General features: G+C 48.4%; 104 protein-coding genes, 1 pseudogene and 1 riboswitch (2 of these 106 cut by a window edge). Of the genes and pseudogenes, 41 read left to right on the plus strand and 64 right to left on the minus strand.

Annotation, left to right across the window (positions count from 1 at the left end):
- A protein-coding gene (gorA, locus tag ACN0UY_RS08610) for a glutathione-disulfide reductase (RefSeq protein ID WP_417666264.1) crosses the window boundary here: on the plus strand, positions 1–1092 show its 3' portion. It extends 261 nt beyond the left edge of the window; only the last 1092 of its 1353 coding nucleotides appear in the window; its start codon lies beyond the left edge, outside the window; it ends in the stop codon at positions 1090–1092.
- Here gorA and ACN0UY_RS08615 read toward each other — a convergent pair.
- On the minus strand, positions 1089–1763 hold the full coding sequence (locus ACN0UY_RS08615; RefSeq protein ID WP_417666265.1) for a DNA-3-methyladenine glycosylase I: 675 nt from the start codon (positions 1761–1763) through the stop codon (positions 1089–1091). The two genes, gorA and ACN0UY_RS08615, sit on opposite strands and share 4 nt — an antisense overlap.
- A 102-nt stretch (positions 1764–1865) precedes the next feature.
- Here ACN0UY_RS08615 and ACN0UY_RS08620 point away from each other — a divergent pair, with 102 nt between their 5' ends.
- Both ACN0UY_RS08620 and ACN0UY_RS08625 read left to right on the plus strand, forming a co-directional pair.
- Positions 1866–2615, plus strand: a complete 750-nt coding sequence (locus ACN0UY_RS08620; RefSeq protein WP_417666266.1) for a PepSY domain-containing protein — start codon at positions 1866–1868, stop codon at positions 2613–2615.
- Positions 2612–4255, plus strand: a complete 1644-nt coding sequence (locus ACN0UY_RS08625; protein ID WP_417666267.1) for a 2Fe-2S iron-sulfur cluster-binding protein — start codon at positions 2612–2614, stop codon at positions 4253–4255. Before ACN0UY_RS08620 ends, ACN0UY_RS08625 begins: the two co-directional genes overlap by 4 nt.
- Positions 4256–4266: 11 nt before the next feature.
- Here the strand turns inward: ACN0UY_RS08625 and ACN0UY_RS08630 are convergent, their stop codons facing one another.
- Together ACN0UY_RS08630 and gdhA are read right to left on the minus strand one after the other, a co-directional pair.
- Entirely contained in the window at positions 4267–5694 is a 1428-nt protein-coding gene (locus ACN0UY_RS08630) for a DUF3300 domain-containing protein (RefSeq protein ID WP_417666268.1), read from the minus strand.
- A gap of 178 nt (positions 5695–5872) precedes the next feature.
- Positions 5873–7225 (minus strand): NADP-specific glutamate dehydrogenase, encoded by a 1353-nt coding sequence (gene gdhA, locus ACN0UY_RS08635; protein ID WP_417666269.1) that lies wholly within the window; start codon positions 7223–7225, stop codon positions 5873–5875.
- A 141-nt stretch (positions 7226–7366) separates the two neighbouring features.
- On the opposite strand from gdhA, the gene ACN0UY_RS08640 reads away from it, so the two are divergent.
- Both ACN0UY_RS08640 and ACN0UY_RS08645 read left to right on the plus strand, forming a co-directional pair.
- Entirely contained in the window at positions 7367–7804 is a 438-nt protein-coding gene (locus ACN0UY_RS08640; protein WP_417666270.1) for a DUF488 domain-containing protein, read from the plus strand.
- A 2-nt stretch (positions 7805–7806) separates the two neighbouring features.
- Positions 7807–8502 carry a 2OG-Fe(II) oxygenase gene (locus ACN0UY_RS08645; RefSeq protein ID WP_417666271.1) on the plus strand — a complete coding sequence of 232 codons (696 nt, stop codon included), beginning with the start codon at positions 7807–7809 and terminating at the stop codon, positions 8500–8502.
- Here the strand turns inward: ACN0UY_RS08645 and ACN0UY_RS08650 are convergent.
- Entirely contained in the window at positions 8491–9024 is a 534-nt protein-coding gene (locus tag ACN0UY_RS08650; RefSeq protein ID WP_417666272.1) for an OsmC family protein, read from the minus strand. The two genes, ACN0UY_RS08645 and ACN0UY_RS08650, sit on opposite strands and share 12 nt — an antisense overlap.
- On the opposite strand from ACN0UY_RS08650, the gene ACN0UY_RS08655 reads away from it, so the two are divergent.
- Positions 9023–10702, plus strand: coding sequence for an NAD-dependent malic enzyme (locus tag ACN0UY_RS08655; RefSeq protein WP_417666273.1), 1680 nt, complete (start codon positions 9023–9025; stop codon positions 10700–10702). The genes ACN0UY_RS08650 and ACN0UY_RS08655 overlap by 2 nt on opposite strands.
- A 66-nt stretch (positions 10703–10768) precedes the next feature.
- Complete coding sequence (locus ACN0UY_RS08660) at positions 10769–11725, plus strand: hypothetical protein (RefSeq protein WP_417666274.1); 957 nt, start codon at positions 10769–10771, stop codon at positions 11723–11725.
- Between the two features lie 2 nt (positions 11726–11727).
- On the opposite strand, the gene ACN0UY_RS08665 is transcribed toward ACN0UY_RS08660, so the two are convergent.
- The gene (locus ACN0UY_RS08665) at positions 11728–12936 is read right to left on the minus strand and encodes an Nramp family divalent metal transporter (RefSeq protein ID WP_417666275.1); all 1209 of its coding nucleotides are present in this window, start codon (positions 12934–12936) and stop codon (positions 11728–11730) included.
- 116 nt (positions 12937–13052) lie between these two features.
- Here ACN0UY_RS08665 and ACN0UY_RS08670 point away from each other — a divergent pair, with 116 nt between their 5' ends.
- Genes ACN0UY_RS08670 through ACN0UY_RS08680 form a run of 3 tightly spaced genes read left to right on the plus strand, consistent with a single transcriptional unit; the run spans position 13053 to position 15864 of the window.
- Positions 13053–14540 carry a SulP family inorganic anion transporter gene (locus tag ACN0UY_RS08670; RefSeq protein WP_417666276.1) on the plus strand — a complete coding sequence of 496 codons (1488 nt, stop codon included), beginning with the start codon at positions 13053–13055 and terminating at the stop codon, positions 14538–14540.
- A gap of 11 nt (positions 14541–14551) precedes the next feature.
- Entirely contained in the window at positions 14552–15412 is an 861-nt protein-coding gene (locus tag ACN0UY_RS08675) for a universal stress protein (protein ID WP_417666277.1), read from the plus strand.
- A 2-nt stretch (positions 15413–15414) separates the two neighbouring features.
- Positions 15415–15864: a methylated-DNA--[protein]-cysteine S-methyltransferase gene (locus ACN0UY_RS08680; RefSeq protein WP_417666278.1), complete on the plus strand. Its 450-nt coding sequence runs from the start codon at positions 15415–15417 to the stop codon at positions 15862–15864.
- A 2-nt stretch (positions 15865–15866) separates the two neighbouring features.
- Here the strand turns inward: ACN0UY_RS08680 and ACN0UY_RS08685 are convergent, their stop codons facing one another.
- Positions 15867–16385: a WYL domain-containing protein gene (locus ACN0UY_RS08685; RefSeq protein WP_417666279.1), complete on the minus strand. Its 519-nt coding sequence runs from the start codon at positions 16383–16385 to the stop codon at positions 15867–15869.
- A gap of 195 nt (positions 16386–16580) precedes the next feature.
- On the opposite strand from ACN0UY_RS08685, the gene ACN0UY_RS08690 reads away from it, so the two are divergent.
- The 3 genes from ACN0UY_RS08690 to ACN0UY_RS08700 all read left to right on the plus strand — a co-directional run bounded on the left by ACN0UY_RS08690 (position 16581) and on the right by ACN0UY_RS08700 (position 18860).
- Positions 16581–16841, plus strand: a complete 261-nt coding sequence (locus ACN0UY_RS08690; protein WP_417666280.1) for a hypothetical protein — start codon at positions 16581–16583, stop codon at positions 16839–16841.
- 107 nt (positions 16842–16948) lie between these two features.
- The gene (locus tag ACN0UY_RS08695) at positions 16949–17830 is read left to right on the plus strand and encodes a DUF3667 domain-containing protein (RefSeq protein WP_417666281.1); all 882 of its coding nucleotides are present in this window, start codon (positions 16949–16951) and stop codon (positions 17828–17830) included.
- Between the two features lie 130 nt (positions 17831–17960).
- Positions 17961–18860 (plus strand): MaoC/PaaZ C-terminal domain-containing protein, encoded by a 900-nt coding sequence (locus tag ACN0UY_RS08700; RefSeq protein ID WP_417666282.1) that lies wholly within the window; start codon positions 17961–17963, stop codon positions 18858–18860.
- Here the strand turns inward: ACN0UY_RS08700 and ACN0UY_RS08705 are convergent, their stop codons facing one another.
- The 6 genes from ACN0UY_RS08705 to recC all read right to left on the minus strand — a co-directional run bounded on the left by ACN0UY_RS08705 (position 18861) and on the right by recC (position 32346).
- A complete protein-coding gene (locus tag ACN0UY_RS08705) occupies positions 18861–20141 on the minus strand; it encodes an NAD(P)/FAD-dependent oxidoreductase (RefSeq protein WP_417666283.1) in 1281 nt (426 codons plus the stop codon).
- Between the two features lie 156 nt (positions 20142–20297).
- Complete coding sequence (locus tag ACN0UY_RS08710) at positions 20298–22823, minus strand: acylase (RefSeq protein WP_417666284.1); 2526 nt, start codon at positions 22821–22823, stop codon at positions 20298–20300.
- A gap of 98 nt (positions 22824–22921) precedes the next feature.
- The gene (gene arfB / locus ACN0UY_RS08715; RefSeq protein WP_128352810.1) at positions 22922–23338 is read right to left on the minus strand and encodes an alternative ribosome rescue aminoacyl-tRNA hydrolase ArfB; all 417 of its coding nucleotides are present in this window, start codon (positions 23336–23338) and stop codon (positions 22922–22924) included.
- Positions 23331–25265 carry an exodeoxyribonuclease V subunit alpha gene (gene recD, locus ACN0UY_RS08720; RefSeq protein ID WP_417666285.1) on the minus strand — a complete coding sequence of 645 codons (1935 nt, stop codon included), beginning with the start codon at positions 25263–25265 and terminating at the stop codon, positions 23331–23333. The genes arfB and recD overlap by 8 nt, the downstream gene beginning before the upstream one ends.
- Complete coding sequence (gene recB / locus ACN0UY_RS08725) at positions 25262–28885, minus strand: exodeoxyribonuclease V subunit beta (RefSeq protein ID WP_417666286.1); 3624 nt, start codon at positions 28883–28885, stop codon at positions 25262–25264. Before recB ends, recD begins: the two co-directional genes overlap by 4 nt.
- Complete coding sequence (recC, locus tag ACN0UY_RS08730; protein ID WP_417666287.1) at positions 28882–32346, minus strand: exodeoxyribonuclease V subunit gamma; 3465 nt, start codon at positions 32344–32346, stop codon at positions 28882–28884. The genes recB and recC overlap by 4 nt, the downstream gene beginning before the upstream one ends.
- Before the next feature lie 164 nt (positions 32347–32510).
- Between recC and ACN0UY_RS08735 the strand changes: the two genes are divergently transcribed.
- The 4 genes from ACN0UY_RS08735 (at position 32511) to ACN0UY_RS08750 (ending at position 34926) form a co-directional block, all read left to right on the plus strand.
- The gene (locus ACN0UY_RS08735) at positions 32511–33038 is read left to right on the plus strand and encodes a serine/threonine protein phosphatase (protein ID WP_417666288.1); all 528 of its coding nucleotides are present in this window, start codon (positions 32511–32513) and stop codon (positions 33036–33038) included.
- A gap of 74 nt (positions 33039–33112) precedes the next feature.
- Positions 33113–34042, plus strand: a complete 930-nt coding sequence (locus ACN0UY_RS08740; protein WP_417666289.1) for a rhodanese-related sulfurtransferase — start codon at positions 33113–33115, stop codon at positions 34040–34042.
- 81 nt (positions 34043–34123) lie between these two features.
- The gene (locus ACN0UY_RS08745; RefSeq protein WP_128352804.1) at positions 34124–34597 is read left to right on the plus strand and encodes a Dps family protein; all 474 of its coding nucleotides are present in this window, start codon (positions 34124–34126) and stop codon (positions 34595–34597) included.
- A 131-nt stretch (positions 34598–34728) separates the two neighbouring features.
- Complete coding sequence (locus ACN0UY_RS08750; protein ID WP_128352803.1) at positions 34729–34926, plus strand: DUF3185 family protein; 198 nt, start codon at positions 34729–34731, stop codon at positions 34924–34926.
- Between the two features lie 77 nt (positions 34927–35003).
- Here the strand turns inward: ACN0UY_RS08750 and ACN0UY_RS08755 are convergent, their stop codons facing one another.
- From ACN0UY_RS08755 to ubiD, 6 genes are all read right to left on the minus strand, one after another.
- A complete protein-coding gene (locus ACN0UY_RS08755; protein WP_417666290.1) occupies positions 35004–36329 on the minus strand; it encodes an MFS transporter permease in 1326 nt (441 codons plus the stop codon).
- A gap of 27 nt (positions 36330–36356) precedes the next feature.
- The gene (locus tag ACN0UY_RS08760; protein ID WP_417666291.1) at positions 36357–37136 is read right to left on the minus strand and encodes a phosphotransferase; all 780 of its coding nucleotides are present in this window, start codon (positions 37134–37136) and stop codon (positions 36357–36359) included.
- Positions 37118–37684 (minus strand): nicotinamide riboside transporter PnuC, encoded by a 567-nt coding sequence (gene pnuC / locus ACN0UY_RS08765; RefSeq protein ID WP_417666292.1) that lies wholly within the window; start codon positions 37682–37684, stop codon positions 37118–37120. The genes ACN0UY_RS08760 and pnuC overlap by 19 nt, the downstream gene beginning before the upstream one ends.
- A 13-nt stretch (positions 37685–37697) precedes the next feature.
- On the minus strand, positions 37698–39776 hold the full coding sequence (locus tag ACN0UY_RS08770; RefSeq protein ID WP_417666293.1) for a TonB-dependent receptor: 2079 nt from the start codon (positions 39774–39776) through the stop codon (positions 37698–37700).
- A gap of 57 nt (positions 39777–39833) precedes the next feature.
- Positions 39834–39955, minus strand: a riboswitch (TPP riboswitch).
- Between the two features lie 25 nt (positions 39956–39980).
- On the minus strand, positions 39981–40679 hold the full coding sequence (gene fre / locus ACN0UY_RS08775) for an NAD(P)H-flavin reductase (protein WP_417666294.1): 699 nt from the start codon (positions 40677–40679) through the stop codon (positions 39981–39983).
- A 39-nt stretch (positions 40680–40718) separates the two neighbouring features.
- Positions 40719–42185: a 4-hydroxy-3-polyprenylbenzoate decarboxylase gene (ubiD, locus tag ACN0UY_RS08780; protein ID WP_417666295.1), complete on the minus strand. Its 1467-nt coding sequence runs from the start codon at positions 42183–42185 to the stop codon at positions 40719–40721.
- Positions 42186–42291: 106 nt separating this feature from the next.
- Here ubiD and ACN0UY_RS08785 point away from each other — a divergent pair, with 106 nt between their 5' ends.
- Positions 42292–43281: an endonuclease/exonuclease/phosphatase family protein gene (locus ACN0UY_RS08785; protein WP_417666296.1), complete on the plus strand. Its 990-nt coding sequence runs from the start codon at positions 42292–42294 to the stop codon at positions 43279–43281.
- A gap of 67 nt (positions 43282–43348) precedes the next feature.
- Here ACN0UY_RS08785 and rho read toward each other — a convergent pair whose 3' ends face one another.
- Positions 43349–44614, minus strand: coding sequence for a transcription termination factor Rho (gene rho / locus ACN0UY_RS08790; protein ID WP_128352793.1), 1266 nt, complete (start codon positions 44612–44614; stop codon positions 43349–43351).
- A gap of 231 nt (positions 44615–44845) precedes the next feature.
- Positions 44846–45172, minus strand: coding sequence for a thioredoxin TrxA (gene trxA / locus ACN0UY_RS08795; protein ID WP_128352792.1), 327 nt, complete (start codon positions 45170–45172; stop codon positions 44846–44848).
- A gap of 88 nt (positions 45173–45260) precedes the next feature.
- Here trxA and rhlB point away from each other — a divergent pair, with 88 nt between their 5' ends.
- Positions 45261–46541: an ATP-dependent RNA helicase RhlB gene (rhlB, locus tag ACN0UY_RS08800; RefSeq protein ID WP_128352791.1), complete on the plus strand. Its 1281-nt coding sequence runs from the start codon at positions 45261–45263 to the stop codon at positions 46539–46541.
- A gap of 9 nt (positions 46542–46550) precedes the next feature.
- Positions 46551–47468: a Ppx/GppA family phosphatase gene (locus ACN0UY_RS08805; RefSeq protein ID WP_417666297.1), complete on the plus strand. Its 918-nt coding sequence runs from the start codon at positions 46551–46553 to the stop codon at positions 47466–47468.
- Positions 47469–47484: 16 nt separating this feature from the next.
- On the opposite strand, the gene hemB is transcribed toward ACN0UY_RS08805, so the two are convergent.
- The 12 genes from hemB to trmH are packed head-to-tail and all read right to left on the minus strand — an operon-like array spanning position 47485 to position 58768.
- Entirely contained in the window at positions 47485–48486 is a 1002-nt protein-coding gene (gene hemB, locus ACN0UY_RS08810; RefSeq protein WP_417666298.1) for a porphobilinogen synthase, read from the minus strand.
- A gap of 19 nt (positions 48487–48505) precedes the next feature.
- Complete coding sequence (locus tag ACN0UY_RS08815) at positions 48506–50299, minus strand: diguanylate cyclase (protein WP_417666299.1); 1794 nt, start codon at positions 50297–50299, stop codon at positions 48506–48508.
- Positions 50300–50306: 7 nt separating this feature from the next.
- Positions 50307–51086 (minus strand): TatD family hydrolase, encoded by a 780-nt coding sequence (locus ACN0UY_RS08820; protein ID WP_417666300.1) that lies wholly within the window; start codon positions 51084–51086, stop codon positions 50307–50309.
- Positions 51087–51106: 20 nt separating this feature from the next.
- Positions 51107–51646, minus strand: a complete 540-nt coding sequence (locus ACN0UY_RS08825; protein ID WP_417666301.1) for a hypothetical protein — start codon at positions 51644–51646, stop codon at positions 51107–51109.
- Positions 51647–51649: 3 nt separating this feature from the next.
- Positions 51650–52411, minus strand: coding sequence for a twin-arginine translocase subunit TatC (tatC, locus tag ACN0UY_RS08830; RefSeq protein ID WP_417666302.1), 762 nt, complete (start codon positions 52409–52411; stop codon positions 51650–51652).
- Positions 52404–52733 (minus strand): Sec-independent protein translocase protein TatB, encoded by a 330-nt coding sequence (gene tatB, locus ACN0UY_RS08835; protein WP_417659084.1) that lies wholly within the window; start codon positions 52731–52733, stop codon positions 52404–52406. The genes tatC and tatB overlap by 8 nt, the downstream gene beginning before the upstream one ends.
- Positions 52734–52738: 5 nt before the next feature.
- Positions 52739–52942, minus strand: coding sequence for a Sec-independent protein translocase subunit TatA (gene tatA / locus ACN0UY_RS08840; RefSeq protein ID WP_339878525.1), 204 nt, complete (start codon positions 52940–52942; stop codon positions 52739–52741).
- 18 nt (positions 52943–52960) lie between these two features.
- Complete coding sequence (ubiB, locus tag ACN0UY_RS08845; protein WP_417666303.1) at positions 52961–54604, minus strand: ubiquinone biosynthesis regulatory protein kinase UbiB; 1644 nt, start codon at positions 54602–54604, stop codon at positions 52961–52963.
- Positions 54601–55206 (minus strand): ubiquinone biosynthesis accessory factor UbiJ, encoded by a 606-nt coding sequence (locus tag ACN0UY_RS08850; RefSeq protein WP_417666305.1) that lies wholly within the window; start codon positions 55204–55206, stop codon positions 54601–54603. The genes ubiB and ACN0UY_RS08850 overlap by 4 nt, the downstream gene beginning before the upstream one ends.
- Positions 55206–55961: a bifunctional demethylmenaquinone methyltransferase/2-methoxy-6-polyprenyl-1,4-benzoquinol methylase UbiE gene (gene ubiE, locus ACN0UY_RS08855; protein ID WP_417666307.1), complete on the minus strand. Its 756-nt coding sequence runs from the start codon at positions 55959–55961 to the stop codon at positions 55206–55208. Before ubiE ends, ACN0UY_RS08850 begins: the two co-directional genes overlap by 1 nt.
- A 42-nt stretch (positions 55962–56003) precedes the next feature.
- Positions 56004–58085 carry an ATP-dependent DNA helicase RecG gene (recG, locus tag ACN0UY_RS08860; protein WP_417666309.1) on the minus strand — a complete coding sequence of 694 codons (2082 nt, stop codon included), beginning with the start codon at positions 58083–58085 and terminating at the stop codon, positions 56004–56006.
- Positions 58082–58768 carry a tRNA (guanosine(18)-2'-O)-methyltransferase TrmH gene (gene trmH / locus ACN0UY_RS08865; RefSeq protein WP_417666311.1) on the minus strand — a complete coding sequence of 229 codons (687 nt, stop codon included), beginning with the start codon at positions 58766–58768 and terminating at the stop codon, positions 58082–58084. Before trmH ends, recG begins: the two co-directional genes overlap by 4 nt.
- A gap of 48 nt (positions 58769–58816) precedes the next feature.
- On the opposite strand from trmH, the gene ACN0UY_RS08870 reads away from it, so the two are divergent.
- On the plus strand, positions 58817–59455 hold the full coding sequence (locus ACN0UY_RS08870) for a TIGR01621 family pseudouridine synthase (RefSeq protein ID WP_417666313.1): 639 nt from the start codon (positions 58817–58819) through the stop codon (positions 59453–59455).
- Between the two features lie 101 nt (positions 59456–59556).
- Positions 59557–60849 carry an amidohydrolase gene (locus ACN0UY_RS08875; protein ID WP_417666315.1) on the plus strand — a complete coding sequence of 431 codons (1293 nt, stop codon included), beginning with the start codon at positions 59557–59559 and terminating at the stop codon, positions 60847–60849.
- A 37-nt stretch (positions 60850–60886) separates the two neighbouring features.
- On the opposite strand, the gene ACN0UY_RS08880 is transcribed toward ACN0UY_RS08875, so the two are convergent.
- Together ACN0UY_RS08880 and ACN0UY_RS08885 are read right to left on the minus strand one after the other, a co-directional pair.
- Positions 60887–62542, minus strand: a complete 1656-nt coding sequence (locus ACN0UY_RS08880) for a fatty acid--CoA ligase (protein ID WP_417666317.1) — start codon at positions 62540–62542, stop codon at positions 60887–60889.
- A 52-nt stretch (positions 62543–62594) separates the two neighbouring features.
- Complete coding sequence (locus ACN0UY_RS08885) at positions 62595–64118, minus strand: carbon-nitrogen hydrolase family protein (protein WP_128352774.1); 1524 nt, start codon at positions 64116–64118, stop codon at positions 62595–62597.
- A 129-nt stretch (positions 64119–64247) separates the two neighbouring features.
- On the opposite strand from ACN0UY_RS08885, the gene ACN0UY_RS08890 reads away from it, so the two are divergent.
- The gene (locus tag ACN0UY_RS08890; RefSeq protein ID WP_128352773.1) at positions 64248–65573 is read left to right on the plus strand and encodes a Na+/H+ antiporter NhaC family protein; all 1326 of its coding nucleotides are present in this window, start codon (positions 64248–64250) and stop codon (positions 65571–65573) included.
- On the opposite strand, the gene ACN0UY_RS08895 is transcribed toward ACN0UY_RS08890, so the two are convergent.
- The 4 genes from ACN0UY_RS08895 to gmk are packed head-to-tail and all read right to left on the minus strand — an operon-like array spanning position 65570 to position 69046.
- Positions 65570–65962 carry a Rid family detoxifying hydrolase gene (locus tag ACN0UY_RS08895; RefSeq protein WP_128352772.1) on the minus strand — a complete coding sequence of 131 codons (393 nt, stop codon included), beginning with the start codon at positions 65960–65962 and terminating at the stop codon, positions 65570–65572. The genes ACN0UY_RS08890 and ACN0UY_RS08895 overlap by 4 nt on opposite strands.
- Before the next feature lie 2 nt (positions 65963–65964).
- Positions 65965–68079: a bifunctional GTP diphosphokinase/guanosine-3',5'-bis pyrophosphate 3'-pyrophosphohydrolase gene (gene spoT / locus ACN0UY_RS08900; protein ID WP_417666320.1), complete on the minus strand. Its 2115-nt coding sequence runs from the start codon at positions 68077–68079 to the stop codon at positions 65965–65967.
- 5 nt (positions 68080–68084) lie between these two features.
- Positions 68085–68360, minus strand: coding sequence for a DNA-directed RNA polymerase subunit omega (gene rpoZ / locus ACN0UY_RS08905; protein WP_128352770.1), 276 nt, complete (start codon positions 68358–68360; stop codon positions 68085–68087).
- A 44-nt stretch (positions 68361–68404) separates the two neighbouring features.
- Positions 68405–69046, minus strand: coding sequence for a guanylate kinase (gene gmk / locus ACN0UY_RS08910; RefSeq protein ID WP_417666322.1), 642 nt, complete (start codon positions 69044–69046; stop codon positions 68405–68407).
- Positions 69047–69127: 81 nt separating this feature from the next.
- On the opposite strand from gmk, the gene ACN0UY_RS08915 reads away from it, so the two are divergent.
- From ACN0UY_RS08915 to ACN0UY_RS08930, 4 genes are all read left to right on the plus strand, one after another.
- Positions 69128–69721, plus strand: coding sequence for a LemA family protein (locus ACN0UY_RS08915; RefSeq protein ID WP_417666324.1), 594 nt, complete (start codon positions 69128–69130; stop codon positions 69719–69721).
- Between the two features lie 15 nt (positions 69722–69736).
- Positions 69737–71383, plus strand: coding sequence for a M48 family metallopeptidase (locus tag ACN0UY_RS08920; RefSeq protein WP_417666328.1), 1647 nt, complete (start codon positions 69737–69739; stop codon positions 71381–71383).
- Positions 71384–71444: 61 nt separating this feature from the next.
- The gene (locus tag ACN0UY_RS08925) at positions 71445–72551 is read left to right on the plus strand and encodes an NADH:flavin oxidoreductase (RefSeq protein ID WP_417666330.1); all 1107 of its coding nucleotides are present in this window, start codon (positions 71445–71447) and stop codon (positions 72549–72551) included.
- Positions 72552–72554: 3 nt separating this feature from the next.
- Complete coding sequence (locus tag ACN0UY_RS08930) at positions 72555–73895, plus strand: DASH family cryptochrome (protein WP_417666332.1); 1341 nt, start codon at positions 72555–72557, stop codon at positions 73893–73895.
- 13 nt (positions 73896–73908) lie between these two features.
- Here ACN0UY_RS08930 and ACN0UY_RS08935 read toward each other — a convergent pair whose 3' ends face one another.
- The 4 genes from ACN0UY_RS08935 to ACN0UY_RS08950 all read right to left on the minus strand — a co-directional run bounded on the left by ACN0UY_RS08935 (position 73909) and on the right by ACN0UY_RS08950 (position 78300).
- The gene (locus ACN0UY_RS08935) at positions 73909–74877 is read right to left on the minus strand and encodes an alpha/beta hydrolase (RefSeq protein ID WP_417666334.1); all 969 of its coding nucleotides are present in this window, start codon (positions 74875–74877) and stop codon (positions 73909–73911) included.
- 92 nt (positions 74878–74969) lie between these two features.
- Positions 74970–76250, minus strand: a complete 1281-nt coding sequence (locus ACN0UY_RS08940) for an O-acetylhomoserine aminocarboxypropyltransferase/cysteine synthase family protein (protein ID WP_417666336.1) — start codon at positions 76248–76250, stop codon at positions 74970–74972.
- Positions 76251–76336: 86 nt separating this feature from the next.
- Positions 76337–77398: an aspartate kinase gene (locus ACN0UY_RS08945; RefSeq protein WP_417666337.1), complete on the minus strand. Its 1062-nt coding sequence runs from the start codon at positions 77396–77398 to the stop codon at positions 76337–76339.
- A complete protein-coding gene (locus ACN0UY_RS08950; protein ID WP_417666339.1) occupies positions 77389–78300 on the minus strand; it encodes an alpha/beta fold hydrolase in 912 nt (303 codons plus the stop codon). Before ACN0UY_RS08950 ends, ACN0UY_RS08945 begins: the two co-directional genes overlap by 10 nt.
- Positions 78301–78477: 177 nt before the next feature.
- Here ACN0UY_RS08950 and ACN0UY_RS08955 point away from each other — a divergent pair, with 177 nt between their 5' ends.
- From ACN0UY_RS08955 to ACN0UY_RS08965, 3 genes are read left to right on the plus strand one after another with little or no spacing between them, the layout of a single operon-like run.
- Positions 78478–78963 carry a YajQ family cyclic di-GMP-binding protein gene (locus ACN0UY_RS08955; protein ID WP_417666341.1) on the plus strand — a complete coding sequence of 162 codons (486 nt, stop codon included), beginning with the start codon at positions 78478–78480 and terminating at the stop codon, positions 78961–78963.
- Between the two features lie 4 nt (positions 78964–78967).
- Complete coding sequence (locus tag ACN0UY_RS08960) at positions 78968–79630, plus strand: class I SAM-dependent methyltransferase (protein ID WP_417666343.1); 663 nt, start codon at positions 78968–78970, stop codon at positions 79628–79630.
- A 6-nt stretch (positions 79631–79636) separates the two neighbouring features.
- Positions 79637–80926 carry an anti-phage deoxyguanosine triphosphatase gene (locus ACN0UY_RS08965; protein WP_417666345.1) on the plus strand — a complete coding sequence of 430 codons (1290 nt, stop codon included), beginning with the start codon at positions 79637–79639 and terminating at the stop codon, positions 80924–80926.
- On the opposite strand, the gene ACN0UY_RS08970 is transcribed toward ACN0UY_RS08965, so the two are convergent.
- From ACN0UY_RS08970 to ACN0UY_RS08980, 3 genes are read right to left on the minus strand one after another with little or no spacing between them, the layout of a single operon-like run.
- The gene (locus ACN0UY_RS08970; RefSeq protein WP_417666347.1) at positions 80912–83560 is read right to left on the minus strand and encodes an EAL domain-containing protein; all 2649 of its coding nucleotides are present in this window, start codon (positions 83558–83560) and stop codon (positions 80912–80914) included. The two genes, ACN0UY_RS08965 and ACN0UY_RS08970, sit on opposite strands and share 15 nt — an antisense overlap.
- Before the next feature lie 26 nt (positions 83561–83586).
- The gene (locus tag ACN0UY_RS08975) at positions 83587–84831 is read right to left on the minus strand and encodes an APC family permease (RefSeq protein ID WP_417666349.1); all 1245 of its coding nucleotides are present in this window, start codon (positions 84829–84831) and stop codon (positions 83587–83589) included.
- Positions 84832–84861: 30 nt separating this feature from the next.
- Positions 84862–85842: an LLM class flavin-dependent oxidoreductase gene (locus ACN0UY_RS08980; RefSeq protein ID WP_417666351.1), complete on the minus strand. Its 981-nt coding sequence runs from the start codon at positions 85840–85842 to the stop codon at positions 84862–84864.
- A 200-nt stretch (positions 85843–86042) separates the two neighbouring features.
- On the opposite strand from ACN0UY_RS08980, the gene ACN0UY_RS08985 reads away from it, so the two are divergent.
- Positions 86043–88199 carry a TonB-dependent receptor family protein gene (locus tag ACN0UY_RS08985; protein ID WP_417666353.1) on the plus strand — a complete coding sequence of 719 codons (2157 nt, stop codon included), beginning with the start codon at positions 86043–86045 and terminating at the stop codon, positions 88197–88199.
- A 37-nt stretch (positions 88200–88236) separates the two neighbouring features.
- Here the strand turns inward: ACN0UY_RS08985 and ACN0UY_RS08990 are convergent, their stop codons facing one another.
- Positions 88237–89217 carry a diguanylate cyclase domain-containing protein gene (locus ACN0UY_RS08990; protein ID WP_417666355.1) on the minus strand — a complete coding sequence of 327 codons (981 nt, stop codon included), beginning with the start codon at positions 89215–89217 and terminating at the stop codon, positions 88237–88239.
- A gap of 108 nt (positions 89218–89325) precedes the next feature.
- On the opposite strand from ACN0UY_RS08990, the gene ACN0UY_RS08995 reads away from it, so the two are divergent.
- Positions 89326–89781 carry a nuclear transport factor 2 family protein gene (locus ACN0UY_RS08995; protein ID WP_417666357.1) on the plus strand — a complete coding sequence of 152 codons (456 nt, stop codon included), beginning with the start codon at positions 89326–89328 and terminating at the stop codon, positions 89779–89781.
- Positions 89782–89793: 12 nt separating this feature from the next.
- Here ACN0UY_RS08995 and ACN0UY_RS09000 read toward each other — a convergent pair whose 3' ends face one another.
- From ACN0UY_RS09000 to ACN0UY_RS09040, 9 genes are all read right to left on the minus strand, one after another.
- Complete coding sequence (locus ACN0UY_RS09000; protein ID WP_417666359.1) at positions 89794–90720, minus strand: alpha/beta fold hydrolase; 927 nt, start codon at positions 90718–90720, stop codon at positions 89794–89796.
- The gene (locus tag ACN0UY_RS09005) at positions 90717–92204 is read right to left on the minus strand and encodes a flavin-containing monooxygenase (RefSeq protein ID WP_417666361.1); all 1488 of its coding nucleotides are present in this window, start codon (positions 92202–92204) and stop codon (positions 90717–90719) included. Before ACN0UY_RS09005 ends, ACN0UY_RS09000 begins: the two co-directional genes overlap by 4 nt.
- 2 nt (positions 92205–92206) lie before the next feature.
- Positions 92207–92824 carry a glutathione S-transferase family protein gene (locus ACN0UY_RS09010; protein ID WP_417666363.1) on the minus strand — a complete coding sequence of 206 codons (618 nt, stop codon included), beginning with the start codon at positions 92822–92824 and terminating at the stop codon, positions 92207–92209.
- Between the two features lie 90 nt (positions 92825–92914).
- Positions 92915–94021 carry a PepSY-associated TM helix domain-containing protein gene (locus ACN0UY_RS09015; RefSeq protein ID WP_417666365.1) on the minus strand — a complete coding sequence of 369 codons (1107 nt, stop codon included), beginning with the start codon at positions 94019–94021 and terminating at the stop codon, positions 92915–92917.
- A 13-nt stretch (positions 94022–94034) separates the two neighbouring features.
- Positions 94035–96191, minus strand: coding sequence for a TonB-dependent siderophore receptor (locus ACN0UY_RS09020; protein ID WP_417666367.1), 2157 nt, complete (start codon positions 96189–96191; stop codon positions 94035–94037).
- Between the two features lie 80 nt (positions 96192–96271).
- The gene (locus tag ACN0UY_RS09025; protein WP_417666369.1) at positions 96272–97147 is read right to left on the minus strand and encodes a LysR family transcriptional regulator; all 876 of its coding nucleotides are present in this window, start codon (positions 97145–97147) and stop codon (positions 96272–96274) included.
- 21 nt (positions 97148–97168) lie between these two features.
- Entirely contained in the window at positions 97169–97612 is a 444-nt protein-coding gene (locus ACN0UY_RS09030; RefSeq protein WP_417666371.1) for a DoxX family protein, read from the minus strand.
- A 199-nt stretch (positions 97613–97811) separates the two neighbouring features.
- On the minus strand, positions 97812–100034 hold the full coding sequence (gene katG, locus ACN0UY_RS09035) for a catalase/peroxidase HPI (protein ID WP_417666373.1): 2223 nt from the start codon (positions 100032–100034) through the stop codon (positions 97812–97814).
- A gap of 144 nt (positions 100035–100178) precedes the next feature.
- The gene (locus ACN0UY_RS09040) at positions 100179–100952 is read right to left on the minus strand and encodes a nuclease-related domain-containing protein (protein WP_417666375.1); all 774 of its coding nucleotides are present in this window, start codon (positions 100950–100952) and stop codon (positions 100179–100181) included.
- Between the two features lie 198 nt (positions 100953–101150).
- Between ACN0UY_RS09040 and upp the strand changes: the two genes are divergently transcribed.
- The 4 genes from upp to ACN0UY_RS09060 all read left to right on the plus strand — a co-directional run bounded on the left by upp (position 101151) and on the right by ACN0UY_RS09060 (position 105111).
- On the plus strand, positions 101151–101780 hold the full coding sequence (gene upp / locus ACN0UY_RS09045) for a uracil phosphoribosyltransferase (protein WP_417666377.1): 630 nt from the start codon (positions 101151–101153) through the stop codon (positions 101778–101780).
- A gap of 82 nt (positions 101781–101862) precedes the next feature.
- Positions 101863–103482: a hypothetical protein gene (locus ACN0UY_RS09050; protein ID WP_417666379.1), complete on the plus strand. Its 1620-nt coding sequence runs from the start codon at positions 101863–101865 to the stop codon at positions 103480–103482.
- The gene (locus tag ACN0UY_RS09055; protein ID WP_417666380.1) at positions 103475–104164 is read left to right on the plus strand and encodes a hypothetical protein; all 690 of its coding nucleotides are present in this window, start codon (positions 103475–103477) and stop codon (positions 104162–104164) included. Before ACN0UY_RS09050 ends, ACN0UY_RS09055 begins: the two co-directional genes overlap by 8 nt.
- Entirely contained in the window at positions 104164–105111 is a 948-nt protein-coding gene (locus tag ACN0UY_RS09060) for a hypothetical protein (RefSeq protein WP_417666382.1), read from the plus strand. Before ACN0UY_RS09055 ends, ACN0UY_RS09060 begins: the two co-directional genes overlap by 1 nt.
- A gap of 9 nt (positions 105112–105120) precedes the next feature.
- Here ACN0UY_RS09060 and ACN0UY_RS09065 read toward each other — a convergent pair whose 3' ends face one another.
- The 3 genes from ACN0UY_RS09065 to ACN0UY_RS09075 all read right to left on the minus strand — a co-directional run bounded on the left by ACN0UY_RS09065 (position 105121) and on the right by ACN0UY_RS09075 (position 108791).
- The gene (locus ACN0UY_RS09065; RefSeq protein ID WP_417666384.1) at positions 105121–106176 is read right to left on the minus strand and encodes a GGDEF domain-containing protein; all 1056 of its coding nucleotides are present in this window, start codon (positions 106174–106176) and stop codon (positions 105121–105123) included.
- A gap of 156 nt (positions 106177–106332) precedes the next feature.
- Positions 106333–106818: a DUF2165 family protein gene (locus ACN0UY_RS09070; protein ID WP_417666386.1), complete on the minus strand. Its 486-nt coding sequence runs from the start codon at positions 106816–106818 to the stop codon at positions 106333–106335.
- A gap of 38 nt (positions 106819–106856) precedes the next feature.
- Positions 106857–108791 carry a S9 family peptidase gene (locus ACN0UY_RS09075; protein WP_417666388.1) on the minus strand — a complete coding sequence of 645 codons (1935 nt, stop codon included), beginning with the start codon at positions 108789–108791 and terminating at the stop codon, positions 106857–106859.
- Positions 108792–108908: 117 nt separating this feature from the next.
- Here ACN0UY_RS09075 and ACN0UY_RS09080 point away from each other — a divergent pair, with 117 nt between their 5' ends.
- The 3 genes from ACN0UY_RS09080 to ACN0UY_RS09090 are packed head-to-tail and all read left to right on the plus strand — an operon-like array spanning position 108909 to position 110448.
- A complete protein-coding gene (locus ACN0UY_RS09080; RefSeq protein ID WP_417666390.1) occupies positions 108909–109706 on the plus strand; it encodes a DODA-type extradiol aromatic ring-opening family dioxygenase in 798 nt (265 codons plus the stop codon).
- 11 nt (positions 109707–109717) lie between these two features.
- Positions 109718–109996, plus strand: coding sequence for a peptidylprolyl isomerase (locus ACN0UY_RS09085; protein WP_128352736.1), 279 nt, complete (start codon positions 109718–109720; stop codon positions 109994–109996).
- Between the two features lie 8 nt (positions 109997–110004).
- Complete coding sequence (locus ACN0UY_RS09090; protein ID WP_417666392.1) at positions 110005–110448, plus strand: VOC family protein; 444 nt, start codon at positions 110005–110007, stop codon at positions 110446–110448.
- On the opposite strand, the gene ACN0UY_RS09095 is transcribed toward ACN0UY_RS09090, so the two are convergent.
- The 3 genes and pseudogenes from ACN0UY_RS09095 to ACN0UY_RS09105 form a co-directional block, all read right to left on the minus strand.
- Complete coding sequence (locus tag ACN0UY_RS09095; protein ID WP_417666394.1) at positions 110438–110869, minus strand: hypothetical protein; 432 nt, start codon at positions 110867–110869, stop codon at positions 110438–110440. The two genes, ACN0UY_RS09090 and ACN0UY_RS09095, sit on opposite strands and share 11 nt — an antisense overlap.
- Positions 110866–111111 carry a DUF1653 domain-containing protein gene (locus ACN0UY_RS09100; protein ID WP_417666396.1) on the minus strand — a complete coding sequence of 82 codons (246 nt, stop codon included), beginning with the start codon at positions 111109–111111 and terminating at the stop codon, positions 110866–110868. Before ACN0UY_RS09100 ends, ACN0UY_RS09095 begins: the two co-directional genes overlap by 4 nt.
- 53 nt (positions 111112–111164) lie before the next feature.
- Positions 111165–111245, minus strand: a pseudogene (locus tag ACN0UY_RS09105) (YaiI/YqxD family protein); the annotation flags it as partial.
- Positions 111246–111329: 84 nt separating this feature from the next.
- Here ACN0UY_RS09105 and ACN0UY_RS09110 point away from each other — a divergent pair.
- Entirely contained in the window at positions 111330–111749 is a 420-nt protein-coding gene (locus ACN0UY_RS09110) for a secondary thiamine-phosphate synthase enzyme YjbQ (RefSeq protein WP_417666398.1), read from the plus strand.
- A gap of 9 nt (positions 111750–111758) precedes the next feature.
- Here ACN0UY_RS09110 and ACN0UY_RS09115 read toward each other — a convergent pair whose 3' ends face one another.
- On the minus strand, positions 111759–112343 hold the full coding sequence (locus ACN0UY_RS09115; RefSeq protein WP_417666400.1) for an SOS response-associated peptidase: 585 nt from the start codon (positions 112341–112343) through the stop codon (positions 111759–111761).
- Between the two features lie 114 nt (positions 112344–112457).
- Complete coding sequence (locus ACN0UY_RS09120; protein WP_417666402.1) at positions 112458–114338, minus strand: DUF885 domain-containing protein; 1881 nt, start codon at positions 114336–114338, stop codon at positions 112458–112460.
- Between the two features lie 309 nt (positions 114339–114647).
- Between ACN0UY_RS09120 and ACN0UY_RS09125 the strand changes: the two genes are divergently transcribed.
- Positions 114648–114923, plus strand: a complete 276-nt coding sequence (locus ACN0UY_RS09125; protein ID WP_417666404.1) for a helix-turn-helix domain-containing protein — start codon at positions 114648–114650, stop codon at positions 114921–114923.
- 8 nt (positions 114924–114931) lie between these two features.
- Here the strand turns inward: ACN0UY_RS09125 and ACN0UY_RS09130 are convergent, their stop codons facing one another.
- Positions 114932–115343 carry the 3' portion of a GOLPH3/VPS74 family protein gene (locus ACN0UY_RS09130; protein ID WP_417666406.1) on the minus strand. 302 nt of this gene lie beyond the right edge of the window, so the window shows 412 of its 714 coding nt (coding positions 303–714); the start codon falls outside the window, past its right edge; it ends in the stop codon at positions 114932–114934.

Here is a 115343-nt window from a genome sequence, read left to right on the forward strand (position 1 = left end):
GAAGCTTACATTCAGCGTATTCATGGCGGCTACAAGCGTGGCTTTGAAGGCAATGGCGTTGACTACATTGAAGGCTTTGCGCGCTTTGTTGATGCAAATACTGTGGAAGTTAACGGCGAGCATATTACCGCTGACCACATTACCATTGCAGTTGGTGGTCGGGCAATGATTCCCGATGTACCTGGCGCTGAATACGGGATTGATTCGGATGGCTTTTTTGCATTAACCGAACGCCCCAAGAAATCGGTTGTGGTGGGCGCAGGCTACATTGCCGTAGAAATTGCCGGTGTACTTGATGCACTTGGTTCTGATGCGCATTTGCTGGTGCGAGGCGACCGCCCACTACGTTATTTTGACCATGACATTACCGATGCACTGCTGGAACGCCTTAAGCAAGACGGTCCAGAGCTTCATACTGGGTGCATTATTGAGCGTGTTGAAAAAAATAGCGATGGCACTTTGTCAGTCCATTGCGAAAATGGTCAAAGCATTGATGGGGTTGATTGCCTGGTTTGGGCCATTGGCCGTGAACCAGCCACCGATAAAATAAACCTTGAAGCGGCCGGTGTTGAAGTTGATGAACACGGTTTTATTCGCACCGACAAATACCAGAATACTAATGTGAAAGGTATTTATGCTGTTGGGGATATAACCGGTGAAGCCCAATTGACGCCTGTTGCCATTAAAGCTGGCCGGTTGCTGTCTGAACGCCTGTTTAATAAAGACATGCCAGATGCGCACATGGACTACAGCTTAATCCCGACCATCGTCTTTAGTCACCCAGCCATAGGCACCGTAGGTTTAACTGAAGCTGAAGCGCGCGAAGTGCACGGTGATGATGTAAAAGTTTACCGTTCGCAATTTGCCGCAATGTACAACGCGGTTACACCGCACCGCGCCCTAAGCACATTTAAGCTTGTCTGTACCGGCCCAGAAGAACGGGTTATAGGTATTCACGGCATCGGCGAGGGTATGGATGAAATTCTGCAAGGTTTCGCAGTCGCGATGAAGATGGGCGCAACCAAGGCTGACTTTGATGCCACGGTTGCACTGCACCCAACCAGCGCTGAGGAATTTGTTACGCTGCGTTAACCTTTAACGTCAATTGTCATTGATAATATCCGTGACAAATGACTGTAGGGTAATCCTGTCTCAGCATGCCATTGATTAAAGGCCTGCTGAATTTGCTTGGCGCCTCGTTGACTGTACGGCGAGGCATCAAGCAAATTGTGATTACGCATCGCGGTTAAGTTATCTGGCGTCAGTATATAACCATCCCAACCCACGCGGCGTAACACATGATGCGCGGCGGTTCCGCCTAATCGCGCGCCGTGCTTTTTAAAATAGCGCAGCAAATCAGCTTGCTCGCTTGACGGCCAATTCGCCAAAAACCGACCAAACCCACCGTGTTGCTCAGAGGCCTCAACAATCATGCGAGCGTTAATAGGCACCGTAGCAATTTTCTGCGGATTGCGCACAATACGTACGTCGCGCGCCAATTCATCAAGCCGTTCTGGTGGCACTTGCTGCCAGTAAACTGGCAGAAATCCAGCAAACGCTGCCTCAAAACCTTCCCACTTGCTCTCGATGACCTGCCAAGCAAAACCCGCCCGAAAAACACAGCGCGTCATTTCCGCTAAAAATCGATCATCCGATAGGCGGCTCACCGCCTCAGGTGAAGCCAGTCGCGGCATTCGCGTTAGCAATGCTTGCTCACTGCCCTGTCGAGCTACCGCACGCTCGTAAAAATAGCTAAACTTCATGATGTTCTCTTTTTGATTATTCTTTGAATCAAAACAAACCTTTCTATAGTATTCGTCGATTACACTAAGAAGACAACACCAGTTGCATGCAATAGGAATGAAATGTCACAGCCAACCCAGTCAACAAAACTAACACAGCGCTCAGGCCGCTGGCGCGTTTGGCATCGCTGGTTATCGTTATTTTTCGGCGTGCAGATGGTGCTCTGGAGTATCAGTGGCGCGTATATGGTGTTTTTCGAATTAAGTTTTATTCATGGCGACCATTTAGTCCGGCCTGTGGCTCAACAGTTACCCGTAACAGCTCAGCCAGCCCCTTTAAACGACGTGTTGAAAGCATTCCCGCGAGCTCGCGAAATTACCCTACAAAGCACGTTAATAAATGGCCGCATGGTACCCACCTATAAAATTTTTGGGCATAGAACCACACAACTTATAAATGCACAAACGCTTGAGCTGTTGCAGTTTTCACAAGCAGATATCACCGCAATTTCCAATGCTTATTACGCCGCTACTGACACACCGGAAATTCGATCGGTTGAATATCTCGAGAGCCAAGCGCCGAGTGAGATCAGCTCCAGCTTGCTGCCTGTGTGGCAGGTTAACTACGACGATTTTGCCAACACCAGTTTCTATATTTCCCCAAGAACCGGTGAGTTGTTAACAAAACGTCATGATTTTTGGCGCGGTTTCGACTTCATGTGGATGCTACACATCATGGACTATGAAACGCGCGAAAACATCACCTCTTGGTTACTTCGCATCTTTATTTTAGGCACTGGTGTGTTGATGGTTACCGGCATGGTACTGCTCATTTTTACCTTGCGCCAAAAGCCTACGAAGGTGGCCTCATGATGCGTTTTATGCAATGGCTGCACCGCTGGCTAGGCTTAGTGTTGCTCGTTCAGGTAATTTTATGGTTGGTGTCGGGGTTTTATTTTGCTCTGCAAGGTCACCACGCCATGTCTGGGCATCAATATAAGACCAACCCAACAGGGCTGGTCATACGACAGTCTCGGCCGCAAATTGATATCCACGAGATGTGGGAAATGTATCCTCAGGCTTTATCGATAAAGTTGTACCGTATTGGCCAAAATCCTCAGTACCAGATTAATTTGCCTGAGCAACAGTTATTCCTTGATGGCAACTCAGGTGAACCTTGGTTCACCAACGCGAAACAAGCGGAACAACTTGCTCTGGCCACCTATGATGGTCCAGGTGAACTTGAACAAACCAGCACCATCACAACCACAGCGGAAATTTTCGGGTGGCAAGGTACAGGTTACCGCATTCAGTTTCGCGATGACCTAAATACCCGAATCTACGTGGACGCCAGTAACGGCCGCGTGCTTGACCACCGAAATACCCCTTGGTTGCTTGCTGATTGGGCTTTCAAATTGCACTTTATGGATTATTCGGGTGGCCGTAACTTCAATCACCTGCTGAACTATACCGCAGCATTTTTAGCGCTGTGGTTTACCTTGTCCGGATTGCTTTTGCTGATACGAAATATTCGGCGAGGCGACTTGAACCCCCGTCGTAAGCTGTCCATTTTGGAAGCGCTACAACGCAAACACCAACCCATTGCCAGCGGCTGCGGTGGCGGCGGTACCTGTGGGTTGTGTAAAGTTATTGTCGATTCAAATACGCCGATAACCGACGCTGAGCAGCGATTGATCGGCACCGCCGAACTCGCTCGCGGGGTTCGCTTGGCATGCCAGCATCGCGACCACGGGCAGGCTGTACAACTGTTGAACAGCGACGCCAAACGGTATGAACTGACTCTCACGCAGCGGCAACCGTTGTCGCCACTGATCACTGAGCTAAGATTTACCGTTGCCAAGTCGTTTGAATATCGGGCTGGGCAGTTCATGCAATTCGAAATTCCACATGAATCCAGCTACCTGATGCGAAACTACTCATTTGCCAAGACACCTGATTCGGGCCGTTCTGATAGAACCGAATTGGTGTTTTTGATACGCACGATGCCAGCACCTTCGTTAAATGTTCCAGTTGGTATTGGCTCCAGCTATTTGTGTCAGTTACAGCCTGGCGACACGGTGTGCGCCACTGGCCCATTTGGTGATTTCTTAACAACTGATCCAACTGTGTCCGCTCGCCCGCAGATTTATATTGCTGGCGGCGTAGGTATCGCCCCGATAAGAGCACTCGTTCAAGCTGAGTCTGCTCAGGGACGCGCTATGCACCTATTCCATGGCGCGCGCACCAGCGCTGAATTAATTTATCGCGATGAGTTTGTGGCCATGGCGAACTTGCACTATGTACCGGTCATTTCTGACACAACAGATCAAGATATTGAGCAGGTGCAACTAGGAAATATTGATGTGGCGGCCGCGCAATGGTTACAAAACCATCCGGGTGACTATGACTTTTATGTGTGTGGCCCGCCCGCCATGTTGCAAGCAACATTGGCGATGCTGGCCTCACTCAATGTCGACTCAGCGCGAATTCGCTTCGACGACTTCGGTATTTAACACAAGGCCTTTTAAAAGTCCTTCATGCGGTTTTGCCCACTGCGGGCTGGCTGTGTAGTCGGGGTACGCACATTCGCTCGAGGCGATGCACCCACCTGCGGCCGTGACGTTGGTGTACGGTTATAGCTAGGCTGCTGCGCCGGTTTATAAACCGGTGCTTTGGGCTGCGTGACAGCACGCTGTGGCGCTTTTACCTGTGGCACCGCGCGTTGACTGCGCTGTGGTGTCGGACTACTCATTTTTTGCTGGCCCATATAAGGCTGGCGAACATTATTTTTCCGCACTGCAGGTTCGCGTACTGTTGGCGTGCGAACGATAGCATCGCGTTTTGGCCGTGACGTTTCACGTACAACCGGATCACGCCAGTTCGACTGTGTAACACGACGTTGCGTTGGAACATTTTTAACCTCAGTACCGCGCAATGTGCGGATCACCCGTTCTTTGCTTGGGCGTTGATCAAAACTGGTGACATTTCTTGCCGCGACACTTTTGGCAGGCATCGCGCGTGAGCTAACCGTTGGACGGACTACTTGTTGCCCATTGTTTACCATGTAGTACTTCGGCCGCTCCGGCTGTAAATCACGGTGGCGATAAACCACACCACGTCGATGATTCGGATTGTGATACCAACGTTTGGCATCTTGGCCTTTCATCCAATAATCACGGCGCTTCTTCGGCGGTGCTTGGTAATAATGATTGTTAATCACCACATAACGTTGTGGCCAGTAGAAATGACTGTAGTAATAATGGCTTGGCACATTGTAGCTAATGCCCCAATAGATACCGGAGCCAATACTTACAGTTAACGATGGGCGCGACCAGAACACTGGCGGATGGCTATTCCACCACCAAGGTCCGTATACCACGCGTGTGTCATAATAAGGTACATACACCACTTCACGGCGAACGTTTTCGATGACAATCGTTTTGTCTTCGCGCTCAACGCTCACGTGCTTATTTGACCGCAAATTACCTGCCGTATAGGCATGGTCACGCAACGTTTGCACGCGCGCTAACACATCTTCTTGCTGAGCAAGAAAAGCCTCACCAACGGCTTGCGTCCATTCCAGGTCATCGCTCATTTGCTTCAGCACCTCGGGCGTACCCACCAGCGCTTTCACGCTGGCATCCCAAGGCTCGTTTGCTGCCTGCTCCAAAGCTTCCTGTGGCTGCAGATGGTCGTTTTTACTTACCCAGCGTTCTGCTTGAACTACTTCTAACGGGTAGGTTGCTGCAATCAGCACATGTGAAAGCAAACTGTCGGGATACAGCGCAATCGGCGCCAGTAGCCTATCAAGTTCAGCCTGCGAATAATAAACGGATTCTGCTTGCACTGGCTCGGCGTGCGCAGCAACTGGAACCAACGCAGCGCCCATCATTGAGACTGAGCCAAGTAAAGCAACCGCACTCAGGCGGGCTTTTAAATTAAATTTTTGCATGCTTCTTGCCTCCAAACGGCAGATAGCAACAACCGCTATCAGATATTAGTTTAGTCGCCTTTTTGCACAGTTTAGTTGCGTAGAATTATTAGTTTTTTGTAAAGATAGGTAAAAATAATGCTAGCCAACTGAATTAACTAGCATTTTAGGTTGAGTTATAACGACAAAATTGGTGAAATTAAACCAAGCCTTGCTCAATCATGGCGTCGGCAACACGTTTAAACCCAGCAACATTAGCGCCTAACACTAAATTTCTCGGTTGACCAAAGTCGTCAGCTGTTCGGGAAATATCTGTGTAGATATTCTTCATGACTTGCTTTAAACGTTCATCAACCTGTTCAAAGCTCCAACGCTGCATGCTGGCATTTTGAGCCATTTCTAGTTGGCTCGTCGCCACACCGCCGGCATTAGCAGCTTTGCCGGGTCCATAGGCAATAGAGCTTTGTTGTACTGCATCAAAAGCAGCTTCGGTAAGTGGCATGTTCGCGCCTTCTGCGATACCGAGACATCCATGCTCCAGCAAGCACTCAACATCGGCCCGGGTCACTTCATTTTGCGTGGCGCAAGGAAACGCCAAATCAACGTCATAGCGCCATACTTGATGGCCATCCTCAGGATAATCGTCACGCGGCGTATATTCGGCACCCGTGTGTGTTTCTAAATACTGCTCAAGTCGCTTATGTTGCTGTTCTTTTAGCTGCTTTATCAGGTCCAGATCGATACCGGCCTCATGATAAATTGTGCCTGATGAATCGCTGCACGTTACCGGCTTCGCACCTAGCTCATAAAGTTTTTCCATGGTGTAAATAGCTACGTTTCCTGAGCCCGAAACCGCACACCGCTTACCGTCGAGCTCGACATCGCGATCTGCCATCATATAATTGGCGAAGTACACACACCCATACCCTGTGGCTTCTTTTCGCGCGTGAGAGCCGCCCCATAATAAGCCTTTGCCCGTTAAAACACCGTCAAAACGATTGACCAAGCGTTTGTATTGACCAAACAAATAGCCAAGTTCACGTGTACCTACCCCAATGTCGCCCGCGGGAACATCCGTTTGTGGCCCAATATGGCGAAACAATTCCGACATAAAGGATTGGCAAAATCGCATAATTTCGGCATTCGACTTCCCTTTCGGATCGAAGTTTGCACCGCCTTTACCGCCACCTATAGGTAGACCTGTTAACGCATTCTTAAAAATTTGTTCAAAGCCTAAAAATTTAATGATGGAGCCATTTACGCTGGGGTGGAAGCGCAGACCGCCTTTGTATGGACCAAGCGCTGAATTGAATTCAATTCGATAGCCTTTATTGACTTGTACTTGACCATTATCATCCATCCAAGGCACACGAAACATAATCTGGCGCTCTGGTTCAACGAGTCTGGCAATGATGGCTTGCTCGCGGTATTTTGGGTTTTGTTCTAATAAGGGTTCGAGACTCTCCAGAACATCTTCAACTGCTTGATAAAATTCAGTTTGCGCTGGGCTGGTTTGCTGCAGTTGTTCAATCGTGTTACGGATATATGTCATCGGTTGTCCTTAAGTCGTAAAAAGGGTAGAAATTTGGCGACCTCTTGATCACACTAGCTAATCACACTAACTATAATCTACGCGCAAAAAAAGCTTTTGGCTTAAGTAAAGCTAGTTTAGTTGACTCTTTGAAGGATTGTAATGGCTGCATATTTCATTCAATTTAAGCGTGTTTATGATGCTACAGACCCAACTGACGGCGAACGAATATTGGTTGATCGGCTATGGCCGCGTGGTATCAAAAAAGAACAACTCGCGCATTCAATCTGGTGCAAAGAGGCTTGTCCCTCTAACCAGTTACGCAAACAATACCATGCCGGAGATATTGATTATTCGACGTTCGCTAAACGCTATTTTTCTGAATTGGAAAACCATCCGGAAGCGCTTGTACCTATCATGCAGCGGCTACGCGAGGGCCCGGTTACCTTGTTAAGCGCAGTTAAACAATTTGAACATTCTCACCTGCCAGTGTTAAAACATGCTGTGATACAGGCCCTTAACCGCGAAGACCAACAAGCTGACGGCAATGAGTTCAATTCGGCTGTGTGTTTTGGTAAAGATTTTAATTACTGGGGATAATTGTGAGTAACGACTTTATTGAAGTTTATGATGATGCACTTTCAGCAGAGTTTTGTGACAAATTTATCAAGTTATTTGAAAACAGCCCGCATAAGCAACCTGGCCGCACTGGTGGTGGTGTGGATAAAGACAAAAAATTAAGTGAAGACCTTTATTTAAATCAGCATCAAGATTATGCCAACGAGTTAAAGACTATTTGCGATATAACCACTAAATATGCACTGGAGTATTTTAAGAAATATCATTTCGCATTGATCGCGCCGGTTGCTTTGAAAGTAAAACATCCCGTTACCGGAGCGCCGGTAAATTTAACCCATGAAAATTTTGACGAAATTGCAGCGGGAAAAGAACAGGCCTACATGCAATTGCTATATCGCCTTGGCCCTATTCAAGCTCAAAAATATTTAAAAGATCAGGGCAACTATAATTACTGGCACTGTGAAGTTTATCCGGAAAAAAACAGTGTTGAAGCGCTGCATCGTAGCTTGCTATTTATGTTTTATTTAAACGATGTAGAAGACGGCGGCACCACCGACTTCTACTATCAAAATAAAAGCATCAAGCCAAAGCGTGGCCGCATGGTTATAGCACCCGGTTATTTCACACACACCCACCGCGGAACGGTGCCAAAATCCAATGATAAGTTCATTTTAACCAGTTGGATATTGCTCAACCCGGGACAGCAATTATTCGGCTGATTTGAGCACTTGGCCGGCGTCATCCAATACGGTTACATCAACCTTGATGCCATTTCGAACACTTTGAGTGACCACACAGAAATTCTCAAATTGGTCCAAAACGCGGTCAAGTTTGTCGATACTAGCGGCTGCTTGACCAAGATTTAACTCGACTTGCATGCTACCGATACGAAGTCGGCCCTCAACGCGCTCCATGTCACCTTGAACCTTAGCTGTCACCATACCCGGGTCGCCTTTAAATTTTCGAATAGCAAACATCAAACTTGCGGCAAGGCAGTTGGCAACGGATGCCGCAAGTATTTGACTCGGCCCCGGCCCTTCGCCATGCCCAACAGGTTCAGGTTCATCCGTGATGATCTGTCCAAACTCGCCAAAATCAACCTCAAACTTATAGTTGTCGATTAACTTAAGTTTCACTTCAAACGCCGGATTTCCCATGCCTTCCTCCCATTTTTCTGCAATAATTGCGGATTCAGTCACCAAACTGCCACTTAATAACGTCGCGCGAGGAGAATGATTCATGAAGAATCCGCTGTATATTCCTTATGCAGGCCCAAATTTGCTTGAAACACCGTTACTTAACAAAGGTAGCGCGTTTACTCGCGAAGAGCGAACTGCGTTCAATCTAACCGGTTTGCTACCGCCGCGCTATGAAACTATCGAAGAGCAAGTAAAGCGTTGTTACATGCAGTATTCAAGTTTTGATACCGCCATCAACAAACATATTTATTTGCGCGCAATTCAAGACAATAACGAAACACTTTTTTATCGCCTCCTGCAGCAGCATCTTGAAGAAATGCTGCCAATTATCTACACCCCAACAGTAGGCGATGCGTGCGAACAATTCTCTGATATTTATCGTAGTTCACGCGGTTTGTTTATCTCATACGAAGACCGTGATCAGATGGAAGACATCTTGCGCAACGCAACCAAGCAAAAGGTGAAGGTGATCGTTGTAACTGACGGCGAACGCATTCTTGGTTTAGGCGACCAAGGTATTGGCGGGATGGGCATTCCTATCGGTAAACTTAGCCTTTACACCGCCTGCGGTGGTATCAGCCCTGCATACACTTTACCTGTGTGCTTAGACGTGGGCACCAACAATGAAAAGCTACTCAATGACCCAATGTATATGGGTGCGCGGCATAAACGCATCGATCAGAGCGAATACAAAGCTTTTGTTGACCGTTTTATGAAAGCGGTACGTCGCCGTTGGCCTGCAGCCATGGTGCAGTTTGAAGACTTCGCACAACCCAATGCCATGCCATTGCTACGTAAGTATCGTGATGAGTACTGCTGTTTCAATGATGATATCCAAGGCACCGCTGCGGTTACTGTTGGCACATTACTGGCCGCGTCACGCAGCAAGGGCATGCAGCTAAAAGATCAAAAGGTCGCGTTTGTTGGCGCTGGGTCGGCTGGCTGCGGTATTGCCGAACAAATTATTCAGCAAATGGTCGCTGAAGGCTTAACCGATGCCCAAGCTCGCAGTCAAATCTACATGGTCGATCGTTTCGGTTTGCTGACTGAAGGCATGAGCGATTTGCGTGACTTCCAACAAGCCCTAGCACAACCCCTCGACCAACTAACCGATTGGCAGCACAGTGGGGAATATGCCTCGCTGCTTGATGTCATGCACTGCGCCAAGCCTGGTATTCTTATTGGTGTCTCCGGACAACCTGGCTTATTTACCGAACAAGTCGTTCGCGCCATGCATCAATATACCGAACAACCGATTATTTTCCCGTTGTCTAATCCGTCACGGCAAATTGAAGCGCATCCAGCACATGTCATCGAATGGACTGACGGTGAGGCCATCATTGCAACAGGCAGCCCGTTTGACCCGATAAAATATAAAGGCCAGGAATATGCGATAGCGCAATGCAATAATAGTTATATATTCCCAGGTATTGGGCTGGGCGTTATCGCCATAAAGGCGCGCATTATCTCCGACGAGATGCTGATGGCAGCAAGCAATACGCTTGCTGATGAATCACCGCGAGTTAACGGCGAAAGTGATAGTCTGCTGCCTCGAATTAGCCACATCGCTGAATTAAGTAAAAAAATTGCCTTTAATGTAGCTAAAGTCGCCCAGCAGCAAGGTCTTGCCCTCGAAGTGAGTGACGATACTTTAAAGGAACGCATTGAGGCTAACTTTTGGAGCCCCGAGTATCGCCATTACAAACGCGTAAGTATTTAATTAATCGAACTAGCGAATCGACCTATTTCCTTGTATGTTCAATACAACATGACGCAAGGAGGTCGAATGCGCTGGAGCATTTTTTGCCTGTGTCTGCTCCTCAGCCCTGCTGTTCTTGGTCAAGCCAAAGAATCCGAGGAGCAGCCACCGGAAGAGGAGGCAATAATTGATGAATTCCGAGCTGGCTTAACCAGTTCGGTGAATGCCACTGCAGCTTGGTTAGACTCCTTTTTTGCCGAAAATATTGATCCAGAGGCATACGATACTGCCTCGGGAAGCCTAACCCTTACACCCGTTTGGGATGAATATGATGGCTTTAAATTGGATTCAAGCTTTCGTGCCGCTGTGGTGTTTCCTCATGCAGAACGAAAATTCTCAGCAATCATCGGGCGCGGCGACTTCGATGATTTCATTAACGACTCTCAGCAATCCCGTCCTTCAATCATAAGACGCAACCAATCTGACGAAGAATGGATGCTTGGCTTGGGTTTCGACCCGAACTTAAGCCAGAAACACAGCTTGTCTTTTGGCGCCGGTATTCGTGGAGGCTTAAAGCTTGATCCTTACCTTCGAGCCCGCTACCGCTACGAGTCGATTCTTGGTGAAAGCACAGAAGCATCGCTGCAAAGTGTCGGTTTTTGGCGCGATAGCGACGGCTTTGGTATTGCTCAAACTGCAGCGTTTGACTTTATTTTGGCACCCAACTGGTTTGCGAAAGTTTGGGGCCGAGCAACCTTTGCCGAACGAACAGAAGGCGTCCGCTGGAATACATCACAAAAGCTCTATTATATTTATCATTATGAACGCGCTGTCGGCGCTGAAGTTTGGTGGTCAGGTGAATCGGAACATGAGGTGCCCCTCAGAGATTACGGCCTGCGGGCACTCCATCGCAGCAGATTTAAACGCGAATGGCTGTTTATCGAGGGCTGGGTTGGACTCCATTGGCCACGAGAAACTCTCATTGAAACACGTAAGCCGCGATGGATTATCGGCTTAGAAGTGGAAATGTTGTTCGGCAAATAGAATCATAACCATCCCATTGCCGAAGCAATACTGCGGGCGCCAAGTCCGATAGCTACCGCACAAACCAACCCACCAAGGATGTTCTGCAGCAGTGAGTTACGGTGCTGCGCTAAGCGCGGCTGATTGCATACCCAGACCAAAAATAGCGCCATAAAAGGTAACAACAAACCATTGGCAATTTGCGCAAAAATAATCACTTCAATCGGCTTCAAGCCCAACGAGGCAATAACTACACCCACGAGAAGAATCGTGAACCAAGTGGCCCGAAATTTCTTATCTTTGAGATTGTTTGAATAACCCAGTACACCACTTAAGGCATAAGCTGAGGCCAGTGGCGCCGTCAATGACGAAGATAACCCCGCAGCAAAAAGTCCTAATGCCATAAAGGTGGTGGCGCTGTCGCCAAATAGAGGCTGTAGAGCTTGCCCCAAGTCAGCCGCACCTTGAATAGTAATCGCCTTACCGAAGAATGCCGAAGCGGCAGCCCCCACTATCGCCATTGAAATAAGTCCACCCAAAGGAATCGATACATAAATATCTTTACGTGCCGCACCAAGGTCGTCCGCAGATTGCCACTTTTGCGCACAACTTGAAGAATGGAGAAACAAATTATATGGCACAACAGTGGTACCAATAAGCGCCACCACCATCAATATGCCGCCGCTTGGCACCGACGGTACCAAAAGCCCACCTAATAAGGCACTCCAATCGGGTTGAGTCAGTAGAAAAGTTGCCAAAAACGCGACACTCATGAGCAGCACAAGGCCAATAAGCACCTTCTCGATAACTTTATAACTGCCTTGCCATAAAACCACTGCTGCTAGTACCCCGAGAACAACGGGAATATAATGGCCATCAATTGGCAACAAGTCGGCTAAACCAAGCCGCGCACCGCTGATATTCCCCCCCTGATAAACACTGTTACCAATAATAACTGCAGCAAAAATGAGCAGCACAACCATCCGCCGCAGCCAAGGTCGTGAAATTCCCGCACGAATGTTTTCACCCAGACCTTGCTGCGTGACCACCCCTAAACGCGCTGCCATTTCTTGCAAAATCATGGTAGCAATAACCGAAAACACCAATGCCCACAACAGAGCGTAGCCGAAATTAGCACCCGCTAACGACGCCGTAACAACTGTTCCTGGCCCGATAAATGCTGCCGCAACAAGGGCCGCAGGGCCCATCGTGAATCGTGCTTTTTGTTTCATTATTCACCTATTTCCTGTAATATCCGCGGCTTCTCGCAACAGCGAGTCAGTCTTCGTCTATAGTTTTGTTTTACTTTATAAACAAAACCGATCCCAAGCAAAGAAGTGAATACTACATGCTAAAGTCTGTACACCAAAACTGGTTTTCGAACCTTCGTGGTGACGTGCTGGCAGGACTCGTTGTGGCGTTGGCCCTAGTTCCTGAAGCTATTGCCTTTTCCATTATCGCTGGCGTTGACCCTAAAATTGGTCTTTATGCCTCTTTTTGCATAGCAATTATCATTGCCTTTGTGGGTGGGCGCCCAGGCATGATCAGTGCCGCAACAGGTGCGATGGCATTGTTAATGGTCACTTTGGTAAAAGACCATGGGTTAGAGTATCTACTCGCTGCCACCTTGCTTACAGGTGTATTGCAGATTGTTATGGGCGTGCTAAGGCTCGGCTCATTAATGCGCTTTGTGTCACGCTCGGTTGTCACTGGCTTTGTCAACGCGCTCGCCATTTTGATATTTATGGCACAGCTACCGGAACTGACCAATGTAACTTGGCATGTTTACGCAATGACCGCTGCTGGCTTAGGTATTATTTATCTGTTCCCCTATGTGCCGCTGATTGGCCGCTTAGTACCCTCACCGCTTATTTGCATCATTGCGCTCACTATTGTGGCTGTCATGCTGAACCTTGATATACGCACCGTGGGGGATATGGGTGAACTACCAGATACACTGCCGGTGTTCTTATGGCCTGAAGTGCCGTTAACGCTCGAAACCTTAGCAATTATTTTCCCTTATTCAGCTGCGTTGGCCGTTGTTGGTTTGCTCGAATCACTCATGACGGCCACCATTGTTGACGATTTAACCGACACCACCAGCGACAAAAATCGCGAATGCCGCGGGCAAGGTATTGCTAATATCGGTGCTGGATTAATGGGCGGTATGGCTGGTTGTGCCATGATTGGGCAGTCTGTGATAAACATCAAATCAGGCGGGCGCACACGCCTATCTACATTGCTTGCCGGGGTGTTTTTATTGGTTATGATTCTTGTACTTGACGAGTGGCTAAAAATCATCCCAATGGCAGCTCTCGTTGCTGTGATGATCATGGTTTCTATCGGTACGTTTAGCTGGGATTCAATTCGCAACCTGAAGAAACATCCACTTTCAACCAATATCGTGATGGTCACTACCGTCGTGGTCGTTGTTGCGACACACAACTTGGCACTGGGGGTTGGTGTTGGCGTGCTATTAGCGGCGATGTTCTTTGCCAACAAGATTGGCCACTTTATGGTGATTCAATCGCGCATCAATGATGAAGGTTCTGAGCGAACTTACGAAGTTATTGGCCAAGTATTTTTCAGCTCGGCTGACAAGTTCATTGATTCGTTCGACTTCAAAGAGGCCCTTGATCATGTCATCATCGACCTTCACAAAGCCCACTTTTGGGACATTACGGCGGTTGCAGCGCTCGATAAGGTGGTCATTAAATTCCGTCGCGAAGGCGCTGAAGTCGAAGTGCGTGGGCTCAATGAAGCCAGCGCAACCATCGTTGATCGATTTGGTGTGCACGATAAACCGGACCCCGCCGACAACATTATGGGCCACTAAGGAGAACAAAAATGACAAGCGTAGTCGCCTGTATTGATGGCTCAAAAGCAACTGCAGCGGTATGTGATTATGCCGCGTGGGCTAGCTTGCAACTGCAAGCGCCGCTGACGTTACTGCATGTGCTTGATGAAGGCCGTTATCCAGTTAATACCGATATGACAGGTAATATCGGCCTCGGTAGTCGCGAAATGCTACTTGATGAGCTCGCTGAACTCGATGCGCAGCGCAACAAACTGGCTTTGCAGCAAGGGCACCATATGCTTGAAGCTGCGCAAAATCGCGTGCGTACCAATGGTGCAGAGCAAGTTACCCTGCGCCAGCGCCATGGCGACCTAGCGGATACCCTGACCGGTATGGAGGCCGACACACGGCTGTTTGTATTGGGTATTCACGGCGAAGAGACCAGCGAGCTAGACAGTGGCAAAAACCATATTGGTAGCCATTTGGAAACTGTTATCCGCAGTGTACACCGCCCGATATTACTCACGCCTGAAAATTACAGCCAACCTAAAAGTGTATTGCTTGCTTATGATGGCAGTGAAACAACACGCAAAGGCGTGGATATGGTTGCACAGAGCCCGCTATTCAAAGGGCTACCTATTCATGTTGTTATGGTGGATGCTGATACGGTAGCCAATCAAGAGCAACTTGAATGGGCGAAAGACAACCTTGAGCAACAGGGTCATGAAGTTCATGTCGTCTTGTTAACCGGCGATGTAGAACCGACTCTACACAGCTATCAACGTGAACATGAGCTCGACGTTTTGGTTATGGGGGCTTACGGCCACTCAAGAATTCGTCAATTCTTAGTTGGCAGTACCACCACCAACATGCTAAATAATAGTGACAGCCCACTGCTTATTTTACGCTAACTATGTTTCAAGATTATTTAGACAGCCCCCTTGGCATTGTCACGATCACAAGCCGTGACGGTGTCAGCATTTGCGATATTTCATTTGCGCAGCCGCAGCAATATCCTTCTTGCTCCATAACAGCAACCGCGCAGCAACAACTTGCAGAATATTTCTCGGGACAGCGCAATCACTTCGACTTACCATTAAATGCGCAAGGGACGGTATTTCAACAGCGAGTCTGGCGGCAGTTGCAAAATGTCGAGTTCGGCAACACCGCAAGTTACGCCGATATTGCGCGCGCTATTGATAACCCCAAAGGCGTGCGTGCAGTTGGTATGGCAAATAGCCGAAATCCTATCGCGATTGTGGTTCCTTGCCACCGCGTTATTGGTGCCAATGGTACGCTGACAGGATATGCCGGAGGCTTGGATAAGAAAGAATGGCTACTACGCCATGAAAGAGCTCTCTGAAGTTAGCACTCGTTGTTATAGCTTGCATGCATTCGCGCTACATGCGTTTCAATTTCTTCGCGTAAGGCTGGGGGCTCAAGAACTTCTGCATGCTCACCACAACTCAGTATCCACGCAACCAAGTCATTACTAATAGGCATGTCTACCGTTAAGTGAAAATGCGACCCGTTATGGTCTATTTTCTGTTCAGGATGCAGTGGATTGTTGACGATCAGGTTGGACAACTTCGCTGCGCACTTCAACCTCACTTTAGCCACGGCGCCGTTGCGCGTGTGTTGTGCCAAATTTAGAAAAGGCAATTGCGGCGCACCCTGCGCAATACTCCAGCCATAGGGCTTCGAGCGTTCATCCGTGGTTAGCGGAAACACTTCAGATAATTCATTCAGATTACGTTGAATGGTGCGAACACTAATTTCTACACCCTTTTCAGATAAACGTTGTTGCAATGTCTTCGCATCAATTTTATGGGGTTGCCTCGGCACGTGCTGCAACATCATAAGGTACCGTAAAACACTCTGCACTGACATGCTCCTTGTCATTGGCGCCAGGGCTCTAGCTTAACCCTAAGTTGCGACACATCATGTCGCAGCATTTCATTTTTGTAAAATTACAGCAAAATAACACTATGCTACATTGTATATTGTCGACACTAGAGCTTTACTTAAACCAATCCGCTCGTCAAACTACTGCCCCAAACCACCTATTAGGAGGTCGTCATGATTCGATTCGTATTGGCTATGGTATTAGCCCTGAGCACAGTAAGTATCGCTGTGGCGCAAGACCAGAACGCAAAAAAGGGTCAGGAAACCGCTGAAAAAGCGAAAGAAAAGGCTGCAGATAAGGACGAACAACGTGAAGCGTTGCGTGCCAAAATGAAGGCCGAAAAGGAAGCTTTACAAAAAGAACGTAATGAACAAAGTGATAAATTGAAAGATAAGCCAAAGAAAAAGAAAGGCGATAACGGTGACAATTTTTAATCGTAGTTAGCTCATCTAATCGCAAAAAATGCCGACATTTATTGTCGGCATTTTTTTTAAACTCAGCTAAACTTAGTCGTTAATTCATTATCTTATGAAGAGATTCTATGACCGACCAAGCTTGGCAAAACCAGAATTGCTTAAATTGCAACGCACCTCTAGAAGGTGAGTTTTGTCACCATTGTGGGCAACACCACCGTGTTTATATACGAAGTATTTTTGCTGTTCTTGGTGATCTCATGGGGGAAATCGGTCATTGGGATTCACGCTTTTATCGCACGTTGCGCGGTCTCTTCCTTAAACCTGGTTTTCTAACACTTGAATTTATGCGCGGCCGTCACGCATCTTATGTGCCGCCGTTACGTTTATATTTCTTCATTTCCTTATTCGCATTCATTGTATTCTCGAGCTTTATTGAAATAGGTTTTACCCCCGAAACAATGAAGGCTGCCGACCCAAATAATCAAATCCAAATAGAGGAAATGCAGGTTGATTTTCCGTTTCTTGACGTAGAACAGCAGAATGCACTCAAGGAGCGCATTAAATACTTGACCGCCAACCCAGACATTTTTGCGCAGCGCCTGACCCAACTTGCACCCCAAATGATGCTGTTAATGCTGCCGTTTTGGGCGCTATTTCTTAAGTTGCTTTATATCTATCGTTCGCATTATTACCTTGAACATTTAACGCTTGCACTGCATACACACGCTTTTATCTTGCTGTCTCTGTTAGGTATAACGTTAGTCACTGAGTTATTCGATTACCTGGCTGTAATAAGCAGCATTGCCTGGTTAGGTGATTTGGGCAGTTGGTTTGATACTGGCTTATTCTTGTGGATATTTGTTTACCTATTATTAACGCAAAAAAACTTTTATCAGCAGTCTTGGCCAGTCACAATTCTGAACTTTATTTTATGTGTATTTGCTTACTTGATGCTGCTATTGACAGCTTTTGTCGGGACCATACTATACAGCCTATTAACAGCTTAAAACCGTTGTGTGGTATGTTCTGTTTAATCACCGCATTGTTATATAATAGCCATCATTTTATGGTATACATAAACACGTAATTGACGATGTACAGTCGACATCGATGCGTTGATTTAAGGATGAAGCTCTAATGCACGTCGAACAACCGGTTAATTTACCGAACCTTCCGGGTATGTTGTTTCGCTCACTGTTTACTGTTGCGCGGAATGAACAAGAACCCGCTGATGCCAATGTTCTGGACGCTGAGTTCAGCGCACCTGCGTTTACGCCTGATCAGTTAAAACGCTATCACGAAGCCTTTGGGGGCTTTGTTAGTGAAGTGCCTATCACGCTCATTTATTGTTTGGCACAACGCGTGCACTTGGCACAAATGCTGGGCGAGCACTTCCCATGGCCCGCACCTGGGTTGGTACATGTAAGCAATCGGGTTGAACGCCATCAAGCCATTGCTGCCGATGTCGATTTTGTTCTCAAAGCGTCCATCAAAATCCCAGCGCGCGGCCCGAAGGTATCAGCGCGTCGATTACGCCCGTTGTTTACTGTTGAGTTTTGGCAAGATAGCGAACGGGTAGCAACCTGCGTAAGTGAATATCAGGTCATGCCAAAGCAGCCGGAAGGCGCCCGCAAACCGCGTGAACAAAAGGTCGCCGAAGCACCCAACAGTGAATGGCTTCGTGTTAATTCGTGGCACATCGAAGCAAAAATTGCACGCGACTACGCGCGGCTGTCCGGTGATTTTAATCCCATTCATTTACATCCATTACTGTCACGCTGGTTTGGCTTTGATCAGCCGATCATTCACGGTATGTATATGTCAGCGCGCGCACAAGCCGAAATTGAACGTGCCGCAGGCAGACCGATTGACCGAATTGATGTGAATTTCAAACGCCCGGTACCTTTGCCAGCCAAAATAGTGCTATGGCAAAAGCCTGAGGCTGATGAAGGGAAAAATGGCGGTCACTACCAAATTTGCGGTGCCGAAGACCACCTCCAGCGTTTAGAAGGCAGCTTCAGCTTCGCCAACGACTGATCATTTCTTCGATTTCAGTCGTTCAACCCCCATAAAGCGCAGTGATACGCGCTCATAGACCGGCTCAGATGTTCCGCGCCGTATTTTGTACATAAAGTACTTTTCAAAAGCTACTTTTGCCCAATGCACCCAGCGGCCACTGCCCGTCCAATTACGATTTCGTGGCGGGTTTTGTGGTACAGCTAAGAATGCCGCACCTGTATTGCCCATATCAGCTAAGCATAATGCGCTGAGCGTTGGCTCAACAAAGTCAGTACCACCGGCTTCAAGTAACTCAATATTACTTACTATAGCGGTCGTCATAGACTCAATCATGAGGCCTGTTTTAGGCGCTCCAACAGGCACCGGGGTAGCTTCAATAGGCGGAATAGCTACGCATACACCCGCTGCAAATATATTTGGATACTTTGGCGAGCGCTGGTGTTTGTCGGTGATCACAAACCCTTTTGGATTACAAAGATCTGGCACCGCAGCAACGGCCGGTGAGCCTTTGAATGGCGGTAAAAACATTGAATGCACATAGTCTAAGTCATGCTGCTTAGCCACCTCACCCTGTTCATTAATCTCATCAAAATGACAATGACCACCGGCAAGTTTTGTCACTTTTGCGTTGCAAATCCATTTAATACCATGCTCACGGAATTTGTGTTCCATTAAACCTTTCGAGTCGCCAACGCCCCCCAATCCCATGTGCCCGATATAAGGTTCAGGCGTTACAAAAGTAATTGGTACCTGATCGCGGATTTTGCGTTTTCTGAGTTCATACTCAAGCGTTAATACGTATTCGTAAGCAGGACCAAAGCAACTTGCGCCCGGCAAGGCCCCAATGACGACAGGACCCGGATTTTCGCAGAGCTTTAGAAAGTCCTGATGCGACGTTACAGCATGGTCGACGGTGCAAATAGACTGTGAACCGCCGACTTCGGGCCCAGCACCTTCAACAGCGGCAAAATCAAGCTTCGGCCCAGTACACAAAACCAGATAGTCATAGTCGTGTTGACTGCCATCATTTAAAGTTAGACGGTTTTCAGCAGCGTGAATTTCTTTAACACCCGCAGGCGAAAACTCAATATCGCGCTTACTAAAAAAATCGCCGATTGGCATCACCACGTCGTCACGCTTGCGCGTACCTAATGCGACCCATGGATTAGAAGGAACAAAATTGAATTCAGCACCTTCGCCAATCACCGTAATTTGTGCCTGTTTGGGGAGTTTTTCGCGCAATTCAAAAGCCACCGAAACACCACCCAGACCAGCACCAACAACTGTCACACGAGCCATTTTAAACTCCTAGAGTTGCATGATTTTTGTCCATTAACTATGAGTCGACAACAGTATTTCGTCAATTACTAAATCAAAAAAATTTACATTTGTCTGTAAACAAAAAAAGGCGGCCTGCAATTCAATCGCAGACCGCCTTAGCTTTCGAGATGCTGTTTATCTTAAACTTGAGCCACTTAAATTAAGTGTGCTAATTGCATTCGCTTCAATATCTTCGTTAGTGAAGTGAAGTGGACGCAACTGCGGTTCTGCTGAGTACAGCATGGTTTGATCAAGCGTATGATCAGAGAGTACATTGCCGCTCTGAGAGTAGGTTAACAAGCCTTCAGCCTGCGGACCTTCATCAGTAAATTCCATCGCGAACATCCAGCTAGAGCCATAAGTGATGTGGTAACCACCGGCTTCTGCACTCAGGTCGCTGCCTGGCAATAATGGATAACGATGGCGTGGTAAGAGCGTACCGTCATTGCCCATATTGCTACGGAATACGTTAAAGCCACCCTCAATATTGTGCGCACCCGCCCAAGGCAGCTTAACACCAGATGCCGTGCCGTTAGGATTGCTGCGCTCAACGAATTGTACGCTGCCTAAAGTTGCAGCAGGGTCAAGGCCTGCATCAACAATGCGTTGCTGCGCCGTAGCCAATTGCTGAAGTACTGTGTTGTTTGCTGCCAATGTATTTGGGGTTGTCGTTGGCAACTCTGGGTCATAGGCTACTTGCCACTGTGGTGCACGATTAAATTCAAATGCGAACTCACGGAACATCATGGCGCCTTGGCTGGCACGATTCATACGCCCGTCCCACAGTGCCAACGCATCACACGCTGGCGTAATCACTACCTGGCTTGAGTCGGGCATATCAACGGGTGTTGCACCCTGGCTTTCACACAAGGTTAGCAGGTCAGCCAACACCGCTTCACCTAAGAAAGTACGGTTGCCAATTAGGCGGTCAACCAAGTCAGCGCGATTGAACCGACCATCGACCGAACCGCCTTCTGCGAGCATTTTTTGACCCAAACGCGAACGCAGTGACTGCTGATTGCCAACTGGTCCCCATAACGGCGAAAGGCCGTCGATAGGTGCTGCAGGGTTGGTTAACCAAAAGCTGTCATTTGAGTTCTGAACAAAGTCCGTGCGCTCAAGCTGTGGTGCCTGTTCGAAAGGTACGGTGCCTTGCGGAATAAATGCACTGTCATCACCAGGGAATATAAATAACTCCGCCTGCTGTGTGAGCGCTTGGTATAACGGGTTTTCGGCCCATTGCGCGAGCGCTTCAGGTAGGATATTCGGCACCGATGAGCCATCGGTAAAGAAGGCATTGCCATCCGCATCAACGGCCATCGCATTGTTAAAGACCGTACCTGTAAAATCCACGAAGGTTTGTTTATAAGCGGCAATATCTTCCGCCATATTCATACCTAACCAATGATCGAATAGGTCATAGTTCGGTAAGTTGGCGTCATGCAAAGCGAATGCAACGTCTTGGCCTGTTTGATCAGTGCCCCATGGCAATGCATTTGGGATAACAATCACTGGACCAAATTCACTGTAGTAACTGGTTTTACGCATGGTGAGAAATGAATCGGGACCCGTCGCAACACGAATATCATGTGTTTTTGTTGTCATCGGTACACTTTCACCGTCCAACAGATAGCTCGTGCCTGTTTCATCTTCAGGGTCAAGCGTTAGGCGATGAATGGTAAAGCGCGAAGCCGTCGAGAATGTGTGTGTCCACGCAACATTTTCATTAAAACCGATGTTAATGATACCCGGCATACCTGATAACGAGCCGCCCACAACTTTTAAGTGGCCTGGCACTTCAATACCAAACTGCCAAAAACGCTGGTTGCCGGTGTGAGGAAAGTGCGGATTGGCAATCAGCATGCCTTTATCGGTAGCACTCAAGTCACTCCCGATTGCCCACCCGTTGGAGCCCGCTTCAGTTGGGTTCGTATCGGGAATGCCAACAGTTGAAGCATCAAAGTTTAATGCCAACGGCTCGCCCGATTCTGAGGTCACGAAGGTTTGATTGTTCGGTACCCCCAAAAACAGTGGCCCGGTAAAGTTTGCCGCACCTGGCAACAACGCAACGCCCTGTGCATAGGTCATTACATCAAGAGGGGTAATGTCTTGAACCCATGGTTGCCCCGCGCAAGCTGGGTCCATATCTGCGGTTTCGGTTTCGTTGATATACTTGTTATAGCCCGCAGCATAACCGGTTAAGAGTGCCTGAGCGTTCTCACTGATTTGCTCAAACCCTACTTCCGCATTAGCACGAATACCTAAGGTCAAGAAACCAAAGTCGGTTAATAGGTTTTCTGAATCACCAGAACCTGGAACTGCATCTGGGCCAAAGTATGAGGCGCGTTGAGAATTGAATTTGACAACTTGGTCAGCCAGTATGCAAAGGTTATCCTGCGCAAATGCAAAGCCAACGCCAAACCCTAAACTTTCCATATTGTCTGCTTTTACATACGGCACACCATAATCCGTATACGTGATATCCGCGCTGAGCTCGCCACTTGGCGCAAAAGCAACTAAGCCGGTTGGTGGTGGCGTGGTCGACCCGCCACCGTCTGGAGGTGTATCACTTGAGCTGTTGCCGCACGCCGCAAGCAGTAAAACACTGCTAGACAACATCAACGATGTCAGCAAGTTACGTTTGAATAAATTATTTTTCATGAGCTTACCTACTTGTTGTTCCTATTTTTATGCTTTGTTGCAAATATGTAAATCAACAGCAGTATGGCTCGAACTGGTCGGAGCTGCAAGCTCAATAATTAATCAACTTTCCCTCTCATCGCTTTGATTGAACTGCGCTTTTTCTTCGAATCCACCCGCCGTTGCTTGGCTGCTTTGGAAGGTTTGGTTGGAATTCTCTTTTTCCGCGTTGCGCCGACACTCTTAACTAATGCGACGAACTGCGCCAAAGCCGACTCGCGATTACTTAATTGGCTTCGTGACTCTTGGCATTTGATAATAATTTTACCGCTTTGAGTTACCCGATGGTCACGCAGCATTAACAGACGTTCTTTATAGAGCTCTGGTAAGGACGACGCGCGAATATCAAAAATTAGCTGGGCTGCCGTCGACACTTTATTCACGTTTTGCCCACCCGCACCCGATGAGCGAATAAATTGCCATTCAACTTCCCGTTCAGGGATAGTCACACGTTGGGAGATCACAATATCAACCATAAGCAAGTCCGCCGCTTCTCTGGATACGTCGTTTTACTGCTTTTAATACCAATTGTGGTTGCGCTGTCACCAAGGTAAAGCGTTCTTTGGCACGCGTGATACCGGTGTACAGTAGCTCTTTGGTTAAAATGGGCACATCGTGCTCTGGCATGATCATGACTGTATGGGTGAACTCCGAGCCTTGCGACTTATGTATGGTCATTGCATAAGCTGTGTCCACCTGCGTCAATCGACTTGGCAGTATCCAACGAATAGCGCCATCGGCGGTTTGAAATGCTACCCGCAACGGATCATTTTCACGCCGTTGAAGCACAATCCCAATGTCCCCGTTGCGCAAGTCCATGCTGTAGTCATTGTGCGTCACCATAACAGGTCTGCCAACGAACCAACCATGCTCAGTAACTTTATCACCGTAAAGCCAATAGGCGACACGTTGATTAAACTGATGCATGCCCCAGTCACCCTCACGTATCGCGGTCAATAACTGAAACTGGGCCAACTGATTTAAAACGTCGGTTGCCCATTGGTCTAGCTGCTGATCATCGTCACCATCAGGTCGAGCCTCAATTAAAGCTTTCAAAGGCGCATACCCTGTCTCGACTAAGTGTTTAATCGATGCATGACCAGGCTGCTGAGTTTGTACCACCTGAATGTTATCAAACTCCGGTTGTTCGGCAGCAATCTCCTTGCTGTTGCGCAGCCAGCTAGCCAACCAGTCGGTATGCTGAACGTTCACATCATGGGCCAACTTACCAATGCCCTTATTCGGGTCAAAGCGACGGCTTTCATGAAACATGGTGGTGTGTTGCAGGTAAGGCCAGAGCTCGCCGCTGGTATCAATTTTGTCATCCGGTAGCGGGAAATTTGACGTGGCATTTAGCCAACTTGCGACTGCCGGCGTGTAATGACCGTTCTCGGCTTGATCACACAGCTGCCCTAAAATTGCGCCAGCTTCTACCGAAGCCAGTTGGTCTTTGTCACCAAGTAAAATAAGCCGAGCGTGGGCGGGCAATGCTCCAACAACAGCTGCCATCATCTCAATATCCACCATGGATGCTTCGTCAATGATTAACACATCGGTGTGTAACGGATTCGTGCGGTTATGCCGAAAACCGCGCGAATTGGGAAGGGTACCCAGTAAACGGTGCAATGTTACCGCTTCAGTGGAAATATTTTTACTCAGGTCGCTGCCCGCGGGTAATGACCCAAGTTCATCGCCAATGGATTCGCTCATTCGTGCGGCAGCTTTTCCCGTTGGCGCGGCAAGCCGTATACGCAACGGTTCTGCTTGTTCACGAAGTTGTTGTAATGTGGCCAATAGACGTACGACCGTATAGGTTTTCCCAGTACCTGGCCCCCCAGTAACAATCGTAAACAGGCTACGCATAGCCATTGCACAGGCATTACGCTGCCAACTTAGTTCGCTCTGGGTGCCAAACAATGCATCTAACACCTGTTTCAGTAGCGCGGTGTCAACGTTTTGTTGCGCGTTCATTCGTTGTACTAAATCGGTTTTAATGCGCTGCTCATAGGTATAATAGCGGCGTAAGTATAGTCGCGTTCCATCCAACACCAAGGGGCTGTTGGGCGTATTTACGGCAGCGCTTTGGCTCAGCAACTGCTGACATTGTTCTAATGAGGTTAAACCGGCAATTCCCGATAATAATTGGGCTGGCTTTTGACATTGATCCAAACTCTCCGGCTGTGCATGATCTGGTGGGAGCGCCAAAGTCGCGTTAGCGTCCCGGTACAATTGGGTCAGATCAAGGCACGGATGCCCCAGCCCCAGTTGATAGCTCACCAAGCCCGCCATGAGTGCGACGGCTTCATTGCTCTCACCAAGTTGGCGTTGCAGCTGTTCTGCCAAACTCACATCAATAGCTCGAATCCATTGGTGTTGGTACCACAGTTGAAGCTCAGAAATCATACCATTGCTCCCTGTGCTACAAACCACTCAGCCAATTGTTCGATAAGTTGGCGTGGTGGTCGATCATAAAAAGCACCGGCATTGGGTGCCTCTATACCACGCAAGAATAAATACACAGCGCCGCCCACATGGGTATCATAATCATACGCTGCACCTAAGCGAGACTGTAATAACTTGTGCAATGCCACCAAATAAATCACATACTGCAAATCATAGCGGCTGCTGAGTATTTTATCGCGCATGGCGGCGTTCGTGTAAGCGGCTAAATCAGCACCTAAGTAGTTCGACTTATAATCTGCAACGTAATAACGACCATTATGTTCAAAAACAAGATCAATAAACCCCTTGAGCATTCCGTTGAGTTGCATCGGTAACACTTTCGGCCGATCCAACTCGGGCAATACGTATTGCCGAACAAGCAGGTCAAGCTGCTGGGCATCAATCTTATGGGCTGGAAACCAAAATTCCGGCTCCGCATGGTAATTCTTCAGGTCAGCCAAACAAATACTCTCGTCAGCAACTGCTAGCGGCGTTGTTAACATCGCCTGCAACCACCCCGTTAACACCGCTTGATGCGGCTCCCACGGTGCAAGTTGCGCGCGTTCATGCACAAAGGCGTCGGCCAATGCGGGTTGCTTCGCAAGCGCTGCAAAACCTTCTTCGGCGGCATCTTCTAACAGATTGTGCAAATAAGTACCGGCTTCAGCGCCCTTCGGAAAGCTATGAATGGTATTTTGCAACGGCGCAGCTTGCGGTTGCGGTGTTGTGTCACGTTGCTCTTCAAGTGCATTTTCGCTATCAGCATCATCAGCAGCGACCCAGTCACCATATTTTAGTGCGCTATAGCTTGCTACCCACCACGGCTCAAATCGATGCTCAGCTGGCATTGTGCAGTATTGAATAGCCACAGCATCCGACGACTCTGGACAATATTTTGTGACAGCCACGTCGTCTGCTACAACAGAAACCGAACAATTATCTGGTGGCGTCCACTGAGCCAAATCAAGCTGGTTGCCAGCACTCAATAAATAATTTAGCGCAGTGTCTGCCAACGTTTTAAAGGGTGCCAAGCCAATAAAGGTGGCGAATTGAGCGCGCGTTACCGCCACATATAACTTTCGAATATCTTCTTCAAGGCGTTCTTGGTCAAGTTTTGCTGCTACTGCATCATCACCTTTATCCAATGCAACTTTAATGCTGCCATCCGCGTCATGATAAACCGCTGGGTACCTGACCCGTTTGTCCAACGTTTTGGTGCAGGCAATAAACGGCAAGAATACCAGCGGGTACTGCAGCCCTTTTGACTTGTGGATGGTAATCACCTGCACCAATTGGCTATCACTTTCGAGTCGAACTTGCTGCTCTTTCGCGTCGGTACTGCTATTCCCTTCATGCGCCAGCTCAATATGCTCCGCCAGATAGCGCAGCAGCCCCGCCATCCCCTCACTTACAGCGGCATGCTGCTGCAATAATTCTGCCATATGCAACAAGTCGGTTAATTGCCTTTCGCCGTCTGCAACACACAACAAACGTGCTGGCACATCGTAGTCGTGTAACATGCGTTGAATCATTGCTAACACACCGTGCTGTTGCCAGCGATGGTGATAATCCAACACCTGCTCAGCAAAACCGTCCCATTTCAATTCGTCATTCAAGACCGCATCGATGTCGTGCAATGATAAACCCAGCAAACGGCTCACCAACGCGGCACGCAACAAGCTCGGATCGCGTGGCTGTGCGCATGCTTGCAAAATACGAAGTAACTCAACCGCCTGTGAACTGGCAAATACGGAATCGCGGTCGGACAAATACACACTTTGAATTTCGCGCGCGCGCAAAGCCGCGCGAATTACTTTGGCTTCGGTACCGCTATTTACCAATATTGCTATGTCACTTGGTTGAATTGGCGTGAGTTCACCATTGTATTCAAAGCCCGCATCCGGATTATTCAGTAGCTGCGCAATTTGCTCAGCTTGATGCTCAGCCAAAATTGAATTTAGCGAATAGTTATCAACTTTCTTATCGGTAGTGTAGCAATCAAACTGCATGGCAGATGGCACGTCACCATTGACACTGAAGCGGCTTTTTAAACCATTTGCTTGAACTGGTATAAAAGGTAGAGGGTCATTCCCCGTGTCTAAATCTCGAAAATAGAACGCTCCGCGAGGCGTGTCTTTCGCCTGTAAAAACAAGCTATTACTGGCCGCTACCATGGATGCTGTCGAACGGTAATTGGTGGCCAGTGTATAGTGGCGGCCCGTGGTTGCTAAACGGGCTTTTAAATACGTATGAATGTCCGCATTGCGAAAGGAGTAAATCGCCTGTTTCGGATCACCAATTAAAAATATACCTGTATCAGAATAGGTTTTCTCAATGTTGTATACCTTGTCAAAAATTGCATACTGCACGGGGTCTGTGTCTTGAAATTCATCCACCATTGCAATCGGGAATTGGCTTCGAATAGTGTCTGCTAAGGCATCCCCAAACTCTCCATGCAGAGCAAAACGCAACCGCGTCAACATATCATCAAAGCCCATTTCACCGCGTTGCTGCTGGATAAAAGCAAAACGTTGTTGCATCCACTTTGCAGCGTGTTGCAGTAAACCTGCGCGCGGCTTGGGCAAACCATCCACGGCACCTTTTAAGGCCGCGAGCTTATCCCATAATGGATGCGCGGGTAGGTCGGTCTTTAATGAATTATGCTGCAAATCGTCAGCCGTTAGTTTTTGCCAGCCCGACACGGGATCTAAAGGCGGCAATAAATCCGCATCTGGTGAAGAAATCGTGAGCGCCCAATCCCGTATCTGAGCAAACCATTTCTGCACGGAATCTGCCCGCAGTTTATTCCCATTAACCAGTTTTTGCGTACGCAATTCATGCAGCATTTGCTCACATTCATCGGCCCATTGCGCCCAAGGATACTGATTAAATTGTTCACGCACCTGTTGCTCAGCGCCAAGCTGTTGGTGCAACAGTTCAGTCGGCGCTAGCAACGTCGCTGACTGCCCTTGATTCAAAATTGAACGTACTGCTTGAAACAGTCGTTGGGGATCACTGAACTCTGCGGTTATTAACCGATAATGAGGTAATTCGTGATCAGCCAATGGGCTCACATAAGTTCGCCAATAATCTTCACTGACGAGCTCCCACAACGCTTGGGTGTCGGTATTTAACTGTTGTGTAAATAAGCTGCCACTGGCAAACGCATGTTCACGTAGCATGCGGTTACACCAACCATGAATGGTGTGCACCGCTGCTTCGTCCATTGCTTGTGCAGCCAAATCCAAAACGCGACCATGTTGCGTATGCTCAGCAACGGGAAATTCAGCTTTCAATTTACGCAAAAATGCATCGCTTGCTTCTATATCGCCGCGGAAGAAAGCTGCAGCTTCACTTAAGTTCGCGCGGATACGATTGCGCAGCTCTTCAGTTGCGGCGTCGGTAAACGTCACCACCAAAATTTCGTCAGGGGTGTAACGACGGCCGGTTCCGTGCCCTAACACCAAACGTAAATACAAAGCGGCAATGGTATAGGTTTTACCGGTACCGGCGCTGGCCTCAATTAAACGACTGTCGTACAGCGGAAACGTAAGTGGTTGCAGCGTATTAATTGTTGTCATAGGGCCGCCTCGTTACTCACCGAGCTCGACAACAGTGCTTGCATCATTGGCTGATACAACGCTTGCGCCAACTCATTGAAGCGTTCGCTTTGTGTTAGACACTGATAGCTAGGAAAATACCGTGCGGTATACACCGCACGCAGTATCTGCGCGGTATGATTCTGTGTGCTTTCTTCATAGAACGTTTGCGCTTTGGGGTGAACAGCATTTACTTGCTCAAAGTCGAACGATGTTGACCAATCTTTATGGTTTTCCTTGATGCCCGCAAAAGCGGTTTCAAGCTCCATAGGTAATGGCTCTTGCAACCCGATAGCGACATAGCGCATGAGTTTATCCAAAAGATACTGAGCGTCTGCTTTTGGCATTGCTGCAAAAGCTATGACGCCCTCGCGTCCCAATATTTTACTATGGGTGGCGTGGTGGCTATTTAGTAATAAATGCTCAACCCAAATTTGCACGGCATATTTAGGCCGAGGTTTATAGCTTTTAACCTTATTATCCACTACCACAGACGGCGTAACATGCAGCCAAAGCCAGTCACCTGTTGCGCTTTGTTGTAGGTTCGAAAACGTTGCTTCTACCATCAAACCGGATTCAAAGTCCCGCTGAATTTGCACACTACCCACGGCCTCAGGGTAGTCTGCAAATAGCTCTTCCGCACGCTCTAACAATCCGGTCGTGTCGTCATAAAGCGCTTGCTTCATGGCAATGCCCGCCGCCCCCTGCGGTATTTCGCCAGCACGCTGAAAACGCTCTAACATTGCTGCAATGGTCGCAGCGGCAGCACCTACGTCATGGCCCGCGCGCAAACTTTGTATTGCCTGCTCGAGGGTTGGCTGCAATAGCTGCCAACGTTCGAGGTTATCAAGTGTGAATCGTTCTTCGTCACGCAAGTTCATGGTTCGATCACTGAGGTAGGTGTTGAAACGAACTTGCGTGAATAGCTTTGCCGGCTCCTTCATAAAATCGGCCAGCTGCTTCACCGTCAGCGCACGCGAAGGCGTCCATAGCGGCAGCGCTGCAGCATTCTCGGTCGTTTTTGCAACCTGGTGATGCACTAAATGCCATTCATCCGCATAGGTAAACAACCCTTGAGATATCGGTTTTGCAGCCGAAAAATAGGCATTGTTAAACGGTTGCAAGCGGTGCTCTAACACCCATGGTTTACCATTGCGGCGCGCGCCATAGGTATGTTGAATATGTTCCAGCAATTGACTCACCAGCACCGACGGCGGCTTTTCGCTGTTATCGCGAATATTACGGCCTTGCCAACTGATATAAAGGCAATCTTGCGCTGACAGGATGGCTTCTAAAAATAAATAGCGGTCATCTTCTCTGCGGGAACGATCGCCGGGCCGATAGTCGTGCGCCATCAAGTCAAAATCAAACGGCTTTTGCGTGCGCGGGTAATCACCGTCATTCATTCCCAATAGGCACACACACTTGAATGGAATCGCACGCATTGGCATCAAGGTGGCGAAATTAACGCTGCCTGCCAAAAACCGTTGGTTCAGTGTTGGTTCATCCACGCTGCTCAGCCAGCTTTCGAGCACCACAGCCAACGAAATTGGGGTATCAAGCTGAGCACTTTGCGTTGCCTCCAGCCATTGCTGCAAGCGCTGCTGCAGGCGATTCATTAATACCACGTCGGCATCTATTTCAGGAGCAAATAGCCGCGACAAAAGTGCGTTCAGATACGTGGCCCATTGCTGCGGCGTATACGCTTGGCTTGCATGTTCAAAATGATCAGTTAGCACTTGCACAAATTGCTGTAGCGCACCCACAATATCGGCGTCTAGCCCGCCGACATCGACGAGCGGCTCAATCTCTTGCCAGGCTGAATCCAACGACTCCACATCCCCAGTTGCGTATCCGAGTACCATGCGTTGCAGGCCAAAAAGCCACGTATTGGGGTGTGTTTCGGGTAACTGCAAGTGACGGCGGTGGTGCTCATCAAGTGCCCAGCGCACACCCGCTGCATCAATCCAATGTTGCAATGTTGCCAATTGGGAGGGTTGCATCGCAAAACGATTTTGAATTGCGTTAACTTGTAACAAATCAAAAACTTCACTCGCGTTGGCGCGCTGTTGCCCTATAGTGAGAACGTATTCCAACGCAATCAGCATCGGGTGTTGATGGCGCGCACCTTGGTCAGCCAAGCTGTAGGGAATATATCTTGGGTCGCTGCGTTCTACACGACCGAACACCGCTTCGATATGCGGCGCATAGCGATCAATATCAGGCACCATAACCATCACATCACGCGGTTTTAAATCGGGGTTTTGCGCAAACTGCGCTAATAATTGGTCATGCAATACTTCCACTTCACGTTGCGGACTATGTGCACTATGGAACTGCAGTGCTTCATCGTGCAGTTGAATATCTGCCCACTGTTGCTTGGCATCGACCGTTGCATTGAGCTGCAAGATATCAAAACGTAATGCTTCAAGCACACTGGGTTCTGATGATAGCTCTTGCTCGAACATATCCAGCTTTAAGGTTGGAAACTCGCCACGTAGCTGTTCGGTTTCATCAAACTGATCAAGTAACCGAATATAGTCGCGCCCCTGTTTACCCCATGATGCTAATAATGGATGACTGTTTGCATGTAAATCAGCCGGACTAAGCTCCGTCTGGTGGCGACTCTGGCGCCGTGACTTTATGTGCTGCTGGTAGATATCCCGACCATCAATAATATCCGCCCAATAATATTGGCAAGGGTTATGCACACATAGCACCACCTGCGTAAAACGACTCAGTGCCTGCAGAACTTCTAAAGTTTGTTTGGGTAAGCTTGAAATACCGAATACCACCACCCGTTGTGGAATCTTCGAGGGCCGCGTCGTAACAGTCAATTGCTGGCATTGGTCGACGAATTGTTCATGCAAGTAAGCGCGGTTGTTCCAACGCGAGTCGCCAACATCCGCCAACAGATAACGCCATAACAATGGTTGCCAGTGCTGCGCCTCGGGCACCGTGCTGAAGTCACCTTCAGCCCAAGCACTTAACCAATCGGCCCGATATATTTGATATTGATCGTACAAATCAGCAAGCCGCTCGCTTAGCTGAAAACATTTACGTTGGTCGGTATCATCGGCCATGTAACGCCGTAATGGCTCAAATTCCGGTTCATTGAGGTGTGCGGGTAATACACGCAAAATACGCCAAGTGAGTCGGTCTTTGTCGAACGGCGAATGGCGCGGTAAGTCATCACCCAGCACTGCGCGGTATGCTTGCCATTGAAATCGTGCTGGCAAGGTGACATCAACCATCGCCGCTATTCCCAACCCAGCGGCTAAGTGTTGTTTTAACCACTGCGCAATGCCATTGGACTGCACTAAAATGGTTTCAGTTGCCAGCGGCGCGAGCGGATACTGTTTGCTAATCGATACCACAAGGTCGGTTAAGTCCTGTAACCGATGGCTGTGGGCAACTATGAATCCTGGGGTAAGCGCGCTCATGACTGTTCCTCTGCATGTCTAGTTCTCATCCTAACGAAATACCGCAGCTTAAACCAGCGGATTACACCAATCTCCGTCGCGTATAGTGATATTGTGAACTGTCCAATTTTATCTATAGTAACAAGCACATTCATTGCATTAGAAAACCAAACAAGGAGTCACCGATGCGCGCGTTATCTCGCTTATTTCTAATTGTATTTGCGGCACTAGCACTCACTGCCTGTGATGCAGAACCAACGGTTAATCGCATTCCCATGGATGTTGCTGATGTACCCAATATCCACCATCCAACAGCGCAACATTTTACTTCAGGTAAACCCACGAAAGAGGACCTTATCAAGCTTAAAGATCAGGGGGTAACAGCCGTAATTAATTTACTTACTGATGCAGACATAGGCAACGATGATGAAGCCGGTTGGGCACAAGAACTTAACCTAGATTATTATCGTGTTCCTGTCGCTGGCAGTGCTGACTTAACCCGCGAAAATGTTGCCGAATTTGATCGTCTGTTAGCACTTACCGCGAACGAAACAGTACTTTTACATTGTTCTAGCAGCAACCGCGTGGGTGCCATGATGGCATTGCGTGCTGCATGGCACCAAGACGCGAACACCGAAGATGCGCTCGCAATCGGCCGAGAATATGGTTTAAAAGGCTTACAAACACACGTGGAAAAGCTGCTCAACGAATAAAGTTATGCTAAAATTCGTGCGCAATTTTTGACCTCGGATTTGCGATCCGATTCGCCAAAAGAAGGAAATAACTGATGTATATTTGCGCTGCAATGTATAAGTTCGTTGAGTTTAATGCGTTTGAAGCATTCCGCGAACCGCTATACAACTGCATGATTGAAAATGAAGTTAAAGGTACTTTGCTGTTAGCTCGTGAAGGCATTAACGGTACCATCTGCGGTACCCGAGAAGGGGTCGATAATGTACTGCGTTTTATTCGCAGCAGCGATGCGTTTGCCGATATTGAACACAAAGAATCTCCAAGCGACAAACAAGCGTTTTATCGCACCAAGGTAAAACTTAAAAAAGAAATCGTTACCATGGGTATCGACTGGGTTGACCCGAAGAATGTGGTTGGCACCTACGTTGAAGCGAAAGACTGGAATAATCTGATTCGCGATCCGGAAGTGTTACTCATCGATACACGCAATGACTATGAATTTGCGGTGGGTACTTTTGAAGGTGCAATAAACCCAAAAACAGACTCATTCCGAGAATTCCCGCAATACGTGAAAGAACATCTTGATCCGGAAAAACACAAGAAGGTTGCCATGTTCTGCACCGGCGGTATTCGTTGCGAAAAGTCCACAGCCTACTTGAAATCAATCGGCTTTGACGAGGTTTACCACCTAAAAGGCGGCATTCTTAAATACTTAGAAGAAGTTCCCGAAGAAGACACAACCTGGAACGGCGATTGTTTCGTATTTGACCAGCGGGTCACTGTCCGTCACGGCCTGCAACCGGGTGAATACGATCAATGCTATGCTTGCCGGATGCCAATTACGGAAGACGAAAAACAATCTGAACACTATGTGAAAGGTGTGAGTTGTCCGCACTGTCATGACAAAACCACTGCGGAGCAAAAAGAGCGTTTTGCCGAACGTGAAAAACAAATCCAATTGGCAAAGAAACGCGGCGAAGCGCATATCCGTGATGGCAAAGTCGATGAGCTTAATCGGGTTTAATCATTGCTACTTATTACTTGAATTGGTCTATACTGAACCCCAAGTACAAGTTAGAAATTAAATCCAAACAAGGAGTTAAACATGCAACAGTTAAACGTGATTGGTATGGACCAACATCATGCTGAGCAATTAGCAGAACGCTTAAATCAGCTATTGGCAAACTACCAAGTGTTTTACATGAACACGCGCGGCTTCCACTGGAATATCAAAGGCCAAGAGTTCTTTGAATTGCATGCTAAGTTTGAAGAAACCTACAATGACTTGTTATTAAAGGTCGACGAAATCGCCGAGCGTATATTAACGTTGGGGCAACGTCCTCTTCATGCTTATTCCACTTACATTAAGGCAAGTGAGATTCAAGAAGCAAAAGACATTCATGACGGTAAAGCTTGTGTTCGCGAAATTCTCGACAGTTACCGAATTGTGATTCGTTTACAACGTGAAATTCTTGAACTTGCTGGTGAATCGAATGATGAAGGTACGTCCTCATTAATGAGCGATTACATTAAAGAGCAAGAAAAAACTGCTTGGATGCTCACCTCGTATCTTGGTTAATCACTGCTGCTAGCTCATTGAAAACCGCGCCCCATTCGGCGCGGTTTTTTTATGCTTTTCGCAAATTGCAGGAAGTTTGCTATGCTGATTAAGTAGTAACTTAATCCATGAAAATAAAAAGGAAAAATACTATGAACAAAGTCATTGGAATCGTTCTACTGGTGGTCGGTGTCATTTTGTTATATTTCGGCTGGGAAGCATATAATTCTATGGCTTCTGAAGCGTCTCAGGCTGTCACTGGCGAAACAACTGACGAGGCAATGTGGTACTTAATTGGTGGCGCAGTTGCTGTTATCGTTGGCTTGTATGGTGTAATTCGGGGTAAATAATAAATTGACCGATTACCTGAAAAGTTAATCTCAAAAGGCGAGCCGTTGGCTCGCCTTTTTCATGGGTTCTTACTGCATTAGTCACGCTGAACATTGGGCAAGCGCAGTGCTCGAATTGCCGCAATAGCACCTAACACAATCAGTAAACCTACAACAGCTTCCACACCTGCGTAAGCTTCCAGCACGCCCAGAAGAATCCCAAGCAGTAATACCAGACCAATGACAGTATTGGAAACTGCGGTAAATTGAGCACGCGTTTCTTGCGTGGCCATATCAACCAGATACGTTTTACGACCTACCCGTGCACCATGATGCGCAACTGCAGCCATAAAAATCAGGGCGCCAGCTATCCCTTGTTGCGCTAAATAGTCCGGTTTCCAAATATAGAGCGCTAAGGCAACTGCCATAATGAATGTCGCTAAACATGCAGCTGCTGCCATGACATGGTGGCTGGCACTATCGGACCAACGCCCCCAAAATCGGCCAGCTAGCATGCCGGCTAAACCGCTCGCCAGCATCAGCCCACCGAGCCCGGCTAAATTGCCATCGCCACTGCGCTGAATCATTACCACAATATAGGGTATCGCAAATGCTGAAGCGACCAACAGCGCGCGCGTAAGTACAAATTGACCAAAATTCTTATCGGTCCATAGCAAGCGAATTGATTTTAATGCCTCAATCAGGGCATTGCCGCCACCCTCGGTTGCTCCTGGCACTTCCGGTACTCGGGCATAAATAAGTGCCGCAATCAGCCACAATGCAGCCGCAAAGCTCAGTAAAACCACAAAAACCCAGACTTCACCATCGCGTTCTGTATTCGTTACTTCGGGTGCGAAAATAATCACCAGCGCGGTTACTAACGATAGTGAACCAGCAATCGATGCCGCCAGACCAGACAGCCTTCCCCGGCGAGTCTTTGAGATGGTTTTGCCTTGCACGTCTTTAATGGCAACCGAGCACACCCCGCGCGATAAACTGAACAGCGCGAGAAGAATCACAACCGCCCAGCCCAACGTTAGTCCTTGGGTTATTAGGACAGCAACAACCATGCCGACCAAAGCGAATGCTTGACCCACACTCCCGATAACCCAGAACCATTTGCGCACAGTTGTTTGTCGCATTTGTTGCGCAATAAATAACTGCGGTAATAGCGCAAGAGATTCACGTAACGGCACCAAAGCACTGATAAAAATACTCGGTGCACCAAGCGCGGTGAGCATCCATGGCAACACCAAACGCGCGCTAACCAGCGAGTCACCCAACTTGGTTAATGTTAAAGACCACAGGTGCGCTAGAAATGCTTGCGGTTGGTCGTTACAGGCACTCTCAGGAATGTCCTTACAAACTCGAGCATCTTCATCCTCAGCTAAATAGCCATACATGCGATCAGTTAGCTTGGACATGAAGTCTCCTTGTTTCGTTACGCCCGACTAGTGATTGTGCTGTAAGTGGTGATGCAGTTCATACCAGAGTTGGCTGATGGTGTTCGACAGTTCAAGCCAGTTTTGCAATACGGCGGGATTAATTCGCTCCCCAGAAGCACCTTCGTAAGCATTGATAAACGCACGTTGTTCAGCGCGCTCTAATTGATTGACTTGAATGCAATTGGCTAAATCGAAATAACGTTCCCCTAAACCAGCATATTCCCAGTCAATAACTAGGGGAGGCTTACTTAAAAACACATGATGGAAAGCTAAATCGTTATGGCAAAAAACCGGATTATTCCCAAAGCTATCTAGTAACTTACGCTGTTGTTGCAGGCGCTTCTCAAACTGACGCGCACGGTCAGGTTCAAACTGTGCAAGATTGTCACAATAACGCTGCACACGCGTTCGCAAAGACCAAACTGGCACTTCCACTTGCAAACGATGGATATGCGCACTAATTTCACCTAAACGCTGAATTTTAGTGCCAAGCGATTTTTTGTCATGGGACAAATCAGGGGTATCAATGAAAGCTTGCAGCATTAAACCTTGCACAGCGTCATAATGAAGCACTTCCGGTGCCACACCATGCTCGGCTAACTTTTGCTGCACAGCCACTTCTTGATCACGATCTAAGCCGTAAGGGTGATCAAAACGAAAATGCTTTAGTACATAGGTACCGTTGGTTGCAGTTATTTTATACACGTCATTGGCGACACCACGCAGCAAAGGCTCCGTGTTCATCACGCCGTGTATTGGTAAGTTCGTTAACCAGTGCTGCTGCATAAATCCTTTTGACTCCGACGCCAATTCCACATGGCGTATACTATTAACAATACATAAATGGCAAAAAGCCCGCTGGTTTTTTCAAACCCTTTAATGGCATACAAATATATATATACGCTATCAATAACTAACCAATAGAGCCAGTTAGAAAATAATTTTCGGGTCAATAACCAGGTTGCAAACAAACTATACACGGTTGTAAAACTGTCCAACCAAACTTGATCAGCGTCCGTATAGAGCGTCAACAACCACGCGCAAAGGCTAGCAATCAATGCTAGCACTATAATCGCAGCACCGTGCCAATACCACGAATATTCCATTTGCTCACTGGCTGGTGCCTGCGCCACACCGTATCGCCATTGCCACCAGCCATATAGGGCCAGAGCCACATAAATAGCCTGCAGCCCTGCTTCCATATAGAGCTGCACACCAAACATTAAGTACGTATAGATTGCACAACTGATTGCACCGGCGAGCCAGCACCACAGCGATTGGCGCGCAGCCAGCCACAGGTAAATAAGTGCAAATACAATAGCGGTAACTTCCATTTAAAGTTCCCTATTACATGCTGTAATTAAAGGTGATGCCGAATCGACGCGGCTCGCCCCATTGTACATAAGTGGTCGGCTCATACCCATCGCGTGGGTCATTACCAAAATAAAACCCACGGGTTGCGTAGTCTTCATCGGTTAAGTTACGCCCCCATACCGTGATACGCCACGCATCGAGTTGCCAGTTCAAGTTCGCATGCAGCAGAGTTAACTTATCGCTCTGGCTGTTGTGTGAATCCGAAAAGTAAAAACTGTCTTTGGCATCCACCTGAATACTGGCCTTCAAACTATTTGTGATTTGCCAGTTTAACCCTGTATTGATTTGATAGCTTGGTGCTTGGGCTTGCTCACGCCCGGTCATGTCAATCCCGTCTTCAGTGATAAAACCACGAATTTCACTATCGAGTAAACCAACGTTGGCAAACCACCACAACGACGGTTGAATTTGCATATTCAATTCAGCCTCAATGCCCCGCGTTGTCCCTGCGGCCGCATTTTCGATGTACCCTACAAATGTTTGCGCTCTGTTCACCCAGCTCTTTAACTGTACTTGATCGCGATTTTGATGAAACGCCGCCAAGTTAATCGACATAGTGTCGTCGCTGTTAACGAGCTTATAACCCACCTCAAAACTTTCTAAATATTCGGGTGCGAACGTGGCGCGCTGCAATAAAAAGGTTTCAAGTTCGGGGTTGTCCGTTACTTTTCCAAGCGCATCGCCATTTACACCGCCTGTTTTATAGCCTTGTGACCATGTGAAATACCATAGCTGACCTACTTCAGGCGTGTAACTCACACTAACCCGGCCACCCGCCATGGTATTTCGTGGCTGCGCGTTTACTGCGTTGGTGTCACTGTATTCGTTACGATAGCGCTCTAAACGCAAGCCCGTTGTCAGCTTCCAGCGTGGATTAAAATAGTGCGTTAATTCGCCATACAGGGCATTACGCATACTTTCATAATCGCTAACAAAACGATCTTCCGCACCTAAATCCCAATTCATAAATTCGCGCTCGAGCGTTTCGTCACGTTGCAAGTGGTACCAACCAACAACCCAGTCAGTTGGCAACCCAAACAAATCAAACGGGGTGCTACTTAACCAACGTATATCCAAGGTGTGATCAAGGCGGTCGCGCCAATAGGCATCCGTCGAAGAATACTCCCAGCCGGGCGCAATGCCGACATAACTCCAATCCTCATCATAGCTGTAGAGCGTATCCGCACTAAGAGCGCTGTAACTCACGCTCGTCTGGTGAGTATCCGCGCCGCTATATGTTAACTCAAAGCGCGCAGCTTGCAGGCTTACATCATCCTCACCCGGCTCATCTGAATAGGTTTCACGGGTGTTGTCTAACGAAAATGCGTCATAGCCATTGTTTTGGCGGTAGGCATGCAAGGTGCTGCGCAGCTGCCAGTCACTACTTAATTCTGTCCACACATTTAAACGTGCGATACGTTCTGAGCGCGCTTGTGTGTCATCACGATTTAGATAGATATTATCCGTGAAACCGTCATCACGCTGCTGATACACACTTAGTCGCGCTCGACCAAACTGAGCAAGCTCACCACCAGCTGCGAAACCGCCTTCCAGAGCGCCATAATTTGCAGCCCCTAGTTGCCAAAAACCATCGAAATCGGTGTTCGGCTGTGTGCTTTCAAGCACCAACATACCCGCCATACCATCAGCGCCGAAGCGACCACTTTGTGGTCCGCGATACACTTCAACTTGGCTAATATCAAATAATTGTGCGGCCTGGCCCAGGCCACTGTAATTTATGCCATCGATTAAGATACCCACCGATGGGTTAATCGGGTCAACAAATTGACTGCGCTCACCAATGCCACGAATTTGCATAAAGCGTGCGCGCGAACTGCCGCTCGAAAAGTTTAAATTGGGAATAACATTGAGCACGTCTTCCATGTGTGTGCCGTGGCGTTGTCCCATGACATCGGCCGTTAATACAGACACGCTGGTGGGTGCTTCATTCACATAAAGCGTGCGGTACTGACCTTGAACAGCAATACGTTCAATGGGCTCATCGGGAGAAATTGCGGCTAGCGCTACTAAACTTACAACAGTTGAAATCATGGATCATTTCCTCAAACACAGGGTCAGAAACAATCCGGTCGGGCAGGTTTTAAAATGGAGTATGATTGCTACCATCCCTACGCCAGTATTAACCGGATCAGGTGCAAAGGGTTTGCAAATTGCATCTCAGCCATCTGGGCATCAAATTCGATGTCGCTGTGGCACCCCTTGGTAAAAATTGCGCGGCGAGTATAACAGAACTGGTTAGATAAACGCCAGCGCGTCACCGTAAAGTTGTGAAAGTGGTAAACCTTGCGCATGAAATGCATCGCGAATAACGCGCACCATTTCGAAACGCCCGGCCACATAAATGTCTGCTTCATTCAGGTCTGACTGTTCAGCCATAACTGCGTTGTGCACTAAACCTTGTGCGCCATGCCAGCTTTCAGGCGCTTGCTCTACAACTGGGCAGTAGTGCATGTTCGTATGCTGATCTGATAATTTCTTTAACTGCGCATCAAGATACAAGTCTTCCGGCTTCCGACCGCCCCAATATAAAGTTATAGGCCGTGTCGAGTTGCTTCGCAAATGTGCCTGTAAAATAGACCATGTATAGGAAAAGCCTGTGCCACCGGCGATCAATATGAGTGGGCGCTCACTATCCTCGCGATACCATGCGTTTCCTAGAGGCACCTCGATGCGAACCTCGCCAGTAGCACGCATCTTATCAAGTACTTCCATCGCATAGCTGTTGTCAGCTGTTGCGCCAATATGTAATTCAAGCTGTTCCGTTTTCGACGGACAGGACGCAATCGAAAACGGGCGCTTATCACGTTCGCCCATAATTACCTGCGCATACTGGCCCGCCAAAAACTCAATAGGCTCAGGTAAAGTCAGCAAAACACGAAACACCGATGGCGTTAAATTTTCAATGGCAGCAACACGGCACAGCAGCTCTTTCATAACAACAAATAATCCTTAAATTAACTCATTGGTGTGCAATTAGAGAATGTCCAAGTCATCCCAAATATCATCGACACGTTGCTTAACCTTGGGGTCCATCACAATCGGAACACCCCACTCTCTATCGGTTTCGCCTGGCCACTTATTGGTTGCATCCATACCCATTTTCGAGCCCAAGCCGGAAACCGGCGACGCAAAATCCAGATAATCGATTGGTGTATTTTCTATCAGAACTGTATCACGGGCCGGATCCATACGGGTGGTCATGGCCCAAATGACATCCTTCCAATCGCGAGCGTTCACATCGTCATCACAAACAATCACAAATTTGGTGTACATAAACTGGCGTAAAAAACTCCAAACGCCCATCATGACGCGTTTTGCATGCCCTGCATATTGCTTCTTCATGGTCACCACAGCAACCCGATACGAGCACCCTTCTGGCGGCAAGTAAAAATCAACAATTTCCGGAAACTGCTTTTGTAACAAGGGCACAAATACTTCGTTGAGCGCCACACCCAAAATGGCTGGCTCATCGGGCGGCCTGCCAGTATAGGTACTATGGTAAATCGGCTTATCACGCATGGTCATGTGTGTCACGGTGAATACCGGAAACGTATCAACCTCGTTGTAGTAACCGGTATGATCACCATAAGGGCCTTCCGGAGCCGTTTCGCCTGGGGCGATATAGCCCTCAAGAATAATTTCAGCGTGCGCTGGTACTTGTAAGTCGTTGCTCAGACACTTTGCCACTTCCGTTTTACCGTCGCGCAGCAAGCCCGCAAACGCATATTCGGACAAGGTATCGGGTACCGGCGTTACGGCACCTAAGATGGTTGCTGGGTCAGCACCAAGTGCAACGGCCACTGGGAAGTTCTCGCCTGGATGTTCGCGTTGCCACTCTTGAAAATCAAGCGCGCCGCCACGATGCGATAGCCAACGCATGATTACCTTGTTCTTGCCGAGTAGCTGCTGACGGTATATACCGAGGTTTTGACGCTCTTTATGCGGCCCACGTGTAACGGTAAGCCCCCACGTTATCAGCGGCGCAACGTCGCCCGGCCAGCAATGCTGAATGGGTAGCTTGGTGAGATCAACATCGTCGCCGGTAAGCACTACCGACTGGCATGGCGCCTTTTTTAATTGCTTGGGCGACATGCTTAAAACTTTTTTATACATCGGCAATAAATTTAAGGCATCGCGAAAGCCTTTCGGCGGTTCAGGCTCTTTCAGAAACGCGAGTAACTTACCGACATCACGTAAAGCCTCAACCGACTCTTGTCCCATGCCCAAAGCGACACGGTCGGGCGTGCCAAATAAGTTGGCCAATACCGGAATATCATGTCCTTTCACATTTTCGAACAACAGCGCTGGACCGCCGGCTTTTAGCGTGCGGTCAGCAATTTCAGTCATTTCAAGGTAAGGATCGATTTCTTGTTGGATGCGCTTTAATTCACCGCGCTTTTCTAACAATTGAATGAAATCGCGTAAGTCTTGATATTTCACGATCGCTCTCGCTTTGATTAATCAATTACCAATAAGTAAGCGCGCAGTATAAATGTTTTTGATATAGTTTTCAGCGCTGACTCGACGAACATATAGGGATATCGCCATGCTGGCGTTTTGGATCATAGCTGCTGTTACTGGATTATTAGCTCTGACGAGCCTATTACCGCGATCAAATCGCACCGTATGGTGGGTACGGGTGTGGGACTTTCCCCGTTTGCAACAAAGTGCTGTCGCTTTAATCCTATTGATTAATAGTGCATTTTTCCTGCCCGCCGACGCTTACAGTACTTGGCTATTGGTGAGTATCCAACTGTTATGCGGCGCCTGGCAGTTCTGGTGGATTTTCCCCTACACACCATTTGCTGCACGCACCGTGAAACGTTACAAGCGTAAGCGTGACGAAAAAAAAGTGGACGAACACATTCGTTTATTGACCGTGAATGTGCTGGAGCATAACCGACATGGTGTGGTCCTTACACAAATTATTAATAACAACCGCCCCGATGTCATTGTCGCGGTTGAAACCGACGAATGGTGGGAAGACCAATTTCGCGATATTGAAGACGATTTACCGAATGTTGTGCGCCGACCGCAAAATAACTTATACGGGATGATGGTCTACTCAAAGTGGCCCGTTACCAACCTTGAAGTCACCGAGCTTGTGCAAGAAGGTGTTCCTTCCATGCATTTTGACTTGCAGCTACCGACGCGAACCATTCGTATGCATTGTGTGCATCCTGCACCGCCAAGCCCCACTGAAAACGAGAAGTCCAAGCAACGTGACAATGAACTCATGCTGGTGGCTGAGCGTGCGCGCGGAGAACACGGGCCAGTGATTGTCACCGGCGATCTCAACGATGTTGCGTGGTCGAAATCCACCCGGGCATTTTTGCAAGAAAGTCAGTTGCTCGACCCGCGTATGGGCCGTGGCATCTACAATACCTTTCACGCAAAAATTCCAATTATGCGGTGGCCGCTCGATCATGTATTTCACAGCGACCATTTCATGCTAGTAGAACTCAAACGGCTACCGCCGTTTGGCTCTGATCACTTTGCACTACTGACCGAGCTCGCGCTAAAGCGAGAAGAGTAATTTAAGCAGGGGTAAGACGAAGAGATAGTGGCCTTACTTTTAAGAAAAAGTAAGGCCGTTACTTAACTTAGCTCTTTTGGCGTTTCATCGCCTCAAAGAATTCGTCGTTGGTTTTGGTCATCTGAAGCTTGTCGATGAGGAATTCCATTGCTTCAGTTTCGCCCATTGGGTGAACGATTTTGCGCAAAATCCACATTTTCTGAAGTTCTTCTGGGCTGGTAAGAAGTTCTTCGCGACGTGTACCAGAGCGGTTAAAGTCGATAGCTGGGAATACACGCTTCTCAGCAATTTTACGGTTAAGGTGCAATTCCATGTTACCGGTGCCCTTAAACTCTTCGTAAATGACTTCGTCCATTTTTGAGCCCGTATCAATCAGCGCTGTTGCGATGATGGTTAAACTACCACCTTCTTCAACATTACGTGCAGCACCAAAGAAACGTTTCGGCTTGTGCAGTGCGTTGGCGTCAACACCACCGGTCAGTACTTTGCCTGAACTTGGAATTACGGTGTTGTAGGCACGTGCAAGACGCGTTATCGAGTCGAGTAAGATAACCACATCTTTCTTGTGTTCAACTAAGCGTTTCGCTTTTTCAATCACCATTTCGGCAACTTGAACGTGGCGACTCGCTGGCTCATCAAAGGTTGAAGCCACAACTTCACCTTTAACCAAGCGATGCATGTCGGTAACTTCTTCCGGGCGTTCATCAATCAGAAGAACCATTAACACGCAATCCGGATGATTAGCCGCTATCGACTGGGCAATATTCTGCAGCAACAAGGTTTTACCGGCTTTTGGTGGCGCCACAATAAGACCACGTTGACCCTTACCAATTGGCGAGGCTAAATCCAGTACCCGCGCGGTAATGTCTTCGGTGGAACCGTTACCACGCTCCATCCGCAATCGCTCATTTGCGTGCAGAGGGGTTAAGTTTTCAAATAAGATTTTATTACGGGAGTTTTCAGGCTTGTCGAAGTTAACTTCGCGGATCTTCAGGAGGGCAAAATAACGCTCGCCTTCTTTCGGCGGCCGGATTTTTCCTGAAACCGTGTCGCCGGTGCGTAAGTTAAACCGACGAATTTGGCTCGGCGATACATAGATATCGTCGGGCCCAGCCAAATAGGACGAGTCGGCCGAGCGCAAAAAGCCGAAGCCGTCTTGCAAAATCTCTAGGGCACCGTCGCCGTATATGTCCTCACCACTTTTGGCATGTGCTTTTAAGATGGCGAAGATAATGTCTTGTTTGCGCATGCGCGCCATGGACTCGAGGCCCATTGTCTCGGCAAGCTGAACCAGCTCGTTGACAGGTTTGTTTTTTAATTCTGTTAGATTCATAGGGGGGTTATGACTTTTTTGGCCAATGGAAATAGTTAAAGTTTTTTAAGTTAAATCAATTCGGGATTTGACTGCACGGGCGCCGGAAGGCTGGCATCCTGAAGAAAAGTTCTGCAGAGAAAAGTAACACTTAAATTGAAAAACGTCCAGTTTTTCAGCATTAATTGTGTGAAAGCACAGCAAAGGTTGTTGTGGATCAATCCGCAACAACCCGCTGCAACTGCTTAGTTTTTAGATATTTTGCTCAATAAACTCAGCTAGTTGTGCTTTTGACAATGCGCCCACTTTGGTGCCTGCAACTTCACCGTTTTTAAACAACAACAAGGTCGGAATACCACGAATGTTGTACTTCGGTGGGGTTTGGTTGTTGTGGTCAACGTTCAGTTTACCAACAGTGATACGGTCGCCGTATTCATTTGCAATGTCGTCCAAGATTGGCGCGATCATTTTGCAAGGCCCACACCACTCGGCCCAAAAATCTACTAATACTGGCTTGTCAGAATTAAGAACATCGCTCTCAAAACTTTCATCACTTAGCTGAACAATTTTGTCACTCATGATAATCTCCGCTGCTGAATTCGCGTGAAATAATAAAACCCTATTATTTCTGTTTTTGAATGTTAGCGCAAACTGATATGCTTACGCCATGAGTAAAACACACTTAACAGAGACACGCTTCGCCGATCTCGACCTGCACCCGCAGGTATTGTCCGCACTGGAAAGTGCTGGATTTGAATATTGTACACCGATACAAGCATTGAGCTTACCGATTGCATTAATCGGAAAAGACGTTGCTGGCCAGGCCCAAACAGGTACTGGTAAAACGATGGCGTTTTTAATTGCAACGTTTACAACGTTGCTGAAAAACCCGCGTGTCGGTGATAAACGTTACCCGCGTGCCATTATTATGGCGCCGACGCGAGAACTTGCCATACAAATAGCTAACGATGCCGAATTGCTTGCTAAGCACTGCGACATGGAGCTTGGTATTGTTTATGGGGGCGAAGGTTATGAATCTCAACGGCAAAAACTTGAAGCCGGCGTCGATATCTTAATTGGAACAACTGGGCGACTTATCGATTACTACAAGCAGGGGATTTATCAACTCGATAAAATCCAAACTGTGGTATTAGATGAAGCGGACCGTATGTTCGATTTAGGCTTTATTAAAGATATTCGCTACATGTTTAATAAAATGCCACCCCCAGGTGATCGCCAAAGCATGCTGTTCTCAGCAACGTTATCACAACGCGTGCAAGAACTCGCCTATGACCATATGAACTCACCAACAAAAGTTGAAGTCGAGCCACTTCGCAAAACCGGTGAGCGTATTACCGAAGAATTATTCTACCCATCAAAACAAGACAAGATTAAACTCCTGCTTACGTTAATTGAAGAAGACTGGCCAGAAAAAGCGATTATTTTCGCGAACACCAAGCATGTGTGCGAAAAGCTCTACAATTGGCTTGAAGCTGATGGGCATCGAGTTGGTTTATTGACTGGCGATGTACCGCAACGTAAGCGTTTAAAAATTCTTGAAGAGTTCACCGACGGTTCACTCGACTTTCTAGTCGCAACCGACGTAGCTGCACGCGGCTTACACATTCCTGAAGTAAGCCATGTTTACAACTACGATTTACCAGACGACTTTGAAGACTACGTGCATCGCATTGGTCGTACTGGTCGCGCTGGGGCTAGCGGTAAAGCCGTTAACCTTGCTTGCGAAGAGTATGTTTATAACTTACCAGCCATTGAAGAGTACATTGGGCACAGTATTCCGGTAACGAAATACGACCCTACTGCGCTTCTTAGTGACCTGAAAACCCCTCGTCCAAGCCAGCGACGCTCGCCACGTGGCGGCCGCCGAAGTAGCGGTGGTAATCAGCAACGCCGCAGTGGCGGTGGTGGTCGCAAGCCGTCAAGGTAACGCAACGACATGACGCAGGACGCACGCTTCGCCGCAATCGATTTGGGCTCAAACAGCTTCCACTTGATTATTGCTTCGGTAAAGCGTGACGGCAGCTACCGCATTTTGAGCCGACACCGGCAAAAAGTGCGGTTGGCTGACGGCTTCAATTCGCAGTTAGAAGTTAGTGAAGCTGCCATTCAACGCGGTATCGAATGCCTTCAGAGCTTTGCCGACAAACTCAAGAATATCTCCGCAGAACGGGTTCGCTGCGTGGCTACCGCCACGTTACGCAAAGCCATCAATCGCGCACAAATTTTACCCCGCTTCGAGCAAGCGCTTGGGCATTCAATTGATATCATCAGCGGCGAATGTGAAGCTGAACTCATTTATCAGGGCGCAACCCAACACCTGATAAATAGCAATAAGGCCGTTTTGGTGCTAGATATCGGTGGCGCAAGCACCGAAATTATTGTTGGTAAAGGCACGCAACCTCAGCACCTTGTCAGCCTCGATATGGGCTGCGTAACTTGGCAAAACCGTTTTTTTCCTGCCAAAGCTATTAGCCATGATGCCTGCGAACAGGCCATAACAGCCGCAGGATCACTTATTCGTCCGCACGCTGAGCAGTTTGTGCAGGCTGGTTGGCAACACGTTAGCGGCGCTTCTGGGACGTTTCGTGCGCTACATGACATGAATGCCCGTTATGAGCAGTTACCAATGAGTGAAACGTGGTTGCGCGACGTGTTAGCGCGCGCTATTTCACTTGGGCATGTAAAGAAACTCGGGCAACTTGGAATTCGGCGTGATCGGCAAGCCGTGTTTGTTGGTGGATTGTGTATCTTGATCGCATTAGTGGAGCATTTGAACATTCAGCATGTAAACATTGCCGAAGGTGCGCTTCGGGAGGGCCTGCTCATCAATATGCTGACCCGCCCGAACTTCTAGACCACGTTTTCAGATGCTAGCTATTGCGCAATTGCTGCGCCGCGTATTTAGCAAAATACGTTAAAATGCCATCAGCGCCCGCGCGTTTAAAGCCTAACAACGACTCCATGATAACCGCTTCACTCAACCATCCATTCGCTATAGCGGCCTGCATCATCGCGTACTCACCACTCACTTGATAGGCAAACGTTGGTACTTTAAAGGTGTCTTTTACGCGCCGTACAATATCTAAATACGGCATGCCCGGTTTTACCATGACCATATCGGCACCCTCTTCAATATCGAGTGCTACTTCGTGCAGGGCTTCATCGGTATTGGCCGGATCCATTTGATAGGTTTTTTTGTCACCACCTTTTAGGTTCCCCGCCGAACCAACCGCGTCACGAAATGGTCCATAAAACGCCGATGCATATTTTGCGGAATAGGCCATAATTTGTACATTAATAAAACCGTGCTCTTCAAGCGCTTCACGAATCGCTCCAATACGCCCATCCATCATATCTGACGGTGCAACAACATCGGCACCAGCTCGCGCATGCGACAAAGCCTGACGCACTAGTGCTTCGGTTGTAATATCGTTCTGCACATAGCCGTTATCGTCAATGATTCCGTCTTGTCCGTGCGTGGTAAACGGGTCAAGTGCTACGTCTGTAATCACCCCCAGCTGCGGCACCGCAGCCTTAATTGCGCGCACAGCGCGCTGCGCCAAACCGTTATCGTCCCATGCAGCTTCCGCTGTTAACGACTTGTCTGATGCTGGCGTTACTGGAAATAATGCAACGGCTGGAATACCAAGAGCCGCAATTTCCTGGCACTCAGCAACAAGCAAATCAATGGATAGTCGTTCCACACCCGGCATGGAGGTAACTTTTTCGCGCGCTTGCTCACCGGGTAAAACAAACACCGGATAAATCAGGTCAGCGGCGCTAAGTTGATGCTCGGCCACCATGCGACGGCTGAAATCGTGGCGCCGTAGGCGACGCATACGGCGAAAAGGAAAGTGGCTGACATGCTGCATAGATTGTCCTTCGCTAAAGCTATGAACTTGACACTGAGCGTTCGCGCTCAGCAATCACCCGAATCTGGTCACGACCCGCGGCTTTGGCGCGGTACAAGGCCTCATCTGCGGTGGCTAATAATTGCGTGGGCTGATCATAGACGTCAGGGCTAGCAACCGCAACTCCAATACTCACGGTGATGTGCATTGGACCATGATCGGTATCAAAAGCATGCTCACGAACTTTCTTCGCCAGGCTCACCGCCAAATCGCGCGCGCCAACTTCATCTGTATCAGGCAGCAACAAGGTAAATTCTTCACCACCATAGCGATAAAGGGTGTCACTCGCCCGACGCAAATTACGCTTCAACAAATTGGACAGGTCAATCAGAATCTGGTCACCCAATAAGTGGCCGTAGCTGTCGTTGAGCGCCTTGAAATGATCAATATCGAGCATCATCAGCGTCAAATTCGTACCGTTTCTACGACAACGACGAAATTCCCGTTTAAACTCTTGGTTCAGGAATCGTCTGTTGTATAAGCCCGTTAAACCATCTTCATTGCTGCGCTGTTCCAGCTCCTGATTGGCTTTTTGCAGGCGAATCATCACTTTCTCAAGCTCTTCAGTACGCTGCGAAACCATATCTTCAAGCTGATGATTCATCTGTTCTTTTAACGCGAGTTGCTCTTTGCGACCATCATTGAAGCGAATTGCCAATGCCCACGACAGCAATAACACTTCAAATGCCGAGGCTGCCATGATGGCATAGCGTTGCACAAATACTGACTCAAATAAGCCGAGGTAACCCAGCGCATTAATACAAATTGCTGCCAATAGCGCACTGAGCGCAAGGGTATATATTCGGCCATAAATTAAGCCACGCCGCCACAACACAATGCCGCTGCCGAGCAAGAAAGTGGAGCAAACTACGGCTAAGATCAATACGAATGGAATCAGCATCGCGTAGGGTAAGAAAAGACTCAGCACAAAGGTTATGCCGTATACCACCATAAACCGACGTAGCCACGTATGAATAGTGAAGCTGTGAATTTTTGTTTGCAGCACTCCCATGGTCACCAGCGTCGCGAACATAATCATAATGCTACCAATCATGGTGACGATTCGGTCTTGCAACCATATCCAGTTGGGCCATAAGTATTGGAAACCAACGCCGTCAAGCCCTGCCATCAACAGGCCAATTGAAAGGGTGTACGCGGAATAATTTAAAAAGCTGATGTCACGTGTGACAAGGAAGTTGAACAGGTTATAAATGGCCATGCACAACAGTAAACCAAAATAGAGCCCTGTGGCCGCCACTTGGTATTGGTTCGCTTCCATAAACTCAAGCGGCTCCCATACCTCTAACGGAAAGCGCAGCGAACTTTCGGTTCTCACTCGAATATAAACTTCGTGCTCGGCATGGGTCGGTACCGGCACAACAAAGTTTTTATTGTGCACTGGACGCGCACTAAAGGGTTGCTGGTCGCCCATGTTGTAGTGCCGAATTACTTCGCCTTCTTGCACGAAATAAGCATCGATACTGTCTAGCAACGGATAGCCTAAGTAGAGGATACGATCAGCAGCATTAGCACCAACCTGAACCCGGAACCAATAAACTTCAGGTGTATACCCGAATGAAACGGCTTCGTTTTCCGGCACTGTTTGCCATTGCTGCAGGGATGAGCCTATCAGTTGCTGAAGCGAGGTATTTTCGCTTTCTTGCTGATAATAAATAGTCGGTTTAAGTGGTTCGGCTTGAACCACACTTAGCGCATCCCCAAAACACAGCACCACCAGAAGCAGTAGCAACCGATGGATAGTTTTGATTGTCATAGCGTCCCTATTTTTTAAAAAAAGTAAGGCTGTTTTGCCATGTTAGGGCAGCAATTTCACTGACTTCCTGGTGTCGAAGCTGCGCCAAAAACTCACCTATTTTAGGTAAGTAACACGGTTCATTATACGATGGACGCGGGCGGATATTGCGGGGTAATAAAAATGGGGCGTCAGTTTCCAAAAGCAGACGATCTGCTGGAATGTCGACAACCGCATTTTGCAATTCTTGCCCTCGGCGTTCATCACACAGCCAACCTGTAATGCCTATATAACAACCAAGTTCGAGGTAACGTGCAAGCTCTTTTTTTCCGCCCGTAAAACAATGCGCCAACATTCGCGGTATATATTGCTTATAGCGCTCGAGTAATTCGCACTGCTGATCATGTGCATCACGTTCATGCAAATACACGGGCAGCTTGAGTTCTGCAGCTACCTGTAACTGTTTTTCGAAAACTTCAAGTTGAGCCGGCTTCGGTGAATAGTTACGATTGAAATCAAGACCGCACTCACCAATTGCAACAACACTCGGATGACTGGCCAACTGCGTTAACTGATTAATAACGTCTGTGGGGGCATCAGCTGCATCATGGGGGTGCACGCCGACGGTAGCTACCAACTGCTCAGGAAAACGTTCACACAATGCGATTGCCGCGGCACTTTCTGATAGGTTGGTGCCAATGACCAATAGCTTATTTACCTGCGCTTGCTGAGCGCGTTGTATCACGCCCTCAACATCGCGCAGTAATTTTCCGTTGGTTAAGTTTACGCCGCAGTCGAACCAGTCCATTGCCAGTGTTTAACCGCGCATTATTTGATGCGTTTCACGCGTGTCCGGCGATTTCCGTCGGTACGCCCGAGGAAAAAGTAACTGCCAAACAGACCGCGTTCTAGGTAATAGTCTGCGCTTTCGTCAATATTAAAGCGCTCAGCACTTATCTGCTCCCAAACTTGACCATCAGTGGTTTCAATCGTCAGTGCGCCAACTCGGTTTACCGAGTAATTCGCGATTTTTATAGCGAGCCGATCGGGTTTTGCTTTTTCAGCTTCTTCGTCGGGAATATGTTCAAAACCAAACTTATCACGCTTCGAATTGGCTGAACCATCTTTCTTACCTGCCACGCTCTGCGCACGCTCCGAGGCTGGCGTTCCCGCTACGGGGCTTGAAGCCACTGAGCCGCCTGTTACATTTGCCGCGACTTCATCAAAACAAACTAACCGCTGAAGGGCATTTTCAATGCGTTTACACGCGGCTAAGCGCTCATCTAAAGACTGCGCTTGCGCTGGAGAATTTGCACTCAGCAACACGCCAAGTGCAACTACTGAAGTAATCATTAACTGCTTCGTCATACATTAATCCTGGTTTTGTTCTGGTTCTGGTTCTGGTTCTGGTTCTGGTTTGGGTTCAGCTCGATATAGACCCGCAATAAGCAAGCCAAGTTCAAAAAGAAGCCACATTGGTATTGCCAACAGTGTCTGTGAAATCACATCGGGTGGCGTTAACAACATTCCCACCACGAAAGCACCAACGATAATATAGGGGCGCTTGCGACGTAGTGATGTAACACTGGTTGCGCCACTCCAGCAAAGTAAAATTATGGCGATTGGCGTTTCAAATGCAATGCCAAATGCCATGAATATGGTGAGTACAAAGTCTAAATAACGGGAAATGTCTGTTGCAACAGTAACACCTTCAGGTGCTGCTCCGGCCAAAAATTTGAGCGCTAAAGGCAACACCACAAAATAGGCGAACGCAACGCCTGCGTAGAACAATAATGTACTACTTGCTAACAACGGTACGACTAAGCGCTTTTCTTTGCGGTATAGTCCTGGAGCAATAAACGCCCATAACTGCCACAGCAAATACGGCACGGCAATGGCAATTGACACCACAAAGGCAAGTTTAAATGGGGTGAAAAACGGCGTCGCGACATCCGTCGCAATCATGCTTGAGCCAAGCGGCAAACTTGCTAACATTGGCGCTGCTAGCCAATGGTAAAGGTCGCCGGCAAAAGTCGCCGCGACCGCGAACACAATACCCACCGCGATAATACTGCGAAGTAATCGATTGCGCAGTTCAAGTAAGTGATCAAGCAACGGGGATTGACTACTCATGGCTGTCTTTGTCGTTTTTTTCAGGTTTTGATGCATAAGGCCGCTGAACTTGTTGTGCAGCAGCTTTTAGCTCCGCAACTGAGCGTTGTAGTTCCGGCGGCAACTTGTCCATATCCAATTGCTCAGCTTTTTGCAGGTGCTCATGCAACTCTTTTACACGCAACTCATGTTTTAATTCATTTTGCACATTGCTAGAGAATTGACGCACATTGTGCACGGTGCGTTGCAGCGCACGTAGCGCCCCTGGCAGCCGCTCAGGCCCCAGCACGATCAAGCCCATAACGGCGATCACGATGAGTTCCCAAAAACCAATATCAAACATAGTGCTTATTTATCTTTTGTTTGATCAGGTGCTTGTTCTTTTTTTTGGTCCAATTCTTTCTTTTCGGCGTCTTCATCAGTTACCGACTTTTTAAAGCCTTTCACCGCTGAGCCCAAATCAGAACCGATATTACGAAGCCGTTTGGTGCCAAACAACAACACAATAATCACCAAAATAATCAATAATTGCCAAAGACTTACGCCACCCATAATTTGCCTCGTTTGGTTTTAGTTAGTGCGTCGCCAAGCCACAACGCCACTCACTACTGTCGTCGCTGCCGCTAGCGCAACCAACCAATCCGGTTGGTTTGCCACAAATAATAATGTTGTACTAATAATTAAGCCGCCCGTGATCGTTGCCCACCAGGTTTGCCGCGTTTGCAACTTTTGCGCCTGGCGTAGCTCTGCTAACAGCTGCTGCTGAGCCTGAGCATGTGGCTGCTGGTGCTTCAAATAATCATAAAGCAAGGTTGGCATCTCGGGCAGCTTTTCTGCCCAAAACGGTGCATTTTCTTTTACCGAACGCACCACTGCACGCCAACCAAGTTGCTCCTGCATCCATTTCTCTAAAAATGGTTTTGCGGTCTTCCACAAGTCCAACTGCGGATACAAGGTGCGGCCCAAACCTTCAACATACAGCAAGGTTTTCTGCAACAGTACCAACTGCGGCTGCACTTCCATTTCAAAGCGGCGCGCCGTATTAAACAAATTAACCAGCACGTGGCCAAAGGAAATATCTGCTAGCGGTTTATTAAATATGGGTTCACACACGGTACGAATGGCCGACTCAAAGTCTTCCACATTTATGTGCGCTGGCACCCAACCTGAATCCACATGCAGCTCTGCCACCTTGCGATAGTCACGATTAAAAAACGCCAGAAAGTTTTCTGCCAAGTAGCGTTTATCATCACGGTTTAACGTACCAACAATGCCAAAATCGATACCTAAATAGCTCGGATTATCCGGATTGTCACGTGACACAAAAATATTGCCTGGGTGCATGTCCGCGTGGAAAAAACTGTCGCGGAATACTTGCGTGAAGAATACTTCCACACCGCGCTCAGCCAGTATTTTCATATTCACGCCCATGGCCATTAGCGTGTCCACGTCGCTGACTGGAATGCCATCAATGCGTTCCATGACCATCACATTATGACGGCTATAGTCGCTGTACACTGTAGGAATATATAGCAGCGGTGAATCATCAAAATTGCGTTTTAACTGAATGGCGTTGCCAGCTTCGCGCAGCAAATCCAGCTCATCAAGGAGTGTTTTACGGTATTCTTTGACCACTTCTTTCGGCTTTAGTCGGCGACCATCTGGCAGATGTCTTGCAAGCACACCGGCCAGAGTTTCCATGAGCCGTAAATCGGCGTCAATTGAGGTGCGAATGTCCGGCCGGATAACTTTAATCACAACATCCGCGCCAGCATCGTCACCACGCTTCAAACGCGCGGTATGTACTTGCGCAATCGAGGCTGAAGCCAACGGATGCACGGAAAAATCATCAAACGCATCATCAATCGACTTCAAATCCAGCGCTTTTTCAATAAGTTGTTGGGCTTGCTCACCCGGGAAAGCTTTAACTTTATCTTGTAACTTCGCCAGTTCGTTGGCGATGTCAGGCGGCAATAAATCGCGCCGTGTTGACAGCATTTGGCCAAACTTGACCCATACCGGCCCGAGTGACTCTAACGCCAACCGCAGCCGCTCTCCAGCTGATTTTTGTTTGTGCCTGTTCGGCATCCAGAACAGCCCATAGCGCCCTACCCGTATACTCCAAGGTAACCAGCGGGCAGGGATAATCTCATCCAAACCGTAACTTAAAAAGGTTTTCGTGATTTGATAGGCTCGCTGGATGCGCTGACTCACTTCGATTTCCTTTTACCAATTTCACGTTCTAAACGGTCAACAGTTGCCCGCAGTTGCTGCAATTGCTGTTTAAATACATCAAATTCAGTCGCACTAACAAGCAGTTGTTTTTCTTCAATTAAAACATCACGCACCCAATTTTTTTGGTCATCGAGTGCTTGCTCAAGCCAACTGCGACTGCGCGCAAATGCCTGACTCAAAAAATGTGCCGGTACATCGCCTAAACGCTGAGCGAGCTGTTCCTGCCAATCAATATCAAGCTCCACAAACAACCGACTAAACTGCTGTGCCAACAATGGGTCACCGTCAATATCTAGCGCATCGGCTTTGATCAAGCGGGTAATATTCGCGGTATCGCGTAATTCTGGCAGCACCGCAATGCGGGTTATAATATGGCAGTCTACCGGCTCATTATCGACCCAACTAAACCGTAAGCTATCGTCCAACGCTTGCACGGTAAACGGCTTGCCAAGCTCTGTTAAAGTTACACGAACTCGCTTGTGGGCAACTTTTTTAAAGCGCTCCGACGATTGCGCGTCAAGGCTTAACAGGTGGTTGGCAAAGGCTTCAGCCGCGCCCGTCGGCAGTACGGTCCATAACATCAGAATTTAAACCCGCGGTGCAAAGCCACAATGCCACCGGTTAAGTTGTCAAAAGTTACCTGCTCATAGCCGGCTTGCTCCATCATGCCTTTTAGCGTCGCTTGATCGGGGTGCATACGAATGGATTCAGCTAAATACTGATAGCTCTCTGCATCGCCAGCGACCATTTGTCCCATTTTGGGCAAAATATTAAATGAGTAGAAATCGTAAGCTTGATTAAGCATCGGTTGAATGGGTTTCGAGAACTCTAATACCAACAAGCGACCACCAGGCTTCAATACACGAAACATTGATTCCAATGCTTTTTGCTTATCCGTGACATTACGTAACCCAAAAGCGATGGTAATGATGTCAAAACTATCATCCGCGAACGGCAACTCTTCAGCATTCGCTTGCACATAACGCACATTGCCAACAATACCGCGATTGCGCAGTTTATCCCGCCCAACTTCCAGCATGGCATCATTGATATCTGCCAAGACAACTTCACCAGTTGGCCCCACGCGACGTGAGAACTGCGCGGTTAAATCACCTGTTCCACCGGCGATATCGAGCACCTTCATGCCGCTACGAACACCACTGCAATCAATGGTGTAGCGCTTCCATAAACGGTGAATTCCAAACGACATCAAGTCGTTCATCACGTCATACTTTTGCGCTACCGAATTGAATACGTTAGCAACCAGGTTTTGCTTCTCGGTTTTCGCCACCTGCTTGTAACCAAAATCGATTGTGTCTTGATTGGAATCTTTCATGTTTAAACCTTTTTGAACATCTGGTGCTAGTGTACTACGAAATCATGCTTGGGCGTAGTGGTCGCGGCGCGGTAACCAGCGCAAGATCAAAGCATCTGCAGTTTGTGGATAACGCGCCCAAATGGTCTGCGCTAATTCATGCACTTGGTCCACTAAATGACTGTGTTTTACAAGGTCAGCCACCTTCATTTCAGTCAATCCGGTTTGCTTTTGGCCGAGCAGCTCGCCCGGTCCGCGCAGCTCCAGGTCGCGCTGGGCAATCACGAATCCATCACTGCTATCACGCAGCACCGCCAACCGCTGCGTTGCTGTTTTAGACAACGGTGCATGGTACAGCAGCACACAATGGCTGGCAGCAGCACCGCGCCCAACACGGCCACGTAATTGATGCAGCTGTGCCAAGCCTAACCGCTCTGGGTTTTCAATAATCATCAAACTTGCATTGGGCACATCAACGCCCACTTCGATAACCGTTGTCGCGACCAATAAATCAAGTTCATGCGCTTTAAAAGCAGTCATAACGGTTTCTTTTTCTTGGCTTTTTAAGCGCCCGTGTACCAAGCCTATGCGGAGATTCGGCAGCGCTTCTTGCAACTGACTGGCAGTATCTTCAGCCGCTTGGCATTGCAAAGCTTCGGACTCTTCTATCAGCGTACATACCCAATACGCTTGCAAACCTTGATCGGAGCACACGTGTTCTACACGGTCGATCACTTGGTCGCGCCGTGTGTCCGGAATGGCTACTGTCTTAACCGGCGTTCGGCCAGGCGGCAGTTCGTCAATAATTGAGGTGGCTAAATCAGCATAGGCAGTCATCGCTAAGGTGCGTGGTATTGGGGTTGCGGTCATAATTAACTGATGCGGTTGGTAGCCTTGATCAACACCTTTTTGACGCAGCTCGAGGCGTTGGTGCACCCCAAACCGGTGCTGTTCATCGATAATGACCAGCGCCAAATTGTGGTAGGTTACTTCGGCTTGAAATAAAGCATGCGTGCCCACCACCAGCTGGACTTGGCCCGCTGCCACAGCAGCTAGGTTTTCTTGACGTTCTTTGGCTTTTTGTTTGCCTGCCAGCCAACCGACCTGAATGCCTAATGGCTGCAGCCATTGCCGAAACGTCAATGCATGTTGTTCGGCAAGTATCTCGGTAGGAGCCATTAATGCGACTTGAAACCCTTGCCCAATCGCGGTCAGCGCAGCCAGAGCTGCAACCAATGTCTTGCCGGAGCCGACGTCGCCTTGCACCAGCCGCATCATCGGCAAATCCATGGCAAGATCGGTTTGAATTTCTTGCACCACCCGTTGTTGCGCTGCGGTTGGCTTAAAGGGCAATTGCGCCAAAAACTGCTGCTGCAGTTCTTCATTGATGTGCAGCGCCCGCGCTTGATGCGCTTGTTTGAGTGCGCGTAACTTGAGTAAGCTCACTTGATGCGCCAGCAGTTCTTCTGCAGCAAGTCGTGTTTGCGCAGGGTGAGTGCCCTCACTCAATTGCTGCAAACTCACATCCAATGGCGGCCGATGCAAGGTGCGAATAGCTTGCGCCAAACTCAAGCCCCCTGGGCGCAATTGCTCGGGCAGCAACTCGGGAAGGGCTTGTTCATTCAAGTAGGTGAGCGCTTGCTCACTAAGTTTGCGCAACGTAGCTTGCTGCACGCCTTCAGTGGCTGGATAAACAGGCGTTAAGGCCTCTTCGCCAAGGCTTGGAGTTTCGTCATCGATAATTTTATATTCGGGGTGAATCATATCAGGGCCACTGATGCCCCGACGTGCTTCGCCGAATAACTGCAGGCGCGTGCCTTGTGCAAATTGCTTAAGCTGGGCGGCAGAAAACTGGAAAAACACCAAATTCAACACGCCACTTGCATCGCGCACCCGCACCTTCAACATGCGGCGGCGGCCATAGGCAACCTCAGCTTTCAGTACTTCGGCAATAACAGTCGCGCTTGTACCCGGTTGTAGAGCAGCAATTGGATAGATACGTGAGCGGTCTTCATAACGCAACGGTAAGTGTAAGAGTACGTCCTGCACATTCACCAGGCCCAGCTTCGCCAGCTTGGTTTGTAGCTTGGGCCCCACACCTTTCAGTGTGCTTATGGGAATGCGGTGCAGGCCGTCGCCGCTCATCGTTTTGCACTCCGAATGCGTTGCCACCATTGTTCATCGGCAACAATTTGGCCGGTTTCATCTAAGCTTGGGTACGGAATGTCATTGAGCCGACATAATCTGGCAAAAATAGGGTGACCGCCTTCAAACAATACGCGTTCGCGCTCAGCTGCGCTAACCGTTGGCTGCTGGTAGCAGCCCGCCGCTTCGCGTTGGCGCTGCGCCTCGTACAGAATAACTGCAGCCGCCACTGACACGTTGAGTGATTCAGCCATCCCTACCATCGGTATAATAATTTGATGGTCTGCGGCGGCAATAGCTTCTGGCGTTACACCGCGGCGCTCTTGGCCCATAATGATTGCCGTTGGCTTGGTATAATCAATGGCCCGAAAGTCTACCGCCTGTTGCGACAAGTTGGTGACTAGAATTTGTTTGCCCTCAGCGCGAAGTTGGTTGACAGCAGGAGCAAGCCCGTCATGATGATGAACTTTTACCCACTTCTCGCTGCCAACGGCCGCACCGCGCTTAATACGCAGTGCCTCGGCGTACCAAATAGCGTGTACTTCATGGATGCCAACAGCATCCGCAGTGCGCACAAGCGCAGCTAAGTTATGATTTTTGTGGACACTCTCTAAACACAACGTAAGATCAGCCTGACGCTTATCTAACAATTGTGAAATTCGTACGAAGCGCTCCGGCGACATGATGATTTCCAACAGTTTTTCACTCAAACTTAAGGCAAGTATAACGGCATGCGTGAGTTAACCATAGTGTTTCACCATCCAGATTTCTATGTGCTGGATAAACCCGCCGGTGCGCCTATGCACGCCAACAACGACGAACCCAGTGTTGTGCATCAGCTCAGCGAGCACATGAACGAGCCACTGTGGCCCGTGCATCGGCTTGATACGCCCACGTCTGGCGCCCTTTTGGTAGCACGCAATCAAGCCGCTGCAGCTGCCTTAAGTGAGCTTTTTGCTGAGCGCGCCGTGCAAAAATTTTACTTGGCCATTAGTGTCGGTAAACCCAAGAAGAAGCAAGGTTTGGTAAGTGGCGACATGCAGAACGTGCGTCGCGGCAACTGGCGGCTGCTGCATACCCATGACAATCCGGCACAAACCCGATTTATGAGTTACTCGCTGAAACCTGGTTATCGTTATTATGTTTTAAAGCCGATTACTGGGCGCACCCACCAGTTGCGCGTGGCCTTAAAAAGTTTAGGCGTTCCCATATGTGGCGATAAACGCTACGGCGGTGAAGCTGCGCAGTATTTGCATTTGCATGCCTGGAAGTTACAGTTCACCTACGCCAATACGGTAATCGATGTTGAAGTACCGTGGCCCGCTTACGAGCATTTTCTAGATTTGCCCACCACCATTTCGACGTTTTAACTTACCTGCGCGATATTCGACCAAGGTGTAGCTTGGCATTGTGGTGGAAAAAGCGGCATACTCATTGATACACATCGTTCCAAACCCAAAGGGATCACTTCATGAAACGTACAGCAATTAGCTTGGCGCTCGTCGCCGCAGCCAGCTCGCTTTTTGGCGCCGCCCAAGCACAAGAACCCGTTAAAATTAATGCGCAACTTGAACAGAAGATCATCGAGTGGCGTCGCGACTTGCACCAACATCCAGAATTAAGTAATCGCGAATTTCGCACTGCAAAAGTAATCACGGCGCATTTAGAAGAGTTAGGCCTTGAAGTTCAAACTGGTGTTGCCCATACCGGCGTTGTTGGCCTGCTGAAAGGTGGCAAACCCGGCCCAACCATAGCGCTACGCGCAGACATGGACGCCTTACCGGTTGTGGAACTCACCGATGTACCGTTCGCGTCAAAGGCGGTGTCTGAATACCGCGGCAAAGAGGTTGGCGTTATGCACGCATGTGGGCACGACTTACACGTGGCCATGTTGATGGGTGCCGCCGAAAAATTAACAGCCATGCGTGACCAGCTTGCTGGAAACGTTGTGTTTATCTTTCAGCCCGCCGAAGAAGGTGCGCCTGCCGATGAAGAAGGCGGTGCAGAGCTGATGTTGAAAGAAGGCTTATTCAAGCAATATGCTCCTGAAGCCGTGTTTGGTATTCACGTATGGTCTGCTGGTAACACCGGTGAAATTGGTTATCGTGAAGGCCCATTAATGGCCTCTTCTGACCGCTTCGAGATTAATGTGAAAGGCCGCCAAACCCATGGTTCACGCCCTTGGGGTGGAGTTGATCCAATTGTCGCTGCGGGTCAGATTATCAGTAACACGCAAAGCATCATTTCTCGCCAAGTGGATATCACCAAAGCACCTGCAGTGGTGAGCTTCGGCATTGTGGAAGGCGGCGTACGCAACAACATTATTCCAGATGAGGTCTACCTGGAAGGAACCATTCGTAATTTTGACATGGGCAATCGCGCACAGATTTTTGAAAATCTGAAAACCACCGCAGAAATGACCGCAAAAGCGAGTGGTGCTGAAGCGCACGTGCACATTGATGAAGGCTACCCAGTAACTATTAATAACCCGGAACTAACGCGTCAAATGCTACCAACCATGCAACGCGTCGCTGGTGCGGATAACGTGAAGGTGAATGCCTTAGTTACTGGCGCAGAGGACTTTTCATTTTTTGCTCTTGAAGTGCCTGGGCTATTCGTGTTTTTGGGAATCACGCCTGAAGGTCAAGACCCAGCTGAAGCACCAAGTAACCATTCACCGTACTTTTACGCGGACGAAGATGCACTTAAAGTAGGTACCGAGCTTTATGTGAACTGGGTGTTTGACTACGCCAACACCAAGTAAGCAAAACACTCGTTAAGACACAAAGAAAAAACGCCCTTTATTGGGCGTTTTTCTTAAGCATTTCTCGAATCACTTTCTTATCAATTTTCCCGACGCTGGTACGTGGAATTTCATCCACGACTTTTACCGTGTCTGGAATAGCCCACTTCTCAATTAATCCTTCATCAATATATTGCTGCATGTGCGCCACGACCGCTTGATAGTCAACTTCAGCGCCAGCACGAACGGTCACTAAAGCGTGTGGACGCTCGCCCCATTCATCATCGGGCAAACCAATAACCGCCGCTAATTCAATATCCGGATGCTTACTAATTAAATTTTCGATGTCTAGCGATGATACCCACTCGCCGCCGGTTTTAATCACATCTTTAATGCGATCACGGATCTGTAGCGTGTAACTACTATCAATGGTTCCAACATCGCCAGTGTGCATCCAACCATTTGCCCACAGCTCTTTACTTTTATCCGGTTCCTTCAAGTACCCTTGAGTCAGCCATGGCGTACGCACCACAACCTCACCCATGGCTTCACCATCGTGCGGTAAAAAGCGCCCGTTGCTGTCAATAATACGCATATTCACAAAGGGTACCGGTCGGCCAGTTTTAATACGTTCAGCAACTTGCTGATCATGGCTGAACTCCGATGCATTGAGCGGCATCCAGGTTGTGCTCAGCAACGGACAGGTTTCTGACATGCCGTAACCGGTATAAATTTCTATACCCCGTTCTAACGCTGCACTTGCCAACCCAGCGGTTAATGCGCTGCCGCCTATCAATACCTGCCAACCGCTGAAATCGATGGCCTTGGCTTTTTCGCTGCTTAATACCATCTGCAAAATAGTTGGCACACAGTGCGAGAAAGTCACCTTCTCGGTCATGAACAGTTTCAACAGTGTCGCTGGCTCGTAGCGTCCCGGATAAACCTGCTTTAATCCCATCATGGTCGCCACGTAAGGCACACCCCATGCATGCACATGAAACATCGGTGTTATTGGCATGTACACGCTGGACGACTGCATCAATTGCATGTTGTCATTCATTGACGTGGTGGCAGCCAAGGTCATGGTGTGCAACACCAATTGACGGTGGGAGAAATAAACTCCTTTCGGATTTCCGGTGGTGCCGGTGGTGTAAAACGTTGTTGCGATTGCGTTCTCATCAAAATCAGGGAAATCAAATTCGGGCAACGCTTTACGTAATAATGCTTCGTATTCACCAACTGTTTTAAGCGGTGCTTCGCTGGGGGTATCTGAATCACTTAATTGAATGAATTTCTCAACCGTCATGAGTTCATGCTTAACTTTCGCCAATAACGGCAAGAAGTCGTCATGCGCCAGCACCAGTTTGTCTTCGGCATGATTCATGGTGTACACAATTTGTTCTGGGGCCAAACGCACGTTCACCGTATGCAGAACCGCACCAATCATTGGAATTGCGAAGAAACATTCCAAATAACGTGGCGTATCCCAGTCGAGTACAGCAACCACATCGCCGGCTTTCACACCCGCTTCTGTCAACACGTTAGCAAGACGGCACACACGCTCATTAAATTCACGATAGCTGAAACGCTGGCCGTTGTTACCCCCTACAATTTCATTGTCACCACCGTAACGCTGGCTTGATAACAACAATTGCTTAATGAGTAACGGGTACTCGTAGGCGTCTTCCGTCGGTTTTAAGAGTTTTACCGGCATAATGGTTCCTTGTTGTTCTGTATTCTTGTTATGTATTCTTGTTTTTATTGTTCTACCACTTTCGTGTCACTTCATAAATATCGGTGCGGCGATCCTTCAGGTTCGTGACCGACCCTTCATGATGTAGGTAACGCAATTCATCTAAATTGAGATCAGAGAATATAAGTTGCTCCGTGTTGGCTGTCGTTTCAGCCAAGATAGCATCGTACGGAAACGCAAAGTCGGACGGTGAGAATACTGCCGACTGCGCATACTGCACGTCTAAACTTTCAACCTGCGGCAAATTACCCACACTGCCACAAGTAACCACGTAACATTCGTTTTCTACGGCGCGCGCTTGTGCACAGTGACGAACACGTAAATAAGCATTGCGCGTATCGGTCCAAAACGGCACAAACAAAATTTCTAAGCCTTCATCGGCCATCAGACGACCCAGTTCAGGAAATTCCACGTCGTAACAGATCAGGATGCCAATTTTGCCGGCATCGGTATCAAATACCTGCACATGATCGCCACCTTCAATGACCCAATCGCGTTTTTCATGGGGCGTAACATGAATTTTGCGCTGCTCCTCAATGGTGCCGTCACGACGGCACAAATACGATGCGTTATAAATCACATCGTCTTCATTGATGGGCATCGACCCAGTAATAATATTGACGTTATAGCTCACCGCCATTTGCGACATTTCACGTTTAAAACGTTCGGTGAACCCGGCCAAGAAGCGAATCGCATCCTTTTGCTGGCTCTGGTCGGTTAAACCCATTAACGGAGCATTAAAGAACTCAGGGAATACCGCAAAATCGCTTTGATAGCTTGAAATGGCATCAACGAAGTATTCTACTTGGCGCAGCATTTCTTCAACCGAGTCAATTTCACGCATTTGCCACTGTAGCGCACCCACACGCACATTACGGATACGTGATCCGAGAATGTTATCGGAGGGCTCATACAAGAAGTTATTCCACTCCAACAAGGTGGCAAAACCTACCGAGCGTTTATCTTCAGGTAAGTATTTACCCAGCAAGCGCTTCACGGTGAAATCGTTAGCGAGTTGGAAGGTTAAAATCGGGTCATAAATTTCACGACGATGCACGGCCTCAATGTATTGCCCTGGTGTCATTTCATCGGCGTATTTATGGAAATTGACAATGCGACCACCGGCCAAAATGGCTTTTAGGTTTGATTGTCGGCACAACTCTTTACGCGCATCATAAAGGCGTCGACCGAGACGATAGCCGCGATAGTCCGGATGAATCAGTACATCCAAACCGTAAATCGCATCGCCTTTGCGATCATTAAGAATATTTTCCCGCGCATCCATCAAATCATCATAGGTATGCGGGTTACTGAAGCGTGCGTATTTAACTTTCACCGTTAACGCAACGCCCACCAATTGCCCATTATCTTCCAGGCAAATTTGTCCTTCTGCGAACTCATTGATTAATTTTAAAATCGTGTGTTCGCCCCAAGCGCCACCAATGTCTGGATAAACTTTATCCATTAATGCTTTTAACTGGGGGTAATCGTCTTTGCGAAGATTACGCAACTGTAAATGAAGTTCATCCGGGCTCATAGACATCCTTTGGTGTTCTGTGTACAACTTGAATAAAGGTAAGCGTTCTACGCGGTGCTTGCAACGTCAAGATAAGACATATAAACTTCTGGACGTCTAAATAACAACATAACCATTGCAAGGAATTTTATGACACAGCCTGCTAGTGCCAAGGCCCTACTGCCTCTTGGTTTATTTCTTACGCTGTTTCTTGGCACCGGGATCTATTTCCAACAAGCGGGTGTCGACTATGCGTTTTATCAACTCGCCAGTCCTGTTGCTATTCTACCAGCCATTATATTGGGCGTGTTGTTGAGCAAACAGGCGTTCGAGCAACGCATTGACACCTTTGTAGCAGGTGTGGGTGAACGCAACATTGTCACCATGTGCATGATTTACCTGTTAGCTGGCGCCTTTTCCACGGTGGCCGCGGCTACAGGTGGTGTCGACGCAATGGTGGCATTAGGCCTAAACATCATTCCGCCACAATTTTTATTGCCTGGCTTATTCATTATAGCTGCAGTGGTCTCAACCGCTATGGGCACATCAATGGGTACACTGGCCGCGCTCGCACCCGTTGCACTTGGCTTGGGTGAAGCTGCGGAAATCGACTTGGCCCTGCTAGCAGGGGTTTTAGTCAGTGGTGCCATGTTCGGTGATAACTTATCTTTTATTTCTGACACAACCATTGCCGCCACGCGCACACAAGGTTGTGAGATGAGTGACAAATTTAAAGCCAACCTTAAAATTTCATTACCAGCTGCCGCCATCACCATTATTTGGTTACTTACCTATGATACCGGCGCAGTGCCGCCTAAAATTCCTGAAGCGAATTTGTGGTTGAGCCTTCCATATTTCTTCATCATTGTACTCGCCGTAATGGGGCTGAACGTATTTGCTGTGCTCACTCTGGGTATTATTCTAGCGGCTGCTTTTGGTATGTTCACGGTTGGCTACGAATGGGTGGCATTTAGCAAAGACGTGTACGAAGGCTTCACCAGCATGCAAGAAATCTTCTTGCTCTCGCTACTTATCGGCGGACTGTCAGCACTCATCCGTCAGCAAGGCGGTTTGAAGTTCTTAGCCAATACCGTCAGCGCAGTCACCGGCCGTTTGTTCAAACATAAACAGCAGCGGGCTGCGTTTGGTATCGCCGCGTTAACCGGGCTCACCAACTTCGCCGTTGCCAACAACACCGTGACCATTTTGCTATCCGGTGAAGTCAGCAAACGCCTAGCCGAAGAAGGAAATCTCGCGCCCCGCCAAAGTGCCAGTTTGCTGGACATCTTCGCATGCGTTGTGCAAGGCGCATTGCCGTACGGCGCGCAAGCTTTGTTAATGGGCGCTAGCTTCGGCCTTTCGCCACTCGAAGTAAGTGTTCACACAGGCTATTGCTTTATTTTAGCGGGTGTTGCTATTGCGATGATCGTCTGGCGCAGACCGTTAGAGGCCCGCACCAGCGAAGCCGTTGCTTAGTTGGTGCTAGGTATCTCCATCACACCGTCAATTTCTATTTGCGCGCCCTTTGGCAAGGCTTTTACGCCAATTGCGGCGCGCGCTGGGTATGGCATCTCAAAAAATTCTGCCATCACTTCGTTCACAATCGGGAAGTTGCCAAGATCAGTCAGGTAAATCTGAACTTTGATCATATCTTGCAAGCAACCGCCCGCAGCTTCACACACTGCAGTTAAATTCTTAAATACTTGTACAGCTTGCGCACGAAACTCTTCGCTCACGAACTCCATGGTTTCAGGCACCAATGGAATTTGGCCAGACAAGTAAACCGTTGTACCTATTTTCACAGCTTGCGAATAGGTTCCAATAGCGGCAGGTGCTTTTTCAGTGCTAATGATTACTTTTGACATGGTTACTTCCTTAGTCGTGATACACGCTGCACATTCGGCATTTTCCGAATGTGGCGAATCACATCGGCCAGTTGTTTTCTATCGCGCACACTCAGTGCGATATCAATGTAATAAATATTGGCATCAAGCTCTTCAGTTTTCAGACCATGAATATTGCAGCCCGTACTCGCAATTGATGCCGTCAATTTAGCTAAAGCGCCTTGGTGGTTCACAATTTCCACCCGCACTTCAGTCGTAAATTCTGCGTCCATGTTGGTTTCCCACTGCACCGGGAAATAGCGGCCAGGCTCATCTTCATAGCCGCGCACGTTTTTACATTCACGGCGGTGCACAACCAGCCCCTTACCGGGACTTACATGGGCAATAATATCGTCGCCAGGAATGGGTCGGCAACATTTTGCAAAGCTAACCAGCAAGCCTTCGGCACCACGAATGGCTAACGTGGATTTCGCCATCGATGCAGCTTGCTCGTCTTTGAGTTGAGCCAGTTCCCCAAGTAATCGTTTTGCGATGGCTATCGACATCATATTGCCGAGGCCAATTTCACGCAGCAGTGCCGGCACGTCGTCGAGCTTCACTTCTTTAAGCACACGTTTGAAGTCTGCTGCAGGAATCTCATCATAGTTCACGGGGCCCAAAGCTGCGCGTAACAAGCGTTCGCCTAAATGTTCCGCTTCGCGTGACTCTTGGCCTTTCAAGTACTGGCGAATCTTAGCCCGCGCTTTGCCGGTAACCGCAAAGTTTAGCCATGCAATATTTGGCCGAGAACCGGGAGCCGTTTTGATTTCGACGGTTTGCCCAGTTTCCAATGGCTTGGACAACGAATACACCTTGTGATTGACGCGCGCACCAATACAGGTGTTACCGATATCGGTATGCACCGCATAGGCGAAGTCAACCGGTGTAGCGCCTTGCGGCAACTCAATAATGCGCCCTTCTGGCGTAAATACATAAATTTCTTCAGGGAACAGCTCTGACTTCACGTTTTCGATAAATTCAAAGGTGTTGCCCGTGCTTTGTTGCAGTTCAAGCAAGCTCTGCATCCAGCGGCGTGCACGAACCTGTGCGGTAGTGCCGGTACTCTCGTCAGTTTTATAAAGCCAGTGAGCCGCAACACCACGATCCGCCATTAAGTTCATTTCTTCGGTACGAATTTGAACTTCAACGGGTATTCCATGTGGGCCTTTTAACGAGGTATGCAGCGACTGATAACCATTCGACTTTGGAATAGCTATGTAATCTTTAAAGCGCGTTTCAATGGGTTTATATAAGTTGTGCAACGCACCGAGAACGCGATAGCAGGTATCGAGCTCATCAACAATCACCCGAAACGCGTAAATGTCCATCACTTGCTCAAACTTCAGTTCTTTGTCGCGCATTTTGTGATAGATGCTGTAGAGGTGTTTTTCGCGGCCAAGCACACGCGCTTTAATGCCAACGTCTTTTAAACGTTTTTCAATTTCTTCTTGCACCCGCTCAACCAATTCACGTCGGTTGCCGCGGGCCTTTTTGACTTCTGATTCAAGTAGTTTTGCACGCCACGGATGCAAGGCATGAAAACCAAGCAGCTCAAGTTCATTCTTGATATCGTGAATACCTAAACGATGGGCAAGTGGTGCGTAGATTTCCAGCGTTTCGCGGGCAATTCGGCGCCGCTTCTCCGGACGCAAATGCCCGATAGTACGCATATTGTGCGTGCGGTCGGCTAACTTGATTAAAATCACCCGGATGTCTTGCACCATCGCCATGATCATTTTGCGATAGTTTTCAGTTTGCAGCTCTTCTTTCGAATGAAACTGCAACTTATCCAATTTAGACACACCTTCAACCAATTCGGCGACGGTGGAGCCAAACTGTTCAGCAAGGTCTTCTTGAGTGTATTGGGTATCTTCAATCACATCATGCAGCAACGCCGCCATGATGGTTTCGTGGTCGAGCCGCATGTCAGCCAATAGGCCTGCAACTGCCACAGGGTGGGTAATATAAGGTTCGCCACTATGGCGTTTTTGTAGCTTGTGTCCGTCGGCGGCTAATTTGAAGGCCGCAGCAGCGCGCTCCACCTCTTCTGGTGGCAAATACTCAGCTAGCTGTTGCCTGAGGCCTTCAAACAAATACACCCGATTTACTCAAGCCCACGAATTGCGTCAACCGCCGCCATTTCTTCGGCGTCTTTTTGCGCCATTTCAGTACGCTCTTCAGCGTCTAAACGCTTCGCGTCAATAAATCCGCCTTCAATTTCGCGCAGGGCGACAACTGTGGCTTTTTCATTGTTCTTCCAAGGTACCAAAGCTTCTTTGCCTTGGGTTGCCAATTGGCGAGCACGACGTGCTGATACCAGTACTAAATCAAATCGGTTGCCAATACGGTCAACAGCATCTTCTACAGTTACGCGAGCCATGTTTACTCCAACTATGTGCAAAACGGGTCAGGAATTATACGGATTTACCCGCCATTCGCCAAGAGATCTTTGAGTTTAGCGGCATGCCGCACTTGTTGTAATCCTAACTTAAGCCGCTGCGCAAATACAATATGCTCAAGTTGTGCCAACGTTTGCTCAAATTTGTCGTTGACCAACAGGTAGTCAAACTCATGATAATGCGACATTTCCGCCTTAGCTTTTGCCATACGCGAGCGAATAACTTCGTCGCTGTCCTGCCCTCGGGCGCGCAAGCGTTGCTCAAGAATTTCAAGGCTTGGTGGAACAATAAAAATTGACTGGGCACTTGGGTGCGCTTCGCGAACCTGACGTGCACCTTGCCAATCGATATCAAGAAACACGTCAATGCCTTGCGCTAAGGTCTGTTCAATGTAAGTACGTGAGGTACCGTAGTAGTTACCGAACACGTGTGCCCACTCGTAAAATTCGTTATTGGTGATTTTGTCTTTGAATTGGCTTTCGGTAAGAAAGTGGTAGTGCTCACCGTTAACTTCACCAGGGCGCGGTGCACGGGTAGTACACGACACAGACACTTGCATGCTGTCATGGCTATGGCGTTCCAGCAACGCACGAATTAAACTGGATTTACCTGCCCCACTTGGAGCAGCCAAAATAAACAAGTTGCCGTTGGCGATTGGTGTTTTCATGAATAATTACATTGATTGGCTTGCTAATAACGGCAAAGCATAGCATGTTGCATAGACAAATAACTAGAGCGGAGAAACGGGATGACTACAGGCTGGATTATTATTATTGCAGTAGTAGTGTTGCTGGTTTACTTAATTGGCATCTACAACAAGCTAGTACGCTTTAAAAATCAATTTGAAAACGCCTTTGCGCAAATTGAAGTGCAACTGAAGCGTCGCTATGACCTGATTCCTAACTTGGTTGAAACAGCAAAAGCTTACTTAACCCACGAACGTGAAACATTAGAAGCCGTTATTTCGGCACGTAACCAAGCTGCCGCGGCATTGCCGAGTGCGGCAAAAGATCCAACCAACGCGAGCGCCATGCAACAACTCGGTGGCGCCGAATCGGCATTGGGCAGTGCACTTGGTCGTCTGAACGTGGTGATGGAAGCCTATCCAGATTTAAAAGCCAACCAAAATATGATGCAGGTTAGTGAAGAGTTAACCAGTACCGAAAACCGCGTGGCATTCTCGCGCCAAGCGTTTAACGATGCGGTGATGACCTACAACACCTATCGCCAGTCATTCCCGCCAGTGGTTTTTGCAAGCTTCTTTGGGCATAGCAAAGACGCCAACTTGCTTGAATTTGCTGACAGCGCCGAGATTCAAGCCGCGCCGAAAGTTAATTTTTAAGGCGAGTGATTAAGTATGGTTAATTTTTTTGAACACCAGCAGCAGGCCAAGCGCAATACCGGCCTGCTGGTTGTGCTGTTTCTGCTTGCCTTTACGTTGATTATTGGCTTTGTTGCGGTGGTTACTGCCGCTATTTTTGGTGGCGTTGCGGTGCAACAAAACGGCGAATACCAATTCAGTTGGGAGCCCATAGCTTGGGTGGTACTGTTGGTTGGCGGTGGTATTTTACTGGCAATGTTGTTTAAGTGGCTCAGCCTTAAACCCGGTGGCCATGTGGTTGCTGAAAGCTTAGGCGGGGAGCGTATCTCGCCGGATACCACAGACCCATTGGAGCGACGTATTCTTAACGTCGTTGAAGAAATGGCTATTGCTGCAAACATGCCGGTTCCGGCGGTTTATTTGCTTCCCAATGAAAGCAACATCAATGCTTTTGCAGCCGGTTATGAAACCAAAGATGCAGTAATCGGCTTAACCCGCGGTGCAGTCGAAACCTTTTCACGTGAACAACTGCAAGCGGTGGTCGCACACGAGTTCAGCCATATTTTGAATGGCGACATGCGTCTTAATATTCGCTTAATCGCGGCACTTGCAGGAATTCTGCTGATTGCGCATGCGGGCAGAATATTCCTCCATTCGGCGCGTTTTAGCAGCGCCCGTAGGCGCGGTAACGGCAATGCGTTGCCGCTGGTGGGCTTAGCGCTATTTATCATCGGTTACATTGGTGTGTTTTTTGGCAATTTAATTAAGTCCGCGGTAAGTCGACAGCGTGAATATTTGGCTGACGCAGCTGCAGTGCAGTTCACACGTAACCCTGAAGCATTGTCCGGAGCGCTGCAACAGATCGGCGCACGCCAGCATGGTAGCCGCATTGCCCATACCAACGCGGACGAGACCGCCCACTTGTTTTTTGGCCAAGCAATGAGCTCGTGGCTGACCTTGATGGCCACGCATCCACCGCTGGATAAACGCATTAAGCGTATTCAACCCAGCTGGAATGGCCGCTACCCACAACCCAAACAAGCCATGGCCCAGTCTGAAACTGAACAGCAAGCCAACCAATCGCAACCATCCGCGTTGAATCGCTTAGCGATGTTAGCGTTGCCAGCATTGTTACTTGAGCGTGCTCGGTCGCCACAACAGGCGCCGCAGTTTATTCGCGATATGGTAGTGGGTCAGCTATTCGGTGAAAGCCACCCGAACTTAACGGCACTGACACCAGCGCAGCAATTGGCATTGGTTGAACTTTCAATACCTGCACTACGCGTCGCAAAAGACTCCGACCGGCTCGCACTGCTGCAAGATTTGGAGCGCCTTGATCAAAGCGACGACTTGTTTCATTGGTGCCTGTATCAACTGCTTGCTCGACAACTAACAAAAGATAAGCGATTTCATGTGAAGCTCGATAACGCTGAAGCATTCGCAGTAACGGTTGTTGCCTTGAAAAGGGCCGAGCAAAAAGAAGCTATCGACTTTCGCCAACTTGAACAGGCGTTAAATACCTGCAAGAGCTGGTCACCACGCGCCAAACAGCCATTGGTGGAAAAATGGGTTGAAACTGTCACGGCAGACCAACATATCTCAGATACCGAGCGCAAACTTGTTGCCACTTTGTGCGCCTGCATTGAGGAACCCCTTCCCGATGAAATGCTGAATAACGCGTAGCAGCGATCGTTTCGCTGAGTTATTCCGTATTGCCATCACCAGACTGATTCAAGGAGTTATCATGTCGACCGATTTATCCCCATTGTTACAACCATTTTCATGCAAATCGCTGAACCTACGCAATCGCGTTGTTATGGCGCCTATGACGCGCAGCTTCTCTCCCGGCAACGTGCCAAACGCCGCTGTTGTGAGCTACTACCAGCGTCGGGCCGAGGGCGAAGTGGGCCTCATCATTACCGAAGGTGTTGAAATCAATCATCCCGGTGCCAGCGGCTTCCCGAACGTGCCCCATATTTTTGGTGAACAGGCGATGGCAGGCTGGAAACAGGTCGTTGATGCCGTGCACCAAGCGGGTGGACAAATTATTCCGCAACTATGGCACGTCGGTGGCGTGCGCAAGCCAGAAGATGACAATGCAGCGCCAGCCTACAGCCCGTCTGGGTTGTTCGCACCCGGCAAACCTAACGGCGTTACCATGACCCAGCAAGATATTGATGATGTGGTTGCCGCCTTCGCTGACTCAGCAAAACAGGCCAAGGAAGCGGGTTTTGACGGTGTTGAAATTCACGGTGCTCACGGTTATTTAATTGACCAATTCTTATGGGAAGGCACCAATAAACGCGACGATAGCTATGGCGGTTCACTCGCAAACCGCGCCCGATTCGCGTGCGCAATTGTACGCGCAGTGCGGGCCGCTGTCGGCGAAGACTTTGCCATCGTATTTCGTTTCTCGCAATGGAAACAACAAGACTACGAAGGCAAGCTCGCGAATACACCCGAACAATTGAAGGAATTGCTGGACCTGTTAATTGATGCCGGTGTGGATATTTTTCATGCCTCAACGCGCCGATTCTGGGAAACAGAATTTGAAGGTTCTGATCTGAACTTAGCCGGTTGGACACAGAAGCTTACCGGCAAACCTGCTATTTCTGTGGGCAGTGTTGGTCTTACTGAAGACTTCATCAGCGGTACCTTTGCTTCTGATAAGCCAGCGGTAGAAAAATCAGGTATCGATGAGCTTGTTAAACGTATGGGCAATCACGAATTCGAACTTATTGCGGTTGGCCGTGCTCTGTTGCAAGACCCCAATTGGCTACAAAAAATGCGTGATGGCCGCGAAGACGAAGTGGAAGCATTCAGCAAGGCCGCATTGAAAGAACTGGTGTAGCCTATGACCAAGCATCGGGTGGGTTTAATTTGGTTTGAAAATGATTTACGCACCGACGACCACCCATTGCTGCACCAGGCTGCTCAAGAATGCCAGCAGCTCATTTGTTTGTACTGTGTGAACCCGAAATGGTTTCAACCGAATCGATACGGGTTGCGCAGTATGGGCGAATTGCGCTGGCAATTTTTACAACAAAGCCTAGCTAATCTAGACGCTCAACTGCAGGCGCTCGGCCAGCGTTTATTTGTTTCCCATGAAGCACCTTTGCATGCAGTGGCTAAACTGATTGCAGAATTTGGTGTTGATGCCATCTATCGCAGCCACCAATCGGGCGCTTACGAGCGCCACTACTTTGATATTGTGCGCGAGCGCTACCCCTTTTTAGACTACGTGCAAGACGACACCACCACCTTGTTTGAGCGCGCACAACTACAACAAGTCATGCCGCCGCAAACTGAGAGCTTTCCGGCATCGTTTTCGAAATTTCGCAAATATGTCGAAAGCAACAACTTACGGCCAGCTATCAAAGCGCCGTTGCCGGCCCTCGCGTCGTTACCACCGAAGCCAACCCGTTTAAATTGCTCGGCTGTTCAGACACCCGCAACGCCCAACAAAAACAGCCCTTTCAGTGGGGGAAGCGCGGCGGGTCAACAGCATGTTCAGGGCTATTTCAAGAGCAACGCTGCACAGCACTACAAGACCACCCGCAATGCCCTGGATACCTGGCAGCATTCCACCAAGTTTTCGCCATGGCTCGCGGACGGCTCGGTATCGGCAAGACGAATTCTGACGCATTTAGATCATCATGAAGCCCAGCAAGGCGCCAATGAAAGTACCTATTGGATATTTTTTGAATTACTCTGGCGCGAATATTTTCATTGGTCTGCACAGCATTACGGCAACCAACTATTTGTCGCAAGGGGCATTCAAGGCCGACGACCAACAACGAGTTTTTATCCGGGGCGCTTCCAAAAGTGGTGCCAAGGAAATACACCCTATCCAATTGTGAATGCGTGCATGAAGCAGCTCAATGCCACTGGCTATATTTCAAATCGTGGCCGACAACTCGTTGCAAGCTGTTTTGTCCATGAACTTGGCTTAGATTGGCGTTACGGTGCGGCCTACTTTGAACAACAGCTGGTTGATTATGACGTTGCTGCGAACTGGGGTAATTGGCAGTACTTAGCCGGAGTTGGCGCCGACCCGCGCGGCCACCGTTGGTTTGATTTGAACAAGCAAACAGCGATGTATGACCCGGAGCGAACCTTTATAGAACGCTGGCAAGGCGACGACCATGAGCAGCACCTTGATCATAGCGATGCTGCTGATTGGCCAATACGCTAATTCTTAAGTGAGCTTAGCGCTGTTTTTGCAGCCACGTGTACAAATGCTCATGCATTTTGGGGTCCATAATGCCCATTAAAAAATGGTGCCGATCTTGAATCAATTTTACGGTCACGTAGCGCGAATTCAGTGGTTCAAAATAGTCATATGGCCCAACCGGGTCGACATCACTGGCGAGAATTAGTGTAGGAATTTTTACTGGGGGCAACACCTGGTGCAAATCTAAAGAAGACGGATCAATTTCTTTCGTAACAAGCGCATTACGAACACCTTCACGAATCGATTTTTCAGAGACAATTTTGCTGGTGTTTTTGTAGGTCATCTTAGTGACTTCATAAACCGCATCTTCAAATTGGCGCATTGGTGCTAATAAAACCATACCGCTAATATCGTTGCGCTGCCGCGCCACATGCACGGCAGCCAGAGCACCCATCGAAAAACCGGTCAAATAGATAGGGTGCGGCCGTTCCCGCGCCGGCAGTGAGTCAATTAAGGTGGTGATAATTTCTGCATCTTCTACCGCAAAACCGGGTGCATCATGCGACGAACCGCCATGACCTTTTAAATCCGGAATAACCACGTGAAAGCCAATAAACCGGTAGTATTCCGCAAGAAAAAACATGGTTTCTTTACTGCCGCCATAACCGTGCAGCATAACCATGGTGCCACGGCGGGCTTCAGGAATTTGTTTGCGGTCTAGGGCTAACTTGTATTCAATGGTTTTATCTTCGCCAACGGCAGTAAACGAAAATTTGTGGCCGGTTTCATCCTTAATTGGCGCACCATACAAATACTCCGTACAGCCGCCCAGATGGGGCATGCAAAACTGACGCGACTCACCACCAAGTTCCGTAATGATTTCCGGCATATTGGCAGGAATCCCCAAAGGCTCAACCCGATTTAATAATTTATGCTCAACGTAGGTAGCACAGCCTTGTAACAGGGTGACAGCGAGCAATCCAAACCACAACTTGCGATACATCAGGGAACCTCAACATGCTTATCTGACAATTGATATATGCCCCGATAATATCACTTCTTTACGTAACGCCAACAGTCTTTACGTTGAGTTAATCACCCGAGGGCTTGCGCCAAGTCAGCGAGGATATCGTCAATATGCTCGATGCCGACACACAAGCGTATCGCTTCTGGCTTGACGCCAACCTGAGCTTGCTCTTCTGAGGTTAGCTGACGATGCGTGGTCGATGCGGGATGACACGCCAGTGATTTCGCGTCACCAATATTTACTAACCGCTTAAACAACTGCAACTGATCATAAAATTTGACCCCAGCTTCATAGCCGCCTTTGATCCCAAAAGTTAGCAGCGAAGCAGGTAACCCGCCCTTAATTGTCGCTTGAGCGAGCTGATAATGGGGGTGATCAGAGGTACCGGCATAGTTAACCCAGTCCACATTTTCATGCTGGCGTAAGTAGTCGACCACCCGTTGCGTGTTTTCGCAGTGGCGTTGCATCCGCAGTTCTAATGTTTCCAGGCCCTGTAAGATTAAAAAGGCATTAAAGGGTGATAACGCTGCACCAGTATTACGAAGCGCGACGGTGCGTGTCCGTGCAATAAACGCGGCCGCTTCAAAGGCCTCATTGTAAATCACCCCATGGTAAGCCGGCTCTGGCTGGCTAAATTGTGGGAATTTTTCACTATGTTTAGCCCAGTCAAAACGCCCACCGTCTACCACAATGCCACCCACCGTGGTGCCGTGACCACCCATGTACTTGGTCAATGAATGCACCACGATATGCGCACCCAGCGCCAGCGGTTGGCATAAGATAGGGGTTGCGACCGTATTATCGACAACCAAGGGCACTCCCGCCTGCTCAGCCACCGCAGCAAGACCTTTAATATCGGCTATGTTGCCGGCGGGATTGCCGATACTTTCACAATATAAAGCCTTGGTTTTGTCATCTACCAGTGCCGCTAACGAAGCCGGTGAGTCGTCTTTTGCAAACCGCACTTCAATGCCCAAGGCCGGCAGTTGGTGTGCAAATAACGTATAGGTTCCACCGTAAATTTGCGGCGTGGTGACAATGTTGTCACCCTGCTTCGCTAACGTGATCAGTGTGTAATGTATGGCAGCCATGCCCGAGGCAACCGCCAACCCGGCAATACCCCCTTCCAGGGCTGCTACACGCTGCTCTAGCACGTCATTGGTTGGGTTCATAATGCGCGAATAAATGTTCCCTGGAACGACCAAGTCGAATAAGTCCGCACCGTGCTGAGCACTATCAAATTCGTAAGCCGCGGTCTGATAAATCGGTACCGCGACCGACTTGGTGGTGGGGTCAGTTTCATAGCCATGATGAATAGCTAATGTGGCGGGTTGATAGGTTGCAGTCATGACGGCCTCTTCCAATGGATTAAGTATAGATGCTTATACGTTTGGACGTCTATAATAATTAAAAGTCATCAGGGTGCAAGCATTATTTAAACTTGTTTAAGTAGCTCAAGAATATCGCTGTGCACGCCCGCGGCTGTTACTTCAGGTCCTGCCCCGGGCCCTTGTATGATCAACGGGTTCTGCTGGTACTGTTGACTGCGGATAATAAAATTCGCGTTACCGGGTGGCAGATGTGCGTAGGGTGAATTCGTGCTAACGGGAAGCAAGCTGGCTTCGGCCTCAATACGCCCAGTGCTGGCTTGTTTTACGCTGCCGATGTAACAAAATTGCGTCGCTTCAGGGTAGGTCTGCAAGCGCCATTGGTCAAAAGCATGATCAAATAGCTCGCCTTGTTCCCAAAACTTATCAACAGTGCATTCGCGCAGTGCCGACGGTACCAAGTTCTGAAGGTTAACGTCTGCAAGCTCAAGTGCCCAGCCAGCATCGCGCGCCAAAATCAGGAGCTTGCGGGCTACATCCATACCGCTCAAATCGGTGCGTGGATCCGGTTCGGTAAAACCTAACTCGGCCGCTTTGCGCAACCAACTCGAAAGGCTATCGCCAGGGCGATACTGTTGAAATATCCACGATAAAGAGCCCGAAAAATTGCCCTCCATTGCGGTGATTTGATCGTAACAATCCAACCGTTCGCGAATAGCCTTTTGAATGGGTAGCCCAGCGCCCACTGTGGTGTTGTAGAGCCAGTGTCGCTGGTTATCGGTTAGCGCCTGCCGAACTTGCTGGTAGTAGTCAGGGTGGCTTGAGCCAGCGTATTTATTGGCACTTATAATGTGCGCTCCCGCGGCTATCCAATCCGGATAGGCTCGGCTGACTGCCTTCGATGCGGTTAAGTCCAACACAACAACGGGCCGACTGTGCGCGCTTAACGTTTTGATTTCGTTCACGATAGCTTGATTTACTGCAGTTGGAGTAACGTGCTGCTGCCAGTCAGCAGGTAAGGGCCACAACCATAGCTGTTTCGAATTTGCTGCTGCGTGCACGCAGGCTGAGGCCGGCAACCGGTGGGCAAAGTCGCGCAACCACGTTTGGCCGATATTACCCAACCCAACCACTATAATAGCGAGCTGGTTGGCTTGGATTAGTTGCATTCGCACTCCAAAAATTGTGCCAGAACAGCTGCGTAATCGGCGGTGTTCTTAATAAATCCGTCGTGCCCATAAGTGGAGGGCAAAATATGACAACCGCGCCCGTCTGGCAGGGCTGCGTGAAATTCATGCAGCAAGCTCGGTGGAACCAATTGGTCGCTATCAAAGCCAATCAATAGTGTCGGCTGTTCAATGTGATAGGGCTCAATTCGATAATCATCCAGGGCGGGCCCGAAAACTTCAAACAATTGCCGCGCACGCGGCAATGAACGCTCGACCGTACGAAGACCTCGACTTTCAATGTAGGCAACAGCGTCTTTTGGGTTGGGATAATATTGATCCATGCCATCTGCACTACGATAGCTTAGCATTGCAAGCGCACGCGCCAGTTGCGCGCCACGTTCCGGCTGCCCAGCGGCATCACCCAAGCGCACGAATTCACGTTGCAGCGCGCGTAGCATAACCGCTTGAGCTGTCGGCCGATGGGCCGCGCCAATCACTGCCACACGCTTAAACTTCAGGCGTTTATCTTGTGCCAACTCAAGGGCGACCAAGCCACCATAAGAACCACCCACCACCGCGTGAAACTCCAGCCAGTCAAGCTCCTGCAACGCAGTGCTGATGTAGGCGGCTTGCTCAGCAATTGTGGTCGGCAGCGCGGAAACTTCCGATGCGCCATTGCCACCGGCATAATCAACCGTAATGATCTTAAATTTATGAGGATTCACCGCCTCGGCAAGGCCCTGCCACCATCCGTTTTCAGTGTCCGTGATGGCATCGCGGTCGCCCGAAATGCCCCCCAACACCAGTACCCGCGGGCCATCACCTAGTTCATTTAGATACAGCACGCCGCCTGGCACCGGGCAGCGGTGCGTAACAGCTGGTGCAATTGATGCGTGGGTCATTAGTAAGCCTCATTAAACTTGAATGACGCTAATGTATCGGCTTTTCCTAATAATATCAATATGGCCGTTTAGATGTCTAAAAACAATAAACTCATAATTTTTGATATGCTTTTGTATAACGCGCAACTTATTGCGATAATCCAAGTATGTAAGTTAATAATCAGGTGACAAACAACCATGCCAAGTTTTGATATTGTTTCTGAAGTCGACAAAGTTGAATTGAAAAATGCGGTTGATAATGCAACCCGTGAAATCACCACGCGTTTCGATTTTCGCGGCGTAGAAGCCACTATCGAATTGAATGACCTAACGGTTACCCTAACCTCCGAGTCAGATTTTCAAGTGCGCCAGCTGCAAGACGTGTTTAACAACCACTGTGCCAAGCGCAACATCAGCATGGCTGGTATCGAAATACCCGATGAACCAACCCATAGTGGCAAAACGTATAGCCTCGCATTGACCTTCAAGCAAGGCATTGATCAGCCGCTCGGCAAAGAAATCACCAAAAAAATCAAAGAAAGTAAAATCAAAGTGCAAGCATCGATTCAAGGTGACAAGGTTCGCATTACCGGCAAAAAACGTGATGATTTGCAGCAAGCTATCGCACTGTTGAAAAACTCCGATATTGAGTTGCCGCTGCAGTTTGAGAACTTCCGCGACTAGCGCAATGCCGGTGTGCCCGCTGTGTAACAATTCACACACCACGCTGTTTTATCAGCAGCATCGTGGACTGCTTAGCGGCCGTGAGTACTATCTTTGCGAGCAGTGCCAATTGGTGCATGTACCACAAAGGTTTCAACTTGATTCTAAAGCCGAAAAGTCGGTTTACGACTTGCATGAAAACAATCCGAATGACCCGCAATATCGACAGTTTCTGGCGCGAATTTTTGAACCTATATTTGAGCGACTCGATGCTGGAGCGAGTGGGTTAGATTTTGGCAGTGGCCCAGGCCCAACATTAAGCAGCATGTTCACTGAAGCCGGAATGCCCTGTACAACGTATGATATTTACTATGACAACCGACCGGAGCGTCTTCAACATCGCTATGACTATGTGGTGTGTTCCGAAGTCATTGAACATATCGCAGCACCGCTCGAAGTTTTTGCCACGCTAATCCGATGTTTAAAGCCTGGCGGTTATCTTGGCATCATGACCCAACGTTGGCTTGACGCTGAACGATTCAAAAGTTGGACATATAGAAATGACCCAACCCATATTAGCTTTTTCCACGAGCGAACGTTTCGCTCCTTAGCGACAAAGTTTGCGCTTGAACTGACTATTTACCCACGCGATGTGGTAATTTTTAGAAAACCGCATGACCAAGGATAGCAACGCATGACATCTCATTGGCAACAACGCCGCTCCGGCGACCCAGCAAATCGTCCTGGTGATCTTCGCAACCCTTGGCAAAGAGACCGTGCCCGTGTCTTACATTCGGCTGCATTTCGGCGGTTACAATCTAAAACTCAAATCATGAACGTGGGTGAAAACGACTTTTATCGCACCCGACTCACGCACAGCTTAGAAGCTGCGCAAATTGGTGCTTCACTAATTAATCAATTGCAGCAAGTTTGCGCACCAGAACTAACCCCCATGTTGCCTGACTTGAACCTGATGGAAACCTTGTGCTTGGCACACGACATTGGTCACCCACCCTTTGGGCATGGTGGTGAAGCCGCACTTCATTTTAAAATGCTAGGTGCCGGCGGATTTGAAGGTAACGGACAAACATTTCGTATTGTTGGCAAACTCGAGGCTTACCATCCTGAGCACGGCATGGACTTAACCCGCCGTTCATTGCTCGGTTTACTCAAGTACCCGGTATTGATGCCGCAACTGCAGGCGCCAAAAGATCTTGAGCACCCCGGCAGCTTGGCGCAGTGGAAGCCAGCCAAAGCACTGTTTGCCTGCGACGCTGATTTACTGGACTGGGTATTGGACCCGCTTTCAAGCGCAGACCGTGAGTTGTTTCAAGCAATCACCACCTTAAACAAAGCGCCTTGGCAAAAGTCGATACATAAAGCCCTAGATGCCTCACTGATGGAATTAGCCGACGACATAGCTTATGGCGTGCATGATTTAGAAGACGCAGTGGTTACCGGAACGTTAAGCGAAGGCCAGTGGCACGCTCACGTTGACACCGTGATTAATCAATTGCCGGACAAACTCGCGCAATTGATGCAAGAACTTGGACAACAGTTGTTTGCGCGTGAACACCATTTGCGTAAAAACGCGATAGGCGCGTTGGTGAATATTTTTGTCACCACAGTGCGCCTTGAAGAGGTGCTGCCAGAGGCGGAAGAGCCGCTTATTCGATTTAACGCCACCCTACCAACGGACGAAGCCTACCTACTTAAAAGTTTAAAAGATGTGGTGTTTGAGCACGTAATTAACGAACCGTCAATTCAGCAATTACGTTATCGTAGCCAAAATATGCTGCTTGATTTGTTTACTGCACTGCATACTGAGCCGCTACGGTTGTTGCCCCGCAATACCCGCGAACGTTGGCAGAATGCGCAGCAAGAACAGAATCAAGCCGCAGCTGACCGCATTTTGTGTGACTACGTTGCCGGCATGACGGACGACTACGCCGAACGGATGTACCGAAACTTATTTGTGGTCTAGCCACTCCAGTAGTTTGTCGAGAGGCTGGGGATGACAAAACAAATAGCCCTGCATAAAGTCGCATGCATAACGCGTTAAGTAATCACGCTCTGCTTCGGTTTCAACACCTTCGGCAACCGCCGCTATGCCAAGTTCGGCGGCCATGGTCAGCACCCCACGTGTAATGGCGGCATTGCGCGCGTTGCTTTCAATATTTTGCACAAAACAACGGTCAATTTTTAATTTTTGAGCCGGTATTACATTCAAGTAGCTCAAACTCGCAAAGCCCGTACCGAAGTCATCAAGGGCGATTTCCAAGCCTAAATCGCGTAAGTCAGCCATCATTTTTAGCGCGCTAGCAGAGTCGCGCAACAACACATTCTCGGTGATTTCTGCCATCAGCTGATTGGGCTGAATTTTGTACTTAGCCACCAATTTGGCCACAGATTCAATAAAGTCGTCGCGATAAAACTGCATGGGTGAGAAATTCACACTGACCTGAGCAATACCTGCCTCACGCAATCGCGCTGCATCTTTACACGCTTGCTCAAGCACCCAATGCCCCATCGCAACTATTTGTCCTGTGCGTTCAGCAAGTGGGATAAAGTCAGCCGGTGAAACATAGCCACGCTCAGGGTGCTTCCAACGCAACAATGCCTCAACCGCCACCACCGCACCATTGCGTGACACTATGGGTTGATAAAACACCTCAAACTGATGCGTTTGAATCGCTTCCTGAAGTTGTGCGCGTAGGGTGATTTGTTGCTGTGTATCCAAATCAAGATCAGGGGAGAACCATTGAAAGGTATTGCTACCACGGCGTTTCGCTTCATACATGGCCACGTCGGCATGTTGAATCATTTCATTGGGATTCTTAACTTCCAGCTCACTGCTTGCAATACCAATTGCCGCTGACAGGCTCACTTCTGCATCTTCATAAACGAACGGACGATCAAATTGCGCCAAAATTGTGCGCGCATAGTCCATAACGCTTTCGTCATCAGGCAGGCTTTGCACAACCGCTACAAATTCGTCGCCACCAAAACGCGCTAACAAATCAAATTCCGAAGTCACGTTATGAAGGCGCTGGGCCGTTTGCACAAGAATGTGATCACCACATTCATGCCCCAAGCTGTCATTCACCGGTTTAAAGCCATCCAAATCAATGAACAATACATAAACGCGCTGCTCGCTCGTTGCCACCGCGTGTTGTAAAAAACGTTCTAAAGCAGTTCGGTTTGGTAGCCCTGTTAGCACGTCGTGTTCGGCATGAAACGCCAGTTTTTCTTCGCGCTCAACACGTTCAGAAATGTCGTTTTGCAGGCCAACAAAGTGGGTTACTTCGCCATGGTTGTCGCGCACGGGTGAAATGATAAGTTCATTCCAAAAAGGCGTGCCATCTTTTCGGTAATTACGAATGGTGCAACGAATTTCGGTTTGCGCGCGTAACGCACTTGCAATTTCTTTCACCGTATTCGGATCGGATTTTGGCCCCTGCAAGATACGACAGTTGCGCCCTACCATATCGTCTGCACTGTAGCCGCTCATTAACGTAAACGCTGGGTTTACATAAATAATAGGGAAGCCCTTTTTGCGCGCATCGCTAATAACCACGCCATTGGTACTGGCTTCTACACTGCGATCGAGTATTTGTAAGCGCTCTTCGTAGTCACGCTGTTGGGTAACGTCTTTCGCAATGCCATGCACACCAGTAATTTGGCCATGGATAATTATCGGCATGTTGGTAATTTCAATTTGCCGAGCCTGACCGTGGCTATTAAAGACTCGAATTTCATAATGTTGGGGCTCACCGCGTTTGGTGGCTTCAAAGTGCTTTTTGGTGCGTTCTTTGTCTTCTTCCAAAACCACAACTTCATAATGCTGACCAACCACCTGTTGCTCGGTTAATTCAAGCAGTTGCTCACCGGCGCTGTTCAAGCTCATAAAGCGCCCTTCACGATCCAATGTAAAAACCGCCTCGGGGTTGTGCGTAAACAACGACAACGCATGTTGTTCACTGCGCTCGCGCTCCATCCGATCGTTATGTTGCGTAATCACCAATGAGATTAAGTCGCGACTGCGCTCAATCAGTTTTAGTTCGGCATCAGTTGGGGTGCGTGCCTGCGAAGAGTAAAGTGCGAACGTTCCCAATAGATGTTTATCGCCTGGCGCAAACACCGGTATCGACCAAGCGGCTCGTAATTTGTAGTGTTCAATAAGGGTGGTGAATAATTCAAACCGCGCATCGCGATGCATATCTTCGACAATAACGGGCTGTTTCAACGCGGCAGCAGTACCGCATGCTCCAACGCCATCGATAATCGGAATATTTTGCAGCGCCTTGGTGAATTCCGGCGGTAAGGTGTTAACCGCGACAGCATTGAGCGCTGTGCCTTCTTGGTTGACCATCATTACGGATGCAAAACAGTCTTTGATTTGAAGTTCAACCAACTCACAAATATCGGTCAGCTTTTCAGCCAGTGATCGGTCTTGTGCCAGCGAGCTTAAAGTGTCGTACTCGGCTTCAATAAAGGCCTGCAGGTGTTTAGTCTGGCGCCGAGCACGACGCCAAAATATAATAGCCAGCACCCATGCGGCCGCTGTCACCAACATTAATCCGCTGATGATCGAAACAAAACCCCAGTGTTCAATCACGCGATGCCTTCCTTTCGGTTACGTTGCTACGCCTTCTTTGGCGCCGCTCGGTAAGCATGCCAAAGTAGACCAAGGCCAATAAGAATGAGGCCAACAAAAAGAATCTGTAACTCTATAAATACGGCTAAACCAAGGCAGCTGGCAAGCCCTAAAATTGAAATCCAGCGCGGTATAAAGCGTTTTTCTGTTGGAATGCGCAGTGCAGCAAGGTTGGTAATGCTGTAATACACCAGTACCGTAAATGCACTGAATGACCATGCAATACGTAAATCACCCACCAAAACGATCACCAGCATGACCGCAAAGGTTACCCAAACTGCTGCAGGTGCCGAGGTGCGCTCGGCATTCAATGTTGCCCACGCCACAGGTAAATCGTTGCGGCGCGCCATCGCCAACACCACGCGCGATACCCCTAGAATCAAATTAAGAATAACGCCGCACATGGCCACCACTGCGCCAGCCGCAACTAACTGCTGCCAAATGCCACGTGGCATCAGTGTGGCGAGCACAAAATCTGCCGTGGTAGTTAAAGGTACGTAGTGCAACACGCCCCAGCCGATAGCAGCATACAGCACTGTAACCACCAGCACAGTAGCAATAATTGCGCGCGGAATAACATGGCGTGGATTCTGAACTTCTTCACCCATTGTGGCAATGCGCCCATAGCCAGTATACGCCACAAATAATAGGGCTGCCGCGGCAAATAAGTTGCGCCAGGTTGGTTCTGCTTGCGCCAATTTTTCAACAGGCATGGGCAACTGGGCGCTCGAAACTATGAATATAACCAGGGCCGCGATGGCAAGCAGCACCAGAATAGCGTTTGCGCGGTTCGATCGGCGCAAGCCGCCTAATACAAAAAGTGTAAACACCAACAAAGTAAGTGCGGCAATTACTTGAGCCAACCACGCAGGGCCTGCAAACCAACTTTGTAATGCATAGCCTACCGCCAACGCAGCCGTAGCGGCACTCGCGCTTTTAGCCAGTACAAACAGCCAGCCGGCGGTGAAGCCCAACTGACGCGTCAAGAATTCATAACCGTATTCATAGGTGCCGCCACTAACCGGATGGATAGCGGCCAGTTGTGCACTGGATAGTCCATTAAAGGTTGCCACAGCAGCCGCAATTAAGATGGCCCAAACCACCCAAGCCCCGGCTAACTCAACACCAAAGCCGACACTCACAAAAGCTCCGGTACCAATAATCGAGCCCAAGCCCAGTAAAATTGCGCCGCCTAATGCGGTGCTGCGCACTAACTGTTGGTGATCGGCCATGTTTACTATCCTTCCTAAGCAGTTTTGGGGTTAAAAATGACAGTCTTTTGCAATTTCAAAGCTTCTCAAACGTTCGTTATGATCAAAGGCATGACAGGTTAACATCAGCTCGTTTACACCGGTGGCCGCAACAAAATCGCGCATGTACTGATGCACCTGTTCAGGCGTACCCGTAGCTGTGTATTTCAGTGCATGGTTAGCGGCTGCCAAAGCCATTGGGTCAACCTGCTTTTCAATGGCATCAATTGGCGCAGGTAACGGCCCAGGGTTGCCTTGGCGCAATGCCATGAATTGTAACTGCATGGAACTTTTTAAGCGCTTGGCCGCCTGCTCTGTATCGGCTGCAAAAACGTTGATTGCCGCCATCGCATAGGGTTTATCCAGGTATTTTGATGGTTGGAAATTGCTGCGGTAAGCCTCTAGCGCCAACTGTAAATAGTCGGGGGCAAAGTGCGAGGCGAAGGTATAGGGCAACCCCATTTGCGCAGCCAATTGAGCACCGAACAAGCTTGAGCCCAGTAACCACACAGGAACCTTCGAGCCCATCCCGGGTATCGCCTTAATTTTCTGATCAGGCGTTGGCTCATCCAAATACATAAGCAACTCTTGCACATCAGCAGGAAAAGTATCTGCGCTGTCATAGTTGCGCCGCAACGCTCTTAAAGTTGCACCATCAGTGCCTGGCGCGCGCCCTAAACCTAAATCAACACGACCGGGGTAGAGTGCCGCGAGCGTTCCAAATTGTTCAGCCGCTATTAACGGCGCGTGATTAGGTAACATGATTCCGCCGGCACCGATGCGTATCGAGCGAGTTCGACTACCCACATAAGCCAAGGCTACTGCGGTGGCTGCACTGGCGATACCTGTCATGTTGTGATGTTCTGCCATCCAAAACCGGTGGTACCCCCAGCGTTCAACATGCTCAGCTAAATCTGCCGAATGGTTTAATGATATTGCAGCGCTTCCACCGACCGTGATTGGCGCTAAATCTAATACAGAAAGTACTGCCATCTGAGCTCCCATTCATGAATGCATCGCTATTTTACCAAGCATCCTAACAAAGATGGCAGCAAAACATCGACTTAAGAATAGCGTATTTGCGTTACCAATTGATTAAGAACAGAACCCATATAAAATTTGGGGTTGCAAATGCGAATCGTTATTATTTATACTTCGCACCCTAATCAATCGCTTCTTTTGGGGGAAACTCAATGCAACCTACGTATGTCGCCACCGCTTTACTCGCTGCGCTTGGCTTATCATTATCAACAGCTTACGCTGCTGAAGTATCTGATTCTGAAACTGAAACCAACGAAAAAATTTACGAAGTATTGCAAATTGTGGGCAGCAAAGATGATGCCCGTAAGCTCGCAGGTTCCAGCGCGGTGATTGATAACGAGCAGTTGGTTATTGAAGCAAACACCGACATCAATCAGTTGCTAAAAACCGTGCCGGGCGTCTATATCCGTGAAGAAGACGGTCAAGGCTTGCGCCCTAACATCGGTATTCGCGCAGCCGCAGGCGGACGTAGCAGTAAAGTAACCCTCATGGAAGACGGTGTCATGATTGCGCCGGCTCCTTATATTGACCCTGCGGCATATTACTTCCCTGAAGCCTACCGCATGCACACCATTGAAGTACTAAAAGGTGCGCCATTGTTACGCTATGGTCCACAAACCACCGGTGGTGTAATCAACATGCTGACCACCCCAATTCCGCAAGAAAACAGCGGCCGAATTGTGGCAAAAATGGGTGAATTTAACAGCCAAGACATACATGCCTACTACGGTGGACGTTCTGGTGATTTTGGTTTCTTGATTGATACTGTGCAGCGCAGCAGTGCGGGCTTTAAAGAGATTGATCGCAGTTCACGTGACGCAGGTTTCGACATCGAAGACTACTTGTTCAAGTTTAGCTGGACCGGCGAACGCCAAAGCTTATTAGCAAAAGTACAATATTCAGAACAAGTATCGAACGAAACTTACGCCGGCCTAACTGACGCCGACTTTGCCGAAAGCCCGAACCGTCGCTACGGTTTATCAGAAATCGATCAAATGGCGAATCGCCACAAAGGTTTCTCACTAACTTACAGCTTGGACGTAACGGACACCTCAAGCCTGCGTGCAATTGCCTATCGCAATGAATATCAACGTGACTGGTTCAAAACCAGCACCAGCTCGTTTATCAATGCTGCCAATGCCGGTGATGCGACTGCCCAAGCGATTTTAGACGGCACCATGGACGTGCAAGACTTGCGCTACACGCATGGTAATCGTGCCTATGAATCTTATGGCGTTGAATTGAACCTAACTACCTTGTTAGCCGACCATACCTTGAACGTGGGTGTGCGTGATCACAACGACACTCTTGATCGCTTCCAACCGATTGAAGTATACGACCAAGTAAATGGTAGCTTGGTATTCGATAGCATTATTGAACCAACCGGTGGCGACAACCGACTAGAAGGTGGTGATGCGCGTAGTTTCTGGGTAACAGACGAGTGGCAAGTGACTACAGACTTACTCGTTAACCTTGCGTTGCGCTACGAAGACGTTAAAAGCTTCCGTGAGCAATTTGGCGTTGCGGATCGTTCAGAGCCCGGCAGCTTCCGTTCAAATCACACCAAAGAATGGTTACCAGGCGCATCATTTACTTACGACATCGACAGCAACTGGCAGGTTCTTGCAGGTATTCACCGCGGCTTTTCGCCAATTGGCGGTGGGGCTACCGAAACCGACGAGCCTGAAACCAGCACCAACTATGAAGCAGGTGTGCGTTACAGCAACGGTTGGTTTGTTGAAGCCCTCGCGTTTCGTAGCGACTTCAACAACCAAGCCGAAGTGTGCTCACTTGCTAGCCCGTGCAGCAATGGCGCCACGTCAGGAACCTACGTAACGGGCGAAGCCGTGGTACAAGGTATTGAGTTTCAGCTTGGTAATGAATGGCAAACTGGCGAATTCGTGATTCCAGCGCACTTCAACTACACCCTAAGCAACGCCGAAATCAGTGCCGACAACGCATTGACTGGCGTGGAAGATGGTGACCGTTTAGCGGATATTCCAGAGCACACAATGAGCTTCAGAACCGGTATTGAGCATGCTTCTGGTTGGAATAACTATGTGGTCGCAAAGTACATGGACGAAACTTGCGTGCGCGTTGGTTGTAACCGTAACACCAACCCCTTTAGCTACACCGAATCAGTGTTTGTGGTGGACTTGATCAGCCGTTATCCACTTAGCTCACAGGCAACTGTGTTCTTAAAAGTTGATAATTTGTTTGACCAACAACGTATTGTGTCGCGCACCCCGCACGGTGCTCGCCCGAATAAACCGCAAACGGTTTCTGTTGGTTTGGAATACAGCTTCTAAAAAAGGTGTGAACGTGGTTCGGCTAGTTTCGCTGAAACTAGTCGGCCACTAAACTTCGGTTGCGCCCGTCAGCTTTACTTCTATACAAGGCATCGTCGGCCAACTTCAATAAGTCATCAGCGGTAAAGTTGTCTTGAACAACTGCAATACCCGCACTCATGGTAACCTGCCCCTTCGGCGCATTCTCGTTATGTAGTTTTAGCTTGGCAATATCACGACGCACCAGCTCTGCCACTTCGAGTGCCTGCTCTTTGTTCACGTCCGGTAGCAACATCACAAACTCTTCGCCACCATAACGCGCAACGACGTCTGCTGGGCGTTTCGCATGCGCGGTTAAAACCTTCGCAACTTGCTTTAAGCAACGGTCACCTGCACTGTGGCCATAGGTGTCGTTAAAGGTTTTGAAGTAATCGATATCAAAGTAAATCAACGCCAAGGTTCCCGCTGCACGCTTTGCCCGCGCAATTTCCTTCTTCAAAGCCTTATCAAAATACCGACGATTCGCAAGTTGGGTCAGCTCATCGGTGATCGACAACTTTTCTAATTTCTCCATGGCCTGATTTAATTGCTCAGTGCGTTCACGCACTTTCGCGTCGAGCAATTGATTGAGCGCCAGCAACTCACGCTGCGGATCAAGAAAGTCAGTTAAATTGTGCGAGGTGCCCCAAATATGCGTAACATTGTCATCGTCATCAAGAATTGGAACCAAAAACGTACGGAAGAGAAATTCTTTGCCATTATGCTTTGCGGTTTGCTCAAATTCGACCGGCTCTTTGGTAGCCAAGCATTGGTAATAACCCGAAAGAATGTCGTCTGAGTAACCTGAATAGGCAATCAGTTCAGAAAACTTGGTTCCTGGTGTTTGCCGCGGGTCGAGTGCTTGTGCCGCAGGGTTCGCGATAATCATTTCGAAATCGTCCGCAATGGGTTTGCACACCCAAAATGGATTCAGTGATTTCTTCCAGAGCTGTTTGAAAAACAACATCAACTCTTCGTGATTAAATGGACTTTGTTTCACCCTGTGGCACCCTATGATTTTTACAACACCTTTTTAACACAGTTTCATTCAATTAAAAATGATGCTATTAACTATAGCTCCTAAATCACAGGACGTTTTGAGGAAAACATGAAAACCCTAATCGCCTTATTTTTAGCGCTCTGCAGCACAGTTAGCTGGGCCGAGCAGCCGTCACACGAACAAGCACGTAAAGACATTACCAAAACTTTACATACCTTCATGGAAGGCGCCAGTATAAACAGTGCAGCGATTCATGACGCCTTTTGGGCTGACGAGTTGGTGTACACCAGTTCGTCGGGCACACGTTTTGGCAAGGCTGAGTTGATGAGCGGCGTGCACGCGTCTGGTGAAATTACCGAACAGCCACTCACCAGCTATTACACCGCAGAAGATATAGAAATTCGGTTTTTTGGGCCAACGGCGGTAGTGAACTTTACCCTGGTTGGCCACACCGAAACAGATGCCGGTTATTCACGTCAAACCTTCTTGAATAGTGGGGTGTTTGTGCAACGCAATAACCGTTGGCAAGCCGTGAACTGGAATGCTACCCGCACGGCTGAATAGTTCGCTAAAACGCTACTCGGCTAAAAAAGCATGCACCCGTTGTGCCGATTCATTCGGCACTTCCACCATCGGCATGTGGCCAATGCCGTCAAAAATATGCAACTGGCTGCCGGTAATTCCCTGATGCCACACCGGGGCTGCTGAAGGGCTTAAGATATTATCTTGGTTACCCCAAACAATTAATGTTGGGGTTTTGATTTGATGAAGCCGCCCATCTAACTGATCATGAAAGCGAAAGTCTTGCGCAATCTGCGCATAATCTGCCTTACGTTCGCTATATCGCAGCGCCATACCGCGTAACACAAAATCAGGTACAACCGGTGGCTTAGCCATAGTGAGCTGATAAAAATCAAAAAACTGCTGTTGGGTGTCAATTTCGAACGGTGACTCACCAGCTGCAAACATCGCTTCCGTGACACTCGGTTGCGGTGGCGTTACGCCAGCCGGATTAAACAGTACAATAGCGGTTGTTCGTTGTGGGTACATAATCGCAAAATTGGCCGCAATCATGCCGCCCATGGAGTTGCCAATAATCGTTGCCTGTTCTATTTCAAGTTTATCCATCAATTGCGCAACACGTTTTGCTTGGCTTGATGCGCGATACGACCAACCACTGAAGAAGCCAGTTTCACCGTGACCCGCAAAATCTGGAATCACCACACGGTATTCAGGGTTCAGGCGATTGGCAAAGCGCAACCAAATTTCTTTTGAGGCGGTATATCCGTGCAACAAAATAACCGTTTCCCGCGCCTGCTCTGAGTTCCGCGCATACACTGAGAGTTGCATGTCGCCAATGTCTACCGACGATTTTTGGAACCCATAAATGCGCGCTTCAAGTGCGCCCACCGCATCATAAACAGCCAACCCAACTCGGGGATGCAAGGTTGCTAGCCATGCAGCAAACAGCAGTGCCAGCGTGGTGATAATAAATTTTTTCATACCCGTTCCTGCTTATAAAGCTGATGATGCTTCGGCTTCAAACGACTGGCCAATAGCCGATACATAAAGCTAAAACCGGGAAACATCGCAATAACGTGCCCACTTTTACTTTTGTACCAACTGTTACACCCACCACTATGCCAAACCGTTTTACGCATTTCACGATGCACCATGGTGGTGTATTCAGCTTCGGCTTCTGCCGTTACTTCAACCGCTTGCGCCTGCTGTTGCTTGGCATAATTGAGCAACTTCATGATGTATTTCATTTGTGACTCAATCACAAATATAGCCGATGTATGGCCAATACCGGTGTTGGGGCCGGTCACCAAATATAGATTTGGGAAGCCCGGCAGCGTCGTGCCTAGGTAGGCTCGCGGAAATTCATGCCAAAACGCATTCAGATGCTGGCCATTGCGGCCAATGATGTCGTAACCCACCGCACCATCAGTGGCGTCAAATCCGGTTGAATAGACAATCAGATCAAGCTCAATGTGGGTTCCTTTCGTGGTTTCAATACCGGTTTCAGTAATGCGTGCAATGCCATCGAGCTTATCGTGTAAGGTCACATTTTCACGGCCAAGGGCTGGGTATAGCGTATTCGATACGATGATACGTTTGCAGCCGATGGTGTAATCAGGCGTCAGCTTCTGACGCAGCGCCGCATCGGGCACTTGCGTGCGCAGGTGCTTGAGCGCAGGCCGCTGTGCGAAAAAGCGCATCAACCCGTGAGCATATTTAAACGCGAACACGCGCCACTCAAGACCCCAATAAATGGTTTTTCGTAGCGCCTGATAAATCGGCTTAATCCCCAGCAACTTGCGCGTGAATGGCGAAAAGATGCGGTCAGGACGTGGCAACACCCAGTGCGGCGACCGTTGAAATACATGCAGGTGGCTAACTTGCGGCGCAATGGTAGGAATCACTTGCGCAGCACTGGCACCGCTGCCGATTACCGCAACACGCTTATTGCTGTAGTCAAAGCTGTGGTCCCAGTTATTGGTATGAAAGCTCTTGCCTTTGAATTCATCGCGCCCTGGAAAATCTGGAATAACCGGATTACTTAAGGGCCCTTGGGCACTGATAACCGAGCGCGCGAACAACTGCTGCCCGGTGCGGCTACCAATTTGCCAACATAATGCATCTTCAAGCCATGTCAGGCGCGTAACGTTGAAATTCAGAACCGCTTTTTCGCGCAGTTTGTACTTGGCGATTACCTGCTTGGTATAGGCCTCAAGTTCAGGTTGTGTGGCAAACATTTGTGACCACACATAAGGCTCGCACGCCAACGAATAGAGCGGTGATTGCACATCCACTTGGGCACCCGGATAGCTGTTCTGACACCAAGTTCCACCCATAAAGTCACGCCGTTCAAGCATAACAAAGTTCTGGATACCCTGATTTAACAGGTTAATGGCGGCGCTTTGTCCGCCAAATCCGGTGCCGATAATAGCGACTTCAAGCGGTTGCTGTGCGGTTGATTCCAAGGCTATACCTTCGCTGACGCGCGTTGATTAATGCGGTCGTACCACGCTTGCAGGTGCTCTTGATCAGCGCCAATGCGCAGCTTCACTACCCGTGCAAACCCGACTGTGGCAAACGCATTAATGTCTGCAGCACTAAAATTATCGCCCAGGATGTAGGTTTTATCTTTTAGGTGATCATTCAAAAACGCTAAAAACTTTTCTGCAGCACCAAAGCAATCTTGGCCATAGTCAGGGAAGCAATTCATACGGTCTTTAAAATAACCTGAGGTGTGCTGAAAACACATACCTACTGGTGCCATTAAGTAAAAATCAACCCAACGTAACCACTGCTCAATCAGCGCTTTTTGCTTGGGCGAGTCGCCAAGTAGCTTGGGAGTGTCTGGGTGCGCTTCTTCAACATAGCGACATATCGCCATGGTTTCAGCTAAGCTGGTGCCGTCGTCCAACACGGCAACGGGCACCTTTTTCATGGGGTTCATAGCAACAAATTCAGGGGTTAAGTTTTCGCCCTTCGCAATATCAACTTCAATAAATTCAACCTGATCAAGCAGGCCTTTTTCGGCCAAAAACATACGCACTCGGCGCGGGTTGGGAGCAGTAGCAGTTTCATAGATTTTCATTGGGGGTTTCCTGCGTGTTCTATACAAGTGATAGAACACACAATGAAACAACTTGTCAGCTAACGCAAGTCAATAAATAGCATAGAGTATTTACTTTCTGCGCAGGCGTTTCTTGCGGCGTTGCCACCACACATAAGTGCCGGTAATCGCCAGCAATAACGGCGTTAAACCGACAATAGTCCAGAGCACTTTAATCGGTAATCCGCCGAACGTACCAAAGTGTAAACGGCGGAAGCTATCGAGCGTTTTAGCGCCAATGCCTTGTTCATTTAAGTTGTAGGTACTTAAGTAGTCACCGGTTTGCGCATGGTAATTCGACACGCTGCCATAATTGCTCAGTAACGGATTCGCAGTGGGCGCTCGACCAAACACCGTAAATGGCAATTCAGGTTCATAAGGAAACAGCAAAAATGTCGCCTTAAAACCTTCAATGCGCTGCTGGCTGTCCGTAACCAATTCATCAATGTTCACATTATCGTTATACAAGCGTTCACTCATAATGTGGTGTTCCGCACCGTCCGCGTGCTCTATCCACTCTTCATAAAAAATAAGAATGTTGTAGTAGCCCCCGGTAATCGAAAGAATCAGCAAAACAGGGGAAGCAAAAGTGCCCACCATTTTGTGTAGATCGCTAAATACCGCCAGCAGCCGCTGGTTCCAACGCAAGGTAAACAGTCGCGCCCAAAAGCGGCGGTACATAATCAGTCCGGACACGCCCATAAAGAGCAAAAACAAGGACAGTATGAGGCCAATAATCAGCCCCAAATGCTCCGGCAGGTTATTTAAGTCGTTCAACAGTAGCGTGTAATGTAACTCGACTAGCCAGTCGGTTAAGTAATGCCCAGTTTCAGTTGGCTGACTGAGTAACTCGCCTGTTTGTGGGTTCAGATGCGCCTTGTGCCAAGTATCCGTACCCTTTTTGATCACAAACACCCGATCGGCCTCGTCATGACCCGCCGGAAATATTTCCCAGCTACCAATCTCGAAGTTAGGAAGCTGCTGATTAATGCGAGCCGTCAATTCCTTGAGTGGCAAACGCGGTTGTTCAGTTACCGGCAATGCCGCGATATCGGGCATTAGCCAGCCGTCGATTTCTTTTTTGAACACTAAGATGCTGCCGGTAAGGCAAATAACAAGAAAGGGGACCATACAGATGATCCCCGCCCAACCATGCCATTTATGGAGAGTCTTTCGCATTGTTGGTTAAACCTTAAAATGTCCAGTTCAAAGTTGCTGAGTAGTTGGCCGGCGCACCGTAATACCCTTGAGTTGGCCACAATAAGCTGTTGATGTACTTCTTGTCGGTAACATTGTTGGCGTTCAACGTCACGCTCACGGCGCTGGTGATTTGATAACCGGCCATCAGATTCAAGCGGCCATAGGCACTTTGTGTGGTGACAATGGTGTTACCGGCGTTGCTATAGCTCTCCCCAACGGTTCCCTGTATGCGCGAAATGGTGTCTTGCCATTGGAAACTCGCACCAAGTTTTAACTGCTCAGCAAAAGCTGGGCGGTACGTCAGTGCAGCACGGAATAGGTTTTCTGGCGTATATTCTTCAACCGTTGCATCGCCGTCCAGTTCAAATGATGAGGCAGCAATACTGCCTTGCAAGCCAGGCGCAATTTCGCCCGACAACTCCACTTCAACCCCCTTACTGGTCACCCCATCGGCGGCGCGATAAACGGTTTCGGGTGCGTTGGTATTCGGATTGGTCACCGTGCCATCACCAACCGCGAGGTTCTTTTGCGTCACGTCAAAATAAGCTGCTGAAAGCAACGCGCCACCATTGAACAATTCCATTTTCACACCCACCTCAGCACTTTCACCAGTCAGTGGCGGCAGGCGATTAAAGTCGCGATCGCGCAGGTTTTGTGACTGAAACGTTTCGGTATAGGACGCATACACCGTGGTGGCATCACTCAGGTTGTGAGTTAAGCCCACATAAGGAATAAATTCAGCATCATCGCGCGACTGATCAACCCCATACCCCACGCCTTCAGTGGTGAATTCGTTAAAGCGCCCACCTAACAACAGCTTGGTGTCCTGGCTTAAGCTTAAGCGGGTTTGTGCATAAATGGCTTTTTGCGTGTTATCAATCACACTGCCCGCCAAACCGTCGGTGAACTCAGGCAATGGCGTGTTGCCGTTCCAGTCTTCGAGCGCTGGCATCGCTGGGAAGCCATTGCCAGTGTGGAAATCGTACAGCGAGGTGTCGATGTAATCTAAACGCGCGTAATTTGCGCCTATAACCAATTCATGCTCATAGCCGCCAAGTTGAAACGTGCCGCTAACATACGCATCAAACATGTCCTGTTTATCATCTAAATCATATTCACTGCCGTATCCCAGTAGCCCCAGCCCCGTTTCCGGGTCGAGCCCGGTCGCAGGATCAGGTAAGTAGGTGTAGAACAGCAGGCTATCTTCATCAGTGCGCACACGGTTGTATGCCATGCGTAATGTCCAATTGTCGGTTAGGGCTGACTCGACGTCGACAAAGCTTCGGCTTTCTTTGACATTCCAACGTGACCAATCGGCCGCAATATTTACTGAACTGTCGAAATCAGTTGGTGTGCCATCGCCGTAATGCAGCGTTAATGCACCCCACATGTTGCCATCGGTATCACTGCGATGCTCACTGTGGCCAAGGGTAATTAAGGTGTCTGATGATGGTGCGTAGTCTAGTACACCGTAGAAGACGTTTGAGGTATTTTCATAACGATCAAGATAAGACGCGCGGTCATCTGCAACAACCACAATACGCGCACGCAATGAGTCCGTTAACGCTCCGGAAAAGTCGCCTTCAACACGTTTTCCAGACCACGAACTCAAGCTTGCAGTTACCGCACCTTTGGTTTCAGAGGTGGGCCGCTTGCGCACCAAGTTGACTGTGGCTGAAGGGCTTCCCACGCCAGTCATAATCCCGTTGGCGCCATGCACCACTTCAACGCGCTCATACAGCGCCGAGTCAACCCGCCCATGGGTATTGCTGTTAATAAGTGGCAAACCGAGGCCATCAACCTGAAAGTTATTCAGTTCAAAGCCGCGTGACGTGTAATAGGTGCGGTCAGTTTCCACTTGTTCAACATTAATCGTGGCAGAGTTTTCAAGAATTGTATTGAGATCGTTCAGAGCAAAATCGCGGATTTTTTCCTGTGTAATCACAGTAACCGTTTGAGGCGTTTCTTTTACGCTGATATCCAACTTGCTGGCCGACTGTTGATCGTTAGCAAGATAGCCACTTTGTTGTTCACCTCGAATTTCAAGGCGCTCGATAGCTTCGGTGGTTTGTGGCTCAGCTGCTGCTGCGTTGGCAACTGGAATGCCAGCTAAAATTAATGCGGAAGTTACTGCGGAAAATTTGATCACGTCCATACCCCTGTGAATTGAATTAAACAGATTATGGGGGCGATCCTAATGCAAATGCGAATGATTCGCAATAGCTTTATTTATGTGGTTAAGTATCTCACGTGACCAATGAAACTGCGGGCTACAGGCCCTAGCGCTTCAGCATCACGAAAATTTAAATAGAAGCTGGTTGTACGCGTGCCACCGCGAGTGAGTTGAATGGGGACCAACAAACCGTACTGCAAGGCATCTGCAATGGCGCGCCGTGGTACGAAAGCGAAGCCCAAATTCTTTTGAATGAGCTCTATCGAGGTTGATAAGTGACTGACTGTCCAGCGCTGATCAGAGCCCAACCAGCCTATGTCGGTTTTCTTTTCTAAACCCGAGTCACGCAACACCACTTGCCGATGTTGCTTTAGGTCATCGGGGGTCACATTCTTTTTTTGCGCGAGCGGATGTTTTGCCCCGCATACTGCAATAAACTCAAGTTGGCAGAGGTCTTCACTGAGTTCATTGGCCAGCGTAAACGGCGACAAAGCAATTTCGGCCATGCCTTTGTTAAGTAACTCATTGGCGCCCGTCAAAATAGTTTCTATTACTTCAAGATGCACCAACGGATACTCATTTGAAACTTCTGCGAGCGCTTGATAAAGCACATCTTTCGGAAAAGCTTCGTCAACCGCAATGGCGAGTTTTGATTCAACGCCTTGCTTCAAATTTTGAGCGACGTTTTCCAGACGCTCGGTTTCCGCCAGCAGGTAGTTTATACGACGCAGCAACTGGGTACCCGCATGTGTAACGTGCGTTTTTCGCCCCGTGACTTCAATTAACTGAACGCCCAGTTGCTCTTCAAGCTTATTCACCGCATGGTGCACCGTTGACTGGCTTTTATGAACATGGTCAGCGGCTTGCTGGAAGCCACCAAAATCTGCCACTGCTTTAAACATACGCCATTGCTCAATGGTAGAACGCGCCATGGGTGAATCTCCGTGTTAATACTATGCTAGTTTCTGCTGCAGCCAAGCATCAACGGAAGCTTTACCGGCTCCAGTGAAAATCAAAGCAGCGCTTGCAGCGAGTAAGGATAAACCAAATTCATAGCCATTGTTGCTCATGAAGAGTCCATTACCGATATGAACCGAAAAAATGGCCACTAGCATCGCGATGCTCAATACTGCGCCTGCTGGACGAACGAGTAACCCCAGAACTAAAGCAATGCCGCCGAAGAACTCAGCTGCGCCGGCTAAAAATGCCATCAGCACGCCCGGTGCTAAACCTATGCTCTCCATCCAACCGCCCGTGCCTTCCAGGCCATAGCCGCCAAACCAACCAAACAACTTCTGAGCACCATGTGCAATAAAAATAATGCCTATTGGAACGCGCAAAACAAGTGCGCCGATTCCGGCATCTGTTGCCGTTAACTTCTTGAATAGTTCTTTCATGATTTTATCTCCAAATTAATTTACGGGTCGCAACGACCACCGCATCATGTCGTTGGAGATAGTATAGTCAGAGATATGATTTTATAAAAATGGATAAAAATAAACATTAAATTCGATATTATAGAATAATAAATAATACTCTACTTTTTTATTCCATAAAAAAAGGGAGCCAGTGGCCCCCTTTTCAAAAACATCTTAATTATTTCAAATCAAAGCGGTCAAGGCGCATTACTTTCACCCATGCATCAACGAAGTCTTGAACGAAACGCTCGTCCGAATCGCTTTGCGCATAGAATTCAGCAATCGCGCGCAACTCTGAATTTGAACCGAAGATCAAATCAACAGGCGTTGCCGTCCACTTCAGGTCACCGGAGCTGCGGTCACGACCTTCGTACACACCCGCTTGGTCTTTCGCTGGTGTCCACTCGGTACCCATGTCCAACAAGTTCACGAAGAAGTCGTTGGTTAACTGGCCAGGGCGCTTGGTGAATACACCGTGATCTGCACCACCGTAGTTTGCATCAAGAGCGCGCATACCACCTACCAATGCTGTCATTTCTGGCACCGTGAGGGTAAGCAAGTCAGCACGTTCAACCAATGCTTCTGCCGGAGACATTTTCACGTCTTGTGTGTAGTAATTCCGGAAGCCATCCGCTTTCGGCTCTAATACATCAAACGAGTCGTCAGTCCATTCTTGCGTGGTGTCGTTACGACCTGCAGCAAATGGTACAGATACTGAGTAGCCTGCATCTTTCGCCGCTTTTTCAATTGCCGCTGAACCGCCTAATACAATGACATCAGCTAGTGAAACACGCTTACCGCGTGGTAACGAACGGTTAAAGTCTTTCTGAACTTTTTCCAAGGTCGCTAAGGTTTTCTGTAGCTGCGCTGGATTGTTCACCGCCCAATCTTTTTGCGGTGCTAATGCAATGCGTGCACCGTTTGCACCGCCACGCATATCCGTACCACGGAAGCTAGCTGCAGATGCCCAAGCAGTGCGAACCAATTCAGACACTGATAAACCTGAATCTAAAATTTTCTTCTTCAGGTTGGCAACATCACGGTCGTTTACTAAATCGTAATCGATTTCTGGAATTGGGTCTTGCCAGATTAATGGCTCAGCGGGTGACGTATCCACAACATAACGAGCGCGCGGGCCCATGTCACGGTGCGTCAATTTAAACCAAGCTTTCGCAAAGGCTAACTCGAACTCTTCTGGATTTTCGTGGAAGCGTTTTGAGATTTTGCGGTACTCAGGATCAAACTTCAGCGACAAATCGGTGGTGAACATGATTGGCGCGTGGCGTTTGCCAGGAATGTGCGCGTCAGGAACCAAGTTAGACGCTTGACCGTCTTTTGGAATCCACTGAATTGCACCGGCTGGGCTACGTGTTTGTTCCCATTCAAAGCCAAACAAGTTATCAAAATATTGCATGGTCCATGCGGTCGGGTTCGCTGACCAAGCACCTTCAAGACCTGAAGTGATGGTGTCTTCTGAGTGACCTTTTCCACATTTGTTTTTCCAGCCTAAACCTTGTTCTTCAACCGCTGCACCCGCAGGGGCTTCACCCAAGCATTCTTCAGGCTTATGCGCACCGTGTGCTTTACCGAAGGTGTGACCACCGGCAATCAATGCCACGGTTTCTTCATCGTTCATAGCCATGCGGCCGAACGTATCGCGAATGTCTTTGGCTGCAAGCAACGGATCAGGATTACCGTTCGGGCCTTCTGGGTTCACGTAAATCAAACCCATCTGCACGGCCGCAAGCGGACGCTCAAGTTCACGATCGCCGCTATAGCGCTCATCTGCTAACCATTTTTTCTCAGGGCCCCAATAGACCGTGTCCGGTTCCCAATCGTCTTCACGGCCGCCAGCAAAGCCATAGGTTTTGAAACCCATCGACTCAAGCGCTACGTTACCGGTTAGAACCATTAAGTCGGCCCACGATAAGCTGTTGCCATACTTTTGTTTAATTGGCCAAAGCAACGCGCGCGCTTTGTCCAAGTTAACGTTATCTGGCCAGCTATTAAGCGGCTCAAAACGCTGCTGACCACCACCTGCGCCGCCACGACCGTCATGAATACGGTAGGTACCAGCACCGTGCCAAGCCATACGAATAAAGAATGGACCATAGTGACCATAATCCGCTGGCCACCAGTCTTGCGAGCTGGTCATCAGCGCTTCAATTTCTTTTTTAACTGCTTCGATGTCGACGTTTTGAACCGCCTCAGCGTAATCAAAGTTCTGACCCATCGGGTTTGAACTTACGTCGTGGTCGCGCAATGGTGAGAGATCAAGTTGATCTGGCCACCAAAACATTTTTGACTTGGCTTCGTTTTGCTGCGCCATTGCGCCTGACGAAAACGCCATGGTAACGGCTATCGCGGCTGCAGATAGCACTGGAATAGATTTCTTAAACATTGATGCTTCCTCCGAAAAAGGACTTTCTACGAGTCGTTTTGACTATAGTAGAAATAACCGATTCTGCGAGGCGAACCATAGCGGGAAGATTCGATTAGATTAATCGGATTTTCTATTTTCCCGCATAATTCATGAATAATTTTCTTACTTCGTTCGAATATAGCGACTCAAATGGTACGCACACATATGCAACTCATCCTCACGCAACTGTTGCCTGCTCTTGCCAATATAGTTTGGCAATACACGTGGGTTTAAAACCGAAACTTCCGCTGACTTCCCAAGTTCCGTTGTTTTTACGTACCACCCAGGGAACACAACAATACCTTTTATTGCTAACCGCTTACCGGTGCTTTCATACAAGAGGTTATGCAACCATGAGCTAGCTGCCTTGACTTGCGTCACGGCATCACTCTGTATCGGTTTACCGCCGCGTAAGATCTGTTTGCCATTGTAAAACAAAACAGACTTGCCGTTTTCGGGTTTGGACATGGTTTTTGTTTCAATCACAAAAACCCCAGAACGATGAATTACCACGTGATCAAGATTAAAGTTTTCACCTTCAATGTCGTGAAATACTTGAGCGCCATCAAGGCGTAAGCGCTCAAGAAACTGACCCACCACTTTTTCACCATCACGCCCTAACTTGATCCGTTTCGACTCGCGGACTGCTAAAAAAATACGCACAATTGAAAACAAAATAACCGGTGAGAGTACTATTGAAACTACTACCGGATCAGCTATTTCCTGGTGATACCAAGCTATCCACGCTTGCGCGATTGTCGTAACAAACACGGTGATTATTAATACGTGAATCACCGACTTATCGAGCATGTCGATTATCTTGTGATCAAGAGATTCGCCAGGGTTTCGCAGAGGTTTACTTGTTAGAGGCGATACTGATTTATATTTCTTTGTCATAGCTAATCCCTAGCAATTCAAGCGGGTGAACACCTATTTGATAACCCGAATATTCTAACTTGTCTAATCATGGTGTTTAGAAACATGGCCTGCAACAAAGACGCAAACCCCAAACCCAGCTACAATCTTAACGATTAACTAATAACGACCAACGATTAACTAATAACGACCAACGATTAACTAATAACGAGCCCCACTATGCCGCTTCATATCATCAAACACCCACTTGTTCAGCACAAACTTGGCTTAATGCGCGAAGCCGGAATTTCGACCAAGAGCTTTCGCGAGCTTGCCAACGAGCTTGGCAATTTACTTACCTATGAGGCCACCAGCGACTTTGCCTTGGAATCTGTTGCAATTACTAGTTGGAGCGGTGCCACGATTGACGTGCAGAAGCTCAAAGGCAAAAAAATGACTGTTGTGCCCATTTTGCGAGCTGGGATTGGCATGCTCGACGGCGTATTGAGCTTGATGCCCAGCGCAAAAGTTAGCGTTGTTGGGTTGTATCGCAATGAAGAAACGTTAGAGCCGGTTCCATATTTCCAGAAATTTGTCAGTGACATTGATCAGCGCATGGCATTAGTCATTGACCCGATGTTAGCCACGGGAGGTACGATGATTGCCACCCTCAACATGCTTAAACAGCGCGGTTGCGAACATATTCGTGTGCTGGTTTTGGTTGCAGCCCCTGAAGGTGTGGATAAAGTGCTAGAAGCCCATCCAGATATCCACATTTACGCGGCATCATTAGATTCTCACTTGAATGAACACGGGTATATTGTTCCGGGGCTTGGTGATGCAGGCGACAAGATTTTTGGTACCCGTTAAGGTGCCCATGTTGTTTCAAAATTGTTGACGCTGGCTAACAAAGAATACTATAAATGGGGAAACTCCCAATAATAAAAACGTTATGAAGCTATTCACAAATCGCACTGTTGCATCATTTTTTGTTTTTTCATGCTGTTTGACTACCCCAGCACTTGCCTCAGATGTGCTGGTTTCTGCAGATTTCAATGTTGGGCAAGGGTTTAACTACCTTGTTGACGACCAGTGTTACGTATTAACTCCAAATCATGTCATGGGCACCGCAACATCTGCTAACGTAATGTTACCCACGCGCCAATATCACACGGCCGACGTTGCGCATGTTTTCGATGTGGACATGGCCATTTTGAAAGCTGATATTCCGGCAGCGCAATGCAACCGCAATACCTTTTTGCAGGTGAGTGATTTAAACAAATTGCTTGGCGTTTACCAAAACGGTGTTTTAAAAACTCGACTGGCTGACGGCAGCGTGTTGCAAACGAAAATAGTCATAAGCGCTGTGGATGACAGTGAGTTTTTAGCGATCAAACCCGAACGTGCCGATGAGCCGTTTAAGCAAGGTTATAGCGGCAGTATTCTATTCGTTGCCGGGCAGGCGGCGGGAGTTTTGCTTGAGGTGGACGACGCAGGCGGTATTGTTTATCGCGCCGATGCATTAACAGCAATGCTGAACGAACATTTTGATATCAGTAGCAATGAAGAAGCCTCTGAGAATACTCCTGATAAAGCTGCTGAAGACGACGCCGAAACCACCACAAATTCGCACCTAACAGGGCGTTTAGCGACCAACCAGATCAAAGATTACAGCGTCAAAATGCTGGAAAACAGCCCAGTAGAATTCGTGCTCACCGGCGTCGATGCTGATGAGATGAAATTCGCAATTCAGATTCTGGATAAACGCGAGAATGAATTATTTGATGACGATTTCTGGAGTAACAATAATTATAGTTTTGCGTTCACACCACCGCGAACCGATGAATTCACTGTCCGCTTGGTCGGCCTACAACGCTTTGGTGAATTTGACGTCAAAATGAATGATTTTTCGTTTGATGCTGAGTTACGCGGTGTCGGAAATAAACTTGAAATGCCCGACAACATCAGTGTCAAAATTGCCCCGGACGCAATCTCTGAATACCAATTTCATGGCGAAGCAAATAGCCCGATAGAACTCTCTCTCAATGAGGTAAAAGGTAATGAATTTAAATACGCGATTCACATCATCGACAGCGAAGGCAATGCTCTATACAAAGATGATTTCTGGTCGAATAACAATTATACCTTTGCCTTTACGCCTCAGCAAAATGGCGAATATACAATAAGGTTGATAGGCATTCAGCGTTACGGACAAACCGATATCAATGTAAGCCAATGGAACACAGATGCTGCATTAACCGGCGCACAAAATGTCGTTGCGGCGGGCGACATCGTCACCAACAAAATTGCGGACAACGCGGTTGCAGAGTACCGCATGATGATGACTGCTAACGCTCCTATCGACTTCAAACTTGAATCGCAATCACCCAATACTAAGTTTCTGATTGAACTTGTCGATGAAACCGGCGAAGTTCGCTATTCCAATGACTTCTGGTCACGCAATAACAGTCGCTTTGTATTCACGCCGCTCTCGTCCGACGTGCACATCATCCGTATTACCGGCTTGCAACGGCATGGAACTTTCTACTTTAAGTTGTTTGATTATGACTAAACACATTTTCGCCATGGGTCTATGGCTAGCATTTTCAACCCATTTGCTTGGTAGTATTGTCAGCAATACTGCCAATGCCAATCAAGTTAGTGAATTCAGCGAGTCATACAGCGACACCGTGAAGGTATCGGGGCAGTTCTTAAAAGGGCTTCAGTTCACGGACGTAAATTTCGAAATTACGCCGCATATCTACTTTCCGCGTGCCTACTTGGGTTCGGTTTGCGTGTTTGTGAGTAGTGCCGACGGCCGCTACAAATCCCAATATCAGTATACCTTTACCGAACACGTTGAAGGGGTTGTGCCAATTGAATTCCCCACTAAATACACTGCTGAACTGAAAGATTTCTCCGCCGGCGAACTCGGATTATTAACCTCCGCACAGCCGAATTGCGCACAGCTAAACGGCGACTATTTGATCAGCGCATGGGGCAAGCCCAATTCTCTCAATGCCATTTCTATTTTTGTACGCAGTAACGCACGACGCGATATTGCAACGCCGCTGCTCAAAAGTGACAAGCAGCCCGGCGCAGCAGTTAAGTGCCAAGACCTACGCAGCAACTACCGTGTTTCGTATGACAAAGAATGTTTAATCACTGATGTTATGGCCGAAGAACTGCAGCGCGTTATTATTAAACGCCGCAACCTGCGCGCCATTCCAGATGAACTTATCGAGTTTTACTAATGGCATTATCCAAAATTAAACGCTTCTTCCAAAAGTGCGCCAAGGCCCTGCTGGGTATTTTCTTAACCAATGAGGATTTGCCCTATACCGCGACTGAGTTTCGCGACCGTATTTCTCTTAGCCGATTTAAGTTATTCATTCATGTATTGGTTGGGCTGTTTTGGCTACTGTTACTTTATATTCTATTCATTTCAGCGCGATTTTTAGCAACCCCTGACACCCTCTACAACGTCACGGCTAACTCTGAAATTATCACCATCGATTCATACCAAGACAGTGCCTTTGTGCCATGGCGCTTAGAGTCTGCAAAACGTTATGCGGCCTGTGGAAGCGAGACATCCAGCATGAGTGGTGAGCTGCGCATTGCGCGTGACACATCAATGTATATTGAACGCGTTGGGTCGGGGCCTCTTTGGATTACATTGAGTTCAGATTCGCTAGCACCGGTTGGCTATTTGCTCACCGACAGCAACGAACGCATTGAACTTAGTGACTGCGAAGCCTTTGAACTGTCAGCTTCAAACACACAAAGCTACACCTTACCCATTGACGGTATTATGACAGTAGGCGGTGAGGTAAAAGAAGCTTCAGTGCGTGAACCCATACTTCACAAGGGGTCTGTTACTATTTCCGACAAGGGCGCACTTTCACGGCAGTATTATCAGACAGATCCGTACCCGTTAGAGTTGGGTGACAAGTTCTTTATTAAAGAACCTTCGGTGCAAAGTTCTGGATTTATCTATATCGATGAGAACCCAGGCATCAACATCACCTACAACGGCAAAGGCGATGTGGGTGTCATACAACGCTATAAGTCAGAAGACATCATGTTAAAAAACAGCATTTGGACCAAGCTTGCACATGACGAAAGCTTGATCTTTTTGTGGTTGTTTTTGGTGGCAGCATTTTCATTCCTCAAGTTCATCATTCGGGTGAACATTGAGTAAGCGGCCAAGCTAACTGGTCACCAATGCGGTGCTAACCACTTGGTTGCGGCCAGCCGCTTTGGCTTTGTACATGTTGTTATCCGCAACCTGCAACAAGCGTTCAACCGACTTTTCATCAACTTGACTGAACGTTGCCGCACCAATACTTACTGTGACGTGAATACCGCCATTAACAGCCTTTTCGCGAACCTTTTCAATAATGCGTTCACCTAAGGCCTTGGCTTGCGCCTTGTCGGTATTCGGGCAAATGACTAAAAATTCCTCGCCGCCCCAACGCCCAACCGAATCGGATTCACGGGTTGCCTCTTCTAATACTTTGCACAGCGCAACTAACACCAAGTCACCCACTAAGTGTCCGTGTTCATCATTAATGCGCTTGAAATGATCCACATCAAGCAGCAACACCGAAACGGGCTGCTTGTTGCGACTGGCCAACGACAGAACTTTTTTCAGGGTATTGTCTAAATATAGACGGTTAAACACGCCCGTTAATGGGTCTGTAATTGAGGTTTTTTGCAGCTGTTCATAGGCTTCTTGACGGGAGCGCTCATAAAAGCGAAATAAGAATATTTGCGCCGTGGCCACTTCAACAAAGTTAAATAAGGCGCCTAGTGAGAGGTTTGCTGTAACCCCTTGGTTTAACAATTGGTACAAATACCAGCTGAAATAAAGAAAAACCAAACCGCTAATCCAGCTACCACCGCTACGGCCTAATAAGAAAAACGCAATGGGTGGCAGCATGGTTGCCCATAACAGCGAATAATTACGGCCTTCTGCAAGGTGCACAAACGCGAAAAGAATAATGATTAAGGTGGCCATAACGGCCCAGCTGGCCACCCGGAAATTACCGCCACGGCTTACGAAAAGATAGATAGAAACAGCGAGAGCAAGGCCAATGAAGTCGTAAAAAGCGATATCCGCAGCATCGAACAAGGTGATATTCAGCACCCCAATAATGCCAAAGTAAGCCACCATGATAAGTAGCACGCTATAAATAAGCGAAACTTGGTTATAGCGCGGATCGGCTGCGTCGATATCGGGGTGGTACTTTCGCCAATACTTCATGTGTAGAAATCGCCTAATTTTTTTACATTTTATCTTGATTTTTTAACAATTGGAATTAGCTTTAGCTGGGCACCGACCCTCAGCGCAACTTAATTTTTATGCTTGAGCTTGAAAGCTGAGAAGAAAGAGCAGTCCTGGGACTGCCCCCTTCATTTCTTAAACATCTGCGGTATTTACAAGCAGCCATATAAACACGCAACTGGCGAAGTACTGAAATGCGCCATTTAACGACATTGCACCTGCTTGGGTTTGCCACATTTGTAGTAAGGCACCACCAAATACGCCAAAATAACCAAACCACACAATAATTCCGATGCTTGCACCGACCAATGCATACTTCTTCGATGCATTAAATGTCGCAGCCTTTGCCTGCCGCACCGACCACATGTCCCAACAGCCTTTTAGCAACACAATACCCGCCAATATTTCGGTTGCAATAATCACCAAAACAGCCGTCCAAACTAACGGCGAAGCGGTCACTTCGGGCATAATGGAGTTTGGATAAACCGCATGCTCTTGCATTGACAAAACATACGCTATGGCGCTGTAACAGGCATCAATGTTTGCGATATTTTGTGATGCATAAAACAAACACATCAACGCCAATAACAGCACAAACACACATTTTAAGCTTCTAATCATTAGATAGCTCCTTTACGCAACGGTTTCGACCAACAAGCTCATTCTTGAAGGTAAGTTTCTAAGAACTTCAAATAGGCTTCTTGCGCTTCAATGCGATTTTCTTTAACGGCAAAACCGTGGCCTTCGTCATCAAATAACACATATTCCACTGGCACATTGTTGGCGCGAATCGCTTCGACCATTTCGTCGCTTTCAACCTGCAGCACACGCGGGTCATTGGCGCCTTGAACAACTAACACAGGGGCTTTGATGCGGTCGGCGTGGAACAGCGGCGAAATTGCGCGTAAGCGCTCACCATCAACCGCAGGGTCACCCAATTCGTCGTACAACGACTGACGGAAGCTTTCCCACCATGGTGGAATACTTTCCAGTGTGCGCACCCAGTTGGTGACACCAAAGATATTGATACCGGCATCGAATTCATCGGTAAATGCCAACGCCGCCATGGTCAAATACCCACCATAGCTGCCACCCATGACTGCAATGCGATCAGGGTCGACCCAGTCCAACGTTTGCAGGTATTTTTTGCCGTAAACAATGTCTTGCAAATCATCTTCGCCATGACGTTTATCGTCTAAATGGAAGAAGGTTTTACCGTACCCCGACGACCCCCGGTTATTCACACCAAACATCGCGTAGCCGTGGTTTACCAAGTGCTGAACCATCGCGCTGTAACCCTGACGCGTTTGCCCACCCGGGCCACCGTGAATAAAGATAATTGCGGGCACCTTATTATCGGCGCTGGCCTGATGCGGTTTATACAGCAAACCCGGTACGCTCAGCTCATCAAAGCTTTCAAACCGCTCCACGCTGCTTTGCACCAGGTGCTCAGGGTTCATACCTTCAGCCAGTGTATTGGTAAGCTGCACCACTGAATCACTACCGACCTGCCATACCATCAGGTTTGAAGGCGACACATCCGAATTCACATAAAACACCATGGTTGATTCGTCATCGGAGAAATTCACGCCGCGCAAGTCACCCGGTGGGTGTTCCGGAAGTTGCACTTGCTTACCGGTGCTCTGGTCCAAAATACTCAGTTCTGTGCGTGCATCGGCGTTGACACCAACCACCTGATAGCGACCAGACTCTGAGAAGTACAAGAACGACACATCCCAATCTGCGGCATAGCGCTCACTGTGGGTGTCGCTGGCGATGTCATACTCCCAGGCTTGAAAAAACTCGCCTTGGCCATCGGTGCCGTAAATGAGCTTGTTGCTGTCAACCGTGAAGGTATATGCACTGTGTTGAATAGCGCCTTCGGTTGGGTTCAGTAGTTTCGGTTCAACCGTGTCCGCCTGCAAATCCACTAAAAACAGATCGGAGTCCGCATTGCTGTTGGTGCGGCTGAGTGCCAAATACTGCCCATTAGGGCTTACTGATTCAATGTTGAAACCCGTGTTGTTTTCAAACACCATGGTGCGACTAAAATCGTCAGCACTGTAGCGGTATAAATCGAAATAACGGTTATCCCGCTCGTTCGTCATCACATAAAAGTGCGTGTCGTCTTCATGCCATCCGGCCACCATGGCTTTCAAGTCTTCGCCCGGTGTTAAGTCCTGCGTGGTGCCATCTTCAAGGCGCACATACACATGGTTTAGCTCATTACCGCCTTGGTCGGCCGTGTACAACAAACGATTGTCTTTTGGAAACCAACTAATGCCGCGAATGGCGTTGGTGGTTGAATTAGTAAGCTGGGTCGGTTCGCTGCCGTCTACGGGGTAGCTGTAAACATTATAAATACCAGATGCGTCACTGGTTACCAGTACTGCGGTACCGTCATGATTAATGGATGAACCATACAGCGTGGTGGTATCGAAAAAGGTTTCGGCACTGTATTGCGGCACCGTCACTTCTGACGCGGCTTGCTGCACAGGCTCCGCAGCTGATGATGTTGGCTCTGGCGCTGGCTTACTGCACGCCACAAGCAGCAGGCTGGCAATAGTGGCTTGAAGGAGTAATGAAGTTCGCATGTTGAGTTCCTTGTTGTATTATCTCTTTGATATGGCCTGTTTTACCGCTTCAACAGAATTTACAAAGTGTAGTCTAAATCCACCGGTCAACAAGTGCATCGATAAGGAGATTCATAGGTGAAACAAATCTTGTATATTGCTCACGGTGGCGGACCCATACCGTTACTTGGTGACCGAAGCCACGACGATTTGAACAATGCGCTGCGCAAAGCTGCTACCCGCATGTCAAAACCCACAGCGATTATCGTGGTCAGCGCGCATTGGGAAACCGACGTACCCCACGTAACTACGGGATCGCAACCTGAGCTCATTTATGATTATTACGGTTTCCCGCCTGAGTCTTACACTATTCAGTATCCAAGCCCTGGCGCCCCCGAGCTCGCCGAAAAAGTGCTTAGTGCAATAACCAACCAAGGTCTGAAAGCTGTCGGTGAACCCCAACGCGGGTTTGACCATGGCCTGTTTGTACCGTTGAAAATTATGTATCCAGCCGCCGATATTCCGTGCGTTCAATTATCGCTGCAAAACACATTAAATGCTGAAGCGCACATTAAACTAGGTAAGGCGCTACAAGCAGTTGACCACGACGGCTTATTGATTCTTGGTTCTGGTTTCTCGTTTCACAACATGCGCGCGTTTTTTGCGCCCGATACCAGCGATGCCGATAATAAAAATGCCGAGTTTCAAGCGTGGCTGCAGCACACCTGCAGTGCAACGGATATTTCAGAGCCAGAACGCCAACAGTTGCTGATTAACTGGAAACAAGCTCCCCATGCGCGCTTTTGCCATCCGCGCGAAGAACATTTATTACCATTGCACGTGTGCTATGGTGCTGCCGAGCGCGCTTGCGACCAAGCAACCACCGTATACGCACTGAATAAAGAATCACGTATGTTTTACTGGCAAATTAATTAAGGTAGAAATTCATGGCACGCGCCCACGCATTACACATTTTGGTGAAAACTCAGGAAGAAGCCGAAGCGTTGAAAAAGCAACTCGCTTCAGGCAAAAAGTTTGGTGACCTTGCGCGGAAGCATTCGCTTTGCCCTTCAGGCAAAAAAGGTGGCGACTTGGGTGAATTTGGACGTGGCCAAATGGTACCGGCGTTTGACAAAGTAGTATTTGGTAAGCCCACGCTGGAAGTGCATGGCCCCATAAAAACCAAGTTCGGATGGCACTTAATTAAAACGCTTTCACGCACATAGGAAAAACCATGAAACACGTAGTCATTATTTTTATTTTATTCGTAAGCCTAGGCTCTGCTATGGCAGCTGAACGCGAAAGCGTACTTGGTTTTGGCGGCGTATTTTTTAAAGCGGAAAACCCAGCCGTATTAGCCAAGTGGTACGAAGAACACCTCGGCGTGAAGCAAACACCCACCACCTACGAAGAGCAGCCGTGGGTGCAAGCTGGCGGTAGCACCGTATTTGGCGTGTTTAATGCGAAAACCAGTTATTTTGGTGCGGACGATCAGCAGTTTATGTTCAATTTTCGCGTGCGCGATCTTGACGCCATGGTGGCGCAATTACGCCAAGCTGGCATTGAGGTTGAAGTTGACCCGGAAACCCACCCCAACGGGCGTTTTGCGCGCCTCGCTGACCCAGAAGGCAACCCGATTCAACTGTGGCAAGAGATGACGCCTGGCGTCAGTCCGTAACAGGCTTTGGAACGTAAATTGCGACGCCTTCGGCAGTTTTATCCGTGAGGCCGAACGACTTTCCTAGACTGATGCCAAAACCTAAATTGCCGGTGCTACGGCCAATGCCTGTGCCAACGTGAACTGAATCGTCTTGGCGTTCACCGGTTGTGCGCAGCAACACGCCATTGGCGCCAACCGCTGCAGCTGCCTCTTTTAATCGTCGCAACACCGCTTCCATTTTGGCTTCATCACCGATGCTAAACGACGCATCGCTAGTAGCGGTGATAAAAGCTATGGCTTCGTAATTCTCGGGCTCTTGCAAGTAAACGGTAACCTGCTCAGGTGCAATGGCTGCGCGCTTCGTACCAATAACACTGGTGGTCGTCGGCGAGGCGCAGGCGGTAAGCAATAAAGCACAGACAACGAATAAATATCTCATTCTGAAACCTCCTGCTCGTCACCCCACTCTTCGCCTAAGTATTTAAAGCGCGGTACCTCTAGGCCATCTACGCTGACTGACTGCAAAAACATGTCATACGGGCGTACCCATAGCCCTTGCTCGTCGCCGTATAACGGCCGATACAGCACCATCCACTCTTCAGTTTCAGAATGGCGCACGGTATCAACGACCTCGTACATAGGGCCTTTATAGTGCTGATATTTACCTGGGGTAATTTTCATCTCGAACTCCTCGCCAGAATTTTATCGAGCTCATTCGCCACCAAGATTAATTAAAGCTGCCTGCGCTCTGCCGCACGGTATAAAATGTCTTTAATCACGGTTGGGCACGCGTCCGCATCTACATATATTTTCATGTGACTTTATGTGCTTTAATGATTTTCATAAACCATAGATTAGCATTAAGCTAAACCCATCACCTAACAGCTATCTTCGATATCATGGCAGTTTTTCAGAAAGTTATTACGTTAAAAGCTCAACCTCGCGGCTTTCATTTGATTACCGACGAAATTGAACACGGGTTACCTGAACTAAGTAAGGTTGAGGCTGGAATACTTCATGTCTTTATTCAGCATACGTCAGCATCGCTCACCATAAACGAAAATGCTGACCCAACGGTGCGGCAAGATTTTGAAAGCCATTTCAATAAGATGGTGCCTGAGAATGCGCCATACTATCGCCATACCTATGAAGGCCCAGATGATATGCCAGCACATCTTAAAGCCAGCATACTTGGCAGCTCCGTTAGCATTCCGGTAACCGCAGGTCGTTTGAACCTTGGCACATGGCAAGGCGTGTATTTGGGCGAACATCGCGACCATGGTGGGGCTAGACGGCTGGTGTTGACGTTAAGCTACTAACTTAAATAACTAGGTTTTGGAAATGTTCAAAACGATATCTTCGGGAGCTCCAAGCAGGGGCGTTAACGCCTCAGCCTCGCTGTTGAGCCAAAATCCGACTTCATTCGGGCGAATGAGCAGCGGCATGCGATGATGAAACTCAGCGCATTGTTCAGTCGGCGCCGTGGTCAAGGTCACTAGTTGCGCGCGCGAGTCGACATGTGGGAAGTAAATACCAGCCATATACAACGGCTGACCGTTTGCCTCGCTGAATAAGTACTTGGTTTTGCGCGATTGCCCTTCTTGTTGCTGCCATTCATACCAACCGCTACAAGGCACCACACAACGGTGCTGCTTAAACGCTAGTTGAAAGGTGCGTTTGGTCGCAACCGTTTCAGCTTGTGCATTAATCAATATACGGTTTGCCCAACTCGGTTGAATACCCCATTCTGTGCTGAGTTGATGCAACAAATCGTGACGCTGGGTTGTGGTGATCACTTCGACTTGCTGGGTGGGGCGCAAGTCGTGATTGGTCGGCGCATGAAATTTCAGGCCAAGCTGTTCGGTTACCAACCGGCACAGCGGGTCAGTAACAACATTGAGCCTTCCGCACATAGAAGCCTCCGCGGTGAAGGAAACAAAAAGCCGCTCAGTTGCGTCAAAATTGATACAACTGAGCGGCTGTTTTTATTTCGAAACTAGGAACTAATACCCTTTAAAAAAGTAATATTAGCTGGCGTTCTTAGTCTCGCTGATGTACTCATCAATAAACTGCTCGAGAATATTCAACGGCACTGGACCATTTTTTAGCACGGCGTCGTGGAACTCACGAATATCGAACGCATCACCCAGTTGAGTTTTGGCTTTTTCACGTAGCTCAAGAATCTTCAGCATACCAATTTTGTAAGCTGTAGCTTGGCTTGGCATAACGATATGACGCTCAACCATTTTCTTCGCATCCGCTTCAGCGTTTGGCGTGTTGGTTACGTAGAAATCGATACCTTCTTCGCGCGTCCATTTCTTCGCATGAATACCTGTATCAACCACTAAGCGCACTGCACGCCAAAGTTCCATCGCTAAACGGCCGAAATCAGAGTATGGGTCTTCATAGAAGCCAATCTCTTTTGGCAAGAACTCGGTGTACAGTCCCCAACCTTCGCTGTATGCGGTGAATCGACCAAACTTACGGAACGACGGAATGCCTTCAAGCTCTTGCTGAATAGCAATTTGCATGTGGTGACCCGGAATACCTTCGTGGTAAGCCAAGGCTTCCATTTGGTAAGTTGGCATAGATGCCATGTCGTATAAGTTCGCGTAGTAAACGCCAGGACGTGTGCCGTCCATTGACGGTTGCTGGTAGAACGCCTTGCCAGCTGACTTCTCACGGAAAGGTTCAACCGCTTTCACAATCATGTCGGCTTTTGGCTTGGTGATAAACAGCTCGTCTAAGCGCTCGCGCATGGTGTCGATAAGCGCAGTGGCTTCATCTAAATAGCGTTGACGGCCTTCGGCAGTGTCAGGGTAGATAAAGTCTTGGTTGTTACGCATGTGCACGAAGAACTCTTGCAAGGTACCTTCAAAACCTACTTTTTCCATGATGACACGCATTTCGTCGTGAATACGCGCCACTTCGCTTAAACCAATTTCGTGAATTTCTTCAGCGGTCAAGTCGGTGGTGGTGGTGCGTTGCAATGCGTTATTGTAGAAGGCTTCGCCGTCTGGGAATTTCCAGGCACCGTCTTTGGTGTCAGCTTGCGCGGCAATGTCTTCAACCGTGCTAATCAAGCTCTCATAGGCTGGCTTAACGGATTCAACCAAAGCTTGTTCAGCAGCACTCATCAGTGCGTTGTATTGGTTTTCATCAATGTCGAGGTTATCCACTTTCTTGGTGAAGTCGTCTAGGAAAACGCTTGGCTCACCGTCTTCAAACGGCGCACCCGAGATGATGTTTCGGCTGTCGCTAATAACATACGGGTACACAAACTTCGGTGCGATAATGCCCTTCTCAGCACGAATTTTTAAGTTCTCGCTCAGTTGCGCAAACAATTCTGGTAAACCATTTAAACGCGCAACATAGGCTTCAGCGTCGGCAACTTCACTAATGCGGTGTTGATTGATAAGCAACGACGCAACACTTGAGTGCATGCCGAACATTTGGTTTACCGGATAGTTATAATGGCGCCATTTGAAGTCAGCAATCTCTTGCTCCAAATTTTGCTTCATTAGTAACCAGCTCACCTTGGTTTGATCATTCAACTTGGCTTCGTCAATTTCCATAACGCGCGCCAGCTGTTCTTTTTGCAGGGCTAAATCTTCTTCAGCGCGTTGCTCAGAAATATCGTCCCACTTGTCTTGGTCTTGCTTGATACCCAAGTACGACTGGTACATTGGGCTGCGCATAACATTTTCCATGAAAATGTCTTCAAACAGCTTGTTGGCTTTTTCTGATTCCGCCTGAATTTCAGCTTGGCTAACGGCTTGATCAGTCGTTGCCGTTTGGCTTTCTGCGACAGGCGCTGTCGCTTCAGGTTTCTTCGCATCAGAACATGCCGCTGCGCTCAGCGCTAGCGTCACCGCTAATGCTAAATGCTTCATTTTTAAATCAGACATCGGTTGTCTCCTTATTGTTATAGTGACCTTAGCTTAGCACCATACTAACTAAGTGGTCTATTTACGCAGCTGGGCTTGGGGTGAATCGCCGCAACTCTGCGGCAAGGTGTTAGCTGGAACTGTTCAATAAATCGAGGTTTCTGCTGTTGGTTAGATTCTTAGTTAGAAAATGGCTCATATCTGAACTGTATATAAACTAGACAATCAAGATTTACGAGGTTATCATATTTGATAACACGGAGAGTTACCTGATGACATGGAAAATCAGTTTTTATAAAGGTGTAGATAAGGAAAAAAGGTAACCAAAGAATGAGCTTACAACAATTAAAAAAGCGCGCTTTAAGTAATCCCAAAGTAAAGGCTGAATATGAGAAGCTTGAATGCGAGTTCAATCTGATTGATCAACTACTTACTATGCGTTCGAAATCTGGCTTCACCCAGGCGCAAGTGGCCGAGCGCATGGGAACGAAAAAAAGTAATATAAGCCGTCTAGAGCATGGCAACTCAAACCCAAGCTGGTCAACGCTTTTGAAGTATGCACACGCCTGTGGCTTTGAGCTCTCGTTAAAGCTTAATAAAATATGATATCTCGGTTAACAGCTGCTGGAGCTAGATGTGGACGCCGTGGTGGCGGCCATGATTGCTGGCAACATTACAGCGACCATGATGGCGGCTTGCACCGCATTGATCACATCGTCTGTCAGCGCACCGAGCTCTTCGCCTTTGGAAATTTGTTCAATGCGCGCCTTGTGGGTTTTCAATTCCTCTTTGCTAAACACATCGTTCAGCACATGAGCACTTTTCGCAAGCGCGACCATTAGCGCCACACGCGGGTCAATCTCAAGCGGTTTGTCGAGCACTAAACGGCGCATTTCATGGCGCAAATGGCGCTCTGGTTCAGGGTCAACTTCTGGATAGATTTTCTGGGTAAACAGCCACAAAATTTTCTTTTCGTCGCTTTTAATAATGCCGTCGGCTACCAGTTGCTCTGCAACTTTGTGCTTG

Source organism: Pseudidiomarina sp., from assembly GCF_048268165.1.
GTDB lineage: Bacteria > Pseudomonadota > Gammaproteobacteria > Enterobacterales > Alteromonadaceae > Pseudidiomarina.

Bases quoted from the DNA above. Each gene is read 5' to 3' on its own strand.
- ACN0UY_RS08615 (WP_417666265.1), bottom strand. From the start codon at position 1,763: ATGAAGTTTAGCTATTTTTACGAGCGTGCGGTAGCTCGACAGGGCAGT.
- ACN0UY_RS08620 (WP_417666266.1), top strand. From the start codon at position 1,866: ATGTCACAGCCAACCCAGTCAACAAAACTAACACAGCGCTCAGGCCGC.
- ACN0UY_RS08625 (WP_417666267.1), top strand. From the start codon at position 2,612: ATGATGCGTTTTATGCAATGGCTGCACCGCTGGCTAGGCTTAGTGTTG.
- ACN0UY_RS08630 (WP_417666268.1), bottom strand. From the start codon at position 5,694: ATGCAAAAATTTAATTTAAAAGCCCGCCTGAGTGCGGTTGCTTTACTT.
- gdhA (WP_417666269.1), bottom strand. From the start codon at position 7,225: ATGACATATATCCGTAACACGATTGAACAACTGCAGCAAACCAGCCCA.
- ACN0UY_RS08640 (WP_417666270.1), top strand. From the start codon at position 7,367: ATGGCTGCATATTTCATTCAATTTAAGCGTGTTTATGATGCTACAGAC.
- ACN0UY_RS08655 (WP_417666273.1), top strand. From the start codon at position 9,023: ATGAAGAATCCGCTGTATATTCCTTATGCAGGCCCAAATTTGCTTGAA.
- ACN0UY_RS08650 (WP_417666272.1), bottom strand. From the start codon at position 9,024: ATGAATCATTCTCCTCGCGCGACGTTATTAAGTGGCAGTTTGGTGACT.
- ACN0UY_RS08660 (WP_417666274.1), top strand. From the start codon at position 10,769: ATGCGCTGGAGCATTTTTTGCCTGTGTCTGCTCCTCAGCCCTGCTGTT.
- ACN0UY_RS08665 (WP_417666275.1), bottom strand. From the start codon at position 12,936: ATGAAACAAAAAGCACGATTCACGATGGGCCCTGCGGCCCTTGTTGCG.
- ACN0UY_RS08670 (WP_417666276.1), top strand. From the start codon at position 13,053: ATGCTAAAGTCTGTACACCAAAACTGGTTTTCGAACCTTCGTGGTGAC.
- ACN0UY_RS08675 (WP_417666277.1), top strand. From the start codon at position 14,552: ATGACAAGCGTAGTCGCCTGTATTGATGGCTCAAAAGCAACTGCAGCG.
- ACN0UY_RS08680 (WP_417666278.1), top strand. From the start codon at position 15,415: ATGTTTCAAGATTATTTAGACAGCCCCCTTGGCATTGTCACGATCACA.
- ACN0UY_RS08690 (WP_417666280.1), top strand. From the start codon at position 16,581: ATGATTCGATTCGTATTGGCTATGGTATTAGCCCTGAGCACAGTAAGT.
- ACN0UY_RS08695 (WP_417666281.1), top strand. From the start codon at position 16,949: ATGACCGACCAAGCTTGGCAAAACCAGAATTGCTTAAATTGCAACGCA.
- ACN0UY_RS08700 (WP_417666282.1), top strand. From the start codon at position 17,961: ATGCACGTCGAACAACCGGTTAATTTACCGAACCTTCCGGGTATGTTG.
- ACN0UY_RS08705 (WP_417666283.1), bottom strand. From the start codon at position 20,141: ATGGCTCGTGTGACAGTTGTTGGTGCTGGTCTGGGTGGTGTTTCGGTG.
- ACN0UY_RS08710 (WP_417666284.1), bottom strand. From the start codon at position 22,823: ATGAAAAATAATTTATTCAAACGTAACTTGCTGACATCGTTGATGTTG.
- arfB (WP_128352810.1), bottom strand. From the start codon at position 23,338: ATGGTTGATATTGTGATCTCCCAACGTGTGACTATCCCTGAACGGGAA.
- recD (WP_417666285.1), bottom strand. From the start codon at position 25,265: ATGATTTCTGAGCTTCAACTGTGGTACCAACACCAATGGATTCGAGCT.
- recB (WP_417666286.1), bottom strand. From the start codon at position 28,885: ATGACAACAATTAATACGCTGCAACCACTTACGTTTCCGCTGTACGAC.
- recC (WP_417666287.1), bottom strand. From the start codon at position 32,346: ATGAGCGCGCTTACCCCAGGATTCATAGTTGCCCACAGCCATCGGTTA.
- ACN0UY_RS08735 (WP_417666288.1), top strand. From the start codon at position 32,511: ATGCGCGCGTTATCTCGCTTATTTCTAATTGTATTTGCGGCACTAGCA.
- ACN0UY_RS08740 (WP_417666289.1), top strand. From the start codon at position 33,113: ATGTATATTTGCGCTGCAATGTATAAGTTCGTTGAGTTTAATGCGTTT.
- ACN0UY_RS08745 (WP_128352804.1), top strand. From the start codon at position 34,124: ATGCAACAGTTAAACGTGATTGGTATGGACCAACATCATGCTGAGCAA.
- ACN0UY_RS08750 (WP_128352803.1), top strand. From the start codon at position 34,729: ATGAACAAAGTCATTGGAATCGTTCTACTGGTGGTCGGTGTCATTTTG.
- ACN0UY_RS08755 (WP_417666290.1), bottom strand. From the start codon at position 36,329: ATGTCCAAGCTAACTGATCGCATGTATGGCTATTTAGCTGAGGATGAA.
- ACN0UY_RS08760 (WP_417666291.1), bottom strand. From the start codon at position 37,136: ATGCAGCAGCACTGGTTAACGAACTTACCAATACACGGCGTGATGAAC.
- pnuC (WP_417666292.1), bottom strand. From the start codon at position 37,684: ATGGAAGTTACCGCTATTGTATTTGCACTTATTTACCTGTGGCTGGCT.
- ACN0UY_RS08770 (WP_417666293.1), bottom strand. From the start codon at position 39,776: ATGATTTCAACTGTTGTAAGTTTAGTAGCGCTAGCCGCAATTTCTCCC.
- fre (WP_417666294.1), bottom strand. From the start codon at position 40,679: ATGAAAGAGCTGCTGTGCCGTGTTGCTGCCATTGAAAATTTAACGCCA.
- ACN0UY_RS08785 (WP_417666296.1), top strand. From the start codon at position 42,292: ATGCTGGCGTTTTGGATCATAGCTGCTGTTACTGGATTATTAGCTCTG.
- rho (WP_128352793.1), bottom strand. From the start codon at position 44,614: ATGAATCTAACAGAATTAAAAAACAAACCTGTCAACGAGCTGGTTCAG.
- trxA (WP_128352792.1), bottom strand. From the start codon at position 45,172: ATGAGTGACAAAATTGTTCAGCTAAGTGATGAAAGTTTTGAGAGCGAT.
- rhlB (WP_128352791.1), top strand. From the start codon at position 45,261: ATGAGTAAAACACACTTAACAGAGACACGCTTCGCCGATCTCGACCTG.
- ACN0UY_RS08805 (WP_417666297.1), top strand. From the start codon at position 46,551: ATGACGCAGGACGCACGCTTCGCCGCAATCGATTTGGGCTCAAACAGC.
- hemB (WP_417666298.1), bottom strand. From the start codon at position 48,486: ATGCAGCATGTCAGCCACTTTCCTTTTCGCCGTATGCGTCGCCTACGG.
- ACN0UY_RS08815 (WP_417666299.1), bottom strand. From the start codon at position 50,299: ATGACAATCAAAACTATCCATCGGTTGCTACTGCTTCTGGTGGTGCTG.
- ACN0UY_RS08820 (WP_417666300.1), bottom strand. From the start codon at position 51,086: ATGGACTGGTTCGACTGCGGCGTAAACTTAACCAACGGAAAATTACTG.
- ACN0UY_RS08825 (WP_417666301.1), bottom strand. From the start codon at position 51,646: ATGACGAAGCAGTTAATGATTACTTCAGTAGTTGCACTTGGCGTGTTG.
- tatC (WP_417666302.1), bottom strand. From the start codon at position 52,411: ATGAGTAGTCAATCCCCGTTGCTTGATCACTTACTTGAACTGCGCAAT.
- tatB (WP_417659084.1), bottom strand. From the start codon at position 52,733: ATGTTTGATATTGGTTTTTGGGAACTCATCGTGATCGCCGTTATGGGC.
- tatA (WP_339878525.1), bottom strand. From the start codon at position 52,942: ATGGGTGGCGTAAGTCTTTGGCAATTATTGATTATTTTGGTGATTATT.
- ACN0UY_RS08850 (WP_417666305.1), bottom strand. From the start codon at position 55,206: ATGTTATGGACCGTACTGCCGACGGGCGCGGCTGAAGCCTTTGCCAAC.
- ubiE (WP_417666307.1), bottom strand. From the start codon at position 55,961: ATGAAAGATTCCAATCAAGACACAATCGATTTTGGTTACAAGCAGGTG.
- recG (WP_417666309.1), bottom strand. From the start codon at position 58,085: ATGAGCGGCGACGGCCTGCACCGCATTCCCATAAGCACACTGAAAGGT.
- trmH (WP_417666311.1), bottom strand. From the start codon at position 58,768: ATGTCGCCGGAGCGCTTCGTACGAATTTCACAATTGTTAGATAAGCGT.
- ACN0UY_RS08870 (WP_417666313.1), top strand. From the start codon at position 58,817: ATGCGTGAGTTAACCATAGTGTTTCACCATCCAGATTTCTATGTGCTG.
- ACN0UY_RS08875 (WP_417666315.1), top strand. From the start codon at position 59,557: ATGAAACGTACAGCAATTAGCTTGGCGCTCGTCGCCGCAGCCAGCTCG.
- ACN0UY_RS08880 (WP_417666317.1), bottom strand. From the start codon at position 62,542: ATGCCGGTAAAACTCTTAAAACCGACGGAAGACGCCTACGAGTACCCG.
- ACN0UY_RS08885 (WP_128352774.1), bottom strand. From the start codon at position 64,118: ATGAGCCCGGATGAACTTCATTTACAGTTGCGTAATCTTCGCAAAGAC.
- ACN0UY_RS08890 (WP_128352773.1), top strand. From the start codon at position 64,248: ATGACACAGCCTGCTAGTGCCAAGGCCCTACTGCCTCTTGGTTTATTT.
- ACN0UY_RS08895 (WP_128352772.1), bottom strand. From the start codon at position 65,962: ATGTCAAAAGTAATCATTAGCACTGAAAAAGCACCTGCCGCTATTGGA.
- rpoZ (WP_128352770.1), bottom strand. From the start codon at position 68,360: ATGGCTCGCGTAACTGTAGAAGATGCTGTTGACCGTATTGGCAACCGA.
- gmk (WP_417666322.1), bottom strand. From the start codon at position 69,046: ATGAAAACACCAATCGCCAACGGCAACTTGTTTATTTTGGCTGCTCCA.
- ACN0UY_RS08915 (WP_417666324.1), top strand. From the start codon at position 69,128: ATGACTACAGGCTGGATTATTATTATTGCAGTAGTAGTGTTGCTGGTT.
- ACN0UY_RS08920 (WP_417666328.1), top strand. From the start codon at position 69,737: ATGGTTAATTTTTTTGAACACCAGCAGCAGGCCAAGCGCAATACCGGC.
- ACN0UY_RS08925 (WP_417666330.1), top strand. From the start codon at position 71,445: ATGTCGACCGATTTATCCCCATTGTTACAACCATTTTCATGCAAATCG.
- ACN0UY_RS08930 (WP_417666332.1), top strand. From the start codon at position 72,555: ATGACCAAGCATCGGGTGGGTTTAATTTGGTTTGAAAATGATTTACGC.
- ACN0UY_RS08935 (WP_417666334.1), bottom strand. From the start codon at position 74,877: ATGTATCGCAAGTTGTGGTTTGGATTGCTCGCTGTCACCCTGTTACAA.
- ACN0UY_RS08940 (WP_417666336.1), bottom strand. From the start codon at position 76,250: ATGACTGCAACCTATCAACCCGCCACATTAGCTATTCATCATGGCTAT.
- ACN0UY_RS08945 (WP_417666337.1), bottom strand. From the start codon at position 77,398: ATGCAACTAATCCAAGCCAACCAGCTCGCTATTATAGTGGTTGGGTTG.
- ACN0UY_RS08950 (WP_417666339.1), bottom strand. From the start codon at position 78,300: ATGACCCACGCATCAATTGCACCAGCTGTTACGCACCGCTGCCCGGTG.
- ACN0UY_RS08955 (WP_417666341.1), top strand. From the start codon at position 78,478: ATGCCAAGTTTTGATATTGTTTCTGAAGTCGACAAAGTTGAATTGAAA.
- ACN0UY_RS08960 (WP_417666343.1), top strand. From the start codon at position 78,968: ATGCCGGTGTGCCCGCTGTGTAACAATTCACACACCACGCTGTTTTAT.
- ACN0UY_RS08965 (WP_417666345.1), top strand. From the start codon at position 79,637: ATGACATCTCATTGGCAACAACGCCGCTCCGGCGACCCAGCAAATCGT.
- ACN0UY_RS08975 (WP_417666349.1), bottom strand. From the start codon at position 84,831: ATGGCCGATCACCAACAGTTAGTGCGCAGCACCGCATTAGGCGGCGCA.
- ACN0UY_RS08980 (WP_417666351.1), bottom strand. From the start codon at position 85,842: ATGGCAGTACTTTCTGTATTAGATTTAGCGCCAATCACGGTCGGTGGA.
- ACN0UY_RS08985 (WP_417666353.1), top strand. From the start codon at position 86,043: ATGCAACCTACGTATGTCGCCACCGCTTTACTCGCTGCGCTTGGCTTA.
- ACN0UY_RS08995 (WP_417666357.1), top strand. From the start codon at position 89,326: ATGAAAACCCTAATCGCCTTATTTTTAGCGCTCTGCAGCACAGTTAGC.
- ACN0UY_RS09000 (WP_417666359.1), bottom strand. From the start codon at position 90,720: ATGAAAAAATTTATTATCACCACGCTGGCACTGCTGTTTGCTGCATGG.
- ACN0UY_RS09010 (WP_417666363.1), bottom strand. From the start codon at position 92,824: ATGAAAATCTATGAAACTGCTACTGCTCCCAACCCGCGCCGAGTGCGT.
- ACN0UY_RS09015 (WP_417666365.1), bottom strand. From the start codon at position 94,021: ATGCGAAAGACTCTCCATAAATGGCATGGTTGGGCGGGGATCATCTGT.
- ACN0UY_RS09025 (WP_417666369.1), bottom strand. From the start codon at position 97,147: ATGGCGCGTTCTACCATTGAGCAATGGCGTATGTTTAAAGCAGTGGCA.
- ACN0UY_RS09030 (WP_417666371.1), bottom strand. From the start codon at position 97,612: ATGAAAGAACTATTCAAGAAGTTAACGGCAACAGATGCCGGAATCGGC.
- katG (WP_417666373.1), bottom strand. From the start codon at position 100,034: ATGTTTAAGAAATCTATTCCAGTGCTATCTGCAGCCGCGATAGCCGTT.
- ACN0UY_RS09040 (WP_417666375.1), bottom strand. From the start codon at position 100,952: ATGACAAAGAAATATAAATCAGTATCGCCTCTAACAAGTAAACCTCTG.
- upp (WP_417666377.1), top strand. From the start codon at position 101,151: ATGCCGCTTCATATCATCAAACACCCACTTGTTCAGCACAAACTTGGC.
- ACN0UY_RS09050 (WP_417666379.1), top strand. From the start codon at position 101,863: ATGAAGCTATTCACAAATCGCACTGTTGCATCATTTTTTGTTTTTTCA.
- ACN0UY_RS09055 (WP_417666380.1), top strand. From the start codon at position 103,475: ATGACTAAACACATTTTCGCCATGGGTCTATGGCTAGCATTTTCAACC.
- ACN0UY_RS09060 (WP_417666382.1), top strand. From the start codon at position 104,164: ATGGCATTATCCAAAATTAAACGCTTCTTCCAAAAGTGCGCCAAGGCC.
- ACN0UY_RS09065 (WP_417666384.1), bottom strand. From the start codon at position 106,176: ATGAAGTATTGGCGAAAGTACCACCCCGATATCGACGCAGCCGATCCG.
- ACN0UY_RS09070 (WP_417666386.1), bottom strand. From the start codon at position 106,818: ATGATTAGAAGCTTAAAATGTGTGTTTGTGCTGTTATTGGCGTTGATG.
- ACN0UY_RS09075 (WP_417666388.1), bottom strand. From the start codon at position 108,791: ATGCGAACTTCATTACTCCTTCAAGCCACTATTGCCAGCCTGCTGCTT.
- ACN0UY_RS09085 (WP_128352736.1), top strand. From the start codon at position 109,718: ATGGCACGCGCCCACGCATTACACATTTTGGTGAAAACTCAGGAAGAA.
- ACN0UY_RS09090 (WP_417666392.1), top strand. From the start codon at position 110,005: ATGAAACACGTAGTCATTATTTTTATTTTATTCGTAAGCCTAGGCTCT.
- ACN0UY_RS09095 (WP_417666394.1), bottom strand. From the start codon at position 110,869: ATGAGATATTTATTCGTTGTCTGTGCTTTATTGCTTACCGCCTGCGCC.
- ACN0UY_RS09100 (WP_417666396.1), bottom strand. From the start codon at position 111,111: ATGAAAATTACCCCAGGTAAATATCAGCACTATAAAGGCCCTATGTAC.
- ACN0UY_RS09110 (WP_417666398.1), top strand. From the start codon at position 111,330: ATGGCAGTTTTTCAGAAAGTTATTACGTTAAAAGCTCAACCTCGCGGC.
- ACN0UY_RS09115 (WP_417666400.1), bottom strand. From the start codon at position 112,343: ATGTGCGGAAGGCTCAATGTTGTTACTGACCCGCTGTGCCGGTTGGTA.
- ACN0UY_RS09120 (WP_417666402.1), bottom strand. From the start codon at position 114,338: ATGTCTGATTTAAAAATGAAGCATTTAGCATTAGCGGTGACGCTAGCG.
- ACN0UY_RS09125 (WP_417666404.1), top strand. From the start codon at position 114,648: ATGAGCTTACAACAATTAAAAAAGCGCGCTTTAAGTAATCCCAAAGTA.